Annotated in this window: 103 protein-coding genes and 2 tRNA genes (2 of these 105 only partly in view); 64 read left to right on the top strand and 41 right to left on the bottom strand. The window is 58.0% G+C overall.

All coding sequences use genetic code 11. From position 1 onward, the window contains the following. The 6 genes in view from GOV53_RS21475 to GOV53_RS04120 are tightly spaced (at most 16 nt apart) and all read left to right on the top strand, a layout consistent with a single transcriptional unit that may run on beyond the window. On the top strand, positions 1-598 hold the 3' portion of the coding sequence (locus GOV53_RS21475; protein WP_170464416.1) for an FAD-dependent oxidoreductase. Its footprint begins 893 nt before the window's first position; only the last 598 of its 1491 coding nucleotides appear in the window; the start codon falls outside the window, past its left edge; its stop codon occupies positions 596-598. Then, positions 595-1353, top strand: coding sequence for a 3-ketoacyl-ACP reductase (locus tag GOV53_RS04140; RefSeq protein ID WP_170464415.1), 759 nt, complete (start codon positions 595-597; stop codon positions 1351-1353). Before GOV53_RS21475 ends, GOV53_RS04140 begins: the two co-directional genes overlap by 4 nt. 16 nt (positions 1354-1369) lie before the next feature. Next, positions 1370-2956: a GMC family oxidoreductase gene (locus GOV53_RS04135; RefSeq protein WP_170464414.1), complete on the top strand. Its 1587-nt coding sequence runs from the start codon at positions 1370-1372 to the stop codon at positions 2954-2956. Between the two features lie 2 nt (positions 2957-2958). Next, positions 2959-3267: a Dabb family protein gene (locus GOV53_RS04130; protein ID WP_170464413.1), complete on the top strand. Its 309-nt coding sequence runs from the start codon at positions 2959-2961 to the stop codon at positions 3265-3267. A 4-nt stretch (positions 3268-3271) separates the two neighbouring features. Further along, positions 3272-4441 (top strand): dihydrodipicolinate synthase family protein, encoded by a 1170-nt coding sequence (locus GOV53_RS04125; RefSeq protein ID WP_170464412.1) that lies wholly within the window; start codon positions 3272-3274, stop codon positions 4439-4441. Positions 4442-4446: 5 nt separating this feature from the next. Then, positions 4447-5451, top strand: coding sequence for a LacI family DNA-binding transcriptional regulator (locus GOV53_RS04120; RefSeq protein ID WP_170464411.1), 1005 nt, complete (start codon positions 4447-4449; stop codon positions 5449-5451). A gap of 22 nt (positions 5452-5473) precedes the next feature. Here GOV53_RS04120 and GOV53_RS04115 read toward each other — a convergent pair whose 3' ends face one another. Together GOV53_RS04115 and fabI are read right to left on the bottom strand one after the other, a co-directional pair. Beyond that, positions 5474-7891: a DUF3141 domain-containing protein gene (locus GOV53_RS04115; protein ID WP_254439156.1), complete on the bottom strand. Its 2418-nt coding sequence runs from the start codon at positions 7889-7891 to the stop codon at positions 5474-5476. A gap of 17 nt (positions 7892-7908) precedes the next feature. Then, the gene (gene fabI, locus GOV53_RS04110) at positions 7909-8673 is read right to left on the bottom strand and encodes an enoyl-ACP reductase FabI (RefSeq protein WP_170464410.1); all 765 of its coding nucleotides are present in this window, start codon (positions 8671-8673) and stop codon (positions 7909-7911) included. Between the two features lie 322 nt (positions 8674-8995). Here fabI and GOV53_RS04105 point away from each other — a divergent pair, with 322 nt between their 5' ends. From GOV53_RS04105 to GOV53_RS04080, 6 genes are read left to right on the top strand one after another with little or no spacing between them, the layout of a single operon-like run. Beyond that, on the top strand, positions 8996-9586 hold the full coding sequence (locus tag GOV53_RS04105) for a hypothetical protein (RefSeq protein WP_170464409.1): 591 nt from the start codon (positions 8996-8998) through the stop codon (positions 9584-9586). After that, on the top strand, positions 9583-10251 hold the full coding sequence (locus tag GOV53_RS04100; protein ID WP_170464408.1) for an ABC transporter ATP-binding protein: 669 nt from the start codon (positions 9583-9585) through the stop codon (positions 10249-10251). The genes GOV53_RS04105 and GOV53_RS04100 overlap by 4 nt, the downstream gene beginning before the upstream one ends. Beyond that, the gene (locus GOV53_RS04095; RefSeq protein WP_170464407.1) at positions 10248-11417 is read left to right on the top strand and encodes an ABC transporter permease; all 1170 of its coding nucleotides are present in this window, start codon (positions 10248-10250) and stop codon (positions 11415-11417) included. Before GOV53_RS04100 ends, GOV53_RS04095 begins: the two co-directional genes overlap by 4 nt. Positions 11418-11430: 13 nt before the next feature. After that, positions 11431-12201: a DUF4198 domain-containing protein gene (locus GOV53_RS04090; protein ID WP_170464406.1), complete on the top strand. Its 771-nt coding sequence runs from the start codon at positions 11431-11433 to the stop codon at positions 12199-12201. Then, positions 12198-12533 carry a hypothetical protein gene (locus tag GOV53_RS04085; RefSeq protein WP_170464405.1) on the top strand — a complete coding sequence of 112 codons (336 nt, stop codon included), beginning with the start codon at positions 12198-12200 and terminating at the stop codon, positions 12531-12533. The genes GOV53_RS04090 and GOV53_RS04085 overlap by 4 nt, the downstream gene beginning before the upstream one ends. Positions 12534-12535: 2 nt before the next feature. Beyond that, complete coding sequence (locus GOV53_RS04080) at positions 12536-13438, top strand: metal ABC transporter substrate-binding protein (protein ID WP_170464404.1); 903 nt, start codon at positions 12536-12538, stop codon at positions 13436-13438. Positions 13439-13453: 15 nt separating this feature from the next. Here GOV53_RS04080 and GOV53_RS04075 read toward each other — a convergent pair whose 3' ends face one another. The 9 genes from GOV53_RS04075 to GOV53_RS04035 all read right to left on the bottom strand — a co-directional run bounded on the left by GOV53_RS04075 (position 13454) and on the right by GOV53_RS04035 (position 29008). After that, positions 13454-17281, bottom strand: a complete 3828-nt coding sequence (locus GOV53_RS04075) for a non-ribosomal peptide synthetase (RefSeq protein WP_170464403.1) — start codon at positions 17279-17281, stop codon at positions 13454-13456. 1 nt (position 17282) lies between these two features. After that, positions 17283-21410: a non-ribosomal peptide synthetase gene (locus tag GOV53_RS04070; protein WP_170464402.1), complete on the bottom strand. Its 4128-nt coding sequence runs from the start codon at positions 21408-21410 to the stop codon at positions 17283-17285. After that, entirely contained in the window at positions 21397-21648 is a 252-nt protein-coding gene (locus GOV53_RS04065) for an acyl carrier protein (protein ID WP_170464401.1), read from the bottom strand. Before GOV53_RS04065 ends, GOV53_RS04070 begins: the two co-directional genes overlap by 14 nt. Further along, positions 21629-23134: an amino acid adenylation domain-containing protein gene (locus tag GOV53_RS04060; protein ID WP_170464400.1), complete on the bottom strand. Its 1506-nt coding sequence runs from the start codon at positions 23132-23134 to the stop codon at positions 21629-21631. Before GOV53_RS04060 ends, GOV53_RS04065 begins: the two co-directional genes overlap by 20 nt. Next, positions 23134-24384 (bottom strand): HupE/UreJ family protein, encoded by a 1251-nt coding sequence (locus tag GOV53_RS04055; RefSeq protein ID WP_170464399.1) that lies wholly within the window; start codon positions 24382-24384, stop codon positions 23134-23136. Before GOV53_RS04055 ends, GOV53_RS04060 begins: the two co-directional genes overlap by 1 nt. After that, a complete protein-coding gene (locus GOV53_RS21470) occupies positions 24371-25543 on the bottom strand; it encodes an acyl-CoA dehydrogenase family protein (protein ID WP_170464398.1) in 1173 nt (390 codons plus the stop codon). The genes GOV53_RS04055 and GOV53_RS21470 overlap by 14 nt, the downstream gene beginning before the upstream one ends. 200 nt (positions 25544-25743) lie before the next feature. Continuing rightward, positions 25744-27057 (bottom strand): nucleotide disphospho-sugar-binding domain-containing protein, encoded by a 1314-nt coding sequence (locus GOV53_RS04045; protein ID WP_170464397.1) that lies wholly within the window; start codon positions 27055-27057, stop codon positions 25744-25746. Positions 27058-27116: 59 nt separating this feature from the next. Beyond that, positions 27117-28010: an amidohydrolase family protein gene (locus GOV53_RS04040; protein WP_170464396.1), complete on the bottom strand. Its 894-nt coding sequence runs from the start codon at positions 28008-28010 to the stop codon at positions 27117-27119. Then, positions 28007-29008, bottom strand: coding sequence for an ester cyclase (locus GOV53_RS04035; protein WP_170464395.1), 1002 nt, complete (start codon positions 29006-29008; stop codon positions 28007-28009). The genes GOV53_RS04040 and GOV53_RS04035 overlap by 4 nt, the downstream gene beginning before the upstream one ends. 158 nt (positions 29009-29166) lie before the next feature. Here GOV53_RS04035 and GOV53_RS04030 point away from each other — a divergent pair, with 158 nt between their 5' ends. The 14 genes from GOV53_RS04030 (at position 29167) to GOV53_RS03965 (ending at position 43056) form a co-directional block, all read left to right on the top strand. Further along, complete coding sequence (locus GOV53_RS04030) at positions 29167-30213, top strand: ABC transporter ATP-binding protein (protein ID WP_170464394.1); 1047 nt, start codon at positions 29167-29169, stop codon at positions 30211-30213. Between the two features lie 97 nt (positions 30214-30310). Further along, complete coding sequence (locus GOV53_RS04025) at positions 30311-31555, top strand: ABC transporter substrate-binding protein (protein WP_170464393.1); 1245 nt, start codon at positions 30311-30313, stop codon at positions 31553-31555. Between the two features lie 67 nt (positions 31556-31622). Further along, entirely contained in the window at positions 31623-32654 is a 1032-nt protein-coding gene (locus GOV53_RS04020; protein ID WP_170422279.1) for a carbohydrate ABC transporter permease, read from the top strand. 9 nt (positions 32655-32663) lie between these two features. Further along, positions 32664-33545, top strand: coding sequence for a carbohydrate ABC transporter permease (locus GOV53_RS04015; protein ID WP_170422277.1), 882 nt, complete (start codon positions 32664-32666; stop codon positions 33543-33545). A gap of 135 nt (positions 33546-33680) precedes the next feature. After that, on the top strand, positions 33681-34211 hold the full coding sequence (locus GOV53_RS04010) for an ester cyclase (RefSeq protein ID WP_170464392.1): 531 nt from the start codon (positions 33681-33683) through the stop codon (positions 34209-34211). Positions 34212-34222: 11 nt separating this feature from the next. After that, the gene (gene hisD / locus GOV53_RS04005) at positions 34223-35554 is read left to right on the top strand and encodes a histidinol dehydrogenase (RefSeq protein WP_170464391.1); all 1332 of its coding nucleotides are present in this window, start codon (positions 34223-34225) and stop codon (positions 35552-35554) included. Continuing rightward, positions 35551-36603 (top strand): ester cyclase, encoded by a 1053-nt coding sequence (locus tag GOV53_RS04000; protein WP_170464390.1) that lies wholly within the window; start codon positions 35551-35553, stop codon positions 36601-36603. Before hisD ends, GOV53_RS04000 begins: the two co-directional genes overlap by 4 nt. A 1-nt stretch (position 36604) precedes the next feature. After that, complete coding sequence (locus GOV53_RS03995; RefSeq protein ID WP_170464389.1) at positions 36605-37372, top strand: SDR family NAD(P)-dependent oxidoreductase; 768 nt, start codon at positions 36605-36607, stop codon at positions 37370-37372. After that, positions 37372-38391 carry a LacI family DNA-binding transcriptional regulator gene (locus tag GOV53_RS03990; protein WP_170464388.1) on the top strand — a complete coding sequence of 340 codons (1020 nt, stop codon included), beginning with the start codon at positions 37372-37374 and terminating at the stop codon, positions 38389-38391. Before GOV53_RS03995 ends, GOV53_RS03990 begins: the two co-directional genes overlap by 1 nt. Continuing rightward, complete coding sequence (locus GOV53_RS03985; RefSeq protein WP_170464387.1) at positions 38388-39377, top strand: nuclear transport factor 2 family protein; 990 nt, start codon at positions 38388-38390, stop codon at positions 39375-39377. The genes GOV53_RS03990 and GOV53_RS03985 overlap by 4 nt, the downstream gene beginning before the upstream one ends. A gap of 151 nt (positions 39378-39528) precedes the next feature. Further along, positions 39529-40491, top strand: a complete 963-nt coding sequence (locus tag GOV53_RS03980; RefSeq protein ID WP_170464386.1) for a cupin — start codon at positions 39529-39531, stop codon at positions 40489-40491. Between the two features lie 56 nt (positions 40492-40547). Then, positions 40548-41672: a cobalamin-independent methionine synthase II family protein gene (locus tag GOV53_RS03975; protein ID WP_170464385.1), complete on the top strand. Its 1125-nt coding sequence runs from the start codon at positions 40548-40550 to the stop codon at positions 41670-41672. Continuing rightward, positions 41669-42364 (top strand): alpha/beta fold hydrolase, encoded by a 696-nt coding sequence (locus GOV53_RS03970; RefSeq protein WP_170464384.1) that lies wholly within the window; start codon positions 41669-41671, stop codon positions 42362-42364. Before GOV53_RS03975 ends, GOV53_RS03970 begins: the two co-directional genes overlap by 4 nt. After that, the gene (locus GOV53_RS03965) at positions 42361-43056 is read left to right on the top strand and encodes an RraA family protein (protein ID WP_170464383.1); all 696 of its coding nucleotides are present in this window, start codon (positions 42361-42363) and stop codon (positions 43054-43056) included. The genes GOV53_RS03970 and GOV53_RS03965 overlap by 4 nt, the downstream gene beginning before the upstream one ends. A 27-nt stretch (positions 43057-43083) precedes the next feature. On the opposite strand, the gene GOV53_RS03960 is transcribed toward GOV53_RS03965, so the two are convergent. The 5 genes from GOV53_RS03960 to GOV53_RS03940 form a co-directional block, all read right to left on the bottom strand. Further along, positions 43084-44031 carry an ion transporter gene (locus tag GOV53_RS03960; RefSeq protein ID WP_170464382.1) on the bottom strand — a complete coding sequence of 316 codons (948 nt, stop codon included), beginning with the start codon at positions 44029-44031 and terminating at the stop codon, positions 43084-43086. Positions 44032-44035: 4 nt separating this feature from the next. Next, complete coding sequence (locus GOV53_RS03955) at positions 44036-45226, bottom strand: low temperature requirement protein A (protein ID WP_170464381.1); 1191 nt, start codon at positions 45224-45226, stop codon at positions 44036-44038. Between the two features lie 191 nt (positions 45227-45417). Then, on the bottom strand, positions 45418-46071 hold the full coding sequence (locus tag GOV53_RS03950; protein ID WP_170464380.1) for a DsbA family oxidoreductase: 654 nt from the start codon (positions 46069-46071) through the stop codon (positions 45418-45420). Positions 46072-46073: 2 nt separating this feature from the next. Then, a complete protein-coding gene (locus tag GOV53_RS03945) occupies positions 46074-46793 on the bottom strand; it encodes a glutathione S-transferase family protein (protein WP_170464379.1) in 720 nt (239 codons plus the stop codon). Continuing rightward, entirely contained in the window at positions 46780-47388 is a 609-nt protein-coding gene (locus tag GOV53_RS03940) for an NAD(P)H-dependent oxidoreductase (RefSeq protein WP_170464378.1), read from the bottom strand. The genes GOV53_RS03945 and GOV53_RS03940 overlap by 14 nt, the downstream gene beginning before the upstream one ends. 130 nt (positions 47389-47518) lie before the next feature. Between GOV53_RS03940 and GOV53_RS03935 the strand changes: the two genes are divergently transcribed. The 5 genes from GOV53_RS03935 (at position 47519) to GOV53_RS03915 (ending at position 53064) form a co-directional block, all read left to right on the top strand. Continuing rightward, the gene (locus GOV53_RS03935; RefSeq protein ID WP_170464377.1) at positions 47519-47893 is read left to right on the top strand and encodes a winged helix-turn-helix transcriptional regulator; all 375 of its coding nucleotides are present in this window, start codon (positions 47519-47521) and stop codon (positions 47891-47893) included. A 103-nt stretch (positions 47894-47996) separates the two neighbouring features. Next, positions 47997-49502 (top strand): trimethylamine methyltransferase family protein, encoded by a 1506-nt coding sequence (locus GOV53_RS03930; protein ID WP_170464376.1) that lies wholly within the window; start codon positions 47997-47999, stop codon positions 49500-49502. Further along, on the top strand, positions 49499-49948 hold the full coding sequence (locus GOV53_RS03925) for an SRPBCC family protein (RefSeq protein ID WP_170422243.1): 450 nt from the start codon (positions 49499-49501) through the stop codon (positions 49946-49948). Before GOV53_RS03930 ends, GOV53_RS03925 begins: the two co-directional genes overlap by 4 nt. Positions 49949-49950: 2 nt before the next feature. Then, positions 49951-50655: a maleate cis-trans isomerase family protein gene (locus tag GOV53_RS03920; protein WP_170464375.1), complete on the top strand. Its 705-nt coding sequence runs from the start codon at positions 49951-49953 to the stop codon at positions 50653-50655. Further along, the gene (locus GOV53_RS03915; protein ID WP_170464374.1) at positions 50656-53064 is read left to right on the top strand and encodes a GcvT family protein; all 2409 of its coding nucleotides are present in this window, start codon (positions 50656-50658) and stop codon (positions 53062-53064) included. Here GOV53_RS03915 and GOV53_RS03910 read toward each other — a convergent pair. Next, positions 53061-53981 (bottom strand): LysR family transcriptional regulator, encoded by a 921-nt coding sequence (locus GOV53_RS03910; protein WP_170464373.1) that lies wholly within the window; start codon positions 53979-53981, stop codon positions 53061-53063. The two genes, GOV53_RS03915 and GOV53_RS03910, sit on opposite strands and share 4 nt — an antisense overlap. 417 nt (positions 53982-54398) lie before the next feature. On the opposite strand from GOV53_RS03910, the gene GOV53_RS03905 reads away from it, so the two are divergent. The 10 genes from GOV53_RS03905 to GOV53_RS03860 all read left to right on the top strand — a co-directional run bounded on the left by GOV53_RS03905 (position 54399) and on the right by GOV53_RS03860 (position 66381). Beyond that, entirely contained in the window at positions 54399-55403 is a 1005-nt protein-coding gene (locus tag GOV53_RS03905; RefSeq protein WP_170464372.1) for a radical SAM protein, read from the top strand. 210 nt (positions 55404-55613) lie between these two features. After that, the gene (locus GOV53_RS03900; protein WP_170464371.1) at positions 55614-57710 is read left to right on the top strand and encodes a hypothetical protein; all 2097 of its coding nucleotides are present in this window, start codon (positions 55614-55616) and stop codon (positions 57708-57710) included. A gap of 77 nt (positions 57711-57787) precedes the next feature. Further along, the gene (locus GOV53_RS03895) at positions 57788-58105 is read left to right on the top strand and encodes a hypothetical protein (protein ID WP_170464370.1); all 318 of its coding nucleotides are present in this window, start codon (positions 57788-57790) and stop codon (positions 58103-58105) included. 14 nt (positions 58106-58119) lie between these two features. Further along, positions 58120-59193, top strand: coding sequence for a glycosyltransferase (locus GOV53_RS03890; RefSeq protein WP_170464369.1), 1074 nt, complete (start codon positions 58120-58122; stop codon positions 59191-59193). Next, positions 59190-61262, top strand: a complete 2073-nt coding sequence (locus tag GOV53_RS03885; RefSeq protein WP_170464368.1) for a glycosyltransferase — start codon at positions 59190-59192, stop codon at positions 61260-61262. Before GOV53_RS03890 ends, GOV53_RS03885 begins: the two co-directional genes overlap by 4 nt. Continuing rightward, on the top strand, positions 61252-61686 hold the full coding sequence (locus tag GOV53_RS03880; protein WP_170464367.1) for a hypothetical protein: 435 nt from the start codon (positions 61252-61254) through the stop codon (positions 61684-61686). The genes GOV53_RS03885 and GOV53_RS03880 overlap by 11 nt, the downstream gene beginning before the upstream one ends. Positions 61687-61710: 24 nt before the next feature. Then, positions 61711-62181: a putative molybdenum carrier protein gene (locus GOV53_RS03875; RefSeq protein WP_170464366.1), complete on the top strand. Its 471-nt coding sequence runs from the start codon at positions 61711-61713 to the stop codon at positions 62179-62181. A 93-nt stretch (positions 62182-62274) separates the two neighbouring features. Next, complete coding sequence (locus GOV53_RS03870; protein ID WP_170464365.1) at positions 62275-62952, top strand: response regulator; 678 nt, start codon at positions 62275-62277, stop codon at positions 62950-62952. 51 nt (positions 62953-63003) lie between these two features. After that, a complete protein-coding gene (locus GOV53_RS03865) occupies positions 63004-64173 on the top strand; it encodes an FIST N-terminal domain-containing protein (RefSeq protein WP_170464364.1) in 1170 nt (389 codons plus the stop codon). A gap of 3 nt (positions 64174-64176) precedes the next feature. Then, positions 64177-66381, top strand: a complete 2205-nt coding sequence (locus tag GOV53_RS03860) for a hybrid sensor histidine kinase/response regulator (protein ID WP_170464363.1) — start codon at positions 64177-64179, stop codon at positions 66379-66381. A gap of 21 nt (positions 66382-66402) precedes the next feature. Here GOV53_RS03860 and GOV53_RS03855 read toward each other — a convergent pair whose 3' ends face one another. Genes GOV53_RS03855 through GOV53_RS03840 form a run of 4 tightly spaced genes read right to left on the bottom strand, consistent with a single transcriptional unit; the run spans position 66403 to position 70368 of the window. After that, complete coding sequence (locus tag GOV53_RS03855) at positions 66403-67182, bottom strand: SDR family NAD(P)-dependent oxidoreductase (protein WP_170464362.1); 780 nt, start codon at positions 67180-67182, stop codon at positions 66403-66405. Next, positions 67179-68117, bottom strand: a complete 939-nt coding sequence (locus GOV53_RS03850; protein WP_170464361.1) for an SDR family oxidoreductase — start codon at positions 68115-68117, stop codon at positions 67179-67181. The genes GOV53_RS03855 and GOV53_RS03850 overlap by 4 nt, the downstream gene beginning before the upstream one ends. Further along, positions 68102-69016, bottom strand: a complete 915-nt coding sequence (locus GOV53_RS03845) for a bile acid:sodium symporter family protein (RefSeq protein ID WP_170464360.1) — start codon at positions 69014-69016, stop codon at positions 68102-68104. The genes GOV53_RS03850 and GOV53_RS03845 overlap by 16 nt, the downstream gene beginning before the upstream one ends. Continuing rightward, complete coding sequence (locus GOV53_RS03840) at positions 69013-70368, bottom strand: flavin-containing monooxygenase (protein WP_170464359.1); 1356 nt, start codon at positions 70366-70368, stop codon at positions 69013-69015. The genes GOV53_RS03845 and GOV53_RS03840 overlap by 4 nt, the downstream gene beginning before the upstream one ends. Positions 70369-70435: 67 nt before the next feature. Here GOV53_RS03840 and GOV53_RS03835 point away from each other — a divergent pair, with 67 nt between their 5' ends. From GOV53_RS03835 to GOV53_RS03825, 3 genes are all read left to right on the top strand, one after another. Next, positions 70436-71104, top strand: a complete 669-nt coding sequence (locus GOV53_RS03835; RefSeq protein ID WP_170464358.1) for a TetR/AcrR family transcriptional regulator — start codon at positions 70436-70438, stop codon at positions 71102-71104. 122 nt (positions 71105-71226) lie between these two features. Continuing rightward, the gene (locus GOV53_RS03830; protein ID WP_170464357.1) at positions 71227-72507 is read left to right on the top strand and encodes a hypothetical protein; all 1281 of its coding nucleotides are present in this window, start codon (positions 71227-71229) and stop codon (positions 72505-72507) included. After that, positions 72507-73286 (top strand): hypothetical protein, encoded by a 780-nt coding sequence (locus tag GOV53_RS03825; RefSeq protein ID WP_170464356.1) that lies wholly within the window; start codon positions 72507-72509, stop codon positions 73284-73286. The genes GOV53_RS03830 and GOV53_RS03825 overlap by 1 nt, the downstream gene beginning before the upstream one ends. 29 nt (positions 73287-73315) lie before the next feature. Here the strand turns inward: GOV53_RS03825 and GOV53_RS03820 are convergent, their stop codons facing one another. The 6 genes from GOV53_RS03820 to GOV53_RS21420 all read right to left on the bottom strand — a co-directional run bounded on the left by GOV53_RS03820 (position 73316) and on the right by GOV53_RS21420 (position 80403). After that, the gene (locus GOV53_RS03820; RefSeq protein WP_170464355.1) at positions 73316-74653 is read right to left on the bottom strand and encodes a serine hydrolase domain-containing protein; all 1338 of its coding nucleotides are present in this window, start codon (positions 74651-74653) and stop codon (positions 73316-73318) included. Between the two features lie 118 nt (positions 74654-74771). Continuing rightward, positions 74772-75773 carry a HupE/UreJ family protein gene (locus GOV53_RS03815; RefSeq protein WP_170464354.1) on the bottom strand — a complete coding sequence of 334 codons (1002 nt, stop codon included), beginning with the start codon at positions 75771-75773 and terminating at the stop codon, positions 74772-74774. Next, positions 75770-76600: a peptidyl-prolyl cis-trans isomerase gene (locus tag GOV53_RS03810; protein WP_170464353.1), complete on the bottom strand. Its 831-nt coding sequence runs from the start codon at positions 76598-76600 to the stop codon at positions 75770-75772. Before GOV53_RS03810 ends, GOV53_RS03815 begins: the two co-directional genes overlap by 4 nt. Positions 76601-76633: 33 nt before the next feature. Beyond that, on the bottom strand, positions 76634-78556 hold the full coding sequence (locus GOV53_RS03805; protein WP_170464352.1) for a DUF3604 domain-containing protein: 1923 nt from the start codon (positions 78554-78556) through the stop codon (positions 76634-76636). 126 nt (positions 78557-78682) lie between these two features. Then, positions 78683-79114, bottom strand: a complete 432-nt coding sequence (locus tag GOV53_RS03800) for a hypothetical protein (RefSeq protein ID WP_170464351.1) — start codon at positions 79112-79114, stop codon at positions 78683-78685. Then, positions 79111-80403: a GMC oxidoreductase gene (locus GOV53_RS21420; RefSeq protein WP_170464350.1), complete on the bottom strand. Its 1293-nt coding sequence runs from the start codon at positions 80401-80403 to the stop codon at positions 79111-79113. Before GOV53_RS21420 ends, GOV53_RS03800 begins: the two co-directional genes overlap by 4 nt. A gap of 381 nt (positions 80404-80784) precedes the next feature. Here GOV53_RS21420 and GOV53_RS03790 point away from each other — a divergent pair, with 381 nt between their 5' ends. The 8 genes from GOV53_RS03790 (at position 80785) to GOV53_RS03755 (ending at position 89778) form a co-directional block, all read left to right on the top strand. Further along, positions 80785-82188, top strand: coding sequence for an MATE family efflux transporter (locus GOV53_RS03790; protein ID WP_254439154.1), 1404 nt, complete (start codon positions 80785-80787; stop codon positions 82186-82188). 203 nt (positions 82189-82391) lie between these two features. Beyond that, complete coding sequence (locus GOV53_RS03785) at positions 82392-83753, top strand: V-type ATP synthase subunit B (RefSeq protein WP_170464349.1); 1362 nt, start codon at positions 82392-82394, stop codon at positions 83751-83753. Continuing rightward, positions 83731-84336, top strand: coding sequence for a V-type ATP synthase subunit D (locus tag GOV53_RS03780; RefSeq protein ID WP_170464348.1), 606 nt, complete (start codon positions 83731-83733; stop codon positions 84334-84336). Before GOV53_RS03785 ends, GOV53_RS03780 begins: the two co-directional genes overlap by 23 nt. Beyond that, positions 84333-86129: a V-type ATP synthase subunit I gene (locus tag GOV53_RS03775; RefSeq protein WP_170464347.1), complete on the top strand. Its 1797-nt coding sequence runs from the start codon at positions 84333-84335 to the stop codon at positions 86127-86129. The genes GOV53_RS03780 and GOV53_RS03775 overlap by 4 nt, the downstream gene beginning before the upstream one ends. Next, on the top strand, positions 86126-86569 hold the full coding sequence (locus tag GOV53_RS03770) for an ATP synthase subunit C (RefSeq protein ID WP_170422131.1): 444 nt from the start codon (positions 86126-86128) through the stop codon (positions 86567-86569). The genes GOV53_RS03775 and GOV53_RS03770 overlap by 4 nt, the downstream gene beginning before the upstream one ends. Next, entirely contained in the window at positions 86569-87246 is a 678-nt protein-coding gene (locus GOV53_RS03765; protein ID WP_170464346.1) for a hypothetical protein, read from the top strand. The genes GOV53_RS03770 and GOV53_RS03765 overlap by 1 nt, the downstream gene beginning before the upstream one ends. A 1-nt stretch (position 87247) precedes the next feature. Next, entirely contained in the window at positions 87248-87940 is a 693-nt protein-coding gene (locus GOV53_RS03760) for a hypothetical protein (protein WP_170464345.1), read from the top strand. Further along, entirely contained in the window at positions 87937-89778 is a 1842-nt protein-coding gene (locus tag GOV53_RS03755; RefSeq protein ID WP_170464344.1) for a V-type ATP synthase subunit A, read from the top strand. Before GOV53_RS03760 ends, GOV53_RS03755 begins: the two co-directional genes overlap by 4 nt. Before the next feature lie 11 nt (positions 89779-89789). Here GOV53_RS03755 and GOV53_RS03750 read toward each other — a convergent pair. The 6 genes from GOV53_RS03750 to GOV53_RS03725 form a co-directional block, all read right to left on the bottom strand. Continuing rightward, positions 89790-89864: transfer RNA gene (locus GOV53_RS03750), tRNA-Glu, on the bottom strand. A 24-nt stretch (positions 89865-89888) separates the two neighbouring features. Beyond that, positions 89889-89963, bottom strand: a tRNA-Glu gene (locus tag GOV53_RS03745). A 98-nt stretch (positions 89964-90061) separates the two neighbouring features. After that, positions 90062-91804, bottom strand: coding sequence for a single-stranded-DNA-specific exonuclease RecJ (recJ, locus tag GOV53_RS03740; protein ID WP_170464343.1), 1743 nt, complete (start codon positions 91802-91804; stop codon positions 90062-90064). 91 nt (positions 91805-91895) lie between these two features. Beyond that, positions 91896-92879 carry a class II fructose-bisphosphatase gene (gene glpX / locus GOV53_RS03735; RefSeq protein WP_170464342.1) on the bottom strand — a complete coding sequence of 328 codons (984 nt, stop codon included), beginning with the start codon at positions 92877-92879 and terminating at the stop codon, positions 91896-91898. A gap of 69 nt (positions 92880-92948) precedes the next feature. After that, positions 92949-94235, bottom strand: a complete 1287-nt coding sequence (locus GOV53_RS03730; RefSeq protein WP_170464341.1) for a homoserine dehydrogenase — start codon at positions 94233-94235, stop codon at positions 92949-92951. Between the two features lie 127 nt (positions 94236-94362). Then, entirely contained in the window at positions 94363-94611 is a 249-nt protein-coding gene (locus GOV53_RS03725; RefSeq protein WP_170464340.1) for a hypothetical protein, read from the bottom strand. Between the two features lie 100 nt (positions 94612-94711). Between GOV53_RS03725 and GOV53_RS03720 the strand changes: the two genes are divergently transcribed. Next, positions 94712-95299: a TetR/AcrR family transcriptional regulator gene (locus GOV53_RS03720; protein ID WP_170464339.1), complete on the top strand. Its 588-nt coding sequence runs from the start codon at positions 94712-94714 to the stop codon at positions 95297-95299. A 13-nt stretch (positions 95300-95312) separates the two neighbouring features. On the opposite strand, the gene GOV53_RS03715 is transcribed toward GOV53_RS03720, so the two are convergent. Continuing rightward, positions 95313-96224, bottom strand: a complete 912-nt coding sequence (locus GOV53_RS03715; protein WP_170464338.1) for a pirin family protein — start codon at positions 96222-96224, stop codon at positions 95313-95315. Positions 96225-96382: 158 nt separating this feature from the next. Between GOV53_RS03715 and GOV53_RS03710 the strand changes: the two genes are divergently transcribed. After that, positions 96383-96865 (top strand): hypothetical protein, encoded by a 483-nt coding sequence (locus GOV53_RS03710; protein ID WP_170464337.1) that lies wholly within the window; start codon positions 96383-96385, stop codon positions 96863-96865. Here the strand turns inward: GOV53_RS03710 and GOV53_RS03705 are convergent. The 3 genes from GOV53_RS03705 to GOV53_RS03695 are packed head-to-tail and all read right to left on the bottom strand — an operon-like array spanning position 96810 to position 99746. Continuing rightward, entirely contained in the window at positions 96810-97448 is a 639-nt protein-coding gene (locus GOV53_RS03705; protein WP_170464336.1) for a TadE/TadG family type IV pilus assembly protein, read from the bottom strand. The two genes, GOV53_RS03710 and GOV53_RS03705, sit on opposite strands and share 56 nt — an antisense overlap. Before the next feature lies 1 nt (position 97449). Further along, positions 97450-97983, bottom strand: coding sequence for a TadE/TadG family type IV pilus assembly protein (locus GOV53_RS03700; RefSeq protein WP_170464335.1), 534 nt, complete (start codon positions 97981-97983; stop codon positions 97450-97452). Then, positions 97980-99746 carry a TadE/TadG family type IV pilus assembly protein gene (locus GOV53_RS03695; protein ID WP_170464334.1) on the bottom strand — a complete coding sequence of 589 codons (1767 nt, stop codon included), beginning with the start codon at positions 99744-99746 and terminating at the stop codon, positions 97980-97982. Before GOV53_RS03695 ends, GOV53_RS03700 begins: the two co-directional genes overlap by 4 nt. A gap of 324 nt (positions 99747-100070) precedes the next feature. Here GOV53_RS03695 and GOV53_RS03690 point away from each other — a divergent pair, with 324 nt between their 5' ends. The 4 genes from GOV53_RS03690 (at position 100071) to rpoD (ending at position 106066) form a co-directional block, all read left to right on the top strand. Then, positions 100071-101501, top strand: coding sequence for a Glu/Leu/Phe/Val family dehydrogenase (locus tag GOV53_RS03690; RefSeq protein ID WP_170422092.1), 1431 nt, complete (start codon positions 100071-100073; stop codon positions 101499-101501). Between the two features lie 138 nt (positions 101502-101639). After that, complete coding sequence (locus GOV53_RS03685; protein ID WP_170422090.1) at positions 101640-101936, top strand: hypothetical protein; 297 nt, start codon at positions 101640-101642, stop codon at positions 101934-101936. Between the two features lie 80 nt (positions 101937-102016). Beyond that, positions 102017-103963: a DNA primase gene (gene dnaG, locus GOV53_RS03680; protein WP_170464333.1), complete on the top strand. Its 1947-nt coding sequence runs from the start codon at positions 102017-102019 to the stop codon at positions 103961-103963. Positions 103964-104077: 114 nt separating this feature from the next. After that, positions 104078-106066: an RNA polymerase sigma factor RpoD gene (rpoD, locus tag GOV53_RS03675; protein ID WP_170464332.1), complete on the top strand. Its 1989-nt coding sequence runs from the start codon at positions 104078-104080 to the stop codon at positions 106064-106066. A gap of 191 nt (positions 106067-106257) precedes the next feature. Here rpoD and GOV53_RS03670 read toward each other — a convergent pair whose 3' ends face one another. After that, positions 106258-107265 (bottom strand): helix-turn-helix transcriptional regulator, encoded by a 1008-nt coding sequence (locus GOV53_RS03670; protein WP_170464331.1) that lies wholly within the window; start codon positions 107263-107265, stop codon positions 106258-106260. A gap of 277 nt (positions 107266-107542) precedes the next feature. Here GOV53_RS03670 and GOV53_RS03665 point away from each other — a divergent pair, with 277 nt between their 5' ends. The 6 genes from GOV53_RS03665 to ribD all read left to right on the top strand — a co-directional run bounded on the left by GOV53_RS03665 (position 107543) and on the right by ribD (position 111127). After that, positions 107543-107977: a thiol-disulfide oxidoreductase DCC family protein gene (locus GOV53_RS03665; protein ID WP_170464330.1), complete on the top strand. Its 435-nt coding sequence runs from the start codon at positions 107543-107545 to the stop codon at positions 107975-107977. Beyond that, the gene (locus GOV53_RS03660; protein ID WP_170464329.1) at positions 107978-108526 is read left to right on the top strand and encodes a DUF4166 domain-containing protein; all 549 of its coding nucleotides are present in this window, start codon (positions 107978-107980) and stop codon (positions 108524-108526) included. 78 nt (positions 108527-108604) lie between these two features. After that, a complete protein-coding gene (locus tag GOV53_RS03655) occupies positions 108605-109006 on the top strand; it encodes a hypothetical protein (protein ID WP_170422079.1) in 402 nt (133 codons plus the stop codon). Between the two features lie 18 nt (positions 109007-109024). Continuing rightward, positions 109025-109438, top strand: a complete 414-nt coding sequence (locus GOV53_RS03650) for a secondary thiamine-phosphate synthase enzyme YjbQ (RefSeq protein ID WP_170464528.1) — start codon at positions 109025-109027, stop codon at positions 109436-109438. 121 nt (positions 109439-109559) lie between these two features. After that, a complete protein-coding gene (nrdR, locus tag GOV53_RS03645) occupies positions 109560-110030 on the top strand; it encodes a transcriptional regulator NrdR (protein WP_170324479.1) in 471 nt (156 codons plus the stop codon). Further along, positions 110027-111127 (top strand): bifunctional diaminohydroxyphosphoribosylaminopyrimidine deaminase/5-amino-6-(5-phosphoribosylamino)uracil reductase RibD, encoded by a 1101-nt coding sequence (gene ribD, locus GOV53_RS03640; RefSeq protein ID WP_170464328.1) that lies wholly within the window; start codon positions 110027-110029, stop codon positions 111125-111127. Before nrdR ends, ribD begins: the two co-directional genes overlap by 4 nt. Here the strand turns inward: ribD and GOV53_RS03635 are convergent. The 3 genes from GOV53_RS03635 to GOV53_RS03625 form a co-directional block, all read right to left on the bottom strand. Beyond that, positions 111124-113121 carry a capsular polysaccharide biosynthesis protein gene (locus GOV53_RS03635; protein WP_170464327.1) on the bottom strand — a complete coding sequence of 666 codons (1998 nt, stop codon included), beginning with the start codon at positions 113119-113121 and terminating at the stop codon, positions 111124-111126. The two genes, ribD and GOV53_RS03635, sit on opposite strands and share 4 nt — an antisense overlap. Further along, the gene (locus GOV53_RS03630) at positions 113121-114254 is read right to left on the bottom strand and encodes a polysaccharide biosynthesis/export family protein (protein ID WP_170464326.1); all 1134 of its coding nucleotides are present in this window, start codon (positions 114252-114254) and stop codon (positions 113121-113123) included. The genes GOV53_RS03635 and GOV53_RS03630 overlap by 1 nt, the downstream gene beginning before the upstream one ends. Before the next feature lie 80 nt (positions 114255-114334). Further along, on the bottom strand, positions 114335-115343 hold the 3' portion of the coding sequence (locus tag GOV53_RS03625) for a capsule biosynthesis protein (RefSeq protein WP_170464325.1). It continues 290 nt past the right edge of the window; only the last 1009 of its 1299 coding nucleotides appear in the window; the start codon falls outside the window, past its right edge; its stop codon occupies positions 114335-114337.

The following is a 115343-nucleotide window of genomic DNA, read 5'->3' as shown; positions in this document are numbered from 1 at the left end:
GTTGGCAATGCACCCGCTGCGTCGAAATCGAGCGGTGTACCAGAAGACGTTGATGTTTAACGACTATTACAACGATGATGGAGAGGGCGGTCTGCCCCTGGGCAACATTCAGATGTTGGGTAAAATCACCGGCCCGATCTTGGCGTCGCAAACGCCACTGCCGGGTCCGGTTGCGGCACTGATCGCCGATCGCAGCTTTGATTTCTATGCCATGTCCGAGGATTTGCCGAATCCGGACAGCCGGGTAACGGTCAAAGGCGGGCAAATCCGACTGGACTGGAAACGCTCGAACTGGGCCGCGCATGAGGCGCTGGTTGCGAAGCTGAAACAGCATCTGCGGCAGGCCGGGTTTCCGATTGTCCTGTCGCGGCCTTTTGATCGGCGTACGCCGTCGCATCAATGCGGCACAGCGCGGATGGGCCATGATCCGGCCAGCAGCGTGGTGGACACCTATTGCCGCAGCCATGATCACAAAAACCTGTTCATCGTCGACGCTTCGGTTTTGCCGACTTCGGCGGCGGTGAACCCGGCCCTGACCATTGCAGCCCTCGCGTTGCGGGCGGGGCGACACATTATCGAAATGGAGTTCGCGGCATGACCGGAATTGCTTTGGTGACAGGCGGCCAGCAGGGCATTGGCCTTGGTGTCTCGCGCGCGCTGATTGCAGCGGGGTACAAAGTGGCACTGGCCTCACGTTCGGGTCCCGAAAAATCGGCTGTGCAGGCAGCGCTGGACGAGCTTGGTCCGAATGCAATCTATGTCCAGCATGATGTCTCGGACATCGATCACGTACCAGCGCTGTTGCATCAGGTTGAGGCCAATTTGGGGCCGATCACAACCCTAGTCAACAATGCCGGTGTCGGTGCGCCAGTGCGGGGAGACATGCTGGAATTGAAGCCCGAGAATTGGGATTTCGTGCAAAACATCAACCTGCGCGGTGCGTTCTTTCTGGCGCAAGAAGTGGCGCGACGCATGCTGGAACAGCCAGATGATGCGTACCGGTCGATCATCTTTGTCACCTCGGTTAGTGCGACCATGGTGTCCATTGAGAGGGCCGAATACTGCGTGTCCAAAGCAGCGGCTGCAATGATGACGCAACTTTTCTCGGTGCGCATGGCCCCCCACGGCATCGGCGTGTTTGAGCTGCGACCGGGTATCATTGCGACAGAGATGACCGCGGGCGTACGCGACAAATACACCGACCGTATCGAGGGCGGCCTTGTCCCCGCCGCCCGCTGGGGTGAGCCCGAAGATATCGGGTCCGTCGTTGTCCCGCTGGTGCAGGGACACATGCATTTTGCGACCGGAGCCGCGATCCCCGTGGATGGCGGTCTGTCGATCTCACGTCTTTAACGCAGGACACATCAGAATGTCTGAAGGATTTGATTTCATTGTTGTCGGAGGCGGCTCGGCAGGCTCGGTCATTGCCGCGCGCCTGTCCGAAGAACCATCGGCAAAAGTGCTGTTGTTAGAGGCCGGCTCAACCGACCGCCACCCGTTCTTTCACCTGCCCGCAGGGTTCGCAAAGATGACCAAGGGCATCGGCAGCTGGGGTTGGTCTACGGTTCCGCAAAAACACATGCAGAACAAGGTCTTCAACTACACGCAGGCCAAGGTGATCGGCGGAGGTTCGGCGATCAACGCGCAGATCTATACCCGTGGCGCGGCCCAGGATTACGACGACTGGCGGCAGATGGGCTGCGAGGGGTGGAGCTATGCCGACGTGCTGCCCTATTTCAAAAAGTCCGAAGACAACGACACTTATGAAGACGAGTTCCACGGCAAGGGCGGACCGTTGGGCGTCTCCATGCCCGCCGCGCCTCTGCCAATCTGCGATGCCTATATCAAGGCCGCGGGGCAGTTGGGCATTCCAGAAACACGCGATGTGAACGGCGCGAAGCAGGACGGCGCGGGGTATTATCAATTGACCCAACGCAACGCGCGGCGCTCATCCGCCGCGATGGCGTTCATTGCGCCGAACCGTAGTCGGCCGAACCTGACGGTGCGCACCGGCGCACAGGTCCGCCGCATCATGGTGGACAAGGGTAGGGCGATCGGCATTGAGATGATGAATGGTGACAAGATCACCGCCGCGAAAGAGGTCATTCTGTCCTCGGGCGCCATCGGTTCGCCGCGTCTGTTGCAACTGTCGGGTATTGGCCCAGCGGATCATTTGGATGGGCTCGGAATCGATGCGGTCTATCACCAGCCTCAGGTGGGCGCGAACCTGCAAGACCATCTGGATTTGTACTCGATCTGCGAAGTGACCGGGCCGCACACTTATGACCGTTTCGCCAAGCTGCACCTCTCGGCTCTGGCCGCGCTGCAATACGTGTTCACCCGCAAAGGGCCGGTTGCGTCCAGCCTGTTTGAAACAGGTGGGTTCTGGTACGCCGACCCTGATGCGCGCTCGCCGGACATTCAGATGCATCTGGGGCTGGGTACGGGCATCGAGGCGGGCGTCGAGGCGATGCCCAACGGTGGTGTCACCCTGAACGCCTGCTTTCTGCGGCCAAGGTCGCGCGGAACGGTTCGGTTGCAAAGCGCCGATCCCGCGGCGATGCCACTGATCGACCCCAACTATCTCGCCGACGCTTATGATCGCGAGATGTCCATTCGTGGGCTGAAACTGGTACAGAACATCCTCGCTCAGGATGCGCTGAAGCCCTACGTCTTGGCCGAACGCTTGCCGGGGCCGAACGTACAGACCGAGCAGGAGTATTTCGACTTTATCTGCGTCCATTCCAAGACATCGCACCACTGCGCGGGCACCTGCCGGATGGGTAGCGATGCTGAGGCTGTGCTGGACCCGCGTTTGCGGTTCAATGGGATCGAAGGGCTGCGCGTCGCGGATGCGTCGATCATGCCAACGGTCAATTCCTCGAACACCAATGCTCCGACAATCATGATCGGCGAAAAGGCTGCTGACATGATCAAACAAGATCAGGGATTCTGAACATGATCCGCCATATCGTACTGACCAAGTTCCGTTCCGACGTGACAGAAGAGACAATCGGGGCCATCTATAAAGGCCTTGCAGACGTGTCCCATGCCCTGCCGGGGGCCAGTGGGTTCACCGGTGGCCGCAGTGAAAGCCCCGAGCAGATCGAACGCGGATACATGCATGGGTTTGTGATCGACTTCGATGATTGGGCCGCGCTGGAGACCTATCAAAACAACGAAACGCACAAGGCGCTGGGCGCGCAACTGGTCGAGAACGCCGTGGGCGGCATCGACGGCATTCTGGTTCTGGATTTGGAGGTCTGAGACAATGAAACTGATTTTGCCAAATCCTGAGGGGCAGCTTGAACCCTATAAGCTGACCGGCACGCCTTTGGTGCCACGAGCACCGAAGGTGCCTCTGACACGCACGGCGTTTGCTGCGGCACATGTGGTCTCGGACCCGTTGGCGGAACGTGACCCTTGGGATGGCCGTCCCGCGGTGGATTGGGATGCAACGCTGCGTTTCCGACAAGGGCTCTGGGATCAGGGTTTGGGTCTGGCCGAGGCGATGGACACCGCGCAACGCGGGATGGGCGTCGATTGGGCGACTGCGTTGGAGTTGATCCAGCGCACCATGACGGCCGCAAAGGCACACCCAATGTCACCCCGCGTGGCCTGTGGAGCAGGGACCGATCACCTGCCGCTGAGCGCATTGAACACCGCTGGCGAAATCTTGTCGGCCTACGAACATCAGGCCGAAGCGATTGAGGCTGCGGGTGGCCAACTGATCCTCATGGCCTCGCGGGCCTTCCCGGCGATCAACGCGGGCCCAGATACCTATCACGACGTCTATCGCGCGTTGATCGATGGGGCGGCGGAACCGGTGATCTTGCATTGGCTGGGCGACATGTTCGATCCTGCGTTGACCGGCTATTGGGGCAGTGCGGATGTCGATACCGCCAGCGATTTCGTTCTGTCTTTGATCAATGAGAACCCGGCCAAAGTGGACGGGATCAAAATTTCCTTGCTGGACCAAGCGCACGAAGAAGCCTTCCGCGCGCGGCTGCCGGAAGGCGTGCGCCTCTACACCGGTGATGACTTTAACTATGCGGATCTAATTGCCGGGGATGGAACACATTTTTCGCATGCTCTGCTGGGTATTTTTGCCGCCATTGCCCCTGCCGCCAGTCAAGCGCTTGAGGCGTTGGCAATGGGTGACATGGACCGCTACAACGCGCTGTTCACACCGACCGTTCCCCTTAGCCGAGAGATTTTCAAGGCCCCGACGCGGTTCTATAAAGCCGGGATCGCCTATCTGGCGTGGCTGAACGGGTCACAGTCCCATTTCATCATGCCGGGCGGGTTCCAATCCAGCCGCGATATCTGCCACTACGCGCAGGTCTTCAGGCTCGCGGATCAGGCCGGTTTGCTCTCAGACCCGGAACTGGCTAAAGCACGGATGACCACGCTTCTCAGCCTGCATGGAGTTGAACAATAGCCTGAATGCGCAGACCCACGATCATAGATGTTGCCAACTCGGCAGGCGTTTCAAAATCCACGGTCAGCCTGGTTCTGCAAGGCAGCCCGCAGGTGAAACCGGAAACGCGCAAGCTGGTTCACGCCGCTATGAAAGAGATCGGGTATGTGTACAACCGGTCGGCCGCCAACCTGCGGTCGACGGGTACTGCGCTGATCGGGCTTGTCATAAACGATCTGACCAACCCGTTTTTTACCGAGTTCGCGACCTCGTTACAGATGGCCTTGGGCTCGCGTGGGTACGCGGTTGTTATGGCAAACACAAACGAAGACGCCGCGCTGCAGGATCAGGTGGTCGCCGCGATGCTGGAACACGGGGTATCGGCCCTGATCCTGTCGCCCGCATATGGCGACGTGTCCAATACGCTGGCCGCGGTTGAAAGGGCAGGCATCCCGATGATGCAGGTCTTGCGAAAAGTCGACGACGCTGACGCCAAGGTCCCGTTTGTTGCGCCGGACTACGCAGCAGGCGGGCGAGAGGCCACACAGTACCTGATCCAAACCGGAGCCCGCCGGATTGCGTTTATAGGCGGCTTGGCCGGGGCTGAGGTCACGCAAGAAAGGCTGTGCGGCTACATTGGGACGATGCAGGAACATGGGCTGCAGCCAATCATAAAAACCGGGCAATCCAGCCGCTCGTTCGGGTACGACGCGGCAGTTGATTTGTTCAAAGAACATCCCGATTGCGATGCGGCCCTCTGTTTCAATGACCTTGTTGCGTTTGGGATGATCAATGCCTGCCATGCCGCGCAGGTCAGGATCGGGGCCGATTTTCAGATCATCGGGTTCGATGACATTAAAGAAGCGTCGGAATGCTGGCCGGCCCTGTCTACTGTCCACTGTGGTGTGCCGGAGTTCGGCGAACGTGTGGCAGACACCGTCTTGTCCTGGTTGCAGGATGCGGAAACCCCAGCCCAGCTTACGCGAACACCAACGCGATTGGTGCTGCGGCAAACCACAAAAAGCGTCTGAGCGATCAGACCGGGGGCCTTGCCTATTCAGCGGCCGTTGAGGGTTTCGTTTTCTTAAGAGGATCCTCCAGAACATCCTCGGTGACGGGCTTCAACCCCAGAACCTTATGGAATTGCTGTAGTAACTCCAGCGTGTCAGGGGCCATTTCTTCGATCTTACCGGGGATGAACTGCACAACCTTCACCGCCTGTTCGCGGTCTTTTTTGTTGGGCAGCAGATCGGGCAGAGTAGCGATGGCCTTGTCACGCTCGAATGTGACGATCAAGGTCTGCTCGTGAATGATCCGCGTGCGTTCGTCCATGGTCAGGGATTTGAAGGGCTCATCCTGCGTCATCACTGTGGCCGAACGTTCAAGACGGTCGCGCCGCACATTGCCGCGACTATCCGCCATCAGAACAAGCATACGGACCACTGCCTCGACAAACCCACCTGATGACATATGCGCCAAAGCCATTTCGACCTCGGGCAGGGCGCGCAGTTCGGTTTCGCTCTTGAGCGTCCGGCCGATGGCCTGCGGTTTGCCAAAATCAACCGCCAGCGGGTTGGTCCAAAGCGAAAGAAACGTCATTTCGTACAGCGCATCACGCGCATCGCGAACGAAATCCATTTGCTGTTCGACCATCCGTGCCCACAGTCTTTCTGCCTGCACAAACGGATTACTGTCCGAGACAGGCGCGCGCGGATCCATCTGCTGGGCCGCGTTTTCGAGCATCGCAAAGAACGGATTTACACTGGAAACAAGCGAGCGTTGCAGGCGCAGCGGATGCAGCTTCCGCATGGTTTCACTGAGCGCGGGATTGACCATGGACTTCACAACCGGGCGGACCGCGATGTCATAAATTTCGGACTGGATTTCCGACATCCGAGCAACGGCGGCAAATCCTGCCTCTTCTTCGCGCCCGTCATCGATCTTGCGCAGGTCATCGATCGTGCGTTCGGCAAAGCTGACGGTAAAGCTTTTGTCTTGGCCATGCCCTTCGACACTATCGATTTTCATCTCATAAAGACCAGGTGGCAGTGCTTCGATCGTTTTCATGGTGGAGGTGACTTCGGTATGTTCCTTCTTCGCGACCTTGGACGAGACGAAAATACCCAGATGCCCCACCTGCTCGTGGATCATGTAAATGATGCGCTGCCCGCGGATGCGAATTTCGTCGACATCCGTAAAGCTGTCCACGATCCAGTTGAGCGCTTGTTGAGGCGGGGTGATGTTGTCGCCATAGCTGGTAAACACGATGATCGGCGCTTTGACGTGCTTAATATCGACCGTCTGACCGGGCTCTAGCTGTGCCTGGTTCTTGACCAGCTTGTTGCCAACAAACAGTTGCTCGACGATCCATTTGATCTCGGCCTCGTTGAGGATGAAGAAACCGCCCCACCAGCGTTCGAATTCCAGGAACCGATCCTTGCCACCATCCGGGTTGGCGAAAAGGTCGTAGTATTTTGCAAAAAAGTTTCGGCCGGGGTTCAGCATCTCAAAGTTCGACACCAGATTGGCACCGTCAAACTGCCCACCGCCAAGATCGGACCAGAGCATCGGTTGCCAAGTTCCGCCCAGGATGCCTCCGTTATAGCGCATTGGATATTTACCGACCTCGCCAGACCAAGGTTGCACCGGCGCACCGTTCAGAACGATAGGCCCGGTCAGATCAGGGTTGGTTGCCGCCAAAAGCAGCGTTGCCCAACCGCCCTGACAATTTCCGGTGACGACCGGCTTGGCGCTGTCAGGGTGGCGGCGCTGGACCTCACGGACAAACTCGGCCTCGGCGTTGGTGACATCGGCCAAGGTCTGACCGGGAACCGGATCACGGGTGAAATTTACGAAATAGACCGGGTGCCCGTCATGCAGGGCCACGCCGACCTGACTGTCGGTTTTGAATCCGCCAATACCCCCGCCATGTCCGGCCCGGGGGTCGATAATGATATAGGGACGCTTCCAGTCATGCACTTCGGTGCCTTGGGGCGGTACGATGCGCAACAGCTGGTAGTTGCAGGGCCGATCGAGGTTCCGACCATCGACGACGACCTCATAATCGTAAATTAAAACCGGAGGGCAGCCGGCAGCCTCGTGTTCGACGAAATTGTCACCGCGCTGACGCAGCACATCCAGCGTCAACAGCCAGCGCTTGGCCGCGTCTTGCACGTAGGTCGCGTAATGTTCTGCCAGACCATTGCCAGTTTTCGCCATGGCGCCCGCGATCCTGGACAAGTCTTCCATCTGGTTGCGGACACGCTGCGTATGCTCTTCGGAAATCGATTTGCCCTGACGTGTGGCCGAACGCATCAGCAATTCCGCAGTTGTCGCGGCTTCGCCAAATAGCTCGGCCAGTTCTTTCATTTCAGTGGCAGGCTGGGCGTTCAGGTTTTCGGTCATGGCTTGGGTCGCCTCGGTGCCGAACAGCCATTTGACGTTGTTTTCGTCGATAAAATTCGGTGTCATCGCTGACTCCTTTTGCGTTAGGCGACGATGCTATAGCCGCCATCTATCTGGTGTACGCCACCGGTCACGTTCGTAGCTTCGCTGCTGGCCAGAAAAGCGGCATAGGCCCCCACATCTTCGGTTGTGGCAAGCTGGTGCGTTGGTGCATGCTGTGCGGCTGCGTCCAATAATTCGTCAAATTCGTCTATTCCGCTGGCAGCCCGCGTCATCAGCGGACCCGGCGACAGCGCATGGACCGAGATTCCCTTGGGGCCCAGCTCAGCAGCGGCATAGCGAACGGCACATTCCAGCGCGGCCTTGACCGGACCCATCATGTTGTAATGCTCGACAACACGGGTAGAACCCTGAAACGAAACTGTCATGCAGGTTCCGCCCTTTGGCATCAGCGGCTCGGCCCGGTGGATCATGCGCAGAAAGGAATGCACCGAAACGTCCATGGCCAACCCGAACCCATCGGCCGAGCAATCAACGACGCGCCCATGCAAATCGTCCCGCGGTGCAAAGGCTATGGAGTGCAAAAGCGTATCCAGCTGTCCCCATCTTTGCGTGATTTCTTGAAATAGGGCGTCCATTTGATCAGTGTTGCGGACATCCAGCGGCAGGACGATCTCAGCCTCCAGCTCTTGGGCCAGTGGGCGCACAGCCTGTTCTGCCTTGTCGTTCAAATAGGTTATTGCCAGATCAGCCCCCAAAGCCCTGAAAGCCTTGGCGCACCCCCAGGCAATCGAGTTTTCATTGGCTACGCCAACAACCAGAACTTTTTTGCCGTGCATTTGAAACATGGACGCGACTCAATCCGCAGAACAAACAGAATTGCTGCAAGTGCAGCATGTCCGGTTGTCAGACATGTGACAAGGTAAGGTTTATGTGCCTGTTTTCGTCGTCGCGCAGGGCAATGCCGCCTGTCGTTTGGAATTTTTCCCTAACATCAAAGGACTGTCCGCACGCGCGAATTCTTTGGCCCAAGCCTTGCCCTGCGGCAAAAAATCACCGGTGCGCGGTAGGGTCGGACCCATCCAATGCTGCAAGCGGCCGGTTTCTGGCCCAAAAAATGATCCAAACGCCCGACGACCGCGTATCGTAGTCAAATTGGGATCAGGGCTAGTGCGTCAAGAAGTTCTGTTAGGCATAGTCTTCGCCTTGGGCGTGGGCACAATCGCAGGTCTTGTGTTTCTGTCATCGGGCGAACAAGCGCGCGTTTCCGAGACGCAGGCTTATTCGGTCCCGAGCAAACCGGGCATGACGATCCCCGTAGCCGAGCAATTGTCAGGAGAACTGACATCTGCGCTGTTGCTTGTCGTCTACGACGCCTTCGGAAAAACGCAGGAAGATGAGATATACGACACGCTGGCCGGTGTGACCCATGGGGATGCGTTGGAGTATCTTTATCTTGAACGGGTCGGCGCGATGGCTGGGGGCGGTCTGGATGAAGCGGACCAAACCATCCACGAAATCAATCTTTTGGACAGCACGGTATCGCGCGATGGTGCCGAACTGGTTATCGACGCCACTTGGCAAGTGATAGGTACCGTCGGCCATGCAGAACACCTGCATGTTCGCGGCAACACCTACAGCGCGGACCTGTCGGTGTCGCCTGTCGAGGGAGCCTGGCGTATCACCGATTTTACCCTGCGCGACGTCAACCGGGATACGGCAGGTGAGACATTCGAGATTTCGCAAGAGGATCACCAATGATTGGGGTCAACGCAGTCTCGTTCGGATACAGCTCGGGTGGCTTTCGGTTGAACGTCCCAGAATTGACGCTGCAACAGGGCGAGCGGCTGGCAATTGTTGGGCCAAGCGGCAGTGGCAAGACAACGCTTCTGAACCTGATCGCGGGTATCCTATTGCCCGATAGCGGGCGGATTGAGGTTGACGGTACCGAGGTGTCGGGTCTGTCCGATGCCGAACGCCGCGAATTCCGTGCCAGTCACATCGGGTTTGTGTTTCAGGACTTTGCCCTGCTGGATTATTTATCTGCACGTCAAAACATCCTGTACCCCTATCGGATCACTCCGGCGCTGAAACTGGATACCGCAGCCCGGGACCGCGCGCAGGCGCTGGCCGAGGCCTGCGGTATCGGGGGCAAATTGGACCGGCATCCCACCGCTCTGAGCCAGGGTGAACAGCAACGCGTCGCGATTTGCCGCGCTTTGGTCACGCAGCCCAAGCTGATCCTTTCGGATGAGGCGACAGGCAATTTGGACCCTGAGAGCAAGGGCCGCATACTGGATCTACTTTTTGAACAAGCGTCCGAAGCCGGTGCGACCGTTCTCGCCGTAACCCACGATCACGAGCTTTTGCCGCGATTCGAAAGGGTGATCGACTTTGCGCAATATCGCGAAGGGGCGGCGGCATGAATGCGTTGTACCTTGCCTTTGCCTATCTGCGGTTTCACTGGGCACGCAGTCTGGTGCTTGTGGTCGTCGCAGCTCTGATCTTGTTCGTGCCCGCGGCCACTCAGATACTTCTGTCCACCAGCCAGACGGCGCTTGTGGCCCGTGGTGAAGCGACGCCGCTGCTGCTGGGCAGTCGAGGATCACAGTTGGATCTGACAATGGCCGCGCTTTACTTTTCGGACGAGCGCCCGGATCCGATCTTGATGGGCGAGGTCGAGGCGGTTTGGGACAGTGGCATGGCTATACCGATCCCCGTGCATACCGCGTTTTCGTCTGGCGGGTTCAGGATCGTCGGTACAACCCTGGACTATTTCGACTTTCGCGATCTGATGTTTTCCGAAGGGCGGGGCTTGTCCGTGCTTGGTGACGCAGTGATCGGCGCGGATGTGGCGCAGGCCTTGGGTAAGGGAGTGGGCGATACTCTGGTTTCGTCGCCGGAAAACCTGTTCGATCTTGACGGAGTCTATCCGTTGGAAATGCCAATCGTCGGCGTTCTGGCACCGACCAACACACCAGACGATCAGGCGATTTTTGCTGATATTAAAACGGCTTGGGTGATTCAGGGGATCGGTCACGGCCACGAAGACGTTGTCACAGCCGCTGACATCGCGTCCGGGGCCGAGACGCTGTCCAATGCGTCTGTGGTGCAGTTTCAGCGTATCACCCCCGAAAACATCGACAGCTTTCACTTCCACGGCGCGCAGGATGATTTTCCGGCCACCGCAGTCATCGTCGTCCCTACGGATACGCGCGCGGCGACCATCCTGAAAGGTCGCTATCTGGATGGAGAGAACCCCAGTCAGTTGATCGAGCCCGCCGGGGTGATCCAAGGGCTGGTGGATCGCATCTTTCGGATCAAGTCGCTGCTGGACGTCGTGACAGCGATCATCGCGGTGGCGGCTCTGGCTGCCGTTGGGTTAGCGGTGTTTCTCAGTTACCGGCTGCGGGCGCGCGAGATCGCGACTGCCGTGAAACTGGGCGCGCGGCGAGGTATGGTGCTGCGCTTGTTGGCGGCCGAGACGGTGACTTTGCTTTTAATTTCAGGGTGTATTGCGGCCTTTGGCGCCGCGTTGGTTTCGCGAAATGCCGAGACTTGGGTGGGCTGGCTGCTCTCGCTGGGCGCATGAGAAAGGGAGAATTATGAAACGGCGTATTCTATCGGCGGCTTTGGCGGGCAGCGTTGCGGCAACTCCGGCGCTGGCGCATTATGGGATGATCATTCCAAACGATCCGATGATCAGCCAGGAAGACGGGCGCACCGTCTCGCTGACCATGTCGTTTTCGCACCCGTTCGAAATGGATGGCATGATGCTGGACCGGCCCGAGGCGTTCACCGTCACGCATGACGGCAGCACCACGGATTTGCTGGGTGATCTGCAGGACGCCACCGTTATGGATGATCAGGGCTATACGCTCGACTTCGCGCTGGAACGTCCCGGAACTTACGTCTTTGCCATGGAACCCAAACCCTATTGGGAGCCAGCCGAAGACGCGTTTATCATCCACTACACCAAGACATATGTAACCGCTTATGGTGATGATGAGGGGTGGGATGCCGAGCTGGGCCTCAAGACCGAAATCGTGCCCCTGTCCAAACCTTTCGGCCTGTGGGAGCGTAACGTTTTCCAAGGCATCGTGAAGATGGATGGCGAAGCCGTGCCGTATGCCGAGGTCGAAGTCGAGTTTCTGAACGATGGCACCAACGCCACTGTGCCGGATGAGCTGATGATCACGCAGACGGTCAAGGCTGACGCGAACGGTGTGTTCACCTATGCCGCGCCCTCGTATGGTTGGTGGGGGTTCGCCGCGCTGAACACGGCGGACTACACACTGCCGCAGGATGGTGAAGACAAGGCTGTCGAACTGGGCGCGGTGATCTGGGTCCATTTCGAAGAATGGACGGGCCAGTGATCCGGGCCGTGGGCCTGACCGCACTGCTGGCCGTTGCCCCTGTGGCAGCGGCTGCGCATCAGTTGGTCGTTTTTGCCTCGGTTGATTGCCAGGCAGTCACGGTCGAGGCAAAGTTCTCGAATGGGAAACCGGCTCAGCAGGGTGAAGTACGTGTGTTGGACGGTGAGAACGCTTTGCAGACGACGTTGCAGCTGAGCAGTGACGGTACTGCGCTGGTGCCGTTAGCCAGCGTGGATTACGCGACGGGTCTGGTGATCGAGGTCGATACCGGGGGCCATGACAACTATTGGATCGTGACCCCCGAAGATATCGCGCGCAAATGCGGGAGATGATGATGCTACGGTTCTTCAATCGCGTTACAGCCTTGATCCTGGCACTGATGGTGGCGACGGCTGCAGGGGCGCAGGATCGACCCAAGGTGGTGACGGTGAACTATCCACTGCAGTATTTCACCGAACGCCTAGTCGGCGACGCAGCAGATGTTGTATTCCCAGTGCCAACTGATGTGGACCCGTCTTTCTGGCGCCCGTCCATTTCGGATATTAGCGATGTTCAATCGGCGGACCTGATCCTTTTGAACGGTGCAGAATTCGCCACCTGGATCGACCGGGTGTCGCTGCCTCGGTCCCGCGTCTTCAACAGCTCGGCCGCCATCGAAGATCAGTTTATCGTCACCGAGAGCATCACCCATAGCCACGGCGACGGGGGTGAGCATTCGCACGAAGGGCTTGCGTCCTACGTCTGGCTCGACCCAGTGCTGGCCACCGCTCAGGCCGAGGCCATTGCGGCGGCGATCACGACCCGCGACATTGCCCCCGTAGGAGAGGTTGAGGATCGGCTTGAACAGCTCCGTACTGACATTGCCGCGTTGGATCAGACGGCTGCGGACGTCTTTGCTGACCTTGAAGCCGTGCCGATGATCGCCACACATCCACGGTATCAGTACCTTGCGCGGCGCTACGGGCTTACGATTGCCTCGATGGATTGGGAGGCGGGCGAAGCCCCCAACCCGGATCAGCTTGCTGAGCTGAGTGCTTTGCAAAACCAGTTGGGTGCAGAGATCCTGATTTGGGAAGCAGCACCGCCCGCAGCGGCGCTGGAAGCCGTGGAACAGCTTGGATTGCAGAACGTTATCTTCCCTACGTTGGCGCACGAGCCGACCGAAGGAACCTTTGTTGAAGCGTACCAAAAAGCACTCTCAGATGTCTCTGACGCCTCTCAGAGCTTGCAAAACTGACGGATACGATTGGATTTAGGCGTATCCGCCGTTGGCCTCATGATTTGCACACTCGGAGATAACCGAGGCGATGGTTGAAAACACGTCGGGCCGGTTCATCAGTTCGACGTGTTCCATATCCAGGCTGTAGCACCGCTTGTCCCGCAAATGCGTATCCAGAACATCGCCCGGTGTGAGGGATGGGTTGCCCCGTGACAAAAACACGTGCGAAGGCCGGTCAAATCGCGGCACTCGAAAGTCGCTGACTGCCAGTTCATGGGCGATCTCAACACCTCTAATCCGCGTTTCTTCGGCGTCAGCTTGCTCTGCCAATATGCGTTTGATATCCGGCAGCGTGCGCCGCGCCCTGTAGTGGCGTTTCCAACCTTTGATTATATATCTCAACCGTTTGTAGCTGCGGAAATACAAAGGTTGCAGCGCAGGTTCGGCCCCTACCATCTTGAACGGCGGGTCCAGAAGGATCATGCCCTTGACGGCCTCATCACCCAGTTGCCGAGCCATCTCCATCACCATCGGACACCCGGCGGAATAGCCACACAACACGAACGGTCCCGTGTTTCCAGTCTGCTTCAGGCGCACGATGGCCTCATCGGCTAGCTGCTCAAACGATTTTCCGAAGGGGACAGGAGTGCTTTCGGTGCGATGGCTGGGGATGTGAACAACGGAATGATCCTCGCCCAGACTGCGTGCCATGTATTTGCTGAACTTGACCGAGCAATGCGCGATCACAACCGTTGTTTTGCCCGATCCCGGGTTCGAGATTTGAACGGTGCTTTCGGTTTTCGAAAACGCGGCTCCCGCGCGCCGATCAGCCACGCGTTTGGCCAGTTCTGCCACGGTGGGACAGCTGAACAAGTCAATGGGTTCAAAGTGGACGCCTTGTTCCTGGCCTTTGGTGTAAGCGGTGATCGTGGCAAGGCTGGTCCCACCCAGATCAAAGAAATTCGCGTCGCGCGTCTGACACTCGGTCTTCAGCGTTTCCGTAAAAATTGCTGCGACTTGAGACTCCAGACCATCTTTGGGGGCTGCTCCGCTCTGAGATCGGGTTTGGTCTGTGATCAAGGCTCGCAGCGCTTTCTGGTCCAACTTGCCGTTGGGAAGGGTCGGAAAGACCTGAACCCCGAGGACCGCGCTTGGGTGAAACGGATCCGGAAGGCTGGCTTGGATGTGCCGGGCGGCGGCCTCGCACATAGGGTCGTCCGGTGGGCATTCGACAGCCAGAACGACCGTGTTCGAACCCGCGCGATCCACGGCAAGTGCTGCGACCCGCCGGTCGGCTGTCACCACCTGCGCAGCGGCTTCGATCTCGGTCAATTCAACGCGGTGGCCGCGAATTTTGACCTGCTTGTCTTTGCGGCCCAGAAATGTGATGCAGCCTGCCTCATCCGCAACGCCAAGATCGCCGGTCCTGTAAGCTCTGACCGAGCCAATCTGGAAAAAGCGGTCTTTGGTTTGCGCGTCATCGTTCAGATACCCATTCGCGACTGTTTGACCGGCGACAATGATCTCACCAGCAATGCCCGGCGCGGCCGGGCAATCGTCGCTGTCGAAGATACCAACCCAAGTACCGGGAATGGCGGTTCCGATCGGCACGATCGATCCATCATCGAACCCGGTCGCGTCGAAACCGGTACACCACACGGTGCCCTCGGTCGGGCCGTATTCGTTCATCAACTGGCAATCCGGCAGTACTCGTCGCAAGTCGCGGGGCAGGGTCGGGTATAGTGCCTCTCCGGCAGCGATCAGAACCTTGAGTGATTGCAAATCTTGCGGCGGCACCGAGGCCAGCAGCGCGCCTGCAAGGCTGGGCAGGCAGAGCGTGTGGGTGACACCGTGCTGCGCTATCAACTGCCCCAACGCGGCTGGGCGCTGTTCAGCTTGCTTTTCGGCGATGACAAGGTGCCCGCCGGTGCACAGAGTCCAGTAGACACCCGCGACTGAACTATCGAACGCCAGCGACGAGAGCAGCAGGTAAACCTCTGGTGCTGTGCCATAAACCTGATCCCGTGCCGCCGTGGAGATTGCCAGCCCTTCGTGAGAGATTTCAACGCCCTTGGGTCGGTTCTCGGACCCTGAGGTAAACATGACATAGGCCCGAGAGCCGGTTGCAACCTCGGACGGTTCCAGTGCCTGTTCCAAAGCGTCGAGGAAGACCGGTTCAGCCTCTGTCTCGGGCAGGTTTGAAAACGCGTCTTGCGTGGTCACCACGAAACGCGGTTGGGTTGCCTGGAGAATTTGTTCAAGGCGGGTTTCAGGGTAATCCAGATCCAGCGGAACATAAGATGCCCCTGCCATCATAGCGCCGAGAAATCCCACAATCGCATCGGCACCGCGTGGAAGGGCAACTGGGACAATATCAGTTTCCCGAACACCAGACTGACGTAGCGCAAACGCAATCTGACGCGCGCGTCGGGATGTTTCAGCATAGGAAAGCGTCCGGTGACCGTCGGTCAGTGCCGCGGCGTTTGGCGATAGTTCGGCCTGTTGCAAGAAACGTTGTACGACATTCTGGGTCTCCGGCGCGAGAGCGACAGAAATCGCCGGCGCCTGATCCTTCATCACATCGCCTATCAGCGTATCCGGCTTGGCTGCGATCACGGTCAGAACCTGTTTGTAGCTGGAAAGGCACGAGCGCACCGCATCCAGTGTGATGCGCGCCGGGTCGAAATAAACCTCGACACCCAGATCGTTTTGCGGCGTCACCAGTATCGACAGCGGGTAGTTGCTGAATTGGGTCGTCTTCAAGCCCGCAACCTGTATCTCGCCAAAGTCGTAGCCGGTTTTCTGGACACCTTCGTTCACAAAAACAGTGTCGAAAACAGGGGTTCCCTTGGGAAACGGTGCGCAGGTTTGCACCTCGGCCAAGGAAGCATATTCGTGTTTCAGTCGCTCAACCTCGGCCATCGCGTGATCTTGGAGAAACGCGCCGACGGGTTTTTCCGGGTCAATTCTGAACCTGACCGGCAAGGTGCTGATATACGCACCAACCGCCTGTGAGATATTGGGAATTTCCGGTGGTCGGCCTGCCGTTGTGGTGCCGAAAACCACATCGTCCTGTTGCAGATAACGCCGTATTACCAAGGCCCAGGCACCCGACAGAACCGTATTGGTGGTCACCTTCAGCCCGGCTGCTGCGCGGTCGATCCGGTCCATCAGGTCTTGGCCCAAAAGTTCGGAATGGGACAGCTGTATCGACGCCTCGGATTGATTGTCCAATTCAGGCAGCATGCTGGGTGCATCAAGACCAGCAAGGTAGCTGGTCCAGAACCCCTTGTCCGTCAGAGGGCCCTGTTTCTTGAGCCAGGTCAGGTAGGTCTTGAAACTTGGTGACGCGCCGTCTTGGGGATCGCCATTGTAACGGCGAAAGAGATCCCGAAAGGCGACGCCGGTCGACCAACCATCACTGATCAGATGGTGCATCGTCCAGACAAAGTGCCAGCGGTCCTTGGCAAGTTTGATCAACGTGACTGCCATCAGTGGCGGTTTCTTCAGCTCGAATTGGCGCAGTTGTTCCAATTTCAATAAATCTTCAAGCCCGCGTCCTGGTTCTGGTCGATCGGCCCAGTCTAGTTCAGTCCAGGGTAGCTTTACGTGTTCCTGAATGACCTGAACCGGTTGCTTCACGCCTTTCCAGACGAACCCAGCGCGTAAGGCGTCGTGCGACTCGACCAATTTCTCCATAGCGTCCTTCAGGCGTTCCGCGTCCAACGGACCATTCAGGGCGCAACTGATGACCGCCACATATTGCCCGCGCAATTGAGCCTGGCCTTCAACATGGAATAGCATCCCGCGCTGGGCCGAGGACAGGGGAAGAATATCAGCGACGCCTTGCGGGTATCCCATGTCAGCTCAATGCCTCCGTGATGCTTGAAAGGTCATCGTCGTCCAGATCGATCAGCGCCTCATTTTCACCTTCGGCAGATGTGGTGGCGGGCAGGTGATCGGCATGCTCTGCCAAGGCGCGAATGGTCCGGTATTCAAACAGGGACGTGGCCGGCAGGGGCAGTCCGTTTTCATTGGCTTTAACCGCGATCTCGATGGCTGTCAGGCTGTCGACGCCAAGATCGAAAAAGTCCTGGGTCACGCTGACGCGAGATGCGCCGAGCGCTGTCGCCAGAATGCTGGCCAGGCGCTGTTCCATTTCATTTCTGGGGGCAACGAAATCCGCATCGTCTCGCCCGCGGCTTCGCCCTTTGGGAAGTCGGGAAGGATCGACCTTACCGTTGGTATTCAGCGGCATATCCGGAAGAACAAACACCGAGTCCGGCAACATCGCGCGTGGGAAATGCGCCTGCAATGCCTCCCAGACATCCTGTTCTGTAAAGCCTTGACCCGCCACATACACGCTGAGGTTTTGTGGTGTGACAGGTTCGTCAAAACCAATCTCCTCAAGGATCGCTTCGACCCTCTGGGTATCGATTTCGTCATTCAACTCGTCCAGAGCCTGCGCGCGCGTTTTGTGGCCCATGCGTACGTCCCAGGAATAGGGCAGGGCATAGTTGTGATACCCCTCGCGGGACTTGTGCAAGTAGATGCCGGCATCGTTGATCAGACAATTGGTCGAACGTCCTGTATCAGCCGGTCGCTGCCACGCAGTGCGGGTATCGAGAAAGTCGTAAATCTCGGACACGGGGACATCAATATAGCGGTAGATGTCCAACACTTCGACCCGGTTCAGGAAGTCGCCGTCCTTCAGGTCTTCGGTTTCCAAAAGCCTGGACAGCTCATCATCTTCTGCGTGATAGGCTTTGCGCGCCTTGGTGACCATGTCATCCAGCTGCTCACAAGTGGGGGCTGCGTTTCGGAACAAGTCCGGGGTCAGGCGCGTTTCAAAGAACTGTCCTCGGGACAGACCTGTGACAACCAAGGGCGCACCTTCGGACAGGGCCGTGCGAAAAGCCAGAGTGTAGAGCGCCTTGAAGCACCCCTGGCACACGTTGGAATGCGCTTTCAGACTGTCGACAAAAATCTGGTTCATCTTGTCCGTGCTGAGATAGCGATGATCCCAGCCCAGGTCTTTGACAACCCTTTGAATATTGGTCTTCGACTGTTCTGAGATATAGCCGTTGTCCAGTGTCACGGCCAAAACGCGAGAGGTGTAGTCGGCCAGCCGGTAAGCCGCATAGGTGCTGTCTTTGCCGCCGCTTAGCATCATCACGGCGTCGTAGCCTCCGCGACGTGTCTCGGCTGCACGCGTGATCTGGCTTTGCAGAGCGGGTTCGTCGCGGAAATAGGCCTGGGCGCGATCCTTGTAGCTTTCGAACTCTGCGCATACTCCGCATAAGTCATCATCTGCAAATTCAACACCGGGTACGGCATCGGTCAGACCGCAGGTTCGGCACTGTTGGGTGCTACCCAAATCTGAGGTCGGGTGCCCAAATGACACATGAACGGCATTCACACCGGGGATTTGGCGTAGCACGCGATCAAACTCGGCAGTTTCGAACCGGATACCACCAATCTTGATCTGCTGATCCGCGCGGCCAAGGTAGTCAAAGCTGCCGTCGCGGTTGATCCGACCGATGTCACCGCTGCGATAAACTTTCCCTTGGATCGCTTTCGGATCGTCCAGGAACTTTGCTGCGGTTTTGGATAGATCACCCAAATAGCCTTCGGCCAACCGACCACCGATCACGATTTCGCCGGTTACACCGATGGGGCATAGGTTCATGCCCGCGTCTCGAACACTGATTGAGACTCCATCTGCGGGGATTCCAATCTGAACCGAGGCTTTGGTGTCTGCGGCGGGATCAAAGGCGTGGTGCATTGCGCCGACCACTGCTTCGGTCGGGCCGTATTCGTTGATAAGCTTCAGGGACGGGGACAGGACCTTAGCCGCCATAAGGCAGAGTTGCGACGTCAGGTTTTCGCCACCCAGCACAAGCGTTTGAATACGCTCAACCGGACGGCCCTGCTTGCAGGCCAGCGCCAAGTGCGACGGGGTTAGCTTTACCACATCCACCGCGTCCTCGGCGAACACATCCAGCACGGCAAGATCGGGGTCTGCACGCTCGGGGTATACGTGGATCGTGCCGCCGCTGATCAACGGCGCGAACAGAGAGGTTAGCGTTAGATCGAACGAGATCGACGAAAAGAACGCGTAGGACGGGGCGGGGGTGTCGCCGAACGTATCGGCGGCCCAGTGGATGTATCGCGACAGCTCGGCATGGCTGACCTCAACCCCCTTAGGCACACCGGTAGAGCCAGAGGTGAACAGGACGTAAGCCCGTTCGCTCCCTTGCGGTGGCGAGACATCCAGTGGGTCTTCCGACGTTGCCGTTGCTGCGGTCAAAATCTGGCAAGGGAATGTGCGGTCATCCTGTGGGGCGACAAATACCGCTGCGGCCTCGGCGCTTCTGATGATCTGATCGACCCGCGCAAAAGGCGTGTTAGCGGCAATTGGGACAAAGTTGCACCCGGCCTTAAGGATACCCAGTACGACCTGCACAAATGCAGTCGAACGGGGCATGTGGACGGCGATTGATGATCCCCGTGCGATGCCCAAGGCTGCAAGATAGGATGCGACCCGGTCACTCTGCGCATTGAGTTGCGCGTAGGTAATCTGCTGGTCGGCCTGACACATCGCAAAGGTATCTGGTGTCTTGGCGACCTGAGCGGCAAAAGCCTCAAGCACCGTGGAAGGCAAATCTTCAGGCTCTGATGGCCCAAAAACGATGGCCTGATCCTGCGCGCACGCAGCCATATCCACTGCATCTAGGGGCGTTTCCGGGGCCTCAAGGGTGGCCGCCAAAACTCGCGCAAAGTGGTGTTGGACATGCTCGGGGTCAACTGCTTCCAAGATTTCATCGTGGACATCCAGATACAGTTGCGGCTTGCCGTCGCCTCTGAAATCCGTAATGTGCAATCGCATGGCATGGGCGGCGTCGTGCGCACCGCTGTGCAGCCACTGAACATCAGCTGGATGCCCGGCAATGTCCGGGAATTCAGCTTGAATGTAGTTGCACACGGCGCTGATGGCCGACGTGTCCATGGCCGCGACGGCACCGGGCTTTGCCTGCCGAAGAAACGCTCCGAGCGCAGTCTTTACCTTTGCATGTAGGTCCAAAATCGGTTCATCAGGGCTGATTTCCACGATAAAAGGCAAAACTTCGACAAATGGCCCCATGGTCTTTTTGTCTTGACCTGTCAGCCGGTTATGAGAGGGCAGGCCGATGGTGATCTGATCATCCCCCGTGACCCTGTGCAGATACCCAAGATAGGCGGTCAGGTAGATCGCCAGTTTCGACAGGTCAGAGGTGAACAGACGGAACTCGGGTCGTTCGGTTGCATTGTCGAGTTTCTGAGCAGTGTCGGCATCCAGCGGCACGGGAAGGCGTTGGGAATATCCTCTGCGCTTGGCTGCACTTCCGTAAGGAGCGGTTGGGGGATGCGGAGTTGCGACCGGGATCGGGTCCGACTTTGGGGTCGGCAGGCGGTCAAAAAAGCGTGGAAGAGGATCGGCCCGGTATATCTCGTCCTGCATCAAGGCCGAATACCGGCGAGAGACATGATCAAACAAAAGCGCGCCGGATTGCGCGTCGCACAGGATGTGATGCTGGCAGAGAGCCCAGACCCAGTGCGTATCGGATAGCTTGATCAGTTGGCTGCGCAGTGGCTCGCGTTCCAGATCAAACGCGGCTTGTGTCCATGATTTAAGGTGCTCGTGCAGCGATGCCGCTGGTTCTGCAGATTGGCTGAGGTCGATGTGCTCCAACAGATCATCCGGCATCGCCTGCGCGACCTGATAAGGCCCGTCCGGCCCTTCGCGAAACACAGCGCGCAGGATCTCATTGTCCTGCACCGCCCCTTGGAATGCCTTTTTAAACAGGTCGGGATCCAAGTCGAGCTGTAGTTCAAACCGCCAAGCCATGTTGTAGATCGGCATATCCGGTTGCAGGCGATGACCCTTCCAGAACCTGAGCTGACTTTCGGATAGATGATACGACTGACCAGACATGTCAGGCACGACCATCGGCATATCTGGAAATTGCTGTGATCGAGCAGAGATTTTCTAGGGTCACATCTTCGAAGGGAATCTCAATCCCGTAGGTTTGTTCGATGAACGAAACCAGCGACATGACACCCAGCGAGTCGACCATGCCACTCAGCAACAGCTCTTCATCATCCGAAACCGTTTGGCCGCCCAGCAAAGTACCGTGCACGTAACTGCGGACAGCCTGGCGTTGTGTTTCATGCTGCGTGTTGTTCATCGTCTTTCCCTGTAAGCTTTGCCCGATCTATCTTGCCCGTCGACGTGCGCGGCATATCTGCTAGCCACGTGATGTGATGCGGCACGGCATAGCGGGGCAGGATGCCTTGGATGTGGGACCGCACATCTACAACGTCCTCGGGCGTGCCACCTGTTACAAAGGCGCGGATTTCGTCACTGACCACGACTGCAACTGCTTCGGTAACCGTGGGCGCGTTAACCAGTGCCAGTTCGACTTCGTCCAACTCGATCCGAAAACCTCGGAGCTTGATCTGACGATCCTTGCGGCCGATCAAAATCAGTCCCTTGTCGGGCACACGGCGCACGATGTCACCGGTCCGGTAGAATCTGCGGGTAACGCCGTGCGTGTCGGGCAAAGTACAGAACGATGCGTCGGTCAGGTTTGGCGCGTTCCAGTATTCCAGCATGACCTGATCTGCGGCGATCAATAACTCTCCTGTTTCGGCATCCTCTGCTTCAGTACCAATACGCGCGGTCACGCCAGTGTCTGGGTGGCCGATTGGAATTGGGCTTGTCCCGTCCAGATCTGCATGCGTCAGCTTGGCCGTGGTGCAGTGATTGGTTTCGGTCGGGCCATAGGCATTCAGGAAGATAGCGTTTGGGGTGTACTGGGAAAACGCCTTCAACGCGGCAGGGGGCATTTTCTCACCGGCGAACATAACGACCCGCAAGCCCCCGAGATCGCGGCTGTCCAGCGCGCCGCGTTCGACCATTTGGATCAGGGCATGGGGGACCGAATACCAAACGGTGATCTTCTCGTGTTCTGTAAGCTCGGAAAGGGTTGCGGGCAGTTTTGCGTGCATTTCAGGGATGATCACCGCGCAAGCACCAGCTTGGGCCGTGCTAAAAATGTCGAAAATCGACATATCGAAATGCACAGGCGTGTGGTGGCTGACCCGGTCCGAGGCGCGCAACCCGCATAAATCGGCAGCCATCTTCGCGTAAACCAGGCCACTCTTGTGCGTATGGACAATGCCTTTTGGCGTTCCGGTAGTGCCAGACGTCATCAGGATGTAAGCCGGGTCCTGTTCGTCTCTTTGCGGGATCGGCAATATCCGCGGGTCGGCTGGCAAAGGTTCAGAGATGTCCAGTAGTTGAACTTCGGGTACTGCGTCAGAAAACTTTGGCAGTCGGACCGTATCAGTCAGGACCATCTTGGGCGAAGCTGCGGACAGTTGGGCCAAGGCGCGCTCGGCCGGGGCTGCAGGGTCAATCGGTACGTAAGTCCCTCCGACGCGAAGGATCGCATAGATCGAGGCGATGGTTTCCACGCTTTTGATCGAACAGATGACCACTCGGTCTCCTCGACCGATGCCCCGATCCAGCAGGGCGTGTGCGATCTTGTCTACATGGCCGTCGAGTTCTGCGTAGGTCGTAGCACGACCCAGCATCCGGACCGCGGCAGCGTCGGGTGTCGTTTGCGCATTGTGCCTGAGCGCGTCATCCAGAAACACCGCCTTCTCCATCACTGGATCACCGAGGAAGCAGTGGCTGCGACTTGTGGGAACCAGCCAATGGTCCGATCAAGGAACCAAAGGACCGATACTGCGATCAGGGCAATCGAACCAAATTGCAGAAAGACGACTCGATAGGCGGTCAGGCGACGCAAGATGAAGAAGATTGGGAACAACACCATAACTACGGCGAGCTGCCCGATCTCGATCCCGATGTTGAACGTGGCCAATCCCGTCGCTTTGCGAGAGGCGTCCAACCCAAGTGGTTCCAGCACATTAGCAAAGCCGAACCCGTGGAAAATGCCGAACAGAATGGCCAGTTTCCAGACGCTTGCGTGAAAGCGAGGGATAAGGTTGCCCAACGCCACTGCGGCGATAGACAGGGCGATAACAGCTTCGACCAGGGTCACGGGAAGGGTGATGATTCCGAAGGTCGCAAGGCTCAGCGCGATGGTATTGGCGATGGTAAAGAGCGTTACGACCTTGACGGCTTGCCACAGGCTGTCACGGATACTGTCCGAGGGCACCCAATGGTCGTTGTCAATCCGCATAACTGCGGCCAGCAGAAGCGTCACCAAAAACAGCAGGTGGTCAAACCCCAGCCAGATGTGCCAGACACCATATTCAAAGAAAGAGCGCGCAATATCCTTGATCGGTTCGTCGTTCAGATAAAGGTCTTTCGTGCCGTCCCCGGGCGCGAAAACCAGCGAGATATAGGCCTCGTTCTCATCCATCCCGTTTCGGCTGTTACTGCCGATCAACGCAAAGCCGCGATGGCCGGGATCGACATCCAGCAAGCCGTCATAGGATATCTGGATCGTGGTCGGAGTTCTGTCGACGTCAAGCACGTTGAAATGAAACTGTGCGAAGGTGTCGATGGACGAGCCAAAGAAGGTGATGTCGTCGAAGTCTATCTGGTAGGGTTGGTCGTTGGCGGACAACTGCAACCGATCTTTGAAATAGTCGAAGAACGCGGTTTGCGTCGCGCGCACTTCATCCTCTGTCAGCGCGTTTTCGACCTGAGGCAGACCTTGCTGAATTCGGGCGAGGTCGGTCAGTGTGACTTCGATGCGGCCGCTCAACGTGTTTTCTGTCACGTCGAAATAGACATAGGTCTCATTGACCCTGTGGGCGTATGCCGGAGTGGCGAGGGCCGTCAAAAAGAAGGTACAAAGCCAGAGAAACAGCGCTGCCAGACCCATTGTCATGGGGGTTCTGCGAGGCGCTGGGCAGGCCATGATCTTGCATTCAGTTACTGCCATTGGTCCCGTCTCCAACTTTTTGGGGTTGGGGTCTTTGCCCAAGCTCCATCTTTGCAATGATCTCGCGCTGAATGTCCGAGGTGCCGGAATAGATGACGCCGCCCAGGGCATCGGTCACGTCAGCGCTGGAATTCGATCCCTTAAGGTATCCGCGCCCGCCAAAGGTACGCATCGCGTCGATGCTAGAACTCAGGCAGGCCTCGGAAATGTGCAGGTTCGCCATGGCTGCAAACTGGCTGAGCGGCTGGCTTGAGTCATAAAGCTGGGCTGCGCGCGCCAGCATCAGTTCGCAGGTTTCTAGGCGAACACGCATATCTGCAAGGCGGTTTGAAACCGACTGAAACGCAGAGATGGGTTTGCCGAACTGATGCCGCGACGCGGCGAACTCAACGCATTCCGCCAATTGACGGCGCATCGCCCCGACCTGAGCGGTCAGGATAAAACAACGCTCCCAGTCGAGCGTTGTTTGAATGATGTTGGCCCCTGCGCCCTCTGGTCCGATCCGGCGTGTTTCGGGTATCCAGCAGTCGCGGAATTCCAACTGGCCGATTGGGGATGTGTTCAGCCCCAGCTTTTCCTTCCGATCGCCCCGCAGGAACCCCGGATCGTTGGCGGTCACAACGAAGGCCGATAGGCCCCACCGCCCTTTGTCCGGGTCGGTTTGGGCGAAGACGATCGCGAAATCGCAAATCGGTCCCATCCCGACAAACGACTTGTGCCCGTTCAGCACATACCCGCCGTCTTTAGGGGCGGCTGTAGTGGTCAGGGACAGCGCATCAGACCCCGAGGCGGGCTCGGTCAGGGCAAAGGCTCCGATCAGGTCGCCGGCTAATAGGCGCGGGATGTAGTGCTGGCGGATTTCAGGGCTTGCAAACCCAAGTAGTGGTTTTTGGATGGTCAGGACGTGGGAAAGAACGGCCATCGCGAACCCGCCATCCGAACAGTGCTCGCCAAAATCAAGCATGTCTTCGACAAGTTCGCTGGCATTATCCCCTGATCCTCCGTCTGAGGAGGGCACCAGATAACTGAACAGGCCACTTTGACCCGCGGTATGCCATAAATCGCGTAGGTTCTCAGGTTGGGGATCACGGATTGTGTTCGCAAAGGTTCGGACGGCCCGGCTGCGGTCGCGATCAGTATGTCTTGTCGTCTGGTCCACTGTCGTTCGTATTCAGTTGCGCATGTAATCGTTACGCAAACAGAACCGCAGCGGATCACAATATTCAGTGTTACCGATGCGTTGTGCGTGTCGTGTGTGGCCGCAAGGACAAACAGATCGTCGCAAATAGGCAAGCTGAACTGATCTGAGTTACATTAGTTTTTTTGCTTAATATTTTGATTTTAAATAAATTTATGAATTTATTTATCGATGAAGTTCCGCAAGATATTGGCCAAGCTCGCCGCACCTGTCTCTGCAACGCATGCGGCCTGCAGTGCTTTGCAGTTTTCCTTGTAGCCTGGATCACTTAGCAGAGACTGGATGTCAGATTCGATCTGATCCGGTGTATCCGTTTGTCGACCTGCGCGGCCGATCCCGTGGAAAATGGCCCTGGCAGCACTGCCTTGCTGGTCGTTGACATGTGGGTAAAGCAAAACTGGGGTTGCAGCCTCAACCGCCTCAGCAAAACCACCCGTGCCACCATGCATGATGGCCAGATCAGCATGGTGCATCAGCTCTTGCTGAGGAACCCAAGCCACCACTTCGACATTGGGTGGCAGGCCTGTCAGGGAATCGTCTTCCCATTTGCGTCCAGCCGCGAAAAGGAACTGCCATTCCGGGTGCTTGCGGGCGACGGCCCATAGACTGGATAGAAGGCCGCTTTTGGGGTGCATCATCGTGCCGAACCCAACAAAGATGCGTTTTTTGCCATCCGGGGCGGAACAAAACCTTGCAACCGCATCGTGGTCGTGGGGTTTTTCTGGTCGATCCTGCAGGATCATCGATCCCAGATATGCGAAACCCGGATACAAGCGCGTGGGCAGGTCGAGGGCCTTGGGCAGCAACAGCGCGGTGGGAATTCGGTAAGTCCAGGGCATTTGCCAGCAGAGTAGTCTGCGCTTTTGTGCGAGGGGGACGCCAAGGCGTCTGGCCAGCTCACGCAGGGCGGCGCTGTATTCCGCCTCTCCGTACCTGTATCTGTTGCACAGGCGTTTCCTGAGCTTCCATAGAAGGAAACTGGTCCAAATCAGCAAGACACCGATGCGACTGCCGCGCAGGCCAACGCCCGGATGGGCGCGCTTATTCAGCGGTGGGGCGCGAAGGCCAGGGGGAGACAGAAACATATTGCTGAACTGAGCCGTAGGAAGGCCCTGGGACAGCCCGACCAGAATTTGGGCATGAAGCTCGCAGTCGACAAAAAGGGCGTCGGGTTGAAAACCGGTCAACGCATCGGCGAAAGCCTCTGCACCCAGCGCGTCAACAGCTGCATCCTTCCGCTGTTTTGCGGTCAGGCCCTTCATCTCTTCCCGCGTCAGGAGCGGAGCAAAGGCGTCGACGCGCGGTTCGGGAGTTTCGATATGTTGCAGGTCGCAATGCAAAATCAACCCGCGCGCGGCGCAAGGTGCGAACACTCCGACCTCGTACCCAAGCGACTGGGCGCGCTTGGCAAATTCCAATGCGCTGCTGAGCGGGCTGGCCACTCCACTTGAGACTATCGCTAAACGTTTCGCCATCGTTCGCATCACGTGGCCTAGATAGCGCTCAGGTCAAGGCGGAGTTTTTAGGAACCTCTCTAGTCTGCTTGCGGCAACTGCAGGTCATAAAACCGCGCTGCCGTGTCTTGGAACACAGCCTGGTGCGCCTTGACCGGGACCAGATCGCGATACGCGTCTGCCAGAGTGGCGTAATCGCTATACAACTTATCGACCGGGAAATTTGATCCGAACATGACCCGGTCTGGGCCAAACTGATCAAGGCAGGTTTCGATGATCGGACGGATACTGTCTGGTGTCCATGTGTGGTCGAACATACCCAACCCTGACAGTTTGCACGTCACATGGGGCAGGGCGGATAGTGCACGCAGGTGCTGCGCCCAGTCTCGTAGCCTTTCGGGGCTGTGGTCATGTGGTGATCCCGCATGGCATAAGGCGATCTGGGTCTCTGGCGCCTGTGCAAGAACCCGAGCGGTTTTCTCCATCAGTTCCGGGATGATTTGCAAATCAAAGCTGAGGCCGCGACGGCCGGCCTCTTGCAGGCCTGTCACAAACGCCGCGCTGTCCAGCAGGGTATTTGTCCCCGTCTGCGCGTCCTCGCCGGGCGCGCGCCCGACAATCTGGCGCAGGCCTCGCACGGTGGTGAGGCTCTGAAACGTATCCAGTTGCGCGGAAAGGTTCGCTGAGGTCAGATCGCAGAACACAACCTGTGCCATCGGCCAATCACGATTGGCATCGGCGACAGACTGCACCCAGCGGGCTTCGTCCAGTCCGCTTTCGGCCCCAACCTGAATATGCACCGAGGCGCGCACGCCGCAGGGTTCAGCCTCGGACCGGAACTCATCCAGCAGATAGTTTCGCTGGATTGGAGTGGGATCCCCAAAAAATCGCTCGACCCCGCGCGCCATCAGCCAAGGATAGCTTACGGCGTTCAGGTCCCAAAGGTGGTGATGCGCGTCGATCCATTGGGTCATGTCCTAGGTACCTCGGCCATGCGGGCCAGAATATCGACGCCTTGCTGTTTCCAGAAATGCAGCAGGTCGATGAAGATCCAGTTTTCGGCCAGTTTGTCGCCGTCGCGGCGGTAAATGTCGATCACACGGAACTCACCGGGTTTGTCGGTTGCAGGCATGCCCATGAAGCCGCCGGTGGGGCGGGCAGTGAAGTTGGGCCAACCAAAGAAGCCGCCATAGTGCCCCTCGGCCATACGGCAGATATGTCCCGTTTTCGACCGATCGGTGAACGAGGCACGGAACGGGCCAGCATGTTGTTTGGCATAGCGTTCGATTGTGTAGGTCGCGCCGATTCCAGTCGGTCCCCACCAGAGCATGTCTTCGTGCCAGGTGCGCCGCAGCTCATCCTCAAGGCTCAGGCCGCTGTTCCACTGACCCAGATCTGAAATCATCGCGTTGATTGCGGCCAATGTTCGATCGGCCTCCTCAGCGGGCTGAGACGTGAACATCAACCCGTCATGGGTCATGGGCCCCGGCTGAACCAGCTGTGCAGCGGTTTGCGGAGGGAACGGCTGCAGACCGGCCTGCATCATGAGATGCGGAATATCGAAATACATCGCGGTTTCAGTGATCTTGCCGTTCTCGACCTTGTGGAACTCGCAATACCGAAGAAAGGCCAGTTTGCCCGTTGGTGCGATCCCCAGCCAGGGAGTGTCGAACAGGCCCATCAAGTGACCCATCGACGCCACCCACACCGAATCGAACCCGTCCATCTCATTGGTTCCGGCCATGAACACGTCCATGCGGCGTTGCAGGCGGGTCAGGCTTTTCCTAAGCGGGGTCCAGAAATTCTGCGCTACGGCCTCTGCGCCGCGCTGTTCGTCAAAGGGATGAAAACCGCGCCACAAATAGTCTGGCGCGCAATGATCCGCGATTGCACTGGCGATGGACGATTCTTGTGCCTTGTCGAGTGCGTCATAGAAATCCAGGACGACCTTCTTTTCGGCTTCATAGGACATTTTGTTTTTCTTTCAGGGCATTAACCGATTGTGCGCATTGCTTTGCAAGATGAATGTAGGCGATTTGCATGCGCATGCAAAAAATTCTTGCCAGATGTTCCTTATGATGTCTATGCTTTTGCAAACGTATGCATTGTGCGTGCGGCAGGGAGGACAGAATGGCCGAGATTCAACTTCGCAATGTTGGAAAGCGTTGGGGCTCGTTTGTTGGGGTCGACAATTTCGACCTTACAATTTCTGACAAAGAGTTTCTGGTGCTTCTTGGCCCGTCCGGCTGTGGAAAAACCACCACGATGCGCATGATCGCGGGGCTCGAGGATGCCAGCGAAGGCGACATTCTGATTGACGGTCAACGCGTTAACGACATGGAACCCAAAGACCGCGATGTGGCGATGGTGTTCCAGTCTTACGCCCTGTACCCGAACATGAACGTCTATGAAAACATCCGGTTCCCGCTGAAAGTTCGGGGCATTGACCCCTCGACGCATGACGAAAAAGTACGTCGCGCTTCGGCCATGGTTGAACTGGATGACTTTCTGCACCGTAAACCGGCTGAACTGTCGGGCGGTCAGCGGCAGCGGGTTGCACTGGCGCGTGCTATCGTGCGCGAACCGAACGTCTTTTTGATGGACGAACCGCTGTCGAACCTTGACGCCAAGCTGCGCGTTTCGACACGCGCCCAGATCAAGAACCTCAGCCACGAACTGGCCGTCACCACGATCTATGTGACCCACGACCAGATCGAAGCGATGACTCTAGCCGACCGCGTGGTCGTGATGAAAAGCGGTGTTGTTCAGCAGGTTGGCAGCCCGACCGAGATTTATGACACGCCCGCCAACACCTTTGTCGCCAGCTTCATTGGCAACCCGGCGATGAACCTGATGGAAGGCGAAGTGCAGGGCGGCACCTTCACCGCGAAGAACGTCGAGATTTCCGGCGTGAACGCACCCGACGGTCCCATGACACTGGGCTTCCGGGCCGAGGATGCCACATTGGCCGCCGAAGGACAGGGCCAGATCAACGCGCCGATCTACACCCAGGAATTGCTGGGCGACGCGACCATGATTTCCGTCCGCGTGGGCGGAGCACTGGTGTCCGTGAAAGCCGACAAAAACTACCGTGCCGAAATTGACGACATGGTGTCGATCTCGGTTCCCAGCGAGATTTGTCATCTGTTTGACGGTCAGACCGGACAACGGATCTGACATTTCCCCCGCTCAATCACCGGGGAAAAGCCCCGGGATCAAACCCACTGCGTGTAAGGGGCGCGCAACCAAAACTCAAAGAAACAGGGAGACTGAGATGTTTCTGAGAAAGCTAGCAACCGTAACGACCTTTGTGGGTCTGATGGGATCGGCCGCTTATGCCGCCAATTGTGGTCCGGAAGGTCAATCCATCCGCATTCTGGCCAGCGACTTCCCGGCGATCCACGCCGTCGCGGGCGCGGCAGAAGCCAACTGTGCAGGCGGCGCGTCGGACTTTGCAACCAACCACACGACCGAGGCACGTTCGATTATGAACGCAGCTCTGACGCCGAACCCGTCCGAGTATTCCTCGGTCATTCTGGCAAACGCGACCCTGACCCAGCTGATGAATGACGGTCTGGTCCGCCCGCTGAATGATCTGGTTGAGAAATACGGCGAAAACATCTCGCCGAACCTGCTGATCACCATCGACGGCAATGTTATGGCTGTGGCGTTCATGGCGAACTCTCAGCACCTCTTCTCGCGCAAGGACATCCTTGAGCAAGCCGGTTTCGAGGGTATCCCGGCGACTTATGAGGAAGTGATCGAGGCTGCGAAAATGATCCGCGAGGCGGGTATCATGGAGCATCCGATCGTTATCAACATGCAGACCGGTTGGAACCTCGCCGAAGTCTTCAACATGATCTACCTCGGTCATGGCGGCGAGTTTTTCGAGCCCGGTTCGGCGGAACCTTCGATCAACAATGAAAAAGGTCTGGCCGCGCTGGAAACCATGAAGGCGATTGCCGAATACGCGCATCCCGACCATCTGACACACGCATCGAATGAAACGCAGGGCCTGTGGGAATCCGGCCAGGCCGCTTTGGGTGTCATGTGGGGGTCACGCGGCGCGCCGATCCTTGATGACGAAGGATCGACCGAAGAGGTGACATCGAACACCGTTCTGTCCGGTGCGCCGACCGTAGGTGGCGGTTCGATCCCATCGGCTACTCTATGGTGGGATGGCATCTCCATTGCCTCCAACGTTTCGGACGAAGAAGCCGAGGCGACTTTTGCGGCCCTCGTCAGCGCTCTGACACCTGAAATGGTTTCGGCGAACAACGATGATGCCGTTTGGCTACTGGATGGCTTTACCCCCGGACCGGCTGCGGCAGGTGTTGCCCAGACCGCGCAAGGTGGGGCCAAGCCTTATCCGATGATCCCGCAAATGGGCTTGCTGCACGCGGCACTTGGCACCGAACTGTCGGATTTCATCAAAGGTGACGAGAGTGCCGAACAGGCACTGGCGGATGTTGAATCTGCGTACAGAACGTCGGCCAAAGAAGCCGGGTTCCTTCAGTAAATCTCCCCGACTGAGGGGGCTGCACTTGGCCCCCTCTCTTTTCGGATATTAGATCGGGACATCCGCTATGAAGCACCGTACCTTTTTCTGGTTCATTCTGCCGACGCTCTCCGCGATGATCCTGTTTATCGCGCTGCCCATTGTCTCGGTCTTTGTCCAATCGCTTTTTGTCGAGCACGAGCAGGTTTTGGTTGTGACCGAAAACTGCGGCCCTTTCGGATGTACCGAGTCGACTGCGGTTGATGTTGAAGCAACCGAAAAACTGCGCGCTGATCAGCCGCTTGGCCAATTCAACGGGCTTGGGACATATGCCAACCGTTCGCATCTGGCCTTCTCTGAGGTGGGTGAGGCATGGTCCAGCTCCGCGTCGTTCGGTGAGTTCTGGGGCAAGGTCTACAATCTGCCGTTCTATAGCGCGCTGGCGTTCACGCTGGCCTACACCGCGGTTGTCACCCCGCTGGTTCTGATCCTTGGTATGGCCATCGCTGTTGGCGTCAATAACTTGCCCGGTATGCTCAAGGGGTTGGCGATCTTCATTTCGCTTCTGCCCTTTCTTGTCACACCGCTTGTCGGCTCGCTGATCCTGTTTTGGATGGTCGACAGCGATGGCGTGATTGGGGCCACCATTCAACGCATATTCAATGATCCATCCCTCAGCCTTAAGGCTTCGACCGCGCTGACCTGGACGATGTTGATGGTTTATGGCGTCTGGCACACCCTGCCGTTCAGTTTCATCACCTTCTACGCAGGTCTTCAGACCGTGCCCGAAGACACGATGGAGGCAGCCCAGATCGACGGTGCCAGCAAATGGCAGCGCATGATCCACGTGGTAGTTCCGCACCTGATGCCCTTGGTATCGTTCGTGACGCTGATGCTGATCATGGACAACTTCCGAGTGTTCGAGCCGATCGTAAGCTTCAAGGCCGAGGCGCATGCTCAGTCGCTCAGCTGGATCATCTACAATGACCTGCGCGAAAGCGGCAATCCGCTCTATGCATCTGCGGGTGCAACCTCGCTGATCACCATTATCCTTGTGATCATCCTGATGATGCCCGTGCTGATACGCACATGGCGCGACTTCACCCGCAAATCTCACTGAGGACACGACATGGCGACCAACGCACAATCCCGCATGACCCCGCTCAAGCTGTTCTCTTATGGCTTTGTTGCAGTTTGGCTCATTATCGCAGCATTCCCATTCTTCTGGACGTTCTGGGGCAGCTTCAAAGTGCAGGCTGACTTTTTGTCCAAGGCCGATTGGATGAACGCGCTGCGGGGCACAAACACAATCGAACAAACCGGCAGCGCCTTCACCGGTGCGGGTTACTACGGCGCCTGGGTGCTTGAGGATTTTTGGTTCAATTTCAGAAACACCGGGATTGTGGTGTTCTGTACCGTTGTCATCTCGCTGACCTTTGGGACGCTCGGTGGTTATGCGCTCGCCAGATCCGGCTTCCGCTATGCCTTCTGGATTTTGATGGCTGCTCTGGTGTTCCGCGCCATGCCGCATATCACACTGGTCTCCGGCTACCTGCTGCCGTTCTTCGAGTGGAACGTCTGGGGCATTCTGCCGACCACGATCATCGTGTTGGTTGCGATCAACCAACCGTTCACGCTGTGGATGCTGCATTCGTTCTTCAAGAATATCCCGAAAGACATGGATGAAAGCGCAATGGTCGATGGCTGCACCCGGTTCCAGGCGTTCTGGCATGTGATCGTTCCGGTCATGTGGCCGGGCGTGATTACCACCGGCCTGTTCAGCTTTTTGCTGGCCTATAACGACTTTGCCGTTACGGCGATGCTGCTGAGTGCAGACAACGAAACCATCATTCCGGCCATCAACAGCTTTATGGGCACCACCCAGGTCGAAGGCAAAGTGATGTACGCGGTTGCCGCCGTGGTCTCGACCACCGCGCCGCTGTTCGTGCTGATCCTGTTCTTCCAGCGCCAGATTGTCAGCGGTCTGACTGCAGGGGCGGTGAAAGGCTGATGAGCGCTTCTGCCCGACATAATGCCATTGGGCGCCACCCGGCGCTCAACCGGATGCCGAGGGATTTTCTGTCTGAGACTTAAGCCGCTCTGAAAAACAGAAAATTCCTCAAGCATCAGAACAAGGACGAAAATCATGAAGGGTTCACGCCCCGAACAGGCCGTGCTGACCAAAGACACGGATATGAGCAAAACCGAAGAAACCCGAGCGGTTATCGAGGGGATGGTCGATGGATTGAACGACCACCGCATCGACGACATTGGCGAGTTCTTCTCGCAGGGGTTCCGCTGGCTGGGTAACCAGGGCTGTGGAACAAAGACCGGGTTGGAAGAGTTTCAGAACAACTGGCAACGCCCGTTTCAGGCCGCGTTTTCCGACAAGACCTGCATCGACGAAGCGCGCCTGTACATGGGCGAATGGGCCGCGGCGTTTGGCCGGCAAGAGGCCACTCATTCGGGCGAGTTTCTGGGTATTGCGCCCACCGGTAAACGGGTCGAGATCCGATACATGGACTTCTGGAAAGTCGTCGACGGCAAGATCGTCGACAACTGGGTGAACGTCGACTTCGCCCACGTCGCAGCGCAGCTGGGCGTGGACGTATTCAACGGCGAAGGCTGGGAAGCATTTGACCGGGGCGAAAAAACACCGCCCCGGCCCGACAACTGAGGAATAGGACAATGGCAATCGACTATCTCAAACGCGGCAAACCCGAGGCCGACCGGGCCGAGGATGATGCCAAAACCCGCGCCGTCGTCGAGGCGACGCTGAAGGATATCGAGGCTCGCGGTGATGCGGCCGTGCGTGAGTTGTCGGAGAAGTTCGACAACTATTCGCCCGACAGCTTCCGCCTGAGCCAGCAGGAAATTGATGATCTGATCGCCTCGCTCAGCGACCGCGAGCTGGCGGACATCAAGTTCGCACAAGAGCAGGTGATGAACTTCGCCCAGGCTCAGCGTGACTCGATGCTGGATATCGAAATCGAAACGCAGCCTGGCGTGATCCTTGGCCACAAGAACATCCCGGTGCAGTCCGTCGGCTGCTATGTTCCGGGCGGTAAGTTCCCGATGGTAGCCTCGGCTCATATGTCCGTTGCCACGGCCAAAGTGGCGGGTGTTCCGCGCATCATTGCGTGTACACCTCCGTTTCAAGGTAAGCCCAATGCGGCTGTGATTGCCGCGATGCATCTGGGCGGCGCGCATGAGATTTACGTCATGGGTGGCATTCAGGCCGTCGGCGCAATGGCGATTGGCACGGAAACGATCAAGCCGGTCCATATGCTTGTCGGACCCGGCAACGCCTTTGTCGCCGAGGCCAAGCGTCAATTGTTCGGACGCGTGGGCATTGACCTGTTCGCTGGCCCGACCGAAACCATGGTGATCGCTGATGAAACCGCCGCCGACGCTGAGCTGTGTGCGACGGATCTGCTGGGGCAGGCCGAGCACGGGTATAACAGCCCCTGCGTGCTGCTGACCAACTCGCGCAAACTGGCCGAGGCCACTCTGGGCGAGATCGACCGCATTCTGGGTATTCTGCCGACTGCTGACACCGCAAAGGTCAGCTGGGAAGAGTACGGCGAGGTGATCGTCTGCGACACCTATGACGAAATGCTTGAGGTGGCTGATGACATCGCCTCAGAGCATGTGCAGGTGATGACAGACCGCGACGACTGGTTCCTAGAAAACATGACCTGCTATGGCGCGTTGTTCCTTGGTCCGCGTACCAATGTCGCGAATGGCGACAAGGTGATCGGAACAAACCACACGCTGCCGACCAAAAAGGCCGGTCGCTACACAGGTGGTCTCTGGGTAGGTAAGTTCCTGAAAACACACAGCTACCAGAAAGTTCTGACCGACGAGGCGGCGACCATTATCGGCGAATACGGCTCACGCCTGTGTATGCTCGAAGGGTTTGTTGGGCACGCCGAGCAATGCAACGTCCGCGTCCGTCGCTATGGTGGAATCAACGTGCCCTACGGCGAAGCCGCACCATATCGCGAGGCCGCAGAATGAGCGACGTCCATACGGCCAACAAGGCGCTGATCGCGCCGCTTCGGGCCGCAATGTATGACTTTGATGCGGTCCGTGTGCAGGCTGCGTTGAAGGGGGCCATCGCCTCGGATGCCGTGGTGCATATGCCGCATCCGTTTGGCGATCTGACCGGTCCGCAGGAATTGTACGATACGTGTTATGCTCCGCTGTTGAAGGCTATGCCTGATCTCGAGCGTCGTGACTGGATCGTCATGGGCGGACGCACCGAGCATGGCGGCGACTGGATCGGATGTGGTGGGCACTACATCGGTACATTTGTAGCGCCATGGCTGGATATTCCGCCGACCGGGCATCTGACCCACATGCGGTTCCACGAGTTCTATCGTATCGAGGACGGCCAGGTCGTCGAGATTCAGACGCTTTGGGATATCCCCGAAGTCATGATGCAGGCGAATGCCTGGCCGATGGCCCCGTCTTTGGGGCTGGAGTTCTGCATTCCCGGGCCCGCGACGCTGGACGGCATCGTGCCCGGTCCATGGGACGAGGCCAAATCTCAGGCCTCATGCGACCACATTGTCGAGATGCTCAATCACCTCAAAAAGCACCCCAGCCAGGGTGGGCCAGAGGTGATGGAGATGGACAAGTTCTGGCATCCGCGCATGAACTGGTACGGGCCCGCGGGCATCGGAACCGGCCGAGGTATTGCGGGTTTCCGCAATTGGCACCAGATTCCGTTCCTCAATGGCATGCCCGACCGCGGCAAATACGTGGACGACATCACCTATCATTTCTTTGGTGATGCCGAATACGCGGCGGTAACCGGCTGGCCCAACATGATCCAGACCGTCACCCATGACGGCTGGATGGGGATTGCGCCCTCGGGGCAGCGGATCACTATGCGGTCGCTGGATTTCTGGCGGTTGGAGAACGGATTGATCCGCGAAAACTGGGTGATGGTTGACCTGCTGGACGCGTACCGGCAACTGGGCGTAGATGTCTTCGCCCGTCTGCGCGAGTTCAACAAAGCTCGTGTAATGGGTGAAATTCCATTCCCGGTCGGCGAGGTCTGATATGCCCCAATTCCCCAGCACCCCAAGTTTCCAACTGAGCGGCAAGCGCGCGTTGATAGCCGGAGCATCCTCCGGCATCGGTATGGCCTGTGCTGTCGCTTTGGCCGAACACGGTGCTGAGGTGACTTTGGCAGCGCGCCGCACTGGCGCGCTGCAAGATATCGCGGACGAGATGAAGGCGCGGGGGTGGGCGGCCAATACGCTTGAGCTCGACGTCTCGGACGTCGACAAAACGGCTGCAGCTGTCGCAGAGAACGGGCCGTTCGACATCTTGCTGAACTCCGCAGGTCTGGCGCGACATGGCAAGGCGATCGAAACGGCGACAGAAGATTTTGACGCCGTGATGGATGTCAACGTCCGTGGTGCGTACTTTCTGACCCAAGCGGTGGCCAAAGGCTTGTTGCAGACAGGTCGGGCCGGATCGCTGATCAACATCTCCAGCCAGATGGGGCATGTCGGCGGGCGGGAAAGGGCGGTGTACTGCGCCTCGAAATTCGCGGTCGAAGGGTTCACCAAGGCGATGGCGCTAGAGTTCGGTCCGGCAAAGATCCGGGTCAACACGATCTGCCCGACCTTTATCCTGACGGACCTGACGCGCGCGACCTTCGATGACCCGGACAAACGCGCCTGGATTCTGGACAAGATCAAACTGGGCCGCCCCGGTGAAATCGAAGACATCATGGGGGCGGTAGTCTATCTCGCTTCGGACGCCTCGGCGCTTGTTACCGGGACAGCGATGATGATTGACGGGGGTTGGACAGCAGACTGATGCCTGGGCAAAAGATCACATCCTTGGACGTTGCCCGTCTGGCCGGGGTCAGTCAATCTGCGGTCAGCCGGGTGTTTACGCCCGGCGCATCCGCTTCCAAGAAAACAGCTGAGAAGGTGCGCAAGGCGGCGGATGAGCTGGGGTACCGACCCAACGTTCTGGCCCGCGCAGTTGTTTCCGGCAAAAGCCGGATCATCGGGTTGGTCGTGGCGTATCTGAACAACCAGTTCTACCCCGAAGCGCTGGAAAAGCTGACAAACGCGCTGCAGGAACGTGGCTATCACGTTCTGGTCTTTATGGCATCGAACTCGGCGCAGAACATCGACAAGGTGGTCGAGGAAATCCTTGATTTCCAAGTGGATGGGATCATTGCAGCGTCGGTGGCGTTGTCCTCGGACCTGTCTGATCGGTGTCAGGCAGCGGGTATTCCGGTGGTGCTGTTCAACCGGGCGCAGGACGATCCGGGGATGTCAGCGGTTTCGTCCGACAATATTGCCGGAGGCCGTAAGGTGGCTGAGTTTCTTCTGGCAGGCGGCCACAAGAAAATCGGGTACATCGCGGGCTGGGAAGGCGCCTCGACCCAGCGGGACCGCGAAGCAGGATTTTTAGCTGCGCTGAACAAAGCGGGCGTCGCGTTGCACGCGCGCGGGGTTGGTGACTTTTCCAGCGAAAAGTCGCGCGAAGCGACCCTCGAGATGTTTGCCTCTGGTCGGCCGGACGCCGTGTTTGTCGCCAACGATCATATGGCGATTGCGGTGATGGATACCCTGAGGTTCGAGTTGGGGCTGAACGTGCCCAATGATGTTTCTGTCGTCGGATATGATGACGTGGCCGTGGCTGCATGGCCCACCTATGACCTGACCACCGTGAGGCAACCTGCCAACCGTATGGTTGCCGAAACTGTGGACATTCTACTGAGCAAAATCGAAGGCCCGGACGTTGGTCCGCGCCGGTTAGAGATCGACGGGCCGCTGATCGTTCGCGGCTCGGCCCGCATACCTGAAGGATGGAAGACATGAAGGGATTTGATCCCAAATTCAAAGACTTTCCCGACTACATTATCGGGATCACCAAAGAGATCTGGGAAGATCGCGGTATCTCGACACTGCATCATTACTACTCGCCCGATATTGTCGTGCGTTCGCCCGCATCGGTGGTGTTGGGCAACCAGAACGTTATTGGCGCAACCATGGCGACGCTGGCCGAGTTTCCAGACCGGCAATTGCTAGGCGAGGATGTGATCTGGTCCGGTACGCCAGAAGAGGGCATGCTGAGCTCGCACCGCATCATCTCGACCGCGACGCATCTGTCGGATGGCGTTTATGGCAAGGCGACGGGGACCGAGCTGCGCTATCGCATTCTCGCCGACTGTCATGCCATCGACAATCAGATCAACGATGAATGGTTGATCCGCGATCAGGGTGCGATTGTCCGCCAGATGGGGTGGGACCCCAAAGACTATGCGGCTGATCTGATCGCGCGTGAGGGCGGGCCGGACAAGTGCGTCAAACCGCTGACGCCAAACACGGACCAGCCCGGCCCCTACAAGGGCAAGGGCAACGACAATGAATGGGGTCAACGCTATGCCGATATCCTAACCCGGATCATGAGCGCGGATATGGCCGCTATCGAAACCGAGTATGACCGTGCGGTTCAATCTGAATACGTCGGTGGCGTGACGGGTCATGGCTGGGATGCCGTCGACCGGTTCTGGATGGGACTGCGCGCAAGTTTCCCGAATGCCGAGTTCAAGATCGAGCACCAGATCGGCCGTGACGACCCGAACATGGCCCCGCGTGCAGCTGTACGCTGGAGCCTGTGGGGCAAGCACGAAGGCTGGGGCGCTTTCGGCGTTCCGACCGGCGCTCAGGTCTATGTGCTGGGCATCAGCCATGGTGAATTCGGTGAGTTGATCGGTGGTCAGCCGCAGCTGCGCCGCGAATACACGCTGTTCGACGAAACATCGGTCTGGAAGCAGATCCTGCTGAAAACCGGCGATCTGTAGAATGCCGCGCCGGGTCTCAAATCTGGATGCGGGGCAGAGGGCGCGGCGGTTTCACACGCATCGCGCCAGCCTGCGCGCCCGGCGGCTGAACAATCGTCCTCCGGGGCTTGGGGTTTGAACCAATCAAACCCCAATCAGAAGGAAAACAGATATGAGCACAATCCAAAGCCGCATCGTCCGCTATGGCGAATTGCAACCCTGCAAAACCGCGTTCATCGACGCGCACACGCCGGGCTCGGATCAGAAAGAGAACTTTACCATTGTCGGTGGAGGCGTTTCGGAAAGCCCCGATCAGCACGTCCACATCACCGACAAGATCGGTTTCAACATCGGCGCAGCCGGACAGCCGCCGAAATGCCGCAACTCGCTGCACAGCCACACAACGGCCGAGGTGTTTTTTGTGGCCAAGGGCCGGTGGCGGTTTTTCTGGGGGCGCTATGGCACGGCGGGAGAGTTCATTGCTGAAGAGGGCGATATTTTCAACATCCCGACGGGCATCTTCCGTGGCTTCGAAAACGTAGGCCAGGACTACGGCATGATCATGTCGATCCTTGGCGGCGACGACGCAGGCGGCGGGGTCACCTGGGCACCGCAAGTCATCGAGGACGCGCAGGCGCATGGCTTGATGCTGGGCAACAACGGCGTGCTCTATGACAGCAAGAAGGGCCAGGAACTGCCACACAACGTGCAGCCGATGCCTCTGCTGACCGAAGAAGAACTGAAGGCTTATCCGGAAGTTCCGGTCGAAAGTGTCATTGGCAAATACGTGGCCCGCTATTGGGACTTGATGGCGCTGTCGTCGAACAAGCCTGCGGTGGTGATCGGTGAAAACGGCCTGATCAAGGATAAACCCGGGTTCGAGGTCGATTTCCTTGGGCGCGGCTCCAGCGTGCCTGATCCGGTGATGGCCGATAAGCCTGTGGTGCTTATGCCCGCCAGCGGCCATTGGCGTATCACGATTGATGACGTGGAAGTCACGCTATCAAATGGGGACACGGCTCTGGTCCTGCCGGGCGAAAGCTACAGCGCCGCGCCGTCCATGACCGGTGATGCGGGGCTGTACCGGATCACCGCAACCGACGATCCCGCCGGGCCGACCTGGACAGGCAGCTAAAACACTTGCGCCGCCTTTCCAGGCGGCGCTTCCAACAACTTGGTAAGAGACACGATATGACCCGCATTTCGACCACGCATGTAGGAAGCCTTCCGCGCACGCAGGAGGTTGTCGATTTCATCTTCGCGCGCGAGCGGGAAGAGCCGTTTGATCAAGCTGCGTTTGATGCCTGCATGACCTCGGCGGTTTCCGAGACCGTTCGCAAGCAGGCTGAGGCCGGGGTCGATATCGTGTCGGATGGCGAGACGTCGAAAATTTCCTACGCGACCTACGTCAAAGACCGCTACACCGGTTTTGACGGGGACAGCCCGCGCAACGCTCCGGCGGATCTGAAGATGTTTCCGGGCTTTCTGAAACGCCTGGCCGATGACGGTGGTACACCGCAATACGCGCGCCCGATGTGCGTAGGTGAAGTCCGTTCAAAGGGGCAAGGGGAGCTGCAGAAAGACATCGACAATCTTAAGGCTGCGATGGCTGCGCACGGTGTCGAACGTGGGTTTATGAATGCCGCGAGCCCGGGTGTTATTTCACTGTTCCTTCAGAACGATTTCTATGCGACGCGCGAGGCGTATCTGGAAGCACTCGCTGAGGCAATGAAGCAGGAATACGAGACTATCGTGGGTGCAGGGCTGGAATTGCAGCTGGACTGCCCGGATCTGGCGTTGTCGCGCCACATGCTGTTCACCGACCTGTCGGACGAAGAATTCGTGAAGGTCGCCGACATGCATGTTGAGGCGCTGAACCACGCATTGGAAAACGTGCCTTCGGACAAGGTCCGTGTTCATATCTGCTGGGGCAACTACGAAGGGCCGCATTGCTGCGATATCGGCATGGACAAGGTGTTTTCTACCCTAATGTCGACCAAGGCGCGCTACGTACTGTTTGAGACCTCGAACCCCCGTCACGCGCATGAATGGACTGTGTTCCGCGACCGCAAGGCCGAAATCCCGGATGATAAGGTTCTGGTGCCGGGCGTGGTGGATACCACCACCAACTTTGTCGAACACCCCGAACTGATTGCGCAGCGGATTGAGCGGTTTGCGGATATTGTCGGCCCGGACCGGGTTATTGCCGGATCAGACTGCGGGTTCGGAACCTTCGCGGGTTTCGGCGCGGTTGATCCCGATATCGCGTACGCCAAGCTGAGCGCGCTGGCCGAAGGGGCTGCTCTGGTCAAATGACGCCGCTTATTCTTCTGCCCGGCATGATGTGCGATGCGCGGCTGTTCAGCCCTCAGATCGCAGCGCTGTCGGGCAGCTATCCGATACTGTGCGCACCGATTGGAGGGCATGATACTACGGCCGCTCTGGCGGCCGAGGTATTGGCCTATGCGCCGCCTCGATTTGCTTTGGCGGGTCTATCCATGGGCGGGATCGTGGCGATGGAAATCCTGCGCCAAGCGCCCGAGCGTGTCTCGGGGTTGGCCCTGCTGGATACGAACCCTTTGGCCGAACTGGATGAGGTTAAAGCCCGCCGCACCCCGCAGATTGAGGCCGCGAAACAAGGTGGTTTGCGGACGGTGATGGCGGAAGAAATGAAGCCGAACTACCTGACGGACGGGCCCAATCGCGCGGCCATTCTGGACTTGTGCATGGAAATGGCGATGGGTCTGGGGGCTGACGTTTTTGTCAACCAATCCATCGCGTTACGCGACCGTCCTGATCAAAGCGAAACACTGCGCAACTATACCCGCGAGACGCTGATCCTGTGCGGTCGCGATGATGTACTGTGCCCCGTCTCGCGGCACGAATTGATGCATGAACTGGTGCTTGATAGCCGACTTGAGATTATCGAACAGGCCGGACACCTGCCCACTCTGGAACAACCTGAAAAGACAACAGCGGCTCTGCGCCGCTGGTTGGAGGCGATATGAAACAATCCCTGCTGGACCTTCTGAAATCCGTTGATACCCCGACAGTGTGCAATGCGATTGAGGTCGCCCAAGGCAAGCGCGGGTTCAATGCGTTCACGCGGGGCACGATGCTGTGTTCGAACCCTGACGCGGGCGCAATGGTCGGCTATGCCCGAACGGCCAAGATCGCCGCTGTGAACCCGCCTGAAGAGCCTCCCGGAATCATCCGAAAACGTCGGATGGACTACTATCGTCACATGGCGACGGGCACAGGCCCGGCTGTCACCGTTGTCGAGGACGTGGATTACCCGCATTGCATTGGGGCCTATTGGGGAGAGATCAACACAACGGTCCATAAAGGGTTTGGTGTCAGCGGTGCGCTGACCAACGGTGTCATGCGCGATCTGGGCGATTTGCCGGATGGGTTTCCGGTTGTGGCCGGGTCCGTTGGCTCAAGCCATGGATTCGTGCACGTAAAGGAAATCGGGACGTCCGTGAATATCTTTGGTCTGACGATCCAGGATGGTGATCTGGTGCACGCAGATCGGCACGGCGCTTTGGTGATCCCGCCTGAGGTTGTTGATGTGTTAGAGCAAGCCATCAATAAGCTCCTGGAAACCGAGAAGCTAATCCTCGCGCCAGCTCGTGAGCCAGGTTTTGATTTCGAAGCCTTTGAGGCGGCCTGGGCCGCATTTGAGGCGTCGCGGACATAAGCCCCCCAGCCTTGAACCCGTTTGGAGTCAGGGCTGTCGTTTTTCGGTTGGTTGACCACAAGTTGGGCAGCGTCCCTTACCCGGGTCCGTCTCGGCATGTACGCGAACGCGGATATGGTCGGCGGCGCGGCGCGACAGGCCCAGCTGCTTGCGCAGGGCCTCGATGTCAGCCTCATCCGCCTCGCAAATGTTGCCGTCCTCCAGCGCCTTTCTGAACTCGCGTTCAAGGCTTGCGCGTCGGCGGTGCAACTGATCGTTCAACCCGCTGGCGATGATACCGGCTGGCAGCGCGGCCATACCGATGCCAATCACGGTGATTGCGGCTCCGAATATCTTACCGGCCACCGTAATTGGGGTCACGTCGCCATAGCCGACAGTTGTCAGCGTCGCCATCGCCCACCACATCGCCGCAGGGATTGAGCCGAATGCGTCAGGCTGCGCCTCGTGCTCAGCCAGCCACGCGCCGCTGGCTGCAAAGATCAGCATGACCATCAGGATGAAGAACCCGGCAAAGAAGGCTCCGGCCTCTTCCTCGAACACGGCCAGCAACATGCCAAGCGCGGGTGAATAGCGCGTGAGTTTGAGCAACCGCAACATGCGGAAAGTCCGCAACAATCGCAGATCAACCGGAAAGATCAGGTAAAGCAGCGCTGGCAATATCGCCAGCAAGTCGATCAGAGCGATCGGTGAGGTCGCCCATTTTGCGCGGGACTCATAGTCGGGGTTTTCTGGTGCAACCCACAGCCGGGCTGCGTATTCGACCACGAAAACAAGCAGGGATAGCCCTTCGAAAATAAGCAGCGCTGTACCCCAGCGATCATAGATGGAATCGACGGTTTCCAAAATGACAGCGGTAACGTTCAGCGTGATCAGCAGGATCAGAGCAATTTCCAGCAACCAGGGTCCTGTTGCGGCTCGGTCCGGACGCTCGAGCCACCAATAGACTTTTCTGCGCATTTCGTTTTCGTCGGCCATTGTTTCACTCATGCCGGAATTTCGACCACGCACGGGCTAGGGGAACCGCGATTTGCGAAAGCAGCGCGGTACCCCAGATCATGTTGCCGACCAATGAGGGGACATGGGGGACGATGAAGAAGCAGGCAAGTGCCAGCGCGATCCCAAACACGCGCACGTCCCAACGACCAAAGTCCGTTGCCAACCGGTGTTCGATCACGTTCTGCAAGACCCAAAGCATGGCGATGTAGCCTGCAAGGCCAAAGCAGCCGATGGCCGCGTATTCGGTGGGGTAGGGCTCCCAAAAGCCGACCTTGACCTCGGCGGCCAGCGCGACGCCTACCATGACGCCGCACAGCATCAAAACCAGATGCGCAAGCCACCACGTGACCAGTGTGGATACCTTTTTGTCCTTGGGTTTCGCATTGCCGACAAAGTCGAAATAGATCCAACACATGACGAACATCGATACGCCGCCGATGACGAAGTTGACCAGCACGTCGGGCGACACTTTGTAGATGCCCTTTTCCGACAGGGTGACGACCAACTTGAAGAACCCTTCGCCCAGAACGATCAGGGTCAGCAAAGCGAACCTCTCGGCCATATGACCTAGGCGCGGGACGAACCGTTCAAAGCGCAGAACCGTTACGCCGGGGATCATGTAAAGTGCCTGCGTGGCTACCATTGCAGCGGCAAACACCCAGTAGGCTAGTGGCGTTGGCAGGAAAGCCGTAAACGCAAAGATCACCGCAAAGATCGAGAAGTTGCGGATTTGCGCGGACGACATCGACTGTCCGGATGAGTTGACCCGCCGTGCGCGATAGTACAGCGCGGCAATCATCGCCCGGTTCGCTGCAAATCCCAGTGCAAAGAAAACCCACCCTTTGCCGTCAATGGCCGGGATCGCTGCAGCCATGAACATCACCGTGCAAATCATCACAGCCATGATGAGGCGGTGCCAGAAGTCTGTACTGACATAGATCGAGTTGAAAATGCTCAACTCGCCCCACGCATACCAGAGCGTGATAAAGACCCCCGCGAACACAAGAAACCCATGGAAATCAAGGTGGTGCGACAGGTAGTTGCCCAGCAGGAAGATTGTCACAACGTGGATCAGGTCATAGAACAACTCGGCCCAGTGGACGTGGTCATGCGCGTGGTCAAGATCTTGATGGTGCTGGGGCTTTCGCCACATGGGGTGTTCGTGAAGGGCCATAAAGAAGGAACTCTTGAAGGTGATAGAATGAAGTGGCCGACAGGCGGCCACCCTGTGTTTGGTTTGGGTGTTAATCCAAGGTTGTCGCGCAGACCCACACCATGCAACCCCCATGACGATTGTTCGGCACGGGAATGCCGGGCATTAGCTTATCCGACATGGGGCGATTGAGCCCGCGCGCTCTGCCAACCTTACGCGGCCTGATCGTCTTGCAGGTGTTGCAGGATTCGCGCGTAGTTGTCTTCGCCCTGCGCGCCGGTCACTAGATGACGTCGGTTGAACACCATGGCGGGAACACCTTGAATACCTTGGCGAATCCAGAACTGCTGTTTCTGGCGCACGATATCGGACCGCTCACCGCTCTGCAGCATGGCCAACGCATCGGCACGGTCCAACCCGGTACTGGCGGCTGTATCGGCCAGAACCTCAATGTCCGAAACGTCCTCGCGCCGGGTAAAGAACGCCGCAAAAAGAGCTTGTTTCATGTCGTGCCCTTTGCCCTGCTCAGAAGCCCAGTCGATCAACTGATGCGCACGAAACGTGTTATACATCCGCATGTCGTCAGCGTAGTTGAAGGTAAACCCAAGCGCGGCCCCCATTTCAGTGAGGCGCGCCCGCGCCTTGATCGACCCTGCCAAAGTCGTTCCATATTTGGCCGCCAGATGTTCGCGCAGGTTTTCTCCGCCCGCCGCCATCTGCGGGTTGAGCTCAAACGGATGCCAATGAACATCAAGTTCGATACCGGTGTTCTGCGCCGCTTTGGCCAGTTGCCGGTAGCCAATGACGCACCACGGGCAGACAACGTCTGATACGATATCGACGCGGATAGGGAGAGCTTCGGGCACGGTCAGCTTCCTTTCACGTCACTGGAAAAGCGCGCTGCGTTTTCCTTTGCGAAAGCGCTGGCATCCGCATCGGCATCCCAGAACTGCGGGTTGGCCTTGGGGATGGTCAGCGCCCGCTGCACGGCGGGTCGGGCGTCAATTCGGTCGAACCAGGCGTTCAGATGCGGCAGGTCCGATACATCAACGCGCGCCCAGACATAGGCGCGTGCCCACGGGTACAGCATCATGTCGGCGATGGTGTATTCGTCCGCAGCGACCCATTCGCGCCCCTCAAGACGTGCGTTCATCACCTCCATCAGACGACGGCTTTCGTCGACGTAGCGGCGGATCGAGAACGGTTCATCATGACCGTTGGGTGCGGCGATGTGTTGGAAATACATGGCCTGTCCCATCATCGGACCAACGTGGCCGACTTGAAACAACATCCACTGCATCACCTCGGATCGCTTAACCGGATCGGATGGCAGAAACTGCCCGTATTTCTCGGCCAGATGCCACAGGATCGCACCGGATTCAAAGATCGCGCGCCCTTCGGCGCGGTCTTCAATGGTTGGGATTTTGCCGTTGGGATTCAGCGCCAGATAGTCCGGCGCTTTCTGCTCTTGTTTGGAAAAGTTGATGTGAGTCAGGTCGTACGGCACGCCTGCCTCTTCCAAAAAGATGACCGGCTTGTAACCGTTCATCGTTCCGGCGGTGTAAAGATGGATATCAGGCTGGGACATGTTCGACCTCGGCAAATGTGGCCTTCAGATGGGCATCAAAACGGGCAAAGTCCGCTTCGATCTCGGGGTTCTTCATAACATCAAATGCTGCAAAAGTCGGCAGGGGCTGCAGGGCAAAGAACTTTGCGTTCAGGTGCATCGGGCGCAACAAGTCATCGACGCTGCCGCCGGCAAAGAACGGTTCGGACGCGTCATCAAATGCCTCTTTGGGCGCATTGAACGTGACCGATAGCATGTAGTTTTTGCCGTTCAGCGTGCCGCCTGTGCCGTAGTTGGCTTTCGGCGCGTCCGTCGTGCGGCCATCCCCTGCGCACAGGCGGCCATCCATACCGGCTGTGTAAACCTCATCCATATACTTCTTAAAAACCCAAGGCACGCCCATCCAGTTCACCGGAAACTGCATGATGACTGTGTCGGCCCACAAATGCGCCTCGACCTCGGTATTGGCGTCATAGCCGTCGGCGACGGTGGTCACGCGCACCTCATGCCCCATTGCGGTCAGGGTGTCTCGTGCGTGGTCGGTCAGGCTGGCGTTCAATTGGCCGGGGGCAAACTCGTAGGGCTGGGTGCCGTTCACGATCAGGATTTTGCTCATGTCCATATCCTATATGTGCAATCTCTGAACCCTTGACTTGCGGCGGGTTCATGGTGAATTTGAGTCTGCAGGTTGAGAAATGCAACTAGTATACTTTTGGTAACCTACTTGCCTGAGCGAAAGGACGACAATGCGCGCGCGAATAAACGAGGACGCCAAGGGACGCCGACGGGTCACCGAGGCCTGTCTGGAGCCTTGTGCGATTGAACGCGGCATGCGGATCATCGGCGGCAAATGGACCGGCTCCATCTTGTGGCACCTGAAGGACGGTCCTGTGCGCTTCAACGATCTGTCCCGCATGATAGGCGGGGCCAGCAAAAAGATGATCACCGAACGGCTGCGCCAGCTCGAGGATCAGGGGCTGGTGCATCGTCAGGTGATGGATACCGCCCCTGTATCGGTTCAGTACTCGGTCACTGAGCTGGGGCAGACGGCCCTTGGCTTTCTTGATGAGCTGCGCAAGTGGACTGAAAAGCTGCCAAAAGGGTTGCACAAGGAGCCGTAAGGGCCCTGCGCGTGTTGAGTGAAATTTCTTCAACAACTGCGCCGAATTATTGATTTCTCTGCGCTCTGGAATCCCGGTCTAATATCCGCGTTGGAGAGCGCGAATGACCAGACGCACGCAAAATCGACGGGCTCGGGTGGAAACGCAACGGGTTGCCACAACTGGGCCGCTTCACGTCGGAGGGGCCTTGAAGCCTTTGTCGACTGCAGAGGCAGACCGGATCGTGGACCATGCCTTTGATATTCTTGCGAATGTGGGGATGGCAGGCCTGCCGGACGCGGCCACCGAACGCGCTTTGTCTGATGGGGCAGCCAAGCGCAGCGATGGTCGGTTGTGCTTTCCCAAGGACATGATCCTGCGCGCCTTGGACAGGGCGCCTTCACAAGTGAACCTGCCGGGGTTTCTTTCCGCGCGCGACCTGCGGGTCGGGGGCGGGACCGTGCATGTCGGCACCGGCGGCGCAGCGGTGCAAGTGCTGGATGCGGCGAATGGGGTCTATCGCGACAGCCATTTGGTCGATCTCTACGATCTGATGCGGGTACTAGAGGCCTCTCCCAACATCCACTACGGGCTGCGACCGGTCGTTGCCCGCGATCTGATCGATCCGTTCGAGTTGGACGTGAACTCGGCCTTTGCCTGCATGAAGGCCACCTCGAAACCAATCGGCATCAGCTTTTGCGAGGCCGATCATATCGCCCCGATTGTCGAGATGTTCGATATGGCCCTCGGCGCGCCCGGAGCGTTTCGCGACCGGCCGTTTTGCATGGCGGTGATCGTGCATGTGGTTCCGCCGCTGACCTTCGCGGCCGAAGGTATCCAGATGTTGGAGCAGGCGGTCCAGGCGGGCATGATCCCACAAATCTGCTCGGCCGGGCAGGCGGGTGCGACCAGCCCGGTTACCCTGGCCGGAGCGCTGGCGCAGGGGATGGCGGAATGTCTGGCCGGGTTGGCCGTGGTCGACGGCCTCCAACGCGGTGCGCCATGTATCTATGCGCTGATGCCGTTCATCTCGGACCTGCGCACAGGCGCGATGAGCGGCGGTGGGGGCGAAGCGGCCATCGCAAACGCAGCAGCGGCTCAGCTGCTGGCTCATGTCGGGCTGCCTTCAACCGTGTCCGCCGGTATGACGGATTCAAAACTGGTGGATGCACAGGCCGGATATGAAAAGGGCTATACCGTGGCTTTGGCAGGTCACGCCGGGGCAGACATGATCAACCTGTCCGTCGGAATGCTGGGGTCGATCATGGTCGCCAGCCCCGAGGCAATGGTCATCGACGACGATATGTGCGGAGCGATCCTGCGGTCGATCAGAGGGATTGAAGTGTCCGATGCCACGCTTGATCTGGCGGCAGTGGAACGCGTGGTCACGCAAGACGGACACTATTTGGGCGAGGCCGAAACCCTCAACCGGATGAAGACGGACTACTATTATCCGACGCTTGCCGACCGGCAGAGCGTAGATGATTGGATCGACGCAGGCAGGCCATCGGTCTGGGATCGTGCGCAGCACCGCGTGGCGGACATTCTGGCCAGCCCGCCCGCAACGCACCTAAGCTCGGAAGCAGAGGCGCACATTCGTGACCGCTTTCCAATCCGGCTTGAGAGATGAAAGGAACTCTGATGCACGTCTTTCGCAGTATGATCATCGACGCGGATATCGACAGGGTCTGGTCCGCTGTGCGCGCCTTTGACGGTGTCGTGGCCTGGAACCCGGGCGTGGATCGGGCCGAACTTGAAAACGGTGCGCCAACCGCGATTGGGACAGTGCGAAACCTGAGTATTCCCGATGGCACCACCTTTCGTGAAACCCTGCTGGCGCATTCCGATGCCGATCACTTCTATACCTACGACATTCTCGAATGCCCGTTGCCAGTGACAGATTATGTCTCGACACATCGGTTCATCCCGATCACGCACAGTGGTCAGACGCTGGGCATATGGGAAAGTCGATTTGATTGTGCGCCTCAGGATCGCGCCGAGATGGAGCGTATCGTTGGCGATGCCATCTATATCGGCGGCATGACCGGATTGAACGCTTACCTGAAAGGAGAGTGAAAGTGGCCGATACGCTTGCCCCACGCGCCGTGATTGGCGTTATGACCCCGGCGATGAACACAGTTGTTCAGCCGGAGCTTGAGCTTTTGCGCCCCGAAGGTGTGACCAACCAGATGCAACGATTTCGGCTGGGTGGCGACAACTTCTCGGATGATCTGCCGGATGAAGCTGCCAAGCTGATGGATTGCAAGCCAGCGGCTATAGCCATTGGGCTGACCACGGATGCAGGCCCCGGCGGGCCGGACAAGCTGAAAGCGCGATGTGATGAGATTGCGGAACAACTCGGTGTGCCCGTTCTGGGGGCGTCCGGCGCGGATTATGCTGCCTTGTGTGCGCTTGGTGCGCAGCGCGTGGGGATCGTGACCCCATTCAATGCCGAGGTCGACGCGGTCGTGCGCGCAAATACCGAGGCCGCCGGTTTCGAGGTTGTCGCGATCCATGGTACCCAAGCGCCATCCTTGCCCGAAATTTGCGAAACGCCATTGGAAGATATTCGCGCGGTGTTCGCCCGGGTGGCTGCCTCGGACTGTGACGTGATCCTGCAGGTTGGAACTGCATTGCCCGTAGTGGCCCTGATTGCCGAGCTTGAGGGCGCGCACGGCAAACCCATCGTCGCCTGCAATGCAGCGGTCTATTGGCAGACCCTGCGCAGCATCGGGATCACTGATCCGATTTCCGGATTTGGAAAACTGTTGGAGCAGCACTGAATGCGAACACATGCCGAGGTTGTCGTAATTGGCGGCGGAGCCGTCGGGGCGGCCATTCTGTATCACCTTGCTCAGGCCGGTATCACCGAAACAGTCCTAATCGAGAAAAACGAATTGACAGCAGGGTCCACCTGGCATGCGGCGGGAAACATCCCGACCTATGCGAATTCATGGCTGGGGATGCGGGCCGGGAACTATGCGTGGTCTCTGTACAAAGAGCTTGAAAAAGACCCCGAAGCGCCGGTCACCTACCGCCATACTCAGGCGATCTGGCCCGCGCATACTCCGGAACGTATGCAACTGTTCCAGCACCTGTGCGGTGTTTCGCGTTCGGCAGGGTTCGAATTGGCGATGCTCAGTCCGGATGAGATCGAGGCGCGGCACCCTTATTGGCAGGCTGACGACACCGTGTTGGGCGGCATTCTGGATCCTTACGAAGGTGACATCGACCCCAGTCAATTGACGCAGGCGCTGGCCAAGCATGCGCGTGCTTTGGGGGCCGAAGTGCGCCGGTTTACCCGCGTGACCGGCTTGACCCAACGACCAAACGGCGAGTGGGAGGTCGAGACCCCGGATGGCACAGTGGTGGCCGGAACGGTGATTAATGCGGCGGGGTCCAGCGGCGCGATGATTGCGGCCATGGCCGGGCTGCAGCTGCCGGTGGTGACGCTGGAACATCAATACATGGTGACCACAGCGTTGCCTCAGCTTGAAGAAGACACCGATTTGTTCCCGCTGATCCGGGATCCTGACATCCGGTTCTACCTGCGGCGGGAACGTAATGCGCTGTTGCTGGGATCCTATGCGCACGAAGGGCGTCCGGTCTGGCAAGACGGTGTACCCGCCGATTTTGACCACCAGCTTTTCGCCGATGATGTGGACGGGATGATGGCGGTGTTCGAGGCCGCTGCGGCCCATGTCCCGATCCTGGCCGAGGCGGGCGCGCAGCGCTTTGTGAACGGCCCGATCCCCTATGCGCCCGACGCCTTACCGCTGGTCGGCCCCGCGAGTGGGGTGCGCAACTTTTACCACGCGACCGGTGTGCAAATTGGCATCACGCATTCCGCAGCGATCGGTAAAGCCATGGTTGAATGGCTCGCGGGCGGAGAGACCGAGTGGGACTTGTCCGCCTGGGATCCGCGCCGATTTGGCGACTGGGCCACTCAGGACTATGCGGCGGCCCGGGCGTCCGAGCATTATGATCTGCAATACGCCATTCCCTATCCGCACCGGATCATGCCGTCCGGTCGTCCGGTGAACAGAACGCCGCTGTACGATCACCTAAAGGGGCAGGGGGCCGTGATGGGCCAGATCGGCGGATGGGAGCGCGCTTTCTGGTTCCAGCGCGAAGGCATTTCAGACACTGGCGCGCTGAGCTTTGGGCACGAGCCCTGGCAAGATGCCGTTCGTTTGGAATGCAAAACTGTACGCGATGCGGTCGGCATCATGGATCACGGCGGTTTCACCAAGTACGTTGTTGAAGGGCCGGATGCGTTCGACGCTCTGAACGCTTTGGTTTGCGGTACGCTGCCGCCAGTTGGGCGGGTCCGTCTGTCTTACATGCTGACGCCCCAGGGCCGCATCTGGTCCGAGGCGACGATTGCCCGTCTGGCCGAGGATCGGTTTCTGCTCTGCGGTCCAACGCTGGCCGTGGATCGGGATTTTGACTGGATTTCTCACAGCTTTGGCACTGCTAACGTCACGCTCAGCAAAGGCTATGACCATGACAGCGTCTTGCTTGTGATGGGCCCCCGCGCGCGCGATGTGTTGCAGACGCTTACATCCGCTGATCTGCACGCACCGTGGATGAGCGTTGCGGAAATTGATGTCGCCGGAGTGTCGGTCACTGCGCTGCGTGTCAGCTATGTGGGTGAGCTAGGCTGGGAATTGCACGTTTCCTCTGAGGACCTGGAACAGCTCTACGCGGCGATCTGGCGGGCCGGGCAGGATTACGGCATCTGCAATTTCGGCTCTTACGCGCTGAACGCCATGCGGGTCGAGAAAGGCTATCACGGATGGGGCGCGGACTTTGGCACAGAATACACATTGTTCGATGCAGGCCTGTCCAAGTTCGCCAATCTGTCCAAAGGCACGTTTTGCGGCCGAGAAGCCGTGGTCCAGCAACAGCAAACTGACCCCGAATGGAGCTTTATTGGGTTGGAAATCACCGATCCGAGCCCCGAGCCCCTGCCATCGGACCCCATCGTCAAAGATGGAGAGCTGATCGGCTATCTGACCTCGGTATCGATGGGGTATCGCACAGGCAAGCTGTTGGCGCTGGGGTATGTCCAGCATGGCAGTTTGGCGATGGGTGAGGCGTGCCATGTTCAGGCGTTCGGAGAGATGCGTGGCGCGACCCGGCACAGCCATCATGTGTATGACCCCGACAACACCCGGCTGCGCGCTTAACCGAACCCGTCGTTGCGGGCCGCCCACTGGGCCAGTGTCTGGCTGACATCCCAAATCGGGCCACTTTCCTTGTCTTCGGATCGGATAAGGGCCCGCCAACAGATGTCGATGCCATCCTGACCCACCCGCAACCCGACGATGCGTCCCGCGTTTATCGCGGGGCGCACGGCCCAACCAGCCAAAACGCTGCTTCCCTGTCCGGCGGCGACAAGCTCGACTATTGCCTCTGGCAGCTCAACGGTTGTCGCCCAGCGGGGATAGCGTCCCGACGGGCGAAACAGACGGGCGAATTCCCGGTCGGGTTCCGGGGTCAGGGCATAGGTGATGAAGTCTTCGTTCTCGATATCCGACCCATTGACATAGGGTTTCCCTGCCAAACGGTGATGTGGTGGGACGATGAACTGCAGCTCGTCCCGGAACAAGAGCACCTGATGCGTCCCAATGGGGCGGGTTTCACCCGAGGTGATGACGATATCGACATGCCGATTGGTCAGGGCAAGAACAGGATCACGCGTTACGTTGGCCATGACCTGCAGTTCGATGCCCGGCAAATGCCTGCGTAGCTCAGTCGTGAACGCAGGTAGCCAGTGATAGGTGCTGTACGCCTCGATACCGATGCGCACAACATGCTCCACCCCGCGATCCATGCGGCGGACATCCCGCTCGGCCTTGTCCATTTCGCTGAGGACGCGGTCGGCCATATCGGCCAGATACTCTGCCGCCGGAGTCATGCGCAGCCGTTTGTGCATACGGGTGAACAAAACCATGTCCAAACGCCGCTCGGCTTCGCGGATGCGATGGGACAACGCAGAGGGCGTCACACCCAGCGCATCGGCCGCGTCCGTGACGCGCCCATGTTTCGCTATGGCCTGGACCATCTTGAGATGCCGGAAATCCAGAAGCGGCCCGTCAGCCATTGTGTCACCTGAGAGAAATTCATGTTTTTGCGTAATTGTTTGAGGCTGATTGCTTAACCGGTCAAGGCAGAATTGCTTGGGCATTGGCAACAATTGCACGTCTTCGGCGACGTTGCCCCAGCGACCTGATTGATCCCTTTGCAACGGGCAAGCCCTTTCTCAAAGGGTCCCGATTTGCGTGTAAGCGCTTACTGGCATAGAGTGCGCAAATTGAAATTGATTAATCCGATGTTTGAGTTGTGACCTGTGTGAGTTGTTCTGGCCTGAATTGTCGAGGTGCCCGCGTTGCTATCGGATATAGCAAACGTCACCCTGTGGAGACGATGACGGAGATCAGAGACCGGATAGAGGAAACGGACAACCGCGCCGCAGTTCGCTCGATGTATTCTCCAACCAGCCTGAGCAGGTACGCTTCTGATGCAGTTTAGACATAACACGGAATGGGCAGATGACCCGCTGACAGAGATGCATCCGCGGCCTCTGGAATGGATTGAACACGCAGACGACATCCACAAGAAAGTTGTTCTGGTGGACTGGATGCTGGGCAACCGCTGCAACTACGCCTGCAGCTATTGCCCCGCCGCGTTGCATGACGGAACGATAGGGTGGCAAAGCCTCGAAGACGTCGTGGGCATGATTGAGGCGCTGCAAGAACACTATCAGGAAGGTCTGGGCAGTCAGGTGTGGCTGCAACTAACGGGGGGCGAACCAACGCTGCACCCAAAGATCAAGGACATCCTGAGCGCCGCCCGCGCGCATGAAATGAAAGTCAGCTTGATCTCCAATGGATCGCGAACCGAGCGGTTCTGGCAGGTCATTCGCGACAAGCTGGACTCGTTGATCCTGACCTACCATCTGGAAGAGGCCGACTTTGAGCATGTCCGCCGTGTTATCGCAATTTTGTCCGAGGTGATCCACGTTCAGGTCAACATCACCATGAACCCGGACCGCTTTGACGAAAGCTATGACGTTGCGCGTAAGCTGGGGCAGGAATTCCCGCGTATTGGGATTGTTATGAAGCCCCTGCGGCTTGAATTTCGAAATGAGCTTTATCCCTATAGCGACGAACAGCTTGCCAAGATGCGCGAGCGGGTGTCCAACCCCGGTGGATCGGGCGGCAAGCTGCGCCACCCTCGTGGGATCATGGTTCGAAACAACGCTGACGGCTCGCGCGAGACGTTCCGGCCCAATGAGTTCATTATGCGTGGCGAAAACCGCTGGAAAGGCTGGACCTGTGACGCGGGGATCGAGTCTTTGCGCATTGCCGGAGATGGCGGCGTGTTCCGCGCCGTATGCGGTGTCGGAGGACGCATTGGAAAAATCGGCGGTGACATCGCTCTGCCCGAGGGGGCGGTCATTTGCACCAAAGAGTCGTGCTCCTGCGTCGCCGACATTCTGATCTCAAAATTCAAGTGGGATTAACCTCGCCCTACCGCTGACATCAACAGGATTCAACGCCGCTGAAAACCGCAAGCGGATGACGCCCGTCACCGCTTTACTTGTTTTCGAGCGGTCAATTTTTTATACTGTTTTACACATTTATTTTGGATTTTTTGATGTTCACGAGTGTATTTGGTTTGCCCGAGTTGCGACAGCGTAGAGCGTGTTCCGGCGGCCAGTTCGGGGGTATTGATGACAAAGGCCAGCGACCCAAAAGCTCGACCTGAAGTTGCGAAAAAAGGCACTCAGAAAGTGTCTGACCTTTATGATTTCGTACAGTCTCCTGAATGGCAGGAGGTGCTTGAAAATGCAGGGAAACAGCAGGGCGTAGCCCAGGCTGCGAAGGCAAAGAACGCCAATCAGAGTGCGCAGGCGGGCGCAGGCCACAAAGCAACAAACAACTCAACTTCTGGTAACGCGGCCCGAAAAGGGGCTGAAGCAACAGCGCCGCAACCTCAAACAGTTCGGAAACAGACAAAACCCGCCTCTGCTGTTCCGCAAGGTGAGTCGGCAACAATCCCGCCCAAAAAGAAAGAAAGCGGCCAAAACGTCAAAACGGACGGGGGCGTTCCCGGAAATGCTGCCGCATCGTTTGGTGCCCAGAACGAGAACAAAAAACCAAATCAGGATGCGGTGCAGGACGACAGCCCTCCGGTCGATACGGGCTCTGGATACAGCGAAGCAGATGCTTTGGCCGCGGAACCCAGTCTCCGGTTGTCCGAGGGTGAGGTTGCCGATCGTCTGCGCAAAACCCTTTTGGAGCGGATGGAGGATCAAAAGCGCAGTCGTCGCAAGCTGAAGGTTGGATTTGTGGCCATCGGATGCGTCATCGGAGTTGCGGCTTCTTCCTCGGTGTTTCTTGCGATGTCTGATCGTGGCACCTCAGCACCTGTTGAAAGCGCCGGGCTTGCCAGTGAAGAAACCGAATTGGCCAGTCGAGAGCTGTTTCAGGATACCGAAACAGGTGCGTCTGACCCGACGGATGAGCAGGCTGGTTTAACGGCCAGTGTCTTTGATGCACCTACCGGTTCGCTGCCGTCGGATGAGGCCATAGCCGAGCCGGAAGACGTGGCGGCGTTGACCGATCCCGTGTCAAACCCTGAACGGTCTGGCGAGGTGGAGCCAAAGTTGCTCAGGTTGGCCCCAAGCGTCCGGCCTTTCGTCCCGTCCCTGACTCAGCCGCCGCTGCCGTTGACGTTGCTCAGTTATCGACCGAGGGAAGAGATGAATCTTGGCTTTGTGCGGTTTCAGTCCACACCAGAGATTTTCAGCACTTCCGTCGCGCTGCTAGAAGAGGCTGTGACCGGAACACGGCCCGAAGACTTCTTGGCCGGGGCAATGACCACTGCAGTGCGTGCGCCTATTGCTGTGGAGCCAACGGAAACGCCGTTGGCCCGCCAGAGCGCTCCTACCGTTCCGGTACAGCCCGAGGCTTTGGTTTTTGTGCCACCGCAGGTGCCCGTTGGTCAGGCGACACTGTCCGATCAGGCGTTGGTGTATCAGCCGCAAATTCGTGGTCTGGATGTCGGTACACCCCGCACACCCCGCGCGGGTCTCGCTCCACCCGAGGCACTGGCGTCCTTGGACATCGAACAAGCCCCAATCGCGCCCCCGCCAGTCGCGCTTCCGCCAATGGTGCCTGAGGCAGGTGGTTTGCAGGCCGTTTCACTCGATCCGTCAATCCAATCAGAAGATACTGTTATTTCTTATCAGAGGGTTGATGCCCTCGAGCCGGAGCTGTTCGACACTACTGCGCTGTCAACAGAGCAAGAATTCCTCCCACCAGAACCGCCCGCATCGTCAGAGACACCCATCCCACCCGAAGCGATCGACCGCTCGACGGTCTTAGAAGTTGAGGTCACGCCGGAAGACACACCCCCACCAGCCGCGCGGGTGGCCTTCAGGCTATATGCGCCCAGCAATCTGCCGCAGGGTGTCGTGGACTCGGTTGTAAGCGGCCTGACGACCACGGGTCATGAGCTAAGCGGGCAGGCGCGGGTCGGGTTTGGGATCAGCCAGTCCAACGTTCGATTTTACCACCGTCAGGACGAGGCCCGGGCTGCAACCCTTGCCAAAGACGCAGGCGCCTTGTTGCGCGACTTTACGGACGCCGGCACAAAAACACCCACCGGGATCATCGAGCTATGGCTGGCCGGAGAAGGGTCGGGCGTCGCTGCTGTCAAACGGACCACACGCCAAACCAGGGCCCGAGCGCCAGCGCCAACAAGCCAAGTTAATCGGCTGAGAAGTCAGGTTCTAAGCAAACTTAAAAGAGCGACGACCCAATGAGGGTGGTCTTGAGTTACAATGCAAAGGATTCGACCAATTTTGTGTAGTGTTAATTATTTCCCACGGGGTTTCTAACGATGACGGATAGAAGACTGATCGGCATAGTTACCGCGCTGTTATTTCTGACTACGTCGCAAGGCGCGCGGGCCGAAATCACGCTTGAGCAGCTGCTTGTGATTGATGAGATGCTTTCGACCAACGACATTCAGGCGTTGTATGCATATCTTGAAAGAAACCCGGAATTGCTGACGGGTGAGGATGAGCTGTCGCTTGAGCTCAGAAGCTTTCATGAGGCCGCGTCCGTTGGTGACGTCAATCTTGGGTATGCGACCGCAGCGTCCGCGCCAGCAGATAGCAGCCTGTCTGACAACACATTCACAACCCAGCAGCACTGAACCGGATGTCCGAAATGCAAGCCGTTGGGCGATCGAACACACCTAAGATCGCCTATGTGATCGAACCGCGTTTTTCGGGCGGAACGTCGGCCGCTGTAGCCGCTGAACTGCCGGTTGCCGCCCAATTCGGGCAAGTGGTCGTACATGCGATCACGTCCCGGACTTTTGGTGACAATCAACATGTCTCGCCGGTTTTGCGGCGGATGCTGGACGAGCTGAATATTCCGCTGATCTGGGATGCGCCACGGATCAGCGCGGATTTCGTGTTTCTGCACAACCCGTCCTTTCTCAAACATCAGGACACGCTGAACACCAGGATCATTGCCCGGGATCTACACGTGATCACGCATGAGAATTTCCTGCGACCGGGCGGGGCCGAAGGGTTCGATGTTGCGGCCTGCCTCAACCAGATTGAGGCCTCGACGATTTCGCTGAGAAAAACCCTGGCGCCCATCTCACCTTATAACCGACGCACTGTCACAGAATGGCTGGACACATCCCGCGTGGCGCGGCTGTGGGATGTTCTGGACACGGACTGGTTCAACATCTGTCAGTCCGACATGCGCGGCCCTTGCGAAAACCCACAGGATCGCCGCGGACGCCATTCACGTCCGGGGTTCGAGAAATTTCCGGCAATTGCCGATCTGGAAAACTGTTTTCCGCCACATTCTCAGTGCAATGTCATCCTTGGGGCGGATGCTTTGTTGAATGCCCGTGTTCTGCGCGCGCATTGGAAGTTGCTTCCCTTCGACGCCATAAGTGTGGAAGAGTTCTTTGGAATGATTGACTTTTTCGTATATTTCACAGCGCCGACCTGGCAGGAAAGCTTTGGCCGGGTCGTGGCCGAGGCGATTGCCGCGGGCAAGGTGGTTCTGACCAACCCCGACACCGGGGCCACTTTTGGAGATGCGGTTCTGACCTGTGAACCGGCCGGAGTGAACAAAATCATCGCGGATCTGGTCGCCCATCCGAACAAGTACCATGACCAGGTGGCCAAGTCGCAGGCGGCGCTCAAGGCTTATTCTGCAGAGAATTTCAAGACGATGCTGTCCGGCATTCTGTCTGCCGACAGCGGGGTGCATGCATGATTTACGTCGAAGCTGGCACGCGTTCTCTACGGTCCTTTGATGCGCAGCTGATCTTTGCTGAACAGCTCGCGGCGCGTGGCTTCAATGTCTGTATTGATTCCGAGTATTTTCCCGAAGACCCGGGCCGCGGCAGGTTCTATGAGGCGTCCAAGTTTCTGGCCGATCCCGAAGAGCATAAAGCGCAGACAGTGTTCGTTCTGGGCGCGGAAGAGATCGACGATCAGCTTCTTGCGTCGTTGCGAAAGAAAGAACTGGATCCAAGCGTTCCGGTGATCGCGACTGGACGGTTTCCGACCCAGCAAAGCTATGTCGCTGCCAAGGCACGTCTGGCTTATGCGTTGGGGCGCGAAGTTCGGGTGATGGACCTGACCGATTTTCAGCCGCGTCCGATGCTGGCAGCGACGGCAAGCCCTCTGGTCTCAGATATACGGTCACCCTCCCGACGTCCTGGCAGGGCCTTGCCAAATGTAACCGTTGTTTTGGGTTCGATGGAGCTGGACAACCCCGAGACGCTGTCATGCTTTTCAAGGATGAGCAGCCAGGGTGGCTATAACCTCAAGCTGATTGTCAGCGGGGCTCAGAACGAAGCCATCAAAGCCTCGCCGTTTCACGATCTGTCCACCTATATGTATACCGGGCTCTCTCCGCTGAGCCTGGCCAAATCCACAGATATTCTGGCGTTGTTCGGCAAAGGTATTGCTGGTGTGCGCATGGCTGCCTTTGCGGTTGAGCTGATCGCCACGGGGGGCGTGGTAATTGACTGCACCGAGGACGAAGCACTGATGGCGTCAGGTGCGCCTGCGCTTCTGGGGCCAAAGACACCCTTTGCTTTAGACGGGTATCTGACGGGCCAGGTCATCGGCAATGTCGCGCACATCGCCGAACAGGCCGCCAAGTCGCAGTGGATGCATACGGTAGATATCTCTCGTTTGGAAACGGCTGCTGGCCTAAGACCCAAACAGCGCAAACCTGCGCGAGCCGAGGCAAAAACACTGTTCTTTCCAACAAACGGGGTCGGGTTGGGGCATGCCCAGCGGTGCGCGGTCATGGCGCGCGAGATGCCCGAGGCCGCACCGAAAATGTTTGCGGCCTTTCCAAGCTGTGTGCCGCTGGTGCGCCGTGAAGGCATTGATTGCATTCCGCTGGTTCAGCGCATCGACACAAAGACCAGTGCCGACGGCAATGACGTGCTGACCTATCGTCGACTGAGCGCCGCTTTGCGAGACAACGACACACTGGTTTTTGATGGGGGCTATGTCTTCGACTCCGTTTATCGCGTGATCCGCGAGCGCAGTCTGTCGGCGGCTTGGATCCGGCGCGGGTTGTGGCCCGAAGGCCGCTCGCGACAAACCATGCTGCGCCGCGAAGGGGTGTTTGACCGCGTAATCGTACCGTCCGAGGCGTTTGAGGAACTGAACGACGCCTACAGTTTTGGTGATCACGTGCATTATGTCGGTCCGATCGTGCGTCAGGTGGAGCAGTCCTCGGACGACAAAGAAAAGCTCAGGGCCCGGTTGGCTGAACGGTTCGGCCGGAGTTTCAAGCAACTGGTGGTCAGTATGCTGGGCGGTGGCGTCGCTTCGGACCGCTCGGCGCAGTTGCAGGCGATATCAAGCATGATCGAGGCGCGAAGTGATTGCCTGCATCTGGTCGTGACCTGGCCCGGAAGTACGGTTCAACCGGCGGCGTTCGGCTGGAAGAATACCCATGTGGTTCAGACGCTTGAGGCGACCAAGCTGTGCCTTGTTGCTGATCTGGTTATTTCTGCGGCGGGGTATAACTCGGTCCTCGAGATGCTTTACCACCGGATTCCTGCGATCTTTATCCCGCAATCGGCGCCGTATCTGGATGATCAGGAACGCCGCTCGAGGGCAATGGCCGACCGCGATCTGTGTGCCGTGATTACCGAGCGGGAATTCATGAAGCTTGAGCGTACAGTGACAGACTGTTTGGATCATGACGGAACTGCGTTCTACCGAAACGCGTTGAACGCGTTCAAGCTGCCTAAAACAGGGGCGTCAAAGGCGGCTGCCCTGCTGACCGGATTGGGGGCCAAAAATGAAGGATAGCATTTGGTTCGAAATCCTCAGTCGCGCGTCGCCAAACAAACCCGTGTCGTTGGACGATCTTATGAATGACGATCAGAGCCCGCAGCCTTTGGGCAAGGTCGTATTCCCGCAGATGCGGTTTGCGCCTGCTGTAAACCTCTGGCCAAGAGAGCAGGGCGGACCGGTCTACATCGGCGTCCGGATTCTAGAGCCGCCAGAGACGCCGTACACAGTCGCAAGACTGTTAGCTGCAGCTGCGCTGGAGCGGGACGTATGTCCGATCATCCTCAGCCGGGTCGACTATTGCGGGCTTGAACGGTTCGGATTTCGGGTCGAACGGATTCCCGAAGACCCCAGCGCCGCGCAGGCCGCCGAGGAAGAAATCGGGAAGTACTGGGATCTGGCGATTATCATAAACGGGCATGAAATCGGGATGCTGCGCTAAGCTCCACTGACTATGGAGGGTTCGGTGAAGATTGTGACCGGTGGCCAAACGGGTGTCGATCTGGCGGCATGGCAGTACGCGCTGGATAACGGCATCTCCTATGGTGGGTGGGTTCCGAAAGGACGTTTGAATGAGGCGGGCCGCATTCCGGAACGCTTTAAGGGGCTGACCGAAACCCAGTCCGAAGATGTTGCTGTGCGCACAAAGCGAAACGCGCAGTCTTGCGACGCACTGTTGGTATTTGTTGACGGTGCAACCAGTCCGGGAACTCAACTAACCATTGATTTTGCGAAAGAAATCGGAAAGCCCTGTCTGGTGGTCGACTTGCGGCGGGGGGGCGGGGTATGTGCGGACCAGATCAATTCGTGGATCATGTCACACCCGGCGACCATAGTGAACATAGCGGGCCCAAGAGAAAGCGAAGCACCGGGCATCGGTGCACAGGTGACTGCAGTGTTGCAGCAGGTTCGTTTTCCAATAGACACCAACAGCTGATTGGGGACCGTGAAGATATACGACGTTTCGCCAGTAGGCGCAGCGTCATTCGGTTGATAGGGTCGGGACACGTGATTGCGAAGGCCAGAATTCATGCGTGCAAATACCGCCGGAGAGATCGATTTCGACAAGGTCCTGATCGTTGATGACCACCCGTTGTTCTGCGACGCCCTGTCGATGACACTGCAAAGCGTTGCGCAAATTGGCGAAATCCACACTGCCGACAGGTTGGGCCGGGCAATCGATCTGATGGTCGACGGGTTGCGACCAGACGCTGTTATGCTGGACCTGAACCTTCCCGATGTTGACGGGCTTGAGGGGTTGGCACGCGTAAAGGCCGCAACAGACGCGCCGGTTATTGTGGTGTCGTCCATCTCGGACAATCGCGTCATCAGTCAGGTCATTCAGGCCGGAGCCTCTGGCTATGTGCCCAAACACAGCCAACGCGACGTGTTCCGTACAGCCTTCGAGGCCGTCCACGCAGGAACTGTCTTTGTGCCTGAGGGCTACGTGTTGACCGAAGGTGATGCAGACACAGAACAAAGCGATGCCGTGAACCGTTTGGCGACCCTGACAACCCAGCAATCGCGCATCCTGCAGCTTATCTGCGAAGGCAAGTTGAACAAGCAGATCGCCTATGACCTTTCGATCGCAGAAACCACGGTCAAGGCGCACGTCACCGCAATCATGCGCAAACTCGGCGTACAAAGCCGTACGCAAGCGGTGCTTCTGGCGAACAAAGCCTCGCTGAACAGTGTCTTGCAAGACTGAGCGTAAGCGCCATATCTTAAGGGAACGTCGCGCTTTAGGGAGGAGGGCACGATGAACCAAGCAGTCGGGTGGGCGACAGCCGCAGCCCGTGCGCCAGGTATCGTCAAAACAGGTTTTGTTCATCGAGATACGGATCAGGCAATTGCAAAGCTTGCCGGGTCGCTTGGTGATGATGCCTTGGCATTGGTCATCCTGTTCGTCAGCCCCGGCGCAGATGCTGCCGAGGTTATTGCCGATGCTGCCGACGCCTTTGCTCCAACCCCAGTGATCGGATGCACCACGGCCGGAGAGCTTGCGGATTGCGGCTATAGCGAAGACCAGATCGTTGCCATTGGCTTGCCGTCGTCGCATTTCGAGGCACGGACGCTTCTAGTGCCCGACCTTGACGCGTTTTCGGCGCAAGAGATCATCGACCAGATGATCCGCAACCGCAACGACATGGCCACTTCGGCGGCGGATTGGCGGTATGAATTTTCTTTTCTGATGATCGACGGTCTTTCCACGAAAGAGGATCTGCTGACCTCGGAATTGGCCGTTGGATTAGGGCCGGTGCCATTGTTTGGCGGGTCGGCAGGGGACGGAACGCGTTTTGGCAATACCTATGTTCTGACCGACGGGCAGGCTTTGCAGAACGCCGCCATTTTGACACAGGTCCGAACGCGGTGCCCGATCAAAGTGTTCAAGACGGATCATCTGATGCCGACCGGGCGGCGTATGGTTGTGACCAAAGCCGACCCCGCAAACCGTGTGGTGCAAGAGATCAATGCCGAACCCGCGGCGCGCGAATATGCGCGTCTGCTTGGGAAAGACCCGGAACAACTCACGACCTTTACATTTGCCGCCCATCCGCTGGTCGTTCAAATCGGTGGTCAACATCACGTGCGGGCCATTCAGCAAGTCGCGGGTAATGGTGATCTGGTATTTTTCTCGGCAATTGACGAAGGGTTGGTTCTGACGCTGGCGGAACCTCGGGATATGGTCTCGCATCTGCAGGGAGAGATAGCCGCGCTGACGCAGGATGCACGTCCCGACACGATCCTAGGCTGCGATTGCATCCTCCGCCGCCTTGAAGCGCAGGAAAAGCAAAAGACGGGTGAGCTGTCCCGCCTGCTGTCCGAGAACCACGTCGTCGGGTTTTCGACATATGGCGAGCAATACAATTCGATCCATGTTAACCAGACGCTGACGGGCGTGGCGATCTATCCTCCGGAAGATGGGTAGACGATGATTGAATCCCTGACCGACCCCAATGACCCGCTGGACCGACAAAACGAGAAGCTGCTGAAGATCGTCGCGGCCCTGATGCGGCGGGTTGAGGAATCCACCGATGCCTCGGGCGCGGCCTATGCGCAGTTTCAGCGAGCCGCCATGTTGGAGCAAGAGGTTCGTGCGCGGACCGATGAACTTGAGCGCGCTCTTGAACTGCTGAACGACTCCAATGCACGTCTGGCGCTTGCAAATCAGGAAACCGAGGCCGCACGAGCAGACCTGGCAAACGCGATTGAGGCCGTGCAAGAAGGTTTTGCGCTGTTCAACCGGGATGATGAACTGGTGTTGTGCAACAGTCGGTTTGGTTTGCATATGCCTGACATCAAGACCCGATTGGTTCCCGGATTGCGGTTCTCGCACTATGCAGAACTGGTGAGCCGGTCGAAGTTTCTGTCTCTGCCCAAAGCGGTCGCGCCCGAGGATTGGGTCGAACGTCGCTTGGCCCGTCATGCGGACGATCACGTGGTCTTTAACGTCCGTCTCAGCGGCAATCGCTGGATGCAGGTGTCCGAGCATCGCACCCCGGATGGCGGCACCGTAATCCTGCAGACAGACGTGTCTGACATCATGCGTGTCGAGCGGCGAGAGAGGGATCGTATCCTTGACGACAAGGCCCGGTTGATCCGGGCAACGCTGGAACATATCGATCAGGGCGTCTGTATTTTTGACAGCGCTCTGCGCCTGGTGGGGTGGAACAACCGCGCCAGCGCATTGCTTGCCATTCCCAATGCACAATTTCAGATGGGCGCGCGGTTTCAGACGGTGTTCAATCGGCTGAGCGCCACGATCCGTTTCGAAGGCGGCGTCAGCGACGCGGACTTGCTGGCCTGGGTCAACCGCTCAACGGAACGTCCCCCGCTGCAATTCCAGATGCACAGCGGAGGGGTCAAGATCCTGTCGGTCTTTGCGCAGGAGATGCCCGATCGTGGTTTCGTGATTTCCTTTACGGATGTCACAGACGAAAGAAAGGCCGCGCAGGCTTTGGTCGAGGCTAAGGAATCGCTGGAACAACGCGTCGCGTCCCGCACCATGGAGCTGGCTGACGCGCTGAGCGATGCTGAGCGTGCCAATGCATCGAAATCCAGGTTCGTGGCGGCTGCCAGCCACGATCTGCTACAACCGCTTTCGGCGGCGAAACTCTATGTCTCGACCTTGGGAAGCGGGTTGGACGCAGCCGAGGCACATGCGGTTGCGGCCAAGGCAGAAAGCGCGCTCAACAGCGTTGAACATATTCTTGAAGCGCTTCTGGATATCTCGAAACTGGACTCGGGGCGTGCGTCGGTGCACCTGTCTGCAATCCCGGTCGCAGAGTTGTTTTCCCAGATGGAGGATGCCTTTGGACCAGTGGCTCAGGCCAAGGGACTTGGTTTGCGGTTCGTAAGCACCAGCGCGGTGGTCAAAAGTGACGCCAGCTATCTGCGGCGCATCCTGCAAAACCTGTTGTCGAATGCGATCCGCTACACAGACCACGGCAAGGTTCTGGTCGGTGTCCGGCGCAAGGGGCAGAAACTTGCGATTCAGGTTTGGGACACAGGCGTCGGTATTGCGCCAGAGCAGAGAGATGTTGTTTTTCAGGAGTTTAAGCGGCTGCACTCTGACGCCAGCGCGGCCGAAGGGATGGGGCTGGGCCTTGCAATCGTGGAACGCGCCTGTGGTTTGCTGAACCATCCGATCCATTTGCACTCGGAACCAGGGCGCGGGACCGGATTCTCGGTCGAGGTTCCCACGGTGCGCCCGAAGTTGACTGCGCCGACTGAGGGGGCAGTGGCAGCACTTTCGTGTCCCGATGTGCTGCAAAGAACGGTCGCGCTTTTGATCGAAAGCGATGACAGTCTGCGCAGTGCGCTTTGCATGACGATGGAGACGTGGGGCGTTCAGGTTCTTGAAACGGCCAGCAGGGAAGAGGCCTCAAGTCTGCTGAAAGAGATAGGTATCTTGCCCGATGTCATCGTTGCTGATGAACAGTTGGCCGAGGGCCAAACGGGGACACAGGCCATTGCCCAACTGGCCCAAGAGTTCGGGCGCTTGCCGGGTTGCATAATCTCAGCCGACCGCTCGACCGCGTTAGAGCAGTTTTGCAAGGATGCAGGCTTTCCCTTGCTGCACAAGCCACTTGATGTGCAGCGGCTTAAATCTGTACTTGAGGCCTTGGTTCATTGACGCTTAGCGCCTGAGCGTTGCTCAGGATGGGCGCTGTTTGCCAACTGTCCGCATCATCTGCCGGACATAAAACCGTGGTGCCACGCGGTTCAAAAGGTTGGCAATCCGCGCCACGCGTCCAACCGGAATGTATTCCTTGCCTTGCTGAAAGCCGTGCAAGATCACCTGCGCCGCCGCCTCTGGTTCCATGTAATCGATCCCGTCCGTGGCCGAGCCGGGCCGGACAAAACCGTCGCCTGCCGCCTCGGGTCGCCCGATATTGGTCGCCACGAAAGATGGTGCCGCGATCGAGACCCGCACTCCGTGCGCAGCCTCCTCGGCACGAAGGGACTTAAAAAAGCCTTCCATCGCATGTTTGCTGGCAGCATAGGCAGTGCGGTGAATAAGCGGCGCAAAACCTGCGACGGATGAGATCGCCAGATGCGTGCCCTTGGCTGCTCTAACGGCTTTCAAAAAGTGCTGCGCGCAGGTCACGGCAGCAAAGTAGTTGATTTCAAACAGGTTCCGGTGCGCGCTCATCTCACATTCGGAAAAGGCTGATATCTGCGAGACGCCCGCGTTGTAGATGACAAGATCAATCGAACCCGAGGCGTTTAGAATCCGGTCACACGTGTCTGCGCATTGGTCAGGATCTGTCAGGTCACAGGCGTAGGTGCTGACATCCTCCAGATCGGCAAGCGCGTCCAGTTCGGGGCCGGGCAGGTCGATCAGGACCGTGTGCCAGCCGGTTTCCCGCAAAGCGGCCGACAGTGCGCGACCCAATCCGCCTGCGCCTCCGGTAATCACCGCGGTTGGTTTCATTGGGCTGTCTCCCACCAGTGTTTGAACGCCTCAGCACTTGTGAATCTGGGGCGATATCCGAAATCGCTTTTGAGCGCGGTGTTGTTCAAAACGGGGCGGTACAAAAGAAACCGCACCTGTTCCGGTCCATAGCGTGACAGACGCAAGGGGCGGGCAATGGCCAATGCGGCCTTGACCAAACCGGGCGACAGCCAGCGAACCGTTTTGCCCATCTCTGAGGCGATCTGAGACACGCTCAGCGCGCCGTCGCCTGCAACATTGAAAACACCGGCTGGGCCGTCCGTCGCAGCACGCATGAGAATATCTGCCAGATCTTCGTCCCAGATGAATACGAAAGGACTGTCTGATCCTTTCAACCCCAAAAGACGCGGCTTTTTAAAAAGGGCGGTTATCTGGTTTTCGACCTTCCGGCCCAACACCGTACCCACGCGCAATACGACCTGTTCCAGATCGGGTGCGGATCCTCTGGCATCTGCCAGCATCTCTTCTACCAGGCGCTTGTGCCAGGAATAGGCGAACTCTTGATTGCCGCGTATCGCGTCCGTTTCTCGCAGCGGGACAGGGTTATCGGCATGGTATCCGTAAGCTGCTCCGGAAGAGGTTACCACCAGGCGGCGCACCCCTGCGGCGATCGCGGCGTTCAGAACGTTTCGTGTGCCTTCGACATCGACCTGATACTCCAGCTCTCTGGTCGAATTCGGCCCAGGGGTCACGATCGATGCAAGATGCACGATGGTATCGGGTGTTAGGTCAAGAATGACATTCAGAGGCGCGTTACCAGTGACGTCCATCTTTATGAAGCGAGCATTCGCAGGCAGGGTTGCCGGTTCGCAAATGTCAGTGGCGGTGATGGTGATGTCGGTACGTTCACCCAGGCGACGCAGCAGGGCGGACCCCACCGCACCCGATGCTCCCGTGATCAGGATGTGGCGCATTCGGGGACCTCTCGTCTTGCGAAGAAGGCGGCCAGCGCCAGCCCCGAGATTGCGTGCCAGATGCCCCACAATGCTGCCGCAACGGCCATGCCGCCGAGCCCGCCGAAAAAGGCAAAGATCAGAATCAAGCCAAGGCCCGAATTCTGTATCCCGGTCTCAATGGTGACCGAGCGGCGGTCGCGTTCGGACAGGTTTGCGGCAGTAGCGGTCAGGTATCCCCCCATAAATGCCAGCGCGTTATGCAGGATCACGATCCCTATGATCCCGGTGGCAAACAGTTGGAAGTTCTCCCAATTTGCCGCCAGAGCGACGACAATAAAGGCTATGAAAATCGCCATGGACAGCCATTGCATCGGGCGGCGAATTTTATCGGCAAAAGCGGTAAAGCGCGCATTGACCAACATTCCCAGGATTAACGGCAAGATCAGCATGAAGCCGACCGTAATGGCCACTGCAACTGGGTCGATCTCGGTCCGTTGTAAGATTTCGCGTGTCGGTCCATAGAGGTTGCCCCACAGCGCAATATTGGCGGGCGTGATCAGGATCGCGCCCACGGTGGCAAAGGCGGTCATGGATACTGAAAGCGCCACATTCCCACCCGCGCGGTGGGTCATAAAGTTCGAGATGTTCCCGCCGGGGCAGGCCGCAACAAGGATCAACCCCATCGCAACCGAGGGCATCGGATTGACAACCAGAAGCATCAGGAACGTGATCGCAGGCAGAACCAAAAACTGTGAGGCCAACCCGACCAGCAGCGGTTTAGGGCCACGCACGATGCGCCGGAAATCATCCATCCGGAGATCCAGTGCGATCGAGAACATGACGATCGCTAGGATTGCGTTCAGAAGCTTCAGGTTTCCGGCATCGAAGTTCAGCGCGACGTCGTCGATCCCGCTCATGACTGGGCCGCTTTCAGGGCGGCGATCTGGCCGGTGACTTCCCCTCGATAGGTCGCCTTGTCGACGTAATAGGCCATGCGGGGCAGGTCGATATAGTTCATACCGCCAGTTGCGCGTTCAAACCTATCGGATTTGGTCGCCTGGATAGCCTTGGCCGCCGTGTTGCCTGTTTTCAGTCCCGCGATGTAGCGCGCGACCATCTCGGCCTGTTCATGGCGACCCTGCCAGCCGAGGCCCGAGGCCTCGATCATGCCCAAAACGAACAGATCGTCGCGATTTGGGTGCATGCAGTTCAGATACAGATGCGGGGCGTCGCCTTGCCAGTTCAGATGGGCCTTGTCGATGAACGGATAATGCAGCTTATAGCCGGTTGCTGCCAGAACCATGTCATAGTCTGCACTGTTGCCATCGCGGAAATGCACGGTCTTGCCTTCGAACCGTTCCACATCGGCGCGGACCTTCAGATCGCCATGCCCGGCGTGGAACAGGATCAGCGAGTTCACCACGGGGTGGGATTCGTAAAGGGCGTAGTCTGGCTTGGGGAAACCATATTTCTGCGGGTCACCAACGAACCATTTCAGGATTGCTCCGTCGACCTTGCGCTTGAGCCACATGGGCAGCTTGATTTTCCCGCCCATCGTGTCGGCCGGAACACCGAAAACGTATTTGGGTACAAAGTAATACCCGCGGCGCATCGAGATATCGCAAGACTGCCCGTGGTGAATGGCGTCAACCGCGATATCACAGCCCGAGTTTCCGGCTCCGATGACCAACACACGCTTGCCCGTGAACTGCGTTGGATAGCGGTAGTCCGATGCGTGAATGAACTCGCCTGTGAATTCACCTTCGAACTGCGGCATGTTCGGCTCGGACAGTGTGCCATTGGCGATCAGAACGCCGGCAAAGGTTTGGCTATGCTCGGCGCCATCCTTGTCACGCCATTTCACGTCCCAGCCGCCTGCGTCCAGCGGCGTGGTGCTCAGAACCTCCGCACCGAAGTGAAAGTGTTCATACAGGTCGAACGCCTTTGCGAAGTCGCGGAAATACGTCTTCAATTCGCGATGCGACGGGTACTCTGCCGTTTCTTCCAGCATGGGGAAGTCGGTGAATTCCGTCATCTTCTTCGAGGAAATGAGGTGGGCGGTCTCGTACATCGTGGACCGTGGTGCATCGATGTTCCACAGACCACCCACATCATCTGCCAGTTCAAATCCCTGAAATGGCACTCCCTGCTCGACAAGCGTCTTTGCCATCGCCAGACCCATCGGTCCGGCTCCGATCAGAGCATAACACTCCTCCGGGCGAGCCTTCGCCGTGACCGGCTGGCCCGCTCCTACTTGCACCTGTTCCATGCGTCTCTCCTCCCGCAATGCTTTTATCTTGAACGATCGTTCGAAATAAGGCAAACTGGTTTTTGAAATGCCACAACACGCTGTAAAAGAAAGAAAAAGGGCACCTTCGCAGCGATCCGTCGCGGCGCGAGAGCGTATTCTTGACGCAGCGGAACTCGTCTTTGCCGAGCAGGGATTCGAAGGTGCATCGATTCGCGACATTGCCGAACGGGCGCGGGTTCAGAAGGCTAATGTGAACTTTCACGGTGGCCCCAAGGATGAACTGTTCGAGCGCATCGTCGCGCGTCGCGCCAGCGAATTGTCTCAGGAACGACGTCAGGCCATTGCGCAATTGGACGCGCAGGGCGAATGGGATGCGGCGGACCTAATTTCGGCCTTCATGCGACCGCTTCTGACCCGCGCGTTTGGCAAGGATCGCCAATGGCTGGCCTATGCACGTATCGTCGCGATCGTATCCGCGGATGCGCGTTGGCATGCGCTTGCGAAAACCCATTTCGATCCAGTCGCGTCGCTGGTCGTTCAGAAGTTATGCGCGCGCTACCCCCAAGCCGATCCTGCACGCGCTGCTGGAGCCCTGGTGTTTTCGGTGTCGTCGATGCTGGCGCTGTGTACGTCTGAGTGGCGGATCACCGCGCTGTCCGGACCTGATGGTCAACCGGACCCCGAGGACGCAATCCAGAACCTGCTGCAATTCTGTCAGGCCGGACTTGCAGGTGTTCTTGAGCCTGCCAAGTGAGAGCCTTGGGTTAGCTACCTGGCTGCCAATCTGCCTCCTCAACTTGAAGTTACGGGCCCAGCCATATCAATTACACCTATGCGTTATTATCTTGTTGTTAATGATTTGGAGCGTGGGGTGACATGACAGACAAAAAGGACCGCCTGACCGCGGAGGAGGCGAGGGGCCTGCGCACGGCCAAAGAGCTTGAAGCCCATCTGGCCTGGCTGGACACGTTCACGCCCGCAGCCTTGGGCGTTCTGTCCATTGCATCGGGGATCTACACCTATCTCGGCGTTTCGTCCCTGTTGGAGGACAATGGCGCGGTGACCTTTTTCGCCGCCGTCGCGTACTCCATCGCGGTTTCTGTCGGTATCTTTGTGTTCTGGAGCTACATGCTGCGCCTTTTGCCGTCGATGCGCACGGCCAGCGGGTTCATTGGCTTGACGATCTCCACGATTGTAGGTTCGGTCGCGATCATTGCGATGTCCAGTTGGCTGAACGCCGCTGCACTGGCCGGGGCGGCAGCAGTTGAGCAGCACCTTGAAAACACCGTGCGCGACTATCAGGCGGCACTTGAGCAAGCCCATGACATTGCGCTCAGTGGTCAGGCCTTGGGGCGCGAGGTCGAACGCGCGCGCCAGAGCTTTGAAGAGCTGGCCGAGCTTGAGCAATCCGGAGATTTGTCGGGCACGGCCGGAAGGGGCGCGGTGTTTCGAGTTCTGACCCAAAAGGCCGAGGAACTACGCAATCTGGAAGAGCAGATCGCCAATCAGCAACCCTTGATCGAAGACGCGTTCCAGCAAGGCAATGAGATCCTTGCCACTATGCGCGAGCTGACCGTGGCCCCTGGTCCGGTCGACCGCCGCTCGGTTCAGTTTTCCGAGGAAAGCGTCAAACTGGCCGGGGTGATTTCCCGCCTGAACCAGTACAATGTCGCGCCGCTTGTGGCGCGGGCAGCGCAGGATTTGCCCTCGTCGGTCGTTTTGCCCGAGCTTGACGGGCGTAGTTCCGAGGTCCGAGACGCGCAGTCCTCGACCATCAATTCGGTTCTGAATGCATTGGATCAGCGGGGCAAAACCCTGCAGAACGCGGCGGAAGAGGTGCTGGAAATCGAACCTCCGATTGAGACGGCGTACAATCCAATCTCCAGTGCCGACGCTGTGATCAAATACGCCCACAACTTTGTGCCGTCCTGGGCTGGGGCCATCGCGATTGATCTGCTGCCCGCCGTGCTGGTATTCGTTCTGGCGATCACGCAGGCCGCTATTCGCAGCGGAAAGGATGGTATGAGTATCGAGGACACTCTGACCCTTTCCGACCTGCGTGCCGCAATGAACGCGATGAAAGATGTCGAGGCGACGATGGGCGTTGCCGATGCGGCGATCCTTGATCGCGCAGCGCCGAAAAAAGGCGAAACATGATGGGGTTGCTGTCCAAAGTTGATCTGCGCACGGGGCTGCGATACGTGCTGGTTCTTCAGTTAGGTATTGCGGGCGTCCTGATCCTGTCGGACGTGGTTGATGTCGTGCAAAACCCATTCAGGCCCGCAGTTGAACTGCCGACGGGGCCGATCTCACCAGGGGACCAACGTCGCGAGTACCGCACCGACCGCACCGATCCTGCTCTATTCCCGCAGGACCGCCCGCTAGACGTGCCGGTGCCTCAGAATTTTCCAGCGCGACTGGAGTTCAGAGAACAAGCGGTCGATGATCTTGGGCGGGTCCTGCTCGTGAGTGGTCAGATCGAAACCGGGGATGCCGAGCGGTTCAGTTCATACTTGTCCGGCATGCAAGACCAACCCGATCTGGTGGCGCTGCACAGCCCGGGTGGCAAGGTGTCCGAGGCGTTGTTGATTGGCGGCCATATCCGTGAAGCCGACCTGTCCTCGGCGGTGCTGGAGGGTGCGGTTTGCATGTCTGCTTGCCCGTACATTCTGGCAGGCGGGGTCGAGCGTCTGGTATCGCTACAGGGCATTGTGGGGTTGCATCAGCACTACTATGACCAGCCGCGCCTGATCCCGGTCGTCTTTGCCGTTGAGGGCATCCAGAAAGGGCAGGGTGAAACCATGCAGCATCTGATCGACATGGGCGTTGATCCGGCGTTGATGCTTTACTCACTGAACACACCGCCGGATCAAATCTACGCTCTGGTCGAAGAAGAACTGACAGAGACCCGTATCGCAACGCAAATTCTGGAGTGAATAAAGGCCCTGAAGGTGGGCCTTTCACATCAGTTCTGGAACGCCGCAATCAATTCCTCAGCCAGCGGCAGCGAGGAATACCCCTGCCGGGACGGGGTCAGACCCAGTCGGACCACGACCATGTTTTCCGAGGGGAAGACGCCGATAAACTGCCCGTCATGGCCCTGCAACCAGACGGCATCCTCGTAAGGCGGCAAGTCACCCGGAGATTCCAGCCACAGGTGCCCTTGAGCATACGCTCCATCCGACACGGCGACAGGTTCAAACATCCAATCCGTAAAGCCTTCGGGCAGGATTTGCTGCCCGTTCCATTCGCCTTGCTGCAGCAGCATTTGCCCAAACCGAGCCCAGTCCCGTGCGGTGGCGTACATATAGCTGGACCCGACAAAGCTGTCCTTCGCGTCGGTTTCAAGCACGACCGATGTCATGCCCAGCGGCTCGAACAGAGCTTGTTGCGGATAGGCCAGACTGCCATCGCCCAGCTTGTCCTGCCAGACTCGCGACAGAGCGGTCGTCGTTCCGGATGAATAGTTGAAATCCGTTCCAATTTCGCTGGCTGCCGGTTGGTCGGCGGCGAACGTTGCCATGTCGTCGGTGAGAAACAGCATTCTGGTCACGTCCGAAACGTCGCCATAGCCTTCGTTCCACTGCAGGCCGCTGGCCATGGCCAGCATGTCTGCGATCGTTATGTCCGAGCGCTGGTCACCTGCCCAATTGGGGTAGCTGGTCGTCAGCGGATCATCCAGCGACACTTGGCCGGATTTGATCAACGTGCCAATCAGACCGGCAGTCACGGTTTTGGTCATCGACCACCCCAGCAGCGGGGTGTTTTCATCGAACCCTTCGGCATATGTTTCGCCAACGATGCGCCCGTCCTTCACGACGACAACGGCGCGGTAACCTTCGCCAACAAGCGTCTGGTCTGACAGAATACGGGCTGCCTCTGGGTTCTGGGAAACAGCGACGTTGTTTCCTGCGGGCCAGAGTGCGTCGGACAATGGCGGCAGCGCCGCAATGGATGCATCACTAAGCGTCGCGTCATGGACATTTGCACAGCCCAAGCCTTCGCGGAATTGCGAGGTGGCCGGCGCGAAGAACCGGAAGATGCGCGCCGTTACCACCTGCTGATCCCGGTCCACGTCGATGGAAATCTGGCGGAGCAGGGGGTGACCCGGTGCCTGCACGTCGACCTTCAGAACCTCGTCCGGGTCACGGCCAGCGATGAAGACGTTGGAACAGACCATCTTGGCCGAATAGTTCGTTCCAACCTTCAGCAGGTCGGGTGGGGCGATCAGCAGATAGCCCACGATTGCAACGACACCCACAATCAATGTGCCTGCGACGATCTTTAATGCTTTGACGATCACTCAGTTACCCGAACCGGCCAGACCGGTCTCCTCCTCAGGTTTCACTTGGGGTTGATTAAAAGGAGTTCGGTTGCGGGTTACCACCGTTCCGTTGCGTACAGATCCGATCTTGGGCCGTTTAGAAACCGCTGACCCGTTCCACCAGCCAGTACATCGACACGCAGCCGATGGCGTATCCGGTCATTGGGATCACAATCGGAGTGATTGCCTTTGAAACGGTGGGCAGGACAAAGCGCCAGGTCAGGATCACGGCCGACAATGCGCCGATGAACAGCAGCTGTCCGGCTTCCACGCCCACATTGAAGGCTAGCAGCGCGGCAAACAGGTCATCCGAAGGCACGCCGATCTCGGCCAGCGCGCCAGCAAATCCCAAGCCGTGCAATAGCCCGAAGCAAAAGCAGACAATCCACGGGTATTGCTCGGACAGGCGTAGGGTGCCGTCTTTGTGTTTGAGTATCTCGAGCGCAAGAAACACGATCGACAGGGCGATGACGGCTTCGACTGGCGGGCCGGGCACGTGCAGCACGCCCAGCGTTGCCAGAGCCAGCGTGATGGAATGCGCGACGGTAAACGCCGTCACTGCGCCGACCAGCCGCCATGGGTCGCGTACCAGAATGAAAAGCGCAAAGACGAACAGAAGGTGATCCCAGCCTTCTAGGATGTGTTCAAAGCCAAGTTGGAAATAGCTGCCAAGAACCGACCAGGTCGTAGGCCGTTCGGGAACGGTCAAAGCGGGGTTGCCTGGAGTGAACCTAAAGGTCGCAGGTGAGGCCGAGAGCGGTTGAATGCGCAGCAACACGTCATTGCGTTGCCGTTCCAACCCCTCAATTGCGATGATTTGTCCAGCAATACCTCCGCTGCATTCGGTGACCCATGTCGCAATCCACGCTGAACCATCGGATTGCGGGTCTGGTCCACGGGACTGGGTGCACTGGCTGGGCAGTACGGCGTCGATATCCATCGGTTGCCCGTTCACGTCCGGTTTTCGCCACAGAACCTGCCACGTATTGGCGGCCAGCTGCCTCAAGTCCAAATAGCCGGGGTCAAGCGCGTGGCCGTGGCTTGCCTGTGCCGCGAAAAGCAACCAGAGGGCCAGCGGCAGGCACAGAAAAAGCCTCATTCCGGCGTCACCTCGGCCTGAGGTGTTTCGATCCGATAGCCCGACGCCAGACTTTCATATTGCGCTTGTGCCAACTCATCTGACGTTGCGCGACGCCATTCCAGCAGGACAGTTTCACGGATGTCGTCCAATTCAGGAAGTTCGGGCGGGCGTCTATCGGTCACGCGCACGATATGGGTGCCATAAGCAGAGCGGATCGGGCCGGTCCAATTGCCCGGTTCCACGTCGTTCAGGGCTGAGGCGAAGCCCACGCCAAACCCGGCATCGACCACGCGCAACGTGGTCAGAGGCATGGATTTGGGCAACAAGGTTGTCCAGCCGATATCGCTCCAGTTCTGGGTGGCGTTTGCAGCCTCGATTGCGCTTTCGACGGCGTCCGGCCCGGCACTTTCGCCCAGATACACCTGGTCGAAGGCGATCTTTGGCGAAGTGGTGAAACGGTCTGGGTTATCCTCCAGAAAAGCTTGCAGAACTTCGGGTTCAGGTTCGACCGACGCTGCGATTGCTTCGGTCAGAAAGTCCATCTTTTGCGATAGCCGTGCGCGAATGACCTGATCGCCCTGATCCAGACCCAGCTTGCGGGCTTCGCGCACGAGGACTTCCTCTCTTACCGTTGCGGCGATGAGGGATTGCAGCTCACTGTCCGTGGGCGGGCGATTCCAGCTGGCTTCAAAGCGCGTCTTCAACAAGGCCACGTCATTGTCGTCGATAGCGATCGTGTCAGGCTCTTCGGCCAGGTCTTCGGCGGGCGAGACCCAAGCAAACCAACAGAAGATTGCAATGCCCATCAGAATGAAATGGAACAGAGGTTCTTTCAAAAATCGCATACGCGGTCCGAACTTCCAGTATTTGCCGTTCGATTAATTCTCAGGAGTGTACCAGATGGGCGAGGAATAGGCGCGTTCCTGATGTACCAACTGCGCCTCTGGCGGCAGCTCAAGTCCATAGCGCAACTTGTCGTACAGAACCCAGCGTGGCGTTGGGATTTCCAGCACCCGCACATAGTAGAACGCCCTTTGGCTGGCATCAAACTCGGGGTCGGTCCAGACCGTCAACAGCTCGGACGCGCCAATCGTGTTGCTCCAGCTGGCGGTTTCCAGATCAACGGTGTTGCCGACCTCGGGCAGGTTGCCATCTGCGTCCAGCGCACGGTCGTCGGACCATGCAACGTTGAACACTTTCTCCTGCAGCGCGCCATCGGCATCCAGCCAGCCTTTGACCACCTGAACGCGGTCCAGATTGGCACCGATCGGGTCACGCAAGGCACCGATCAGGAAAGTCGGAGCACCGTCGCCTTCGCGCGGACGCATGTCGCTGCCCATGGGCACGCCTTTGGTATAGCCCACATCTGCAACAAGTCGCGTCAGCAGGTCATCGTCCTGAAAATCCCAACCGCCAAAGAAACGCAGCCCAATCCGTGGGCCGGTGGTGGCATAGGTTTCGCGCCGTTTGAACGCATCGAAGATGGCCGAGCGGGTGTTCTCGGTGGCCCAAACCGCCGTATAGCCCGAAGCCACCAGTGTGTGGCCTTCGAACGCGCCCAGATCGCTTTCGACAAAGGGGTGCAGGACTCGGGTGGGTGACGGCTCGGCGCTGACGGATTTACCAAAATAGTTCTCTTCTTCGGCAGTGGCCAGCGAGGTATGGCTGTCGGTCGCTCCGCCCATCCCGAACTTATAAGGGTTCACGCCGAACTTTTCTTCCAACGCCAGACCGCGTTTCAGCGCCTCACGCGCGTATTCACCGGCCAGCATGTCGTCGGTTTTCAATTCGGTGATATCAAGGTTGCCGACATCCCAGTTCTCATAGTCGGCGAACGGATCATCGGGGCTGAGAAAGGGGTGCGCCTCGCCGTCGCCCTTAATCTGAGTGACTTCGTAGTGAGGTTCCCACTTGTTGCGAGTCTGAACGTATTCCTCATCCACCTGACCGCCGTGATAGGTGTCTTCGGTCGGGAACATCCAGCCGTTGGACAGGTTGCCGTTATGGGCAAAGGCGACTGCGCGTCCGCCGGTCTTGTTCTCGTATTCTTCAAGCCAAGCGTACAGCGCCTTGGGGTCGGTGTCGCCATAAGGCGGTTGGGTCACTGGCGGAACGACTTGCAAGGCACGGATCGGTCCGTCGCGCAGCATCACGTTGCGGTGCAGGTTGAAACCCTTGGGGACCGAGGTCCATTCGAACCCGATGAAAGCAGTAAAGTTGCCGGGGTCATTGTGACGCTCGGCGGCCAGAACGATCTGCTCCCACGTAAAGGCAAACGCATCGGCACCGGGGCTGTAGGATTCAAGCAAAACCTCGGGCAGGGTCATTTGCGAGAAGTTGGTGATAATGTCAAACGCTGCCTTGGCCGCATTCTCACCACCCGCTTTGTAGCCTTCGTACCATTCCAGGCCTTTGGGATCGGCCAGCACGCCGGGTTTCCCGGCCTGCAGATCGGGGGCAAAGCCCATGAGGTCGGTATGGTCCGTCAGCACCATCCAGTCCAGGGGCCGCGCCAACCGAACGGGCTGACCAGTGGATGAGATCACCTGCTCTCCCTTGGCAAATCGCCAGGCATCATCGGGAAGCAACGTGTTGCCGAAGGCCCCCGCATCCAGCGAGAGGCCAGTGTGCAAATGAGTGTCACCCCATAGCGGGCGTTCAGGAAAGGATCGGTTCGCATAAGGCGAAAACGGGCGGTCGGCAAAGGTGCCTTCGGCTGCCTTTTGGCTGGGAACGGCATCTGCCCAACTCAACGTCGGCAGCACCATTAATGTAATCAAGCAGGTTGAAATTCGGCGCATTGAACCCTCCCCAGATGTTCGGTCGCAAGTATATATCAACTTTAGTATATTCATTTCTTATAATGTATAAGCGTGGGATTTTGTACAGATTATTTGTCGGCTCGGCCTTTGCCCCGCGCAGCTTCGCTAGGCGACAGAATAGGCAAGCGCGCCCAATTGGTTCTGACAGCTGTTTTCGTAGGGGGAGAACAGGGCCACAAACTCAAGCGGGACGTTTCGTTCGGTGGCAAGGATCACATTGGTCGACGTCGCGAATTTATCTATCACGCTGTCATTGATCCGGCTAAGTTTGTCGCTGACATAGGGAAGGGTCTGAAGACCGGCCCAATAGCCCATATCCAGCATCCGACCCTGCACGCCTTTTTCCAGGACAAATGCCTCATAGGCCTGCGAAAATTCAAACGCGGCAGGATCGGCTGCAATGTCCGGCCCATAGACGTCGCGGATGACATCCAGCGCGTGCCCGGCTATGCCTTGTCCTTTCAGCCCACGATAAGCGAGACCGGCACCAACCGCACCGACTCCCAAGGCCATAACTTTGCGGCGTGTCAGCTTCATCCGACGACCTCCGATGCGCGCAATGCGAGTGCTGAAAGCGTAAGTGATGGATTGGCCGGAGAGCAGGTCGGAAATGCACCCGACCCAAGCACAAACACATTGGGTGCGGAGTGCAAACGCAGCCTGTCGTCCACAACCGAGTCTCGGGCGGAAAGGCCCATCCGGTGGGTGCCTTGAATATGGGCGTCAGAAGGAAGAATACCCGTTGATTCAAGGTTTTCAATTCTGTCGGGTATGATGTCCGGCAGGCCTGCAATTGCGCGCTCGACCCCACGCTTGGCATAGCTTGTGTATCCGGTCCATTCGATTACTGGTTCGTAGTTTTCCAAAACAACCCGGTTACCGGCAATCGGAAGGTCTTCGACCGCAACACGCAGATGAATGCGGTTTGCCCATTTTCCGGGTTCCTGTCGGACAGAGACCGGCGCGTTTACAGTTTCAAACAAGGCTGCTGCTGCCGTGCTGCGGTCTATGTCATGGTAGAAATGATAACCAAGGCCGGTTTCCGAGGTTCCTCCGAAAAAGGCCTTTATGTTGGCGGTGTCCACCAAGACTTTCACGACAGCTTGCTCGTGTAGGTAATTTCCCAGGGCATCATTGCGAACATCTGAGCGTTGCAAAATCGCTGCGTTGAATATGGCGTTGGTACCCAACGCAATTGTGCTGGCCCGCAGGCGTGCTTCTTTGCCATCCGAGCCTTTGACGCGAACGCTGCGCGCGTGCCCGCCTTCGATATCAACGGTCCTCACTTCGGAGCCAAGGAGGTAATGTGATCCAGGGTGATTGAGTTTGTCAAAGCCGTTCAAAACGGTGAATTTGGAGTCGATAGGGCAGGTTCTGCATACCCCGTTTACACAACAGGTCGGGCGCGACCCTCCGTTCGACGTAGCATTTGAAGCGGGCACCCAAAGAGGGGATGATTCTTGTAGGGCTAAATCAGCTCTGGAAGGCGTGTGTGCGGGATAGGGAAATGGCCTTCTGCGTGGAAGAATATCCAGTGACTGACCGCCGGCAACTTCGATGATGTCTTCCACCCGTTCCCAATAAGGTTCGAGATCTTGGTAAGTAATGGGCCAATCCAAACCGACCCCAAACTTGCTGTTCAGAACAAAATCATCCGGGTGAAACCTGGGTACATTGCCCCACCAGTAATTCGAATTGCCGCCCAGCAGAGTGAAAGCGAGCCAGTTTTTTTTCAGCCCGGAAGTATTTCGCTGGGTAATCGTTTCTTGGACCGCCGGCCCGTTTTTGACTTGGTCTGAATGAGTGTATTTAAGGCCTTTTTCCACAATTAGTACGTTTAGGTCCCTAGGTAGCCCATGACCAAAGAACATCGCAGAGAAACTTGATCCTGCAATTATGACGTCCCATTCGCGAGAACTGGCTTCGTCTAAGGATACGCGTCGCATGGCAACTAGTTCACCTTTTTACTCATAAAACAAAACAGCGGAGGACAGCGATCGAAAAATTCTTGACGGAGTATGGCATGAAAATGACTGCACGCAAATCAACTACTTAAAGTCACCCGTATAGTCGAATGAATTTGCCTATCGTGTTGACGGTAGAAATTGGCATTTGGTGCATACATTGTCTTCAGTTCCAGTTTCATGTTGCTGACATGTGCCAATCACCGGCAGATTGTCGCTAGATACAATGGGGCAGACCAGCCGATGGCAAAACAACCAGCGGGTACAGCCGTCTTTCTGACCGGTAGCCTGATGCGGCATGTGACCCGCATGTCGCTGACCACCAGCATCGGCCTGATGGCGATTTTTGCGGTCGACTTTGTGGATATGGTCTTCATCTCGATGCTGGGCAATGACGCGTTGGCGGCGGCAGTTGGTTATGCTGGAACACTGCTGTTCTTCACCAACTCGATCAACGTGGGCCTGTCCATCGCAGCAGGGGCGTTGGTCGCGCGCGAGTTGGGGGCAGGGCGGCCGGAAAAAGCGCGGCAATTCGGGACCAGCGTAGCCCTTCTGGGCATTCTCACCGGTCTGGTCATATCCGCCCTCGTCATGATCAACCTCAAGTTTTGCCTGTCGCTTCTGGGGGCGCAGGGTGAGGTTCTGGAACTGGCGGTGCGATACGTGACCATCATTCTGCCAACCATGTGGGTCATGGCTGTGGCGATGACCGGCATGGCCGTTCTGCGTGCATACGGCGATGCGCGCAGGTCCATGCAGGCGACAATTTACGGAGGGTTAGCGAATGCGATTCTGGACCCGATCCTCATCTTTGGCGTGGGTCTTGGACTGGACGGTGCGGCAATTGCGTCTGTGATCGCCCGGATCTGTATGCTGATCGCAGCGGTCCGACCGGCCATACGTGTCCACCGCGGATTTGCAAAACCCTCGCTCGCGCAATTGAGAGATGATCTCGCGCCGGTCCGCGCGATTGCTATCCCAGCGGTATTGACCAATGTCGCTACGCCAGTCGGCAATGCCATTGTTATCAGAGAGGTCGCCCAATTCGGCACCGATGCAGTGGCAGGGATGGCCGTGATCGGGCGGCTTATGCCCGTTGCGTTTTCCGTCGTTTTTGCTCTGTCCGGTGCCATTGGCCCAATCGTTGGCCAGAACTTTGGGGCCGGACAATATGATCGCGTCAGGGGCGCTTTTTTGGCCGGAGTGAAGTTCACCGCCGTCTACGTGGTTTTGATGGCAGCCGTTCTGTTTGTTTTGCGCGCACCCATCGCGGATCTGTTTCAGGCACAAGGCGAGACACGGACACTTATCTATCTGTTTTGCGGGCCATTGGCGCTGGCGTCGTTCTTCAACGGCGTGATCTTTGTGGCAAATGCCAGCTTCAATAACCTTGGCTATCCCATTTATTCTACGTGGGTTAACTGGGGCCGCCATACGCTTGGGACCTGGCCCTTTGCGGTTGCGGGCGCTTATCTGGCCGGCGCGCCAGGGGTGCTGCTGGGGCAGGCGCTGGGCGGCGTCATCTTCGCTGTGATCTGCTGGGGTCTGGTGCGTCGCGTCGTATCGGGTCTGACCGCGCCCAAGGAGGTCGACCCATTTGCCGGTCAAAGCCGTTTGCAGTCCTTGTTCGGGCGCAGAGGCTGGTGAGTTGGGTTGGCCCGCAATGGTGGCACCCTTTCGCGCCAACTGTATGGGCAATAATTTGACACGTTTTGGGCGCGGCCTTTCGTCCGTCGCATCCTCATTTGCCAATTCATGAATTCGTTGTAAGCTGACCCTATGATTGCAGAAAACGGTTGCTGATTTTCCTGCGACGATTTGAAAAATTCTTAAATGACCGAGGATGAGCAATGTCCCGTAGTCTTTTAAAGTATACGCGTGTTCTTGAAATTGTCGGGGATACGATCAAGGTCAGGGTGCCGCTGGACGGCTCAACCGACGCGGCGGTGCGGTTCAACGATCTGGCTGTGATCGAGACTGTGGACGGTCACAAAACGCTGGCTCAGGCGATCTTCATCGACAGGGATGTAGTCACGCTGCAGGTGTTTTCGGGCACCAAGGGTGTTTCGACTGAGGCGACGGCCACGTTTCTGGGCCACCCAATGCAGACGCCGTATTCGCAGAACATTCTGGGGCGCGTGTTTGACGGCGCGGGCGTTTCCATTGATGGCGGGCCTGACCTGTCGTCCGAGCCGCGTGTGGATATCGGTGGGCCGACTGTGAACCCGGCAGAACGGGCCGTGCCCAACAAGATGATCCGCACCGATGTGCCGATGATCGACGTGTTCAACACTCTGGTTGAAAGCCAGAAAATCCCGATCTTTTCGGTCTCTGGCGAACCGTTTAATGCCTTCCTCAGCCGGATCGGCATTCAGGCGGATGCCGATATCGTGGTGTTTGGCGGACTGGGACTGATCTTTGATGACTATCACACGTTCCGCACCTCATTCGAGGATGCGGGCGTGTTCTCGCGCACCGTGATGTTCGTCAATCAGGCGATGGACCCTTTGGTTGAACGGCTGCTGGTGCCCGACATGGCACTGGCCGTGGCCGAGAAGTTTGCGGTGGAAGAAGGCAAGCGCGTGCTGGTCCTGCTGACCGACATGACCGCCTATGCCGATGCGATGAAAGAAGTCGGCATCAGCCAGGAACGCGTGCCCTCGCAGCGTGGCTATATGGGGGATCTCTACTCGCAGCTGGCGCGGCGGTACGAAAAAGCCTGTGACTATGCCAAGGGCGGATCGGTCACGGTGCTGACGGTGACCACGATGCCGGGCAATGACGTGACCCATCCGGTGCCGGACAACACAGGGTATATCACCGAGGGGCAGTTCTATCTGCATTCCGGAGTGATCGATCCGTTCGGCAGCCTCTCGCGCCTCAAGCAGAACGTGATTGGCAAGACCACGCGCGAGGACCACAGTCAGATCATGAACACCATGATCCGGTTTTATTCCGAAAGCCGCGACGCCGCGCAAAAGCAGGCGATGGCGTTTGATCTGTCGGATTACGACCATCAGTTGTTGAAGTTCGGTGACCTTTTCAAAACGCGGTTCATGGACATCAACGTCTCGATCCCGCTGGAAGAAGCGCTGGATCTGGGCTGGAAAACTCTGGCCGAGTGTTTTGCTCCAGAACAGCTGCTGATGAAGCAGGCTTTGATCGACAAGTATTTCCCAAAGGATGCCGATGGCGCGGTTGCAGCTGAATAAATCGTCGCTGGCCCGCCAGCAGACCCAGCTGAAAAGCTATGAGAGGTTCTTGCCGTCGCTTGACCTCAAGCGTCAGCAATTGATGGCGGAACGCGCCAAGGCGCGAGAGGATGTGAAGCGCCTTGAAGAGGAGGTGCAGGAACTGGCGCAGAAGGTGGGGGAAAAGCTGCCCATGCTGGCGCAGCAGGGCATCGATCTGGACGGGTTGGTCGAGCTGAAAGATTATCAGGTCAAAGAGGTCAACGTGGTGGGCGTCAAGATGCCGGCGTTGGACCGGATCGAGGTCGCGGTGCGTCCGTACTCCTATCTGGCAAAGCCCCATTGGGTCGATGCGGCGGCAAACCTGCTGCATGATATGATTGAGGCGCGCCTGCGCGTCAAAGTGGCCGAAGAGCGGGTGAAGATATTCGACAAGGCTGTCGCGACGATTACGCAGCGGGTCAACCTGTTCGAAAAGGTTCTGATCCCGCGTGCGAAAGCCAACATAAAGAAAATCCGCATTTATCTGAGTGATGAACAGATGCAGGCCGTGGTCCGGTCGAAAATTTCAAAGCGCAAACATGCGCAGGAGGCGGTGTCATGAGTGTCGCGCGCCTCAAGAAATTATCGCTGGTCGGGCGGGCCGCCCAAAAAACCGAGACGCTTGAGGCGCTGCAGGATTTGGGCTGTATGCATGTCCTGCCGCTTGCTCCGCCGCCCAGCGAGCCCGAGAAAATCAGCGAACGCGGCGCGCGGGATGCTTATAAGGCGCTTCGGTTTCTGAATGACGCCGCCGAACAGCGTCGGCAGATTCAGCGCGACCCGGGGTTTGACATGGACCAGTTCGTCAAAGACGTGCTGGACCTGATGCAGCGCACTCGGGATATGGCGGATCGCAGGGACTTCTTGGCCAACCGGATCGCGCAGGTGCGCCCTTGGGGGGATCTGGATTTTCCACCTGATGATGTGCTCGCGGGCAATCGCCTATGGTTTTATCAACTGCCGCTCAAGCACCGGGATGCGCTTGAAGCGCCGGAAATACCTTGGGCTATTTTGGAACAGGACCACCGGTTCATCTATGCGGTTCTGATCGCGCCGGACGAGCCGGATGATGACATCCTGCCGGTCCCGCGCACGCATACCGGATCGCTGCCCATTCACGAGCTGGAGGCGCAGCTGGAAGAGGCGGAGATCGCGATTGAGTCTCTGGAAGCTGAACGGATAGCACAGACCCGCTATCTGACCTTGATGCGACGGAACCTGTCCGTTGCCGAAAGCGCGGCCGAGTTGGCGCATGCGACGCAAAAGGTGCGTGACGAAGACGCGATGTTTGCCCTGCAGGGGTGGGTCCCCGAGGATCGTGTGGATGCGGTACTGGAGATGGCAGGCGCCAAAGACGCCGCCGTTCTGATCGAAGAACCCGGCCCCGAAGACAGCCCGCCGACACTGTTGGAACAGCCGGAAAAACGCAGCGCTGCCGTGGATTTGGCGCTGTTTTATCAAGTGCCGGGGTACAAGGATTGGGATCCCAGCGTGATCGTCGCTGCATCCTTTGCGATATTCTTCGCGATGATCGTGGCCGATGCGGGGTATGGCGCGGTTATCCTGCTGGGTCTTTTGCTGTTCTGGAAACGGTTGGATGCCACGCCAGGCGAAAGGTCGTGGCGACGTTTCGGTGTGATCATATCGGGTGCCACGATCCTCTACGGCATTCTGGTGGGCAGTTACTTTGGCGTATCGCCGCCGGATGGGTCGTTTTGGGCGCGCCTCAAGATTTTGGATTTGAACAATTTTGGCGCGATGATGATGGTCTCGATCGTCGTGGGTGTTTTGCATCTGGTTCTGGCCAACGCGCTGGCCGCACGGGCGGCATGGGGGCACCGGAAGGCCATCGCCAACCTGGGCTGGATCGCAGCGCTGATTGGCGGCTTTGTCCTGTGGCTCAGCTACATGAAAGGCAATTCGGCAGTGCCGGGCGGGGTACTGATGGCGGTTGGAGTTCTGGCAATTGTCTGGTTCTCAAGCGAGCGCGTCATCAAGAAGCCGACCGACTGGCTATGGCGTCTGATCGAAGGGCTACAAAGCCTCGCCGGTGCCATGGGCGCGTTTGGGGATGTGCTCAGCTATATGCGCCTGTTCGCGCTGGGTCTGGCGTCGGCCTCGCTGGCGATCACGTTCAATGATCTGGCAGTCTCGGTCATGCAGGCGCTGAAGGGGCCGGGGATACTGTTTGGCCTTCTGATCCTGATCATCGGCCATGTTCTCAACTTCGCCCTCGCCATGATGAGCGGCGTCGTCCACGGGTTACGTCTCAATTACATCGAATTTTTTAAATGGGGTCTGCCGGACGAAGGCATCGTCTTTCGTCCGTTCGCCCGTAAGGAGGTTCAGGAATGAATGAGCTTGTACTGACATTGGGTTGGCTGGGTATCTACGCGCCAATGGCGCTGGGCGCAGCAGCAAGCGCCATCGGCTGTGCCATCGCCGGGCAGGCCAGTATCGGTGCCATGACCGAGACCGAAGGTGGCTACGGTCGTTTCGTCGGCGTTTCGGCCTTTCCTTCGACCATGGTGATTTACGGCATTGTTATCATGTTTACCTTGAACCGGGACGTAACACCTGAAAACGCGGGTGGATTGTTCGGGATCGGCATCCTGTCGGGCATCGCACTGATGTATTGCGGGATCTGGCAGGGCCGGGCCTGTGCGGCAGCGATCAATGCCACCAAGGAAAAGCCTGAGATCTTCGGATTGGCGCTTGCCCCGGCGGCGATCATTGAAGGGTTCGGCGTCTTTGCCTTCGTTTTCGCTCTCGTCATCAGTGCGGGGATTAGCTGATGGCACAGGATGGCATGATTTCTCATGGTGTGGATGCCCTGATCGACAAGCTGCGCAATGATGGCGTGGCCGCAGGTCAGGCGGATGCGGAAAAGCTGCGTGCCGACGCCAAGGCCGAAGCGGCCAAGATATTGGCCGACGCCAAGCGCGAAGCGGATGACTACCAGAAAAAGGCCCGCACGGATTCCGACAACTACCGCGCGGCCGGGGAAGAGGCACTGAACACTGCGATGCGGGATGCGGTGCTGACGATGAAAGGCGGGCTGACCGACCGGTTTCGCGAAGATGTTGAACGCCTGGTGACCAAGGAAATGGCTGACCCGGACCTGTTGAAGCAGATGATCCTTGAGGTCGTCGGACGCGAGGCTGAAGGCGTTAATCTGGATGGGAAGGTTCAGGTCATTCTGCCTGCCAAAGTGGCCACGCAGGAAGACATCAAGCAGAACGCAGACGATATTCAATCGGGAAAGCTGACCAAATACGTTCTGGGCCTGACCGCCAAGATGCTGCGCGAGCAGGTCGAGCTGCATGCCTCCGACGACGCACAAAGCGGTATCCGGGTTCGGGCCGAAGATCAGGGCGTGGTTTTGGATCTGACGGACAAGGCCGTCGCGTCCCTGTTGATGGAACATCTGCAGCCACGGTTCCGTGCCGTGCTGGAAGGGGTGATCCGCTGAGATGTCGGACCCTGACGCCTATATCGCCCTGATCAGCAGCCTACCGGGCTCTGAGCGGCTGTTTGTGGCCAAGCAGCCTCCGCTGTCACGGCTGCGTCTGGATCGTCGCCTCAAGGCACTGACACCCGAAGACGCGCAGGTTCTTAAAGTGATGGAACACGCGCTGAGCTGGAACGAATACGACATGGACGTCACTGACGCTCAGGCCGTAGAGCGGTGCAAAAAAGCGCTTGCCGACATCCCGCAACCTTCCTTGCGCAGTGTATTTCAAGAACGGATGGACTTGCGTACTGCCGTTGCCGCATTGCGTCTGCGCGGGCATGGGGGCTCTCCGCCTGCGGGTGCATTTGGCTTTGGCCGTTGGAGCCGCCATATCCCCGCCAACTGGGGCGATCCCGATTTTCGCCTGTCGGTGCCAATGCCCTGGATCAAAGAAGCGCGACAGCTGTTGGAAGCCGAAGATCCGTTGGGCCTCGAACGTCTGTTGCTGTCTGTCAGTCACAAGCAACTGAAACGGCACGCTGGCCGCCACCTGTTCGATTTCGAAGCCGTGGCGATTTACGTTCTGATCTGGAACATTTTTGACCGCTGGGCGCAAAGCAACGCTCAGGATGCGGCCATACGATTTGAGAAGCTGGCCCAACAGGCCATGGCCAATGTCGCAGATTTCGATTTTGAGAGAGTAAGCGCATGACTGCCCAATCCCCTTCGGTTCAAACCGCAACCGCACGTGTCGTCTCGGTCCAGGAAGGGCTGGTTCAAATTCAGGCAAACCATGATGCCGCGGGCGTTCCCGGGCAATTGGTCAAGAACGAAGTGGTGTTCATTCTGCCGACGCGGCCCGGCCCCGGTGGCCGTCAGGAGCGTCTTAAGGCCGAGGTGTTGCGCGTACGCGGCGACACGGCGGACGTTCAGGTCTATGAAAGCACGGATGGCGTCGCCGTTGGGGACCCTGTGGAACAGTCGGGCCAATTGCTGTCAGTCGAACTTGGGCCCGGACTTTTGGGGCAGGTTTTTGATGGGTTGCAATCGCCCCTGCCAAAAGTCGCCGCCGAGTTCGGGACGTTCCTGCCGCGCGGCGCAGATGTTGCTCCGCTGGACGATCAGGCAAAGTGGTCGTTCTCGCCCTCGGTCAAAGTCGGAGATACCGTCACGGCGGGTGACAGCATCGGCACGGTGCCCGAGGGACGGTTTACCCATAAGATTATGCTGCCGTTTAACTGGGTGGGCGATTACAAGGTCGTCTGGGTCCAGAAAGGAGCAGCCTCGATCCATGAGATTGTTGCGCGTCTTGAGGATGAGCAGGGCGGTGAACACACTCTGACCCTGTGCCAGAAATGGCCCGTTCGTCGGCCCTTGCCTGAAAGCATCCTGAAACGTACCCTGTCGGAACGCCTGTACCCGACCGAACCCGTTCTGACCTCGCAACGGCTGATTGACACGTTCTTTCCCATCGCGCGCGGTGGCACAGCCTGTATTCCTGGACCGTTTGGAGCGGGCAAAACCGTGCTGCAGAACCTGATCGCGCGGAATTCCAAAGTGGATATCGTGATCGTCGTAGCCTGCGGAGAACGCGCGGGCGAGGTGGTGGAAACGATCCACGAATTCCCCAAGATGACCGATCCGACCTCGGGCGGCAGCCTGATGGATCGGACGATTATCATTTGTAACACGTCCTCAATGCCCGTCGCGGCCCGTGAGGCGTCAATATTCACGGGCATCACTCTGGGCGAGTATTACCGGCAGATGGGATATGACGTGCTGCTGATCGCGGACAGTACAAGCCGCTGGGCGCAGGCTATGCGCGAGACCTCTGGCAAGCTTGAGGAAATTCCCGGTGAGGAGGGGTTTCCGGCCTACCTGGAGAGCTCGATCAAGGGGCTGTACGAGCGCGCTGGGGCGTTGAAGACCAACGATGGTGATCTCGGCAGTCTGACTTTGATTGGCACGGTCTCACCTGCAGGTGGCAACTTTGACGAGCCGGTAACCCAGTCGACACTGTCCACGGTGAAGTGCTTCCTCGGCCTGTCATCCGAGCGCGCTTACAAGCGGTTCTACCCGGCGGTCGATCCGATGCTCAGTTGGTCGCGTTACACTGATCAGCTTTCGGACTGGTACGACAAAAACGCCGAGCCCGGCTGGACCGGTAAGGTGCGCGATCTGTTGGCGTTGATCGAAAAGGGCGAGCAGGTGGACCAGATGATGCAGGTCACCGGCGAAGAAGGCGTTACAATCGAGGACTTTGTGACCCAGCAAAAGGCGCTGTTTGTCGACATGGTCTATTTGCAGCAAGACGCATTTGACAAAGTGGACGCCACCGTCCCGCTGGAGCGTCAGAAGATGACCTTCAAGCTGGTCTATGATGTCACGCAATCAACGGCGAGCTTTGCTGATAAGGCCGAAGTGCGTCAGGTGTTCACTCAGCTGACGGGGCTGATGAAGAACTTCCACTATGCTGCGGAAAACACGCCGGAATTCAAGTCGATCTGGGGTCAGATCACGGACCTGTGCCACGAAAAGTTCGGAGTGTAGATCAGGAGAAATGGTAGCCCGTAGGGGAATCGAACCCCTCTTTCCAGGTTGAAAACCTGGCGTCCTAACCGATAGACGAACGGGCCATCTGCCAATGGCGCAAGCACAAGTGGTAGCCCGTAGGGGAATCGAACCCCTCTTTCCAGGTTGAAAACCTGGCGTCCTAACCGATAGACGAACGGGCCACGCTGGCTTGTGGAGGGCCTTTTACGGTTTACCTCTGACCCCCGCAAGCCGAAAAATGCAGGGATACGAAACTTTTTTGGCCGGGCTGGAATCTGGCTTAGTTTGCCTCCGCCGCGTCCTCCAGTCTTAGCTGCACGCTTTGGCGGCCACCCCAGGTGTTCACCTCAAGCCGCCCGGCGAAATGGAACCGGGCACCGCCGTGATTGGACAGCCGTTCACCCATCGGCCCGTCAAAGGCACCAAAGGCGATGGCGTCCAGCCCAGCACCCATTCCGTCGGACAGAGACAGCTTTAGATGCGATTCCCCGACGCGCTTTGCAAAGCGAACCTGCAGGTCCGGCAGGGCGTAGCGCGGGGCAGGGGCGCTGGCCCCGAAGGGACCGGCCTTTTCGATTTGCTCGATCAATTCGACCGAGGCTGCGCCAGGCATCAAGGCTCCATCCAGTTTTAGGTCAGCCGGTCCGCCTTGACCTGCGCCTTGTTTGGCAAGCAGTTCGCTTAATCGCGCCATGGCGGGCTCCAACTGTTCGCGCATGACGGTCAGTCCGGCAGCCATCTTGTGACCGCCGCCTTTGACGAGAAGCCCCTCTGCTGCCAGCCGCTGGATCGATGCGCCCAGATCAACGCCCGAGACCGACCGTCCCGAACCCTTGCCCTCATCCCCGTCAAATCCGATGACGATGGCTGGACGGTTGGCGTTTTCCTTGAGGCGCGAGGCGACGATACCGACGACGCCGGGGTGCCATCCTTCGCCTGCCGCCCAGACCAGCGGCGCGTCGAGCCCCCGTTCCTCGGCCTGTTCCAAAGCTGCCGCACGCACAGCATTTTCAATATCGCGCCGCTCGGTGTTCAACTCGTCCAGTTTTTGCGATAGCGCCTCCGCTTCGGTCACCGAGTCGGTGCTCAGCAGTCGGGCCCCAAGATCAGCCTTGCCAATCCGCCCACCTGCATTGACGCGCGGGCCCAGCAAAAAACCCAGGTGATAGCTGTTGGGGGACGAATCCATGCGCGACACATCCGACAACGCCACAAGGCCCGGTCGCTGGCGCTGCGCCATGACTTTCAGACCTTGCCGCACCAACGCTCGGTTGGCCTCGATCAGCGGCGCGACATCGGCCACGGTGGCAAGAGCCACGAGATCCAGCAGGCTGATCAGGTCGGGACCCTTGACCCTAGCTTCGCGTAATTGCCGACCGGCCTCGACCAGCATCAGGAACACCACGCCAGCCGCGCAGAGATAGCCGAGATCGCCGCTTTCGTCCTGCCGGTTCGGGTTCACCACGGCCACGCAATCAGGCAGGGTCTCACCACCAAGGTGATGGTCCAGAACGATGACATCCGCGCCTTTTGCAGCTGCAATCGGCTCGTGGCTGAGTGTGCCGCAATCCACGCAGATGATCAGGTCGTGCGACGCGGCCAAATCCTGCATCGCAGGCACGTTGGGGCCATAGCCTTCGTCGATACGGTCAGGCACATAAAGTGTCGCCTGCAGACCCATCTGACGCAACCAGACCAGCAGAAGGGCGGCAGAACTGCCCCCATCCACGTCGTAATCGGCAAAGACCGCAATCCGCTGCTTTTCCCGTACGGCGGTCAGAAAGCGCGTCGCCGCGGCTTCCATATCTTTCATCGCGCGGGGGTCAGGCAGCAGTTCTTTCAGTTTGGGGTCCAGAAACCCTTTGGCCTCCATCGGCGGAACGCCGCGGCGTGCCAGAACCTGACAGACGGCTCGGGGCAGCCCGGCTTGCTGCACCAGCATTTCTGTCGCGCGCTCCACCTCGGCCTCGGGTCCGATCCAACGCCGCCCGGTCAGTGACTGCTCAACCCCTAAAAAGCTCATGTCCTGCCTTTCATATGCCAAGGCCGGACCCTCTCGGACCCGGCCTTATTACCTGTATGAATATCCTTGCGCGCGGTTCTGGCGCAAGCGGTTACGCGTTGTCGTGCGACCACATCGGCGTGCGGTAGGACATGCGACGGACGGATCCTGTCTTCGAGCGCATCAATAGGGTGGTGGTTTCCACCCAGCCCGGTTCACGCTTGATACGCGGCAGCAGCGATCCGCCGGTTACGCCAGTGGCGGCAAAGATCACGTCGGCGGTGACCATCTCATCCCGCGCATAGACACGGTCCAGATCGGTAATGCCGGCCTTTGCGGCGCGGCCACGTTCGTCGTCATTGCGGAACAGCAGGCGGCCAAAGATCTGACCACCCATGCATTTCAGCGCTGCAGCGGCCAGAACACCCTCGGGCGCGCCGCCTTGACCCATGTACATATCGATGCCGGTCTCTTCGCTTTCGGCACAGTGCATCACGCCCGCCACGTCGCCGTCGGTGATCAGGCGGATCGAGGCGCCGGTTTCGCGCACTTCGGCGATCATCGCCTCATGACGGGGGCGTTCCAAAATGCAGACGGTGATGTCGGCAGGCTCGCACCCTTTGGCCTTTGCCAGCGCCTCAACGCGTTCGCGCGGGCTCATGTCCAGGTTCACGACGCCTTCGGGGAAGCCCGGACCGATGGCCAGCTTGTCCATGTAGACATCTGGCGCATGCAGCATCGAGCCGCGCGGACCCATTGCGATAACGGTCAGCGCGTTTGGCATATCCTTGGCGGTCAGCGTGGTGCCTTCCAGCGGATCCAGCGCGATGTCTACGCCGGGGCCGTTACCGGTGCCAACCTCTTCGCCGATATACAGCATCGGTGCCTCGTCGCGTTCGCCTTCGCCGATGACAACGACACCGGCGATGTCCAGAAGGTTCAGCTGTTCGCGCATCGCGTTCACAGCCGCCTGGTCCGCAGCCTTTTCGTCGCCACGCCCGACCAGCGAGGCCGAGGCCAATGCGGCCTGTTCCGCGACCCGCGCAAGGCCCAAAGACAATAGGCGGTCGTTGAAGTCGATTTTGGCAGCGGTCATTTTAGGTATCCTCAGGTCAGTAAAGGCGTTTTATCGGGGATAGCCTGCGTTTACGGCAGGCCGCAAGGGTCAAACCTCTTCAATCCGCAATGCGACGGGCTCGCCCGCAACGACGTCAGTTGCGCGTAGGCCCTCCAGCGCGACGTCCAGCGTGGCGCGGGTTGTCTTGTGGGTCACGATCAGAACAGGCGCGGTGCTATCGGTGTGGCCGTACTGGCGCATCCGGTCGATGGATACACCCGCATCGCCAAGAATTGCGGCGACTTTGGCCAGTGCGCCGGGTTTGTCGAACAGGGCAAGGCGCAGGTAATAGGGTGCGGGCAGGCCGGTGATGGCGGGTTTGGCGTCTTCCAAGGTGGTGGCGGGTCGGCCAAAGGTCGGGATCTGCAGACCACGCGCCAGATCGCAGACGTCGCCCATCACGGCGCTGGCCGTGGGGCCTTCGCCCGCGCCGGGCCCACGCAGAACAACCTGATCGACGGCGTCGCCTTCGATCACGACCATATTGGTGCCGCCTTCCAACTGACCCAAGGGCGAGCCGCTGGGCACAAGGCAGGGCTGCATCCGCTGTTCCAGACCACGGGCCGAGCGTTGGGCGACGCCCAGCAGCTTGATGCGATATCCCATGTCGTCGGCTTGGTGGATGTCATCCAGGCTGATCTGCTGGATGCCTTCGATCTGAATGCCGTCGAAATTCGGTTTGGTGCCAAACGCGATTGAGGACAAAAGCGCCAGCTTATGCGCCGCGTCGATGCCGCCTACGTCGAGGTTCGGGTCAGCTTCGAGGTATCCCAGTTCGGCGCATTCCTCGAACAGGGCGTTATAGCCCAGTTCTTGCGATTGCATCCGCGTCAGAATGTAGTTGCAGGTGCCGTTCATCACACCCATGACGCGGGTAATCTGGTTCCCGGCCAGTCCTTCGGTCAGGGACTTGATGACCGGGATGCCACCGGCAACGGCGGCCTCGAACCGGATCACGCGGCCAGCGGCCTCGGCCTGTTCGGCCAGCGCCTGACCGTGGATGGCCAACAGCGCTTTGTTGGCGGTGACGACATCCTTGCCTGCTGCCAGAGCCGCCTCGACCGAGGCTTTGGCCGGGCCATTCTCGCCACCCATCAGCTCGACAAACACGTCAATATCATCGCGTTGGGCCAGAGCCACCGGGTCCGTTTCCCACGCGTAGTCCGACAGGTTCACACCGCGATCTTTGTTCGCATCGCGCGCGGATACTGCGGTGATCTCGATCGCGCGGCCTGTACGCGCCTGTAGCAGGTCGGCATGGCGGCGGACGATCCGCACGACACCCACGCCAACTGTTCCCAAGCCCGCAATTCCCAGCCGCAGCGCCTGTGTCATCCCGTGGGTTCCTTTCCGCTCGAATGTCCTTGGTATCAGGCTGTACGCCCGTTCAACGGTGCCTTAGCGGGTTCAGCGACGGGGCGCAATCCGAGACAGCGGTAACAGGTGTTTGAATCGCGATAGATCAGTTGGTTTGTGCGTTTTGCAGCGCCTCGGCCTTTTGGGCCAGCGCTTCGCCGCGTGCGGTCAAATCCTCTTCGACCTCGGCGGCTTCGTTCACAGGATCAATAGGCGGGCCCAGAATGTCCGGAACTGGGATCAGCTTGGGATACTTGGCCGAGCGCACGTTCGGCTGCTCTCGCCCCTCCAGTTCCGGGAAATCCGCGCAGGCCGCGCAGGTCAGAAGCAGAACCAACAATGGCAGAGGCTTCATGCTGAACCCTTTTTGTTTGCACCTGACCCTGTGATGCACCTTTTGCGACAGACGTTCAAGCGGGGTTCTATATGAACGCTTGTTCATATACGGTGTGGGTATGGCTCGTACTCAAGGATCACATTCCGACATCACCGGTCCACGCATCCGCAAAGCGGCGCTGGGTCTGTTCGCCCGGCATGGCTATGCCGCTGTGTCCATGCGCCAGATTGCAAAGGAAGTGGGCGTGCAGGCGGGAGCTTTGTACAACTACACCCCAGACAAGCAGAGCTTGCTGTACCGACTGATGCAGGACCATCTGCAGGACCTTCTGGCCGCCTATGCGGCGTTGGACAAACCAACTGATCCGGAGGACGCGTTGCGCCGCTTTGTCGGCTTTCACATTCGGTTCCACATGGAGCGCCCGGATGAGGTGTTCATCGCCTACATGGAACTGCGCAACCTTACGCTCGAGAACTTCTCGGAAATCGAAGTCTTGCGCCGCACCTACGAAGACTCACTCGAAGGAATATTGCAGGACGGCCAGAATGCCGGGCTGTTCTCGGTCGCAGATACCAAGATTGCAACATTGGCGGTGATTGCCATGTTGAACGGGGTGATGACCTGGTATCGCGCAGGCGGACGTTTGTCGCTGGACGAGGTCGAGCAGATCTACTGGGATATGGTCAGGCGCGCCGTAACCGCCTGACCACGATTGTTTATCAGTGCGCCGCGCGGATGAACGTACCGTTGCGCAGTTCACGAAACGCCTGTTCCAATTCTGCCCGCGTGTTCATCACGATCGGGCCATGCCACGCAACTGGTTCGTCAATCGGCGCACCCGAGATCAACAGAAACCTTACGCCTTCAGGCCCGGCCTGAACGGTTACTTCATCGCCGGTTCCGAACCGTACCAGAGTACGGTCCCCGGATAGATCTCGGATGTTGACCTCTTGCCCGGCGATTTCTTTCTCCAGCAGCACGCCGGTGGGTTGCGATGCGTCGGCAAAGGCCGCCTGTCCTTGGAACACATAGGCAAAGGCGCGGCGATAAGTGTCGATCCGAAAGGTCTTTTTTACCCCGGCAGGGATTTGAACGTCCAAATACTGTGGATCGGCTGCTATGCCATCAACAGGACCCGTCTTGCCCCAGAATTCACCCACGATAACGCGCACGGTTGTTCCGTCATCGTCGATGATTTCGGGAATATCCTTGCTTTGGACATCCTGATAGCGGGGCGTGGTCATTTTCTGATCTGACGGCAAATTGCCCCACAGTTGGAACCCATGCATTTGGCCAGCAGTGTTTCCCTTGGGCATTTCCTGATGCAAAATCCCGGATCCGGCGGTCATCCACTGAACATCACCTGCACCCAAGGTCCCTGTGTTCCCAAGCGAATCCGCATGTTCAACAGTGCCGGAAAGCACATAGCTTATGGTCTCGATCCCGCGGTGCGGGTGCCACGGAAAGCCCGCTTGGTAATCCTCTGGGCGCTCGTTCCTGAAATCGTCGAACAACAGGAACGGATCAAGCTCGGACGGGTCCTGAAACCCAAAAGCCCGGTGCAATTTGACGCCTGCGCCTTCCATGGTCGGCATGGCTTTGCGAGTTTCCAGTGTTGGTCTAAGGGACATGGTGGCCTCCTGAAGTTGTGAGGATCATGTATGCTGTGCGCCATCTGCGTCAATTTGCGTGCAAACACGGGGACTGTGCGCAAATTCGCAGGGCGCTGCCCTCTGTTTTTTGTCGCGCAAAGCGGCTAAACCCATCCGAAACAGAGCAGGGAACGCCAATGCAACAGGAAATTCTGGCCACGGTCCGCCCATCATCACCAAGACGATGGTTGGGTGTGGGAATGCTGTCTACCGTGGGCGTTCTGGTCATCTATGTCGCCCTTGCCACGCCGCCAGAGCCGGTCTGGCAGGTGTTTCTGCTGGTTGTTGGTGGGGCGTCGTTCTGGTTGGCCTATCAGATGTGGCATGCCACAAGCGACTGGATTGAACTGACGGAAACTGAGCTCAGAACAGGGACAGGGCGTCTGATCGCACGGATCGAAGATATCGAAGCCATCGATCAAGGCGTGTTTGCGTTCAAGCCTTCAAATGGGTTCTTGCTAAAAACCAAAGAAAAGGCGGGCAACAGCTGGGCACCTGGGTTGTGGTGGCGGTTAGGGCGCCGGGTTGGCGTGGGCGGCCTGACCACGGCCGCCGAAACCAAATTCATGCTCCAGGGGCTGTCTGAGCTAGCGCAGAAGCATCAGCACAAAACTGAGTAGACGGCGTCCCTTTGACAATAGGTACAAAGCGCGGTCGCGAGAAAACGAAGTTATCGAATACGTAGTCTTTGGTCAGCCAGCTTGTGTTCAAACGCGGCACATACTCTTTGGACGTTTCAACGATGATCAACGTGTCCAAGTTCGCCATCGCCGGCAGCCTGTCGGCCAGGGGTTTGACGTTGTCGTCGGTCCAGATTCCTTGATAACCGCAATGCGTCGACCAATTGACGATAAAGTCCTCTTCAGTACCAGTATCTTCATCAGGTGCAATATAAGTTATCACAGTCAGACGCATCTGTAAGGGTGAATTGCTGCCCACCATTCGGTTGAACAACAAATACATGGACGTCGCGTAGGTGTCGGTTACTTCTCTTTCACCTTCACGCGAGATCAAGTCGCTTATTGTGAATGCTGCTTTGAGGTTGGCGGTGCTTTCGCGAAATCCGTCAAAGTAGGTGTATGTAAGCGTTATTGCCCATACCAGAACCGGAAAAATCAATGCCGTTTCCAAGGACAGGCTACCATTTTCCCGAACTGCAAAGATACCTAAGGAGCGTCGGAAGCGTGAGAAAAAACGCGTCATGTCATGGCTCCTGAACAAAGGTTGTTGTCGACGTAAGTGAGATTAGGTCATCATCGCCTGACATCGTCCGGCCTATTTCGGTTGTCGGGAACAAGGGATCAACCTGTGCACATGCGCGTAAAATCATGAGCGCATTCGATCCACCGTTTTGAAATTCGGTTACAGGTTGGGCCTCTTCCTGTCGGTCTATACAGGTCGCTTCGAGAGGAAAGTTAATTCCGCTGTAAGGGTCCTGAACAATCATCTCTAAAAGTAGGTTGTTCGAACAATTCCGCATTACAACCATATTGCCGCAAATGGCTTCTTTGATCGTGTCATGTTCTGTATCGGGCAAGTTGATCCCGAGCCGGATATCTCGGACGACCAGATCCATCGACCGTTCGAGCATGGCTTGTTGAATTGTGACCAGTGCATATTCGATCACGGCCAAAATGATGAACATGTAAAGAGGGAACAGTATGGCGAACTCAACGGTCACACCTCCGTGTTCGTCCCGTTTGAAACGAGTCACTCTTGCCAGTGCTTTCTGGATCATAGCGTCAGCCTCAGGCGTTTTATCGATACTGCAATGGTCTGAAACACCTGCTTCAACGTCAGTTGTTGAGCGCCCAACGACCCGCCGTCGTTTACAGGGAAAAAGAAACCTTCGCCGCTCGAGCAGTTTTTGATCGCGGTAACGCCGACGTCCGGAGCCTCAAAAGCGATTCCATAGATGTCAACATTCTTTGCTTTGAGCTTGGAGCAGATGTTGTTTAGCCGCGTGTCTTTGGTCGTTCTTTGGGTCGTGGAAAACGCTCGCGAGTACCAGTTCCTGTTATTGTTGTCCTGCCACGCATAGTTATACCGAGCGTTCCAGTCCAAGTTTACGCGGTTCCACAATTGGGGATAGGTCAAGCGTGTATTTTTGTCTGCACCTCCGTAGGGTTCAGTCTGATCTTCCAACTCCTGCCGGGTCCAGTAATAGAGATCCGGATCTGTGGAAGTGCGAACGCTGTATTCATTGTCGTGGATAATTTCATCACGGCAATATGTTCCATAGCCTGAGTAATATCTGCAAACTTCTCCAATAACTGGATCAGAGTTGAACCAAACATCAGAGGCCCCATCACGCAAATCTTCGTCTAGCACCCAGTTTTCTGTGTTTTCACCGTCGGTCATAACAACCATGATCTTTTTGACGTTAGTGTCGTACGCTACCGGCCGGTTATTAAACACCGGAGGCACGACCTTTTTGGGCTCTTCATTGGTCCCAACGACGAGACCGGTATCTGGATCAATGTTTAAATTCGGGTCTACGTTCTGATTTGCAAGTCGCCCGATCACAGGTTGAAACGCGGGGTCCAACAGCGCGGCCCCCCATTTTACCCCGATATCAATCGATGTGTTTCCGCCAGGTGTCATTGCATTGATCTGTTTGTGCAGGTCAGCAATAACATTAGTCATTGGTGTTATAGCGCTGCCTGCTCGAGTGGTGCAGACCGACGAACTGTGGAATTCGCTATTGTAATTGTCCCGATAGTTTCTTCGGTCGAAATGCGCTGTTCGGTTAAGTGGTTTGGTTGGGTCTAGGAAAACTTCCCCAAACTGCGACTCTTTGAAGTCCACGCAATTGGAATAGGTATGCTCGCGCGTCACTCCGGACATTTTGTCCAGAATATTTGCACTGGCATTCACCTGATTGTTGTAAGGAATAATTGAGATTGAAATTTTATCAGGATCTTCTTCTGCATAAATCGTATCTACGAACTCCACGGCGGCTTCTCGCAAGGCAGCAATTTTTGATTTGTTCGCCGTTGCCGAATCCCAACTCATAGAGCCCGAGATATCAAGTACCAGTGCAATTTCGATTGAGCCGATAGCCTCTTCCGCGACGCTTGCAGCCGCGGCTGTCAGTTCTGGATAACCAAAGAAATGCAAGAAATGCATTTTGACGTCGACTTCTGCCTTGGCCGTGACCTTTCTAGATCCTATACCCTCTTCAACTATTGGCTCTTCTGAAAGTTTCCCGCGCACGTCAGATTTTTCAATATAGGACTTTACCACCTCTTTAGGCGGGAGCTTCTGCTTGACGTTAGCTGCAGCAAGAACTGCGCGGTCCAGAGTGCCTTGCAGGCTCGCTCGGTCGCGTTCAAAGTTCATGATGTCTACGCCGATGCCTGCAGTTGCAAAGATGAGCAGAAATCCTAGAGCCACGAAAATGGTGAATACTCCGCCCTCTTCGTCTCTCGCGAAACGCCGAGTTGAAGAGCTCGCATTTTTCAAGTTTTTAGTCCCGCACTCAAATACGCGCATTGCCATATTGCCGACCTCGCTGAGCAGACACTCAAACTGCTAAGGAAAAGTTAACGTTGGAAAATTAACGGTGAAACGTGGCGTGAATTGGGCAAAACTGCCAGGGAATTGGCTAGTTTCCGGGCGGACTGGGGATAATTTCATGACTTTGTGGGGTTCTGTTTTCTCTGCGGCGACAATTTTGGCGGTTTGGAGGGAAGTTGCGACTCAGCCGGAACTGCGGGTCTTTCGCAGGATTCCGCGTTTTATCTTTGCTTAAATATTGATCGTTTAGACAATGGGTGCGACAAAACGTCAGAACGCTTTGCGTTCACTGGCACGGAGGATCACATGACGCCCAACAACGAACCCAGCTTTCGCCAAAGTGTAGACTTGATGTTTAACAGGGCGGCGTCCCTGATGGATTTGCCTCCGGGGTTGGAGGAAAAGATTCGGGTCTGCAACGCCACCTACACGGTGCGGTTTGGTGTTCGGCTTCGCGGCGATATCCACACGTTCACCGGTTACCGCTCGGTTCATTCCGAACATATGGAACCCGTGAAGGGCGGCATTCGCTATGCCACCGCCGTGAATCAGGACGAGGTTGAGGCGCTGGCAGCGCTGATGACATACAAATGCGCTTTGGTTGAAACGCCGTTTGGCGGGTCCAAGGGCGGGCTTTGCATCGACCCCAGAAAATATGAGGAGCATGAACTAGAGCAGATCACACGACGCTTTGCCTATGAATTGGCCAAGCGGGATCTGATCAACCCGTCTCAGAACGTACCGGCCCCTGACATGGGAACGGGGGAACGTGAGATGGCTTGGATGGCTGATCAGTACGCGCGGATGAACACTACGGACATTAACTCGCGGGCCTGTGTGACAGGTAAACCGTTGAATGCCGGTGGCATCGCGGGTCGTGTCGAAGCGACTGGCCGTGGTATCCAATACGCCCTGCGTGAGTTCTTCCGCCATCCGGAAGACATTCAAAAGGCCGGACTTTCCGGCAAGTTGGATGGCAAACGTGTCATCGTTCAGGGCCTCGGGAATGTGGGTTACCACGCCGCAAAGTTCCTGAGCGAGGAGGATGGCTCGAAAATCGTCGGCATCATCGAATGGGACGGAGCGCTATACAATCCCGAAGGAATCGACGTCGAGTCGGTGCGTCAATGGATCATCAAACATGGTGGTGTCAGCGACTATCCGGATGCGACCCATTCGGCCGAGGGTACTGCCGTTCTGGAAGAAGACTGCGACATTCTGATCCCGGCAGCCTTGGAGGGGGTTATCAACCTGTCCAACGCCGAACGCATCAAGGCGCCTTTGATTATCGAGGCGGCAAATGGTCCGGTCACTGCCGGTGCGGATGAGATTTTGCGCAAGAAGGGTACAGTCATCATTCCGGACATGTACGCCAATGCCGGCGGTGTAACGGTGTCTTACTTTGAGTGGGTCAAAAACCTCAGCCATATCCGCTTTGGACGAATGCAGCGCCGTCAGGAAGAGGCGCGACACGAGCTGATCGTCAGTGAACTGGAGCGGCTAGATCGTTATCTGGGTGATGCCTGGTCGATGTCGCCGGACTTCAAGTCCAAGTATCTCAGAGGCGCGGATGAGCTCGAGCTGGTGCGTTCGGGGCTCGATGACACCATGCGCATTGCTTATCAGTCCATGCGTGAGGTCTGGCACAGCCGCGACGATGTCGAGGATCTGCGGACTGCAGCTTATATCGTGGCCATTGATCGTGTCGCGAAAAGCTATCGCGCCAAGGGGCTATAAATGCCTCGCGCAATCCGCTTTTGACCGGGTTGCGCGAAACACTTGCGGGTGTACATCCCGATGCGATGAAAACGCCAATGGCAGCTTACGCCCGCGGCAGGTAAGCTGCGGTGACAGAATCGATTTTCGGAGTACCCCATGTTGCGTATCGCCCTTGCTGCAGCTTTGCTGGCCACACCTTTGGCAGCCGCCGAGACCAAGGAACAAAGCTGCCAGTACCAGGCTGATGTTGTTAAGGCGATTCAGCAGGCCCGACTGGACCGGGTCAAAGAACGTGACGTGCCGCAGGCGGTTGCAGAAACAAGCCCGTCCTGGCCCGAGAACTATAACGCGGCGATCCCGCTGATCACCCCGTGGGTTTATGAGCAAAAGATGCGCGATGTGCGCAAGAAAGATCTGGGTGCGGCGTGGCTAGAGCTGTGCCTGCAGCAATAATCCACAGCGCAATCATTTCCTTGTGGACAAACGCTCGCCAGTCCCTTGGCGAGCGTTTCCATTTCTGGCAGGTTTAGGCCATGTCTTTGCCCCCCGGTTTTCTCGATGAACTTCGCACCCGGCTCAGCCTGTCTCAGGTAGTCGGTCGAAAAGTCACGTGGGATCAGCGCAAGTCCAATCAGGGCAAGGGGGATATGTGGGCACCATGCCCGTTTCACCATGAAAAGACCGCATCCTTTCATGTCGATGACCAAAAGGGCTTCTATTACTGCTTTGGCTGCCACGCCAAAGGTGACGCGATCAGTTTTGTGAAGGAGACTGAGAATGTCTCGTTCATCGAAGCGGTCGAGATTCTGGCGCGTGAGGCGGGGATGCCGATGCCTGCGCGTGATCCCAAAGCGCAGGAAAAACAGGACCGCCGCTCGCAACTGGCCGAGGTCATGGAGCAGGCAGTGCAGTTCTTTCGCCTGCAGCTTAAGACCGGGGCAGGGGGCGCGGCTCGAGACTACCTGACTCGTCGTGGTCTGGACGCGCAGGCTTTGGATCGATGGGAAATTGGTTTTGCCCCGGACGGGTGGCAAGGCCTGTGGGATCATTTGCGCGGCAAGAACGTAGCCGAGGATCTGATCCTTGGGGCGGGTCTGGCCAAGCCCTCGAACAAGGGCAAAAAGCCTTATGATACGTTTCGCAACCGGATCATGTACCCGATCCGCGACCCCCGAGGGCGCTGTATTGCGTTTGGCGGTCGGGCGATGGACCCTAATGATAACGCGAAATACCTGAACTCTCCTGAGACTGAGTTGTTCGACAAAGGGCGCAGCCTGTACAACCACGGACCCGCCCGTCAGGCGGCGGGCAAAGGGCAGCCTTTGATCGTGGCCGAAGGTTATATGGATGTGATCGCGCTGGCCGAAGCCGGATTTGGTGCCTCGGTCGCACCGCTGGGAACGGCAATCACCGAACATCAGTTACAATTGCTTTGGCGTATCTCTGACGAGCCGATCATCGCGCTGGATGGCGACACCGCCGGTCTCCGCGCTGCGATGCGCGCTGTTGATCTGGCCTTGCCGCTGCTCGAGGCTGGAAAGTCCCTTCGGTTTGCGCTGATGCCCGAAGGCAAGGACCCTGATGATCTGTTGCGCGCCGATGGGCCGGGGGCCGTGCAGGAAGTCTTGGAAAACGCAATCCCGATGGTCAAACTGCTGTGGCAGCGCGAGACCGAGGGTAAGGTGTTCGATAGCCCGGAACGAAAAGCAGCGCTGGATAAATCCCTGCGCGATAAGATTAAATTGATCCGCGACCCCTCGATCCGGTCGCATTACGGGCAAGAGATCAAAGACCTGCGCTGGCAGTTGTTCCGCCCGCAACGGCAGCCGCAAAACCGTCAATGGCAGCCGCGCGGCAAGTGGCAACCAAAACCTGCCGCTACACCCGGCGCGCGCGCCTCATTCCTGGCGTCGTCTGACAACGCAGATATTAGGATGCGCGAGGCAGCTATTCTCGCCATCGCCATCCTCAACCCCAGCGTCGTGATCCAGTTCGAAGCTGAGCTGGAAGAGATGGAGTGCCATGATCCCGACCACGCAGCTTTGCGCGCGGCCATTCTGCGGCATGCGATTGATGATCCGGATCACCTGAAAGACCACATAATTGGAACTTTAGGCGGCGAAGTCCTTGAAAACCTGCTGGCCCTTCGCCATGTCGCAGTAATCCCCTGTGTGTTCAAACCAGGCGACGTCGAAAAGGCCGAGATGACACTGGCCGAGGAACTCGCAAAGATAAAAGCGCTCCGGGGGTTGGATGCCGAGATTGCCGAAGCTGCCGAGGAACTTTCTGAACTGGCTTATGAGGCGCTGACATATCGGCTGGCGCAAGCCGCCGAAGAGCGCAACCGTACCAGTCGCAGCCAGAATGAGGACAGGGCGGTGTTCGACATCGCCGACAACGGTGCGCGAATCAACCGCGACGAGAAGGACGCGTTCAAGGCGATCATGTCCGGCATCAATTTCGAACGGAAACGTCGCTAAAGTGATGTTTTCGTAAGGCACTGGAAAAGAAAAACAGGTAAACGGGTAGCCGAATCACTTCTACGCGCTAATGATTCGGTTCTAACGAATCACCCATCCCTGCAGGAGCATTGAATGGCCGCCAAAGACACGACCGAAGATCGCAAATCCGAAGAGCAGGAACAGGAAATCTCGCTGGACATGAGCCAGGCCCAGGTCAAGAAGATGATCGCCGAGGCTCGCGAGAGAGGTTACATCACCTACGACCAGCTCAATCAGGTTCTGCCGCCTGATCAGGTCAGTTCGGAACAGATCGAAGACGTTATGTCGATGCTGTCCGAAATGGGCATCAACATCATCGAAGATGAAGAGGCCGAAGAGGAAGAGAACAAAGGCTCGACCGAACTTACCACGACAGAAAGCAACCGTGAGGTTGCGTTGGCCGGGGCGGCGACCGAAAAGCTTGATCGCACCGACGACCCCGTCCGCATGTATCTGCGCGAAATGGGCTCGGTGGAATTGCTGAGCCGTGAAGGCGAAATTGCCATCGCCAAGCGGATAGAGGCCGGCCGCAACACTATGATTGCCGGTCTGTGCGAAAGCCCGCTGACCTTCCAGGCGATCACGATCTGGCATGACGAACTTCTGTCCGAAGACATTCTGTTGCGCGACGTCATCGATCTGGAGGCCACTTTCGGCAACCAGATGGACGAAGACGGCGACGTGGAAGAACCGGTTGTCGATACCTCGGCCGTTCAAGCCGCCAAGCCGGCCAAGGACACAGGCCCTGAGCTGGACGCCGATGGCAATCCGCTGAACAACGACGACGATGACGACGACGACGATCAGGCCAACATGTCGCTGGCTGCGATGGAAGCCGCGCTCAAGGATCAAGTTCTGACCACGCTGGAACGCATCTCGACTGACTTCGCCATGTTGTCGGAAATGCAGGACAGCAGGATTTCGGCGACGCTGAACGAGGATGACACCTTCTCGGACAAGGACGAAGCGACCTATCAGAAGCTGCGTTCCGAGATTGTTGAGTTGGTGAATGGTCTTCACCTGCACAACAACCGGATCGAAGCGCTGATCGACCAGCTCTACGGCATTAACCGCCGCGTCATGTCGCTGGACAGTGCAATGGTGAAACTGGCCGACCAGGCACGGATCAACCGTCGTGAGTTCATCGATGCCTATCGTGGCCGCGAACTGGACCCGAACTGGCTGTCCGAGATGGCTGAAAAGCCGGGCCGGGGCTGGCAGATGTTCATTGAACGCTCGACCGCAAAGGTCGAGGAGCTGCGCAACGATATGGCTCAAGTCGGCCAGTATGTCGGTCTGGATATCCCTGAATTCCGCCGCATCGTGCAGCAGGTTCAGAAGGGCGAGAAAGAGGCGCGACAGGCCAAGAAGGAAATGGTCGAAGCCAACCTGCGTCTGGTGATTTCGATCGCCAAAAAGTACACGAACCGTGGTCTGCAATTCCTTGATCTTATTCAGGAAGGTAACATCGGTCTGATGAAGGCGGTGGACAAGTTCGAATACCGCCGCGGCTATAAATTCTCGACCTATGCGACATGGTGGATCCGTCAGGCGATCACGCGCTCGATTGCGGATCAGGCGCGGACCATCCGTATTCCAGTGCACATGATCGAAACGATCAACAAGCTGGTACGGACCGGTCGTCAGATGCTGCACGAAATCGGTCGCGAGCCGACACCGGAAGAACTGGCCGAAAAGCTGCAGATGCCGCTTGAGAAGGTTCGCAAGGTGATGAAGATCGCCAAAGAGCCGATCTCTCTGGAAACGCCGATTGGCGACGAGGAAGACAGCCAGCTGGGCGATTTCATCGAGGACAAGAATGCCGTACTGCCGCTGGACAGCGCCATTCAGGAAAACCTCAAGGAAACGACCACACGGGTTCTGGCCTCTCTCACGCCGCGTGAGGAACGGGTTCTGCGGATGCGCTTTGGCATTGGCATGAACACCGACCACACGCTGGAAGAGGTTGGTCAGCAGTTTAGCGTGACGCGCGAACGTATCCGTCAGATCGAAGCGAAAGCGCTGCGGAAGCTGAAGCATCCCAGCCGGTCACGGAAACTTCGGTCCTTCCTGGATCAGTAAACAGAAGGGCGCCTCGGTTAAGGCGCCTTTTTTGTATCACGCGGCCCTCACGGTGACTGGTTAACACTTCAATTTGGCGAGAACTCACAAGGCATTTTCGCTATGTGACCTTATCTCAGCGCTGTCCACTCATGGGACAGGCCGGGGCGAGGCTGTGCCGCTGACGACCCCCGGCCACCCGCCTCTTCAGATTACAGATCCAGACGGCCGCGAAACGTGCTGGGGGCTTGGCCTGTCCAGCGCTTGAACGCGGTCGAAAAGGCTGGTTGATCGGCGTAACCCAGCGAGTAGGCAATTTCCGACAAAGGCATCCCATTGGTGATAAAAGTCTGCGCCAGATCGGAACGTAGGTCTTCGACGATTTCGCGATAGCTCGTGCCTTCTTCACTCAGCCGCCGGGCAAAGGTGCGCGGGCTCATCCCAAGGTTCGATGCCGCGTCCTCGGCCTGTATGATTGCCCCCGGCAGAGAGCGTGTTATCAGCCCTTCGACCTGTGCTCTTAGCTTTTGCTTGGGTTCTTGGTGCTCGGCGAGTATGCGGTCGCCATAGGCCAGCAGATGCTCCCGTAGGCTCGGATCGTAGGTCGGCACGGGCAAGTCCAATGAGGACAGTGTCAGAACAATTTCCAATCGCTCGGCCCCGAAACTCACCGGAAAGCCTGCAAGTAGCCGATAGTTTTTTTCGATGTCGCCCACCTCGTGCTGAAACCGGATTTCGATGGGGAAAAAAACGGTTCGCGTCAGCGAACGCATCCGGGCGAGGGCGGCGAAAATCAGAAACTCGGTCCGGCGGTGGTATCGAGCGAAACTGGCATCCTTCCACTCGGCTTCAATTGAAGCAAAGTTTCCGGCAACTCGCAGGCTCAGCTGCAGCGCCGGATCAATCAGGCCGTGAAACCGCGATGAGTTTTCGACTACCTGCTTCAGATCACGGGAGTATTTACTGATGTAAGCCATAAGGCTTGAGGACGCGTTGAACGCCAAACCAGCCTGTGCGGCAAAGGTGGTATCGTGCAGCGCATCGCAGGCAAACCGAGCGAACAGGGCCTCTTTGTGCGCACTATAGGCCGTCGCAGGCGGTTCGATGTCTGCGCGCCTCAGGCCGGACTTGGCCAGCACGCGGTCGACGATCGAGGGATCCGTCGCCCTCTGATCCAGAGTTCTGGACAAGACTTGAATGCGGGCAATGTCGACGTCCATACTCACAACCCATGATGTCTATCGGCTGCACCTGAGTATAGGGGAAAGCCAAACACTTGGCATCTATTCAAATAATTTTGGCCGTGTTTCGCAAGACTGCAGTAGTAGGCATACCTATTTTGCGCGTGCTGTCGGGTTGCGATCTTTGAGGGGATGAGGTCAGAGCCCGGGTCACCGCCGTAGGCTCCCCGGCAGCGATGAGGCTTCCGTGTCGCATTGTCTGTTGCACTTCCTGGTGCCACGTTCTGTTGCACAAGTTCGAGCGGGCATATTCAGCGTGACCAAACACTTAGCAAACCTAACCGAAGGGCAATATCTCATCGTATTCGACGGCGAATGCGTTCTGTGTTCGCGGTTTTTTCGGTTCATGGTTGTGCGGGACAAAGCTCAACGGTTCAAATTCGCAACCGCGCAATCGCCCTTGGGGCAAAGGCTTTATTCCGACCTCGGTTTGCCGACTAAGGATTTTGAAACAAACCTTGTGGTCACGGACGGCGTCGTCCACCAGCGTTTGGATGCATTCGCGGCTGCAATGCGCTGCTTACCCGGTTTTTGGCCTATTTTGTCGGTCTGCAGATGGCTGCCGAGGTTCATCAAGGATCCGCTCTACCACGCCATCGCACGCAATCGATATGCGATTTTTGGCCGGTCTGCGACATGCATCGTGCCCGACGCAGAACTTCGGTCTCGATTCCTACCCGAGGGGTTCTGAGTGCGCCCTGATCCTTTCCTACAAGCATTGCCCGCCGGAACGGAACTGAGTGATGCGGTGCGGGCGTTGCACAGCACCTGCGCCCAATACTCTGGACGTTGCACGGTCACAGCTGGGGGCGGAAAGCTGGTGGCTTTGGCCTTGCGCTGCGCGCGAATGCCGCCGGATGGGCAGGATGTCGAGGTGAAGGTTTCGATTGTAAGGGATCAGGCAGGGTGGATTTGGACACGCAACTTCGGCGGGCATATCACACAATCGCGGCTCAACTTTGATCACCGTTTTGACTGCGTGCGTGAGCAATTCGGCCCGGTGTCGATTTGGCTGAAGCCAGTTTTTTCGAAGGATCGCTTGTCGGTGCAGATTCTCAGGCTCAAGTTTTTGGGGGTTCCGTGTCCCAAGCTGCTTTTGCCGCGCTCAACGACCGTTGAATGGCAGGATGAAAGAGGCCGCTTCAGGTTCGATGTGTCAGCCGAGATGCCGGTTCTGGGCCCTTTGATCCGCTACCAGGGTTGGTTAACGTCTGATCACGGGCAAAAGGGGGCAGGCTGAATTGATTGTGATCCGGCTTTGTCCTGCAGGGATGTACACTATTTCAGCAATTACCTCGAAACAGGAAAGAGTATGATTATGAAACAGGTTATGACTTTGGCGGCGGCTGCCGCGATCTTACTTAGCGTACCCGCCACGGCCTCTGCGGCGCGAAACGGGTTTCAGACCGTCGCCCTGAACAACACCGAGTTCGAAGTGATCCCGCGCGCGCGGCGGGACGTCGATGGTTACTGGTGTGCGGCCGCGGATTTCGCCCGCAGAACGTTGGGCGCAGGCTGGCAGGATCGAATTTACGTTGTGCGTGGCTATGGCCCTAGCGAGGCAACAGGTCGTCGGACATCAGTTAAGTTCTCGATCAGCCCACCTGCCGGAGGTACGCCACAGCAGGGCAGTTTCGTTTCTTCCGGTTTTAATCCCGGTGAAAGCATGTCTGTTCAAGGGGCCAATGGGCGCTGTAACGTTCGTCCGTTCCTCAACTGATCCATAGTGACCAACAAGATGCAGACCGAGTTCATTATTTCGACGGATGGTCCGGGGTTGTACGAATTCACCTCGGACGTGCGCAACTGGCTCAACTCGGTCTCAGGGAATGGGTTGCTGACGCTATTCGTGCGCCACACTTCGTGCTCGCTGGCTATTCAGGAAAACGCAGACCCCGAGGTGCAGACAGATCTGCAGGCATTTTTTGACCGGTTGGTTCCGCCGTCCGATCACCCGGCGATGGCTTATCTGCGCCACACCTACGAAGGGCCCGACGATATGCCGGCCCATATCAAGGCGGCTTTGTTGCCCGTTTCGTTGTCTGTTCCCGTGTCTGGCGGCCAGCCCGCTTTGGGAACATGGCAAGGTATCTACTTGTTCGAGCACCGTACTGCAGCGCATCAAAGGCGGGTTGCGGCGCATTTCGCCTGACCCCTTTATCTTGCGGTGAAAAATTCCGACTACCCAAACCCTAGCGGCTGCCCTATAGTTGTGGATAAGTAAGCCGTAGTGCTTACAAATGGAGGCGGAACAACGGACGAGGAGACGGCGGATGCGCTGCCCGTTTTGCGGAAATATCGACACTCAGGTCAAAGATTCTCGCCCGGCAGAGGATCATGTAGCCATTCGCAGGCGCCGGTTCTGCCCTGCCTGCGGCGGTCGTTTCACGACCTATGAACGTGTGCAACTGCGCGATCTGGTTGTGATCAAGACCAACGGAAAGCGAGAAGATTTCGACCGGGACAAACTGGAACGCTCGATCCGTATCTCGATGCAGAAACGCCCGATTGAGCCTGATCGTATCGACCAGATGATCTCGGGCATCGTGCGCCGTCTGGAAAGCATGGGCGAGACCGATATCCCATCCAGCAAAATCGGCGAGATCGTTATGGAAGCTCTGGCGCGGATTGACACCGTCGCATATGTTCGCTTTGCGAGCGTATACAAGAATTTCCAGGCGGCCGATGACTTCGAGGAGTTTGTCCACGAACTGCGCCCGCCGCAGCCTTCGACGGACGAGTGAGCGAAACAGATAAGCGATACATGGCGTTGGCCTTGTCCTTGGGGCGACGCGGTCAAGGGATGTGCTGGCCAAACCCTGCCGTCGGGTGCGTTATTGTGCGAGACGAACGCATTGTGGGGCGGGGCTGGACCCAGCCGGGTGGCCGTCCGCATGCCGAGCCCGTAGCGCTAGCGCAAGCCGGAGAGGCCGCGCGTGGCGCAACGGCTTACGTGTCCTTGGAACCCTGTTCCCACCACGGAAAGACACCGCCTTGCGCCGAGGCTTTGATTGCCGCGGGCGTCGCTCGGGTCGTATGCGCAATCGAAGACAGCGATCCACGCGTGGCCGGTCAGGGATTTGCCATGTTGGCCGAGGCCGGGATCGAAGTAACAACGGGCGTGCTGGCCGAAGAGGCCGCGCGCGATCTGGCTGGCTTCTTTCTGAAGACCGAACAAAGCCGTCCTTTCGTCACCCTCAAGCTTGCCAGCAGTTTCGACGGTCGGATCGCCACGGCCACGGGTCACAGCCAATGGATCACGGGGCCAAAGGCCCGTCGTGCCGTACATGCGATGCGGGCGCGCCATGATGCGGTGATGGTTGGGGCGGGTACGGCTCGCGCCGATGATCCCTCGCTGACCGTTCGGGATATTGGGGTCGAGGCGCAGCCGGTTCGGATTGTGGTCTCGCGCCATATGGACATTCCCTTGATGGGGCAACTGGCGCGCACGGCCAAAGACGTACCCGTTTGGCTGTGCCATGGTCCCGGGCCGGACACCGAACGCTCCCGCGCGTGGGAAGGGTTGGGGGCCAAGCTGTTGCCCTGTGCGCTGGACGATCACCAGATCGACGCCGCAGATCTGCTGCATCAGTTGGGGCAAGCGGGTCTGACCCGCGTATTCTGCGAAGGTGGGGCTGCCTTGGGGGCCTCGTTACTGGCCGCTGATCTGGTGGACGAGCTGGTCGGCTTCACAGCCGGTCTGGCTATCGGGGCCGAGGGGTTGTCGGCCATTGGGACACTCGGGCTGGACAAACTGGACGCAGCACCCCGGTTTGAATTAATCGAGACGCAGGTGATTGGTCCGGACGTCATGCATCGTTGGGCGCGAGCACTTCGCTAACGTCGCCAGACATGAGCATGGGTCGCGAACGCACCCTGTAGTTTTGACAGTAGGCGAACCATCGGACCGCCCGCGGGTATATTGTTTTGCGCCAGACGCTCGACTGCGACCTCGACGGGGCAGGGCTCACCAGTGGTCGGGTCCATGTATCGGGGATAGTCGATCAGGGCGGCGTGAACCAAGCCCAACAGGCTGGGCCGTGCGCCGCGCCGCGCCGGAACGTTGCCCAAATCATTCGTCAGACCCCAGCCGGCATAGAAAGGCGCGCCCAACGTGGTCACGCGAATCCCGCGCATCAACGCTTCGAACCCCAGCAATGAGGTCATCGTCCAGACCTCCTGAATCTCGGGCAAAAGGGCTGCTGGATCACTCTGTGTGGCGACGACATCTGCGAGGTCGGTGTCGTGCAGCTCGCCATCGCGCAAGTGGGCCTCAACATCAGGGTGTGGTTTATAGATCAGTATTGCGTTCGGATTGGCCTCGCGTGCTGCGCGCAAAAGATCGGCATTGGTCCGGACGGTGCTGGTGCCCAGCAGGACCGAGGCGTCGTCTTGGACCTGTCCGGGAACAAGGATGCGATACCCGTTCGGTAGCTCCGGCGTGCCGCCGCCCAAATTGTATTTGGTGATCCGAGCCGCCACGATCTTTGCGATCAGGTTTTCAGCGCGCAGCGCCTGATCGGGCCTCAGGGTTTCTCTGGCCGCGATCAATTCTTCCAACTGGCTGGGATGCGTAGGGTCGTAGTAGATGCCCCTATCATCCGTCGTTAACGAAAGCGGTGGTACCAGTCTAGCTCCCAGCCCACGCGACCGCAGGAAACCGTCCTCAACCCGGACTGCATTTTCAGCACCACGAACCTTGCTGGCCCAGGTCATATGAGGGCGGTCAGGTTGCGCAGGTTGCTCCTCAGTAAACCGGATCTTTTTCTCGCGTCCGAACATCTGCTGCAGGTGCTTGCGTTTCCACAAGCGCATACCCGAAGCGGTCCACCCTTTATGATCCTGCCGCCAGGCGCGTGTCTTTGCCTCAAGCGTATCCAGTACTGTTTCCAACTCGCAAAGCTGGTCCCGATATGGGTCGTACCATGTGGGGTAGAGGATCATCGCGGCTGCAAACAACTGCGCGCGCGTCAGGCTGCGCTGGCGGCGCGCCAGTGGGTCTTCGTCCTGTGTCAGCCCCCAACCGGCATAGAAAGGCTGACCAAAAACCCGTGGTTTGTGTCCTGCCAGGATCGCCTCGAACCCCATCTGAGACGACAGGGTATAAACGCCGACGGCACCCTCCAGCAGCGCCCATGGGCTAATGGATGAGCTTAGGATGGATACGCGGTCGGATTGGTCCGCCTCGGACAAATAGCCGGAACGATGCCCGGCAATCGTGTCGGGATGTGTCTTGATCAGAACGCGGGCACCTGGGTTTTCCTCTTGCGCCATTACAAGCATTTCGCGGAACCGCGCCACATCGCCTTTGCTGGCTGTGACTGCCGCATCGTCGCTGCCCTGATCCACCACGAGCACATAGCCGGGGTTGGGTGGTGGAACACTCAGATCATAGGCCGAGTACTTGCTGAGATGCAGCTCGCGCATCCTCGCGATTCCGCCGCGCGCTCGGTTCAGAAGGGCGGTGTCGTCCAGCGGGTGAGTGGCAAGCAACTTTTCCAGATCAGAGGTTCGCGCAGGGTCGAAATGCAGGCCAGACCGGTCAAGCAGCAAGCCCAAGGGGGCTTCTCCGCTGCGTCCGGGATGCAGGGACCGCAGAAAAGCGTCCTCGACCCGTAGAACCGGCGCATTGTGCCGTTCGGCCATGCGCAGGCCGCGATGCGACGTTGGGCTGTTGCCCCAAACCCCCACGATGTCCCCGTCTTTGGGGCGCCCCAGGCGGATGTCGTAACCGGACAGGGACAATATGCGCCGAATACGGCGCGATGTCAGAAAGCCACCATTGTAAACAAGCAGCCGGGTGCTTTCTGACCCGGCTGTTGTTTCAAAAGACATCAGTTGCCCGTCAGCGTGGCGACATTGGCCAGCGGTGTAAGGCCACCTGCAATCAGAGAGATGGACTTGGTCCACTGCGCATAGGGGGCTTCGGTCACATAGATCGTGTCACCGTCGCGGATCACAAAGTCCCGCGCCACGAACAGCCCGTTAGGAGCTGTCAGGTTCAACAGGTAGATCATGCGCTGATCGCCTTGAAGGCTGGGACGGCCCATAACTTTACGCGCGATGTCTTGACGTTCTTCGCGCAAAACAAAGATTCCGGTTGGGTCCGAAGACAGTGACAGCAGGCCGCCAACCTGCGCCAAGGCTTCAAGGGCCGAAAGGTCCTGAGTATCAAATGCAACGCGGGACTGCCCGCCGGTCGCGCCCAAGGCGATGTAGGACCGGCTGTCAGCTTCAACCAGGATGCGGTCGCCACCGCGCAGAGCGACATCGAGCTTAGGATTTCTGAACAGATCTTCGTACCAGACTGTTCCTTTTTGATTGCCTCGGATCAGCGTCACAAGTGCGATGTCCGAGCCAACTGATACGCCACCAGCCTCTGACAGCATGCCTGAAAGGGTGCGGGTTGGAAGTTCAATCGGATATAGGCCGGGCGCCCCAATGTTGCCGGTCAACGAAACAGTTGCGCCGCTTCCGGCAGAGCGACGAACTTCGATCTGTGGGTCAGGTGTCTGGTCTTGCAGTTTTTGCGTGATCAACTGACGCAATTGTTCGGGCGTGTTGCCCGCTGCGCGGACACGTCCGGCATAGGGAACAAAAATAAACCCGTCATTGTCCACTTGCACTTCATTGAGCGTGGTCGCGGAGCCGACTTCGCCGGACAACAGCCCGTCATCGACGTTTTCCCAGACCGTTAAACCCAGAACATCCCCGGGACGCACAACATCTGCGGTCAGGCTGGGCGCACTGGTGAAAGAGGATGAAAAACCGAATTGCGGCACCGCAGAAGTGGCCTGGGCTACCCTGTCATCGACCTCGACAACAAAGGCGTTGCCGCCGTTTTCCACGGCTCCTGCCAGGATCTCGTTCTTGTTGGGACCCGATTTGGGAAGCTGACAAGCTGCCAGAAGGCCGAACACGGCCACAAGGGATGCCCCTCGTACCCAACGAAATGGAACGCATTGCACTGCCGTTAATCCTCGGTCGTCTTTTGTTTGCGACAAGTTAGCCTGTTCGATCTACAACATCCAGCACCAACCCACCCGTGTCAGTTGACAAGCTTCAACTGTGGCGGTGGTGCCGCGTTGTGGGACAACACCGACTGATAGGGGTCATGGTCCTGAAGCATCATGTCAGCGGCACGGCGCAGCAGTTGTTTGCGTCCGCGTAGCGAATAAAAACCTCCGGGTAACTGGCTGGTTTTTAAGAGAAATTTTCGATATATTCTATACGAATCGTGGTCAGGTGTATCCGCGTTCGCAAAAAAGTCAGCGATGGATTGTCGGGACACAAATTCCGGTTTGTCATAGACCGATCTGCCAAAACTGCGCAGAGGGATGCCGCGCCACAGAACCTGCTGACCGGCAGTCGAGTTGATGGTCACGGCTGAGTTCGCGTCGTCCAGCAATCGCGCGAGTTTGCCGCCCGGCACGTAATGCACTCGATCCGCCACCTGGTGCGCGCGGGCGATATCGCGGGCCTTGCGACGCAAAGGTTCACGATGGTTTTCCAGCGGATGTTCCTTCAGCACCAACCGGTGGTGGCGCGGGGCGCCTTTGGCGAAACCTGAGATCACATGCTCAAGAAAATCCGCCATGCATGTATAGTCCGAATGCGCCTGAACCGAACTGTCATGCCCCAATTGCAATAGGGCCAGGTGGTATGGCGCACCGCTGTGCCGCACGCGAGCAGTGGCCCAAGCCCGCCGAATTCTGTGGAACGGCATCAGTGCAAGGCGTATGAAATACAAGCGAAACTCTTTGGACACCGGCAGTTCCCGATGCGGTTTGAAATTGGGATAGCGCCGATTAAGAAACAGGACGAACCAATGATACAACGCGCCGTAAAAAATGTGCTGCCTCATGTCCCCCCAATGCGACGGAGGCGGTGGGGTCTGCGCGTCCGACTGGTCCAGCGCGCATTGCATCTGCGCGACATCCAGTTCCATCAGGCGCGAATTTCCGTTTGATCCGGCACGTTCATAGGTCACCCACCAGGGGCGCAGGTAGCCTTCTTCGAACACATGGACCGTTACGCCCATGGCGTGGGCGACTTCA

Source organism: Ruegeria arenilitoris (genome assembly GCF_013035315.1).
Classification (GTDB): Bacteria; Pseudomonadota; Alphaproteobacteria; order Rhodobacterales; family Rhodobacteraceae; genus Ruegeria; species Ruegeria arenilitoris_D.
Note: the sequence above shows the minus strand (reverse complement) of the source record. Positions and strands in the feature narration are given on the sequence as shown.

Coding starts and splice junctions, on each gene's coding strand:
- GOV53_RS04065 (WP_170464401.1), bottom strand. CDS start 21,648: ATGAACAACACGCAGCATGAAACACAACGCCAGGCTGTCCGCAGTTAC.
- GOV53_RS03800 (WP_170464351.1), bottom strand. CDS start 79,114: ATGAAGCTGACACGCCGCAAAGTTATGGCCTTGGGAGTCGGTGCGGTT.
- GOV53_RS03840 (WP_170464359.1), bottom strand. CDS start 70,368: ATGGAACAGGTGCAAGTAGGAGCGGGCCAGCCGGTCACGGCGAAGGCT.
- GOV53_RS03685 (WP_170422090.1), top strand. CDS start 101,640: ATGTTGCGTATCGCCCTTGCTGCAGCTTTGCTGGCCACACCTTTGGCA.
- GOV53_RS03815 (WP_170464354.1), bottom strand. CDS start 75,773: ATGAGGCTTTTTCTGTGCCTGCCGCTGGCCCTCTGGTTGCTTTTCGCG.
- GOV53_RS04045 (WP_170464397.1), bottom strand. CDS start 27,057: ATGGCGAAACGTTTAGCGATAGTCTCAAGTGGAGTGGCCAGCCCGCTC.
- GOV53_RS03770 (WP_170422131.1), top strand. CDS start 86,126: ATGAATGAGCTTGTACTGACATTGGGTTGGCTGGGTATCTACGCGCCA.
- recJ (WP_170464343.1), bottom strand. CDS start 91,804: ATGAGCTTTTTAGGGGTTGAGCAGTCACTGACCGGGCGGCGTTGGATC.
- GOV53_RS03700 (WP_170464335.1), bottom strand. CDS start 97,983: ATGATCCAGAAAGCACTGGCAAGAGTGACTCGTTTCAAACGGGACGAA.
- GOV53_RS03880 (WP_170464367.1), top strand. CDS start 61,252: ATGAAGGATAGCATTTGGTTCGAAATCCTCAGTCGCGCGTCGCCAAAC.
- GOV53_RS03860 (WP_170464363.1), top strand. CDS start 64,177: ATGATTGAATCCCTGACCGACCCCAATGACCCGCTGGACCGACAAAAC.
- GOV53_RS03955 (WP_170464381.1), bottom strand. CDS start 45,226: ATGGCCCTTCACGAACACCCCATGTGGCGAAAGCCCCAGCACCATCAA.
- GOV53_RS04115 (WP_254439156.1), bottom strand. CDS start 7,891: ATGACACCGAATTTTATCGACGAAAACAACGTCAAATGGCTGTTCGGC.
- GOV53_RS03835 (WP_170464358.1), top strand. CDS start 70,436: ATGCCACAACACGCTGTAAAAGAAAGAAAAAGGGCACCTTCGCAGCGA.
- GOV53_RS03825 (WP_170464356.1), top strand. CDS start 72,507: ATGGGGTTGCTGTCCAAAGTTGATCTGCGCACGGGGCTGCGATACGTG.
- GOV53_RS03715 (WP_170464338.1), bottom strand. CDS start 96,224: ATGTCCCTTAGACCAACACTGGAAACTCGCAAAGCCATGCCGACCATG.
- GOV53_RS03945 (WP_170464379.1), bottom strand. CDS start 46,793: ATGTCCCAGCCTGATATCCATCTTTACACCGCCGGAACGATGAACGGT.
- GOV53_RS04075 (WP_170464403.1), bottom strand. CDS start 17,281: ATGGGATACCCGCAAGGCGTCGCTGATATTCTTCCCCTGTCCTCGGCC.
- GOV53_RS03695 (WP_170464334.1), bottom strand. CDS start 99,746: ATGGCAATGCGCGTATTTGAGTGCGGGACTAAAAACTTGAAAAATGCG.
- GOV53_RS03865 (WP_170464364.1), top strand. CDS start 63,004: ATGAACCAAGCAGTCGGGTGGGCGACAGCCGCAGCCCGTGCGCCAGGT.
- GOV53_RS03635 (WP_170464327.1), bottom strand. CDS start 113,121: ATGTCTTTTGAAACAACAGCCGGGTCAGAAAGCACCCGGCTGCTTGTT.
- GOV53_RS03805 (WP_170464352.1), bottom strand. CDS start 78,556: ATGCGCCGAATTTCAACCTGCTTGATTACATTAATGGTGCTGCCGACG.
- GOV53_RS04140 (WP_170464415.1), top strand. CDS start 595: ATGACCGGAATTGCTTTGGTGACAGGCGGCCAGCAGGGCATTGGCCTT.
- GOV53_RS03690 (WP_170422092.1), top strand. CDS start 100,071: ATGACGCCCAACAACGAACCCAGCTTTCGCCAAAGTGTAGACTTGATG.
- GOV53_RS04135 (WP_170464414.1), top strand. CDS start 1,370: ATGTCTGAAGGATTTGATTTCATTGTTGTCGGAGGCGGCTCGGCAGGC.
- GOV53_RS03975 (WP_170464385.1), top strand. CDS start 40,548: ATGACCCGCATTTCGACCACGCATGTAGGAAGCCTTCCGCGCACGCAG.
- GOV53_RS03810 (WP_170464353.1), bottom strand. CDS start 76,600: ATGCGATTTTTGAAAGAACCTCTGTTCCATTTCATTCTGATGGGCATT.
- GOV53_RS03765 (WP_170464346.1), top strand. CDS start 86,569: ATGGCACAGGATGGCATGATTTCTCATGGTGTGGATGCCCTGATCGAC.
- GOV53_RS03915 (WP_170464374.1), top strand. CDS start 50,656: ATGCGAACACATGCCGAGGTTGTCGTAATTGGCGGCGGAGCCGTCGGG.
- GOV53_RS03905 (WP_170464372.1), top strand. CDS start 54,399: ATGCAGTTTAGACATAACACGGAATGGGCAGATGACCCGCTGACAGAG.
- GOV53_RS03830 (WP_170464357.1), top strand. CDS start 71,227: ATGACAGACAAAAAGGACCGCCTGACCGCGGAGGAGGCGAGGGGCCTG.
- GOV53_RS03995 (WP_170464389.1), top strand. CDS start 36,605: ATGCCCCAATTCCCCAGCACCCCAAGTTTCCAACTGAGCGGCAAGCGC.
- GOV53_RS03760 (WP_170464345.1), top strand. CDS start 87,248: ATGTCGGACCCTGACGCCTATATCGCCCTGATCAGCAGCCTACCGGGC.
- nrdR (WP_170324479.1), top strand. CDS start 109,560: ATGCGCTGCCCGTTTTGCGGAAATATCGACACTCAGGTCAAAGATTCT.
- GOV53_RS03910 (WP_170464373.1), bottom strand. CDS start 53,981: ATGGCTGACGGGCCGCTTCTGGATTTCCGGCATCTCAAGATGGTCCAG.
- GOV53_RS03900 (WP_170464371.1), top strand. CDS start 55,614: ATGACAAAGGCCAGCGACCCAAAAGCTCGACCTGAAGTTGCGAAAAAA.
- GOV53_RS03730 (WP_170464341.1), bottom strand. CDS start 94,235: ATGACACAGGCGCTGCGGCTGGGAATTGCGGGCTTGGGAACAGTTGGC.
- GOV53_RS03720 (WP_170464339.1), top strand. CDS start 94,712: ATGGCTCGTACTCAAGGATCACATTCCGACATCACCGGTCCACGCATC.
- GOV53_RS04055 (WP_170464399.1), bottom strand. CDS start 24,384: ATGGCAGTAACTGAATGCAAGATCATGGCCTGCCCAGCGCCTCGCAGA.
- GOV53_RS03790 (WP_254439154.1), top strand. CDS start 80,785: ATGGCAAAACAACCAGCGGGTACAGCCGTCTTTCTGACCGGTAGCCTG.
- GOV53_RS03935 (WP_170464377.1), top strand. CDS start 47,519: ATGCGCGCGCGAATAAACGAGGACGCCAAGGGACGCCGACGGGTCACC.
- GOV53_RS03850 (WP_170464361.1), bottom strand. CDS start 68,117: ATGCGCCACATCCTGATCACGGGAGCATCGGGTGCGGTGGGGTCCGCC.
- GOV53_RS03985 (WP_170464387.1), top strand. CDS start 38,388: ATGAAGGGATTTGATCCCAAATTCAAAGACTTTCCCGACTACATTATC.
- GOV53_RS04125 (WP_170464412.1), top strand. CDS start 3,272: ATGAAACTGATTTTGCCAAATCCTGAGGGGCAGCTTGAACCCTATAAG.
- GOV53_RS03930 (WP_170464376.1), top strand. CDS start 47,997: ATGACCAGACGCACGCAAAATCGACGGGCTCGGGTGGAAACGCAACGG.
- GOV53_RS03650 (WP_170464528.1), top strand. CDS start 109,025: ATGCAGACCGAGTTCATTATTTCGACGGATGGTCCGGGGTTGTACGAA.
- GOV53_RS04010 (WP_170464392.1), top strand. CDS start 33,681: ATGAAGGGTTCACGCCCCGAACAGGCCGTGCTGACCAAAGACACGGAT.
- GOV53_RS04000 (WP_170464390.1), top strand. CDS start 35,551: ATGAGCGACGTCCATACGGCCAACAAGGCGCTGATCGCGCCGCTTCGG.
- GOV53_RS03885 (WP_170464368.1), top strand. CDS start 59,190: ATGATTTACGTCGAAGCTGGCACGCGTTCTCTACGGTCCTTTGATGCG.
- GOV53_RS03705 (WP_170464336.1), bottom strand. CDS start 97,448: ATGACGCGTTTTTTCTCACGCTTCCGACGCTCCTTAGGTATCTTTGCA.
- GOV53_RS03870 (WP_170464365.1), top strand. CDS start 62,275: ATGCGTGCAAATACCGCCGGAGAGATCGATTTCGACAAGGTCCTGATC.
- GOV53_RS03925 (WP_170422243.1), top strand. CDS start 49,499: ATGAAAGGAACTCTGATGCACGTCTTTCGCAGTATGATCATCGACGCG.
- GOV53_RS03780 (WP_170464348.1), top strand. CDS start 83,731: ATGGCGCGGTTGCAGCTGAATAAATCGTCGCTGGCCCGCCAGCAGACC.
- GOV53_RS03845 (WP_170464360.1), bottom strand. CDS start 69,016: ATGAGCGGGATCGACGACGTCGCGCTGAACTTCGATGCCGGAAACCTG.
- GOV53_RS04130 (WP_170464413.1), top strand. CDS start 2,959: ATGATCCGCCATATCGTACTGACCAAGTTCCGTTCCGACGTGACAGAA.
- GOV53_RS03990 (WP_170464388.1), top strand. CDS start 37,372: ATGCCTGGGCAAAAGATCACATCCTTGGACGTTGCCCGTCTGGCCGGG.
- GOV53_RS04035 (WP_170464395.1), bottom strand. CDS start 29,008: ATGTCCTATGAAGCCGAAAAGAAGGTCGTCCTGGATTTCTATGACGCA.
- GOV53_RS03725 (WP_170464340.1), bottom strand. CDS start 94,611: ATGAAGCCTCTGCCATTGTTGGTTCTGCTTCTGACCTGCGCGGCCTGC.
- dnaG (WP_170464333.1), top strand. CDS start 102,017: ATGTCTTTGCCCCCCGGTTTTCTCGATGAACTTCGCACCCGGCTCAGC.
- GOV53_RS03940 (WP_170464378.1), bottom strand. CDS start 47,388: ATGAGCAAAATCCTGATCGTGAACGGCACCCAGCCCTACGAGTTTGCC.
- GOV53_RS03970 (WP_170464384.1), top strand. CDS start 41,669: ATGACGCCGCTTATTCTTCTGCCCGGCATGATGTGCGATGCGCGGCTG.
- GOV53_RS03710 (WP_170464337.1), top strand. CDS start 96,383: ATGCAACAGGAAATTCTGGCCACGGTCCGCCCATCATCACCAAGACGA.
- GOV53_RS04060 (WP_170464400.1), bottom strand. CDS start 23,134: ATGGAGAAGGCGGTGTTTCTGGATGACGCGCTCAGGCACAATGCGCAA.
- GOV53_RS03775 (WP_170464347.1), top strand. CDS start 84,333: ATGAGTGTCGCGCGCCTCAAGAAATTATCGCTGGTCGGGCGGGCCGCC.
- GOV53_RS03785 (WP_170464349.1), top strand. CDS start 82,392: ATGTCCCGTAGTCTTTTAAAGTATACGCGTGTTCTTGAAATTGTCGGG.
- GOV53_RS04020 (WP_170422279.1), top strand. CDS start 31,623: ATGAAGCACCGTACCTTTTTCTGGTTCATTCTGCCGACGCTCTCCGCG.
- GOV53_RS04120 (WP_170464411.1), top strand. CDS start 4,447: ATGCGCAGACCCACGATCATAGATGTTGCCAACTCGGCAGGCGTTTCA.
- GOV53_RS03855 (WP_170464362.1), bottom strand. CDS start 67,182: ATGAAACCAACCGCGGTGATTACCGGAGGCGCAGGCGGATTGGGTCGC.
- GOV53_RS04070 (WP_170464402.1), bottom strand. CDS start 21,410: ATGGTCGTGCCTGACATGTCTGGTCAGTCGTATCATCTATCCGAAAGT.
- GOV53_RS03980 (WP_170464386.1), top strand. CDS start 39,529: ATGAGCACAATCCAAAGCCGCATCGTCCGCTATGGCGAATTGCAACCC.
- GOV53_RS04090 (WP_170464406.1), top strand. CDS start 11,431: ATGAAACGGCGTATTCTATCGGCGGCTTTGGCGGGCAGCGTTGCGGCA.
- GOV53_RS04100 (WP_170464408.1), top strand. CDS start 9,583: ATGATTGGGGTCAACGCAGTCTCGTTCGGATACAGCTCGGGTGGCTTT.
- GOV53_RS04025 (WP_170464393.1), top strand. CDS start 30,311: ATGTTTCTGAGAAAGCTAGCAACCGTAACGACCTTTGTGGGTCTGATG.
- GOV53_RS03895 (WP_170464370.1), top strand. CDS start 57,788: ATGACGGATAGAAGACTGATCGGCATAGTTACCGCGCTGTTATTTCTG.
- glpX (WP_170464342.1), bottom strand. CDS start 92,879: ATGACCGCTGCCAAAATCGACTTCAACGACCGCCTATTGTCTTTGGGC.
- fabI (WP_170464410.1), bottom strand. CDS start 8,673: ATGTTTCAAATGCACGGCAAAAAAGTTCTGGTTGTTGGCGTAGCCAAT.
- hisD (WP_170464391.1), top strand. CDS start 34,223: ATGGCAATCGACTATCTCAAACGCGGCAAACCCGAGGCCGACCGGGCC.
- GOV53_RS03960 (WP_170464382.1), bottom strand. CDS start 44,031: ATGGCCGACGAAAACGAAATGCGCAGAAAAGTCTATTGGTGGCTCGAG.
- GOV53_RS04015 (WP_170422277.1), top strand. CDS start 32,664: ATGGCGACCAACGCACAATCCCGCATGACCCCGCTCAAGCTGTTCTCT.
- GOV53_RS03655 (WP_170422079.1), top strand. CDS start 108,605: ATGAAACAGGTTATGACTTTGGCGGCGGCTGCCGCGATCTTACTTAGC.
- GOV53_RS03965 (WP_170464383.1), top strand. CDS start 42,361: ATGAAACAATCCCTGCTGGACCTTCTGAAATCCGTTGATACCCCGACA.
- GOV53_RS04080 (WP_170464404.1), top strand. CDS start 12,536: ATGCTACGGTTCTTCAATCGCGTTACAGCCTTGATCCTGGCACTGATG.
- GOV53_RS03890 (WP_170464369.1), top strand. CDS start 58,120: ATGCAAGCCGTTGGGCGATCGAACACACCTAAGATCGCCTATGTGATC.
- GOV53_RS03670 (WP_170464331.1), bottom strand. CDS start 107,265: ATGGACGTCGACATTGCCCGCATTCAAGTCTTGTCCAGAACTCTGGAT.
- GOV53_RS04030 (WP_170464394.1), top strand. CDS start 29,167: ATGGCCGAGATTCAACTTCGCAATGTTGGAAAGCGTTGGGGCTCGTTT.
- GOV53_RS03755 (WP_170464344.1), top strand. CDS start 87,937: ATGACTGCCCAATCCCCTTCGGTTCAAACCGCAACCGCACGTGTCGTC.
- rpoD (WP_170464332.1), top strand. CDS start 104,078: ATGGCCGCCAAAGACACGACCGAAGATCGCAAATCCGAAGAGCAGGAA.
- GOV53_RS04095 (WP_170464407.1), top strand. CDS start 10,248: ATGAATGCGTTGTACCTTGCCTTTGCCTATCTGCGGTTTCACTGGGCA.
- GOV53_RS04040 (WP_170464396.1), bottom strand. CDS start 28,010: ATGACCCAATGGATCGACGCGCATCACCACCTTTGGGACCTGAACGCC.